The sequence below is a fragment of the Methanoregula sp. genome, assembly GCF_041663825.1.
Classification (GTDB): domain Archaea; phylum Halobacteriota; class Methanomicrobia; order Methanomicrobiales; family Methanospirillaceae; genus Methanoregula.
The window spans coordinates 1-93,274 of the sequence record NZ_JBAYLY010000010.1; the positions used below are offsets into that span (position 1 = coordinate 1).

At 55.2% G+C, this 93,274-nt stretch carries 95 protein-coding genes and 1 pseudogene; 49 read left to right on the top strand and 47 right to left on the bottom strand.

The annotated features are described in order from the left end of the window. The coding region (locus tag WCX19_RS06260; protein WP_373006252.1) for a sodium-translocating pyrophosphatase at positions 1–1,817 on the bottom strand (1,817 nt) is incomplete at its 3' end. Positions 1,818–2,263: 446 nt separating this feature from the next. Here WCX19_RS06260 and WCX19_RS06265 point away from each other — a divergent pair. The 21 genes from WCX19_RS06265 (at position 2,264) to WCX19_RS06365 (ending at position 19,166) form a co-directional block, all read left to right on the top strand. Continuing rightward, on the top strand, positions 2,264–4,177 hold the full coding sequence (locus WCX19_RS06265; protein ID WP_373006254.1) for an NADH-quinone oxidoreductase subunit L: 1,914 nt from the start codon (positions 2,264–2,266) through the stop codon (positions 4,175–4,177). Then, a complete protein-coding gene (locus tag WCX19_RS06270; protein WP_373006255.1) occupies positions 4,174–5,055 on the top strand; it encodes a respiratory chain complex I subunit 1 family protein in 882 nt (293 codons plus the stop codon). The genes WCX19_RS06265 and WCX19_RS06270 overlap by 4 nt, the downstream gene beginning before the upstream one ends. After that, positions 5,052–5,519 (top strand): NADH-quinone oxidoreductase subunit B family protein, encoded by a 468-nt coding sequence (locus WCX19_RS06275; RefSeq protein WP_373006257.1) that lies wholly within the window; start codon positions 5,052–5,054, stop codon positions 5,517–5,519. The genes WCX19_RS06270 and WCX19_RS06275 overlap by 4 nt, the downstream gene beginning before the upstream one ends. Beyond that, on the top strand, positions 5,516–5,893 hold the full coding sequence (locus WCX19_RS06280; protein WP_373006259.1) for an NADH-quinone oxidoreductase subunit C: 378 nt from the start codon (positions 5,516–5,518) through the stop codon (positions 5,891–5,893). The genes WCX19_RS06275 and WCX19_RS06280 overlap by 4 nt, the downstream gene beginning before the upstream one ends. Further along, on the top strand, positions 5,890–6,969 hold the full coding sequence (locus WCX19_RS06285; RefSeq protein WP_373006261.1) for a nickel-dependent hydrogenase large subunit: 1,080 nt from the start codon (positions 5,890–5,892) through the stop codon (positions 6,967–6,969). The genes WCX19_RS06280 and WCX19_RS06285 overlap by 4 nt, the downstream gene beginning before the upstream one ends. A 5-nt stretch (positions 6,970–6,974) precedes the next feature. Beyond that, positions 6,975–7,358 (top strand): 4Fe-4S dicluster domain-containing protein, encoded by a 384-nt coding sequence (locus WCX19_RS06290; protein ID WP_373006263.1) that lies wholly within the window; start codon positions 6,975–6,977, stop codon positions 7,356–7,358. Between the two features lie 482 nt (positions 7,359–7,840). Next, on the top strand, positions 7,841–8,104 hold the full coding sequence (locus tag WCX19_RS06295; protein WP_373006265.1) for a hypothetical protein: 264 nt from the start codon (positions 7,841–7,843) through the stop codon (positions 8,102–8,104). Continuing rightward, entirely contained in the window at positions 8,101–8,343 is a 243-nt protein-coding gene (locus WCX19_RS06300; RefSeq protein ID WP_373006267.1) for a hypothetical protein, read from the top strand. Before WCX19_RS06295 ends, WCX19_RS06300 begins: the two co-directional genes overlap by 4 nt. Further along, entirely contained in the window at positions 8,340–8,663 is a 324-nt protein-coding gene (locus WCX19_RS06305; protein ID WP_373006269.1) for an NADH-quinone oxidoreductase subunit NuoK, read from the top strand. Before WCX19_RS06300 ends, WCX19_RS06305 begins: the two co-directional genes overlap by 4 nt. Continuing rightward, positions 8,663–11,947, top strand: coding sequence for a Na(+)/H(+) antiporter subunit D (locus tag WCX19_RS06310; RefSeq protein WP_373006271.1), 3,285 nt, complete (start codon positions 8,663–8,665; stop codon positions 11,945–11,947). The genes WCX19_RS06305 and WCX19_RS06310 overlap by 1 nt, the downstream gene beginning before the upstream one ends. Next, positions 11,944–13,404, top strand: a complete 1,461-nt coding sequence (locus WCX19_RS06315; RefSeq protein ID WP_373006273.1) for an NADH-quinone oxidoreductase subunit N — start codon at positions 11,944–11,946, stop codon at positions 13,402–13,404. Before WCX19_RS06310 ends, WCX19_RS06315 begins: the two co-directional genes overlap by 4 nt. Next, positions 13,405–13,734: a hypothetical protein gene (locus WCX19_RS06320; protein WP_373006275.1), complete on the top strand. Its 330-nt coding sequence runs from the start codon at positions 13,405–13,407 to the stop codon at positions 13,732–13,734. Between the two features lie 79 nt (positions 13,735–13,813). Continuing rightward, positions 13,814–14,341: an NADH-quinone oxidoreductase subunit B family protein gene (locus WCX19_RS06325; RefSeq protein ID WP_373006277.1), complete on the top strand. Its 528-nt coding sequence runs from the start codon at positions 13,814–13,816 to the stop codon at positions 14,339–14,341. Next, a complete protein-coding gene (locus tag WCX19_RS06330) occupies positions 14,338–14,826 on the top strand; it encodes an NADH-quinone oxidoreductase subunit C (protein WP_373006279.1) in 489 nt (162 codons plus the stop codon). The genes WCX19_RS06325 and WCX19_RS06330 overlap by 4 nt, the downstream gene beginning before the upstream one ends. Beyond that, the gene (locus WCX19_RS06335; RefSeq protein WP_373006281.1) at positions 14,827–16,008 is read left to right on the top strand and encodes a nickel-dependent hydrogenase large subunit; all 1,182 of its coding nucleotides are present in this window, start codon (positions 14,827–14,829) and stop codon (positions 16,006–16,008) included. Next, positions 16,005–16,979 carry an NADH-quinone oxidoreductase subunit H gene (locus tag WCX19_RS06340; protein WP_373006283.1) on the top strand — a complete coding sequence of 325 codons (975 nt, stop codon included), beginning with the start codon at positions 16,005–16,007 and terminating at the stop codon, positions 16,977–16,979. Before WCX19_RS06335 ends, WCX19_RS06340 begins: the two co-directional genes overlap by 4 nt. Next, on the top strand, positions 16,976–17,335 hold the full coding sequence (locus WCX19_RS06345) for a 4Fe-4S dicluster domain-containing protein (protein WP_373006285.1): 360 nt from the start codon (positions 16,976–16,978) through the stop codon (positions 17,333–17,335). Before WCX19_RS06340 ends, WCX19_RS06345 begins: the two co-directional genes overlap by 4 nt. Before the next feature lie 17 nt (positions 17,336–17,352). Further along, on the top strand, positions 17,353–17,829 hold the full coding sequence (locus WCX19_RS06350) for a hydrogenase 3 maturation endopeptidase HyCI (RefSeq protein WP_373006287.1): 477 nt from the start codon (positions 17,353–17,355) through the stop codon (positions 17,827–17,829). Between the two features lie 145 nt (positions 17,830–17,974). After that, positions 17,975–18,301, top strand: a complete 327-nt coding sequence (locus WCX19_RS06355; protein WP_373006289.1) for a transcriptional regulator — start codon at positions 17,975–17,977, stop codon at positions 18,299–18,301. Next, on the top strand, positions 18,250–18,843 hold the full coding sequence (locus WCX19_RS06360; RefSeq protein ID WP_373006291.1) for a hypothetical protein: 594 nt from the start codon (positions 18,250–18,252) through the stop codon (positions 18,841–18,843). The genes WCX19_RS06355 and WCX19_RS06360 overlap by 52 nt, the downstream gene beginning before the upstream one ends. Next, complete coding sequence (locus tag WCX19_RS06365; RefSeq protein WP_373006293.1) at positions 18,840–19,166, top strand: type II toxin-antitoxin system PemK/MazF family toxin; 327 nt, start codon at positions 18,840–18,842, stop codon at positions 19,164–19,166. The genes WCX19_RS06360 and WCX19_RS06365 overlap by 4 nt, the downstream gene beginning before the upstream one ends. A 205-nt stretch (positions 19,167–19,371) precedes the next feature. Here the strand turns inward: WCX19_RS06365 and WCX19_RS06370 are convergent, their stop codons facing one another. Next, a complete protein-coding gene (locus tag WCX19_RS06370; RefSeq protein ID WP_373006295.1) occupies positions 19,372–21,519 on the bottom strand; it encodes a P-loop NTPase fold protein in 2,148 nt (715 codons plus the stop codon). A 522-nt stretch (positions 21,520–22,041) separates the two neighbouring features. Between WCX19_RS06370 and WCX19_RS06375 the strand changes: the two genes are divergently transcribed. After that, the gene (locus WCX19_RS06375) at positions 22,042–22,608 is read left to right on the top strand and encodes a TATA-box-binding protein (RefSeq protein WP_373006297.1); all 567 of its coding nucleotides are present in this window, start codon (positions 22,042–22,044) and stop codon (positions 22,606–22,608) included. 274 nt (positions 22,609–22,882) lie between these two features. Here the strand turns inward: WCX19_RS06375 and WCX19_RS06380 are convergent, their stop codons facing one another. Beyond that, on the bottom strand, positions 22,883–23,449 hold the full coding sequence (locus WCX19_RS06380) for a TATA-box-binding protein (RefSeq protein ID WP_373006299.1): 567 nt from the start codon (positions 23,447–23,449) through the stop codon (positions 22,883–22,885). A 136-nt stretch (positions 23,450–23,585) separates the two neighbouring features. Further along, positions 23,586–24,839, bottom strand: coding sequence for an MFS transporter (locus WCX19_RS06385; RefSeq protein ID WP_373006301.1), 1,254 nt, complete (start codon positions 24,837–24,839; stop codon positions 23,586–23,588). A 63-nt stretch (positions 24,840–24,902) separates the two neighbouring features. On the opposite strand from WCX19_RS06385, the gene WCX19_RS06390 reads away from it, so the two are divergent. Then, complete coding sequence (locus WCX19_RS06390) at positions 24,903–25,673, top strand: TrmB family transcriptional regulator (RefSeq protein ID WP_373006303.1); 771 nt, start codon at positions 24,903–24,905, stop codon at positions 25,671–25,673. Between the two features lie 143 nt (positions 25,674–25,816). On the opposite strand, the gene WCX19_RS06395 is transcribed toward WCX19_RS06390, so the two are convergent. Together WCX19_RS06395 and WCX19_RS06400 are read right to left on the bottom strand one after the other, a co-directional pair. Continuing rightward, positions 25,817–26,965 (bottom strand): MFS transporter, encoded by a 1,149-nt coding sequence (locus tag WCX19_RS06395; RefSeq protein ID WP_373006305.1) that lies wholly within the window; start codon positions 26,963–26,965, stop codon positions 25,817–25,819. Between the two features lie 195 nt (positions 26,966–27,160). Next, on the bottom strand, positions 27,161–27,772 hold the full coding sequence (locus tag WCX19_RS06400; RefSeq protein ID WP_373006307.1) for a hypothetical protein: 612 nt from the start codon (positions 27,770–27,772) through the stop codon (positions 27,161–27,163). 179 nt (positions 27,773–27,951) lie between these two features. On the opposite strand from WCX19_RS06400, the gene WCX19_RS06405 reads away from it, so the two are divergent. The 3 genes from WCX19_RS06405 to WCX19_RS06415 all read left to right on the top strand — a co-directional run bounded on the left by WCX19_RS06405 (position 27,952) and on the right by WCX19_RS06415 (position 30,455). Further along, on the top strand, positions 27,952–28,122 hold the full coding sequence (locus WCX19_RS06405; protein WP_373006309.1) for a hypothetical protein: 171 nt from the start codon (positions 27,952–27,954) through the stop codon (positions 28,120–28,122). Positions 28,123–28,240: 118 nt separating this feature from the next. Next, complete coding sequence (locus WCX19_RS06410) at positions 28,241–29,572, top strand: sensor histidine kinase (RefSeq protein ID WP_373006311.1); 1,332 nt, start codon at positions 28,241–28,243, stop codon at positions 29,570–29,572. A 70-nt stretch (positions 29,573–29,642) separates the two neighbouring features. After that, the gene (locus WCX19_RS06415) at positions 29,643–30,455 is read left to right on the top strand and encodes a hypothetical protein (protein ID WP_373006313.1); all 813 of its coding nucleotides are present in this window, start codon (positions 29,643–29,645) and stop codon (positions 30,453–30,455) included. A 23-nt stretch (positions 30,456–30,478) separates the two neighbouring features. On the opposite strand, the gene WCX19_RS06420 is transcribed toward WCX19_RS06415, so the two are convergent. Continuing rightward, entirely contained in the window at positions 30,479–31,279 is an 801-nt protein-coding gene (locus WCX19_RS06420) for a hypothetical protein (RefSeq protein WP_373006314.1), read from the bottom strand. 225 nt (positions 31,280–31,504) lie between these two features. After that, positions 31,505–32,005, bottom strand: a complete 501-nt coding sequence (locus WCX19_RS06425) for a hypothetical protein (RefSeq protein ID WP_373006316.1) — start codon at positions 32,003–32,005, stop codon at positions 31,505–31,507. Positions 32,006–32,178: 173 nt separating this feature from the next. Between WCX19_RS06425 and WCX19_RS06430 the strand changes: the two genes are divergently transcribed. Beyond that, positions 32,179–33,231, top strand: coding sequence for a virulence RhuM family protein (locus WCX19_RS06430; protein WP_373006318.1), 1,053 nt, complete (start codon positions 32,179–32,181; stop codon positions 33,229–33,231). Between the two features lie 54 nt (positions 33,232–33,285). Here the strand turns inward: WCX19_RS06430 and WCX19_RS06435 are convergent, their stop codons facing one another. After that, complete coding sequence (locus tag WCX19_RS06435; protein ID WP_373006320.1) at positions 33,286–34,683, bottom strand: DNA-directed DNA polymerase II small subunit; 1,398 nt, start codon at positions 34,681–34,683, stop codon at positions 33,286–33,288. Positions 34,684–34,824: 141 nt separating this feature from the next. Here WCX19_RS06435 and WCX19_RS06440 point away from each other — a divergent pair, with 141 nt between their 5' ends. Genes WCX19_RS06440 through cofH (WCX19_RS06450) form a run of 3 tightly spaced genes read left to right on the top strand, consistent with a single transcriptional unit; the run spans position 34,825 to position 37,585 of the window. After that, complete coding sequence (locus tag WCX19_RS06440; RefSeq protein ID WP_373006322.1) at positions 34,825–35,457, top strand: LysE family translocator; 633 nt, start codon at positions 34,825–34,827, stop codon at positions 35,455–35,457. Positions 35,458–35,513: 56 nt separating this feature from the next. Then, entirely contained in the window at positions 35,514–36,476 is a 963-nt protein-coding gene (locus WCX19_RS06445; protein WP_373006324.1) for a S26 family signal peptidase, read from the top strand. Between the two features lie 20 nt (positions 36,477–36,496). Further along, a complete protein-coding gene (cofH, locus tag WCX19_RS06450; RefSeq protein WP_373006326.1) occupies positions 36,497–37,585 on the top strand; it encodes a 5-amino-6-(D-ribitylamino)uracil--L-tyrosine 4-hydroxyphenyl transferase CofH in 1,089 nt (362 codons plus the stop codon). 61 nt (positions 37,586–37,646) lie between these two features. Here cofH (WCX19_RS06450) and WCX19_RS06455 read toward each other — a convergent pair whose 3' ends face one another. Continuing rightward, on the bottom strand, positions 37,647–37,946 hold the full coding sequence (locus WCX19_RS06455) for a YunC family protein (protein ID WP_373006328.1): 300 nt from the start codon (positions 37,944–37,946) through the stop codon (positions 37,647–37,649). 120 nt (positions 37,947–38,066) lie between these two features. Between WCX19_RS06455 and cofH (WCX19_RS06460) the strand changes: the two genes are divergently transcribed. Further along, complete coding sequence (cofH, locus tag WCX19_RS06460; protein ID WP_373006330.1) at positions 38,067–39,155, top strand: 5-amino-6-(D-ribitylamino)uracil--L-tyrosine 4-hydroxyphenyl transferase CofH; 1,089 nt, start codon at positions 38,067–38,069, stop codon at positions 39,153–39,155. 41 nt (positions 39,156–39,196) lie between these two features. Here the strand turns inward: cofH (WCX19_RS06460) and WCX19_RS06465 are convergent, their stop codons facing one another. From WCX19_RS06465 to WCX19_RS06475, 3 genes are read right to left on the bottom strand one after another with little or no spacing between them, the layout of a single operon-like run. Beyond that, on the bottom strand, positions 39,197–39,745 hold the full coding sequence (locus WCX19_RS06465) for a flavodoxin family protein (protein ID WP_373006332.1): 549 nt from the start codon (positions 39,743–39,745) through the stop codon (positions 39,197–39,199). Between the two features lie 14 nt (positions 39,746–39,759). Next, positions 39,760–40,203 carry a DUF123 domain-containing protein gene (locus tag WCX19_RS06470; protein ID WP_373006334.1) on the bottom strand — a complete coding sequence of 148 codons (444 nt, stop codon included), beginning with the start codon at positions 40,201–40,203 and terminating at the stop codon, positions 39,760–39,762. Then, positions 40,196–40,798, bottom strand: coding sequence for an MBL fold metallo-hydrolase (locus WCX19_RS06475; RefSeq protein WP_373006336.1), 603 nt, complete (start codon positions 40,796–40,798; stop codon positions 40,196–40,198). The genes WCX19_RS06470 and WCX19_RS06475 overlap by 8 nt, the downstream gene beginning before the upstream one ends. A 25-nt stretch (positions 40,799–40,823) precedes the next feature. Here WCX19_RS06475 and thiC point away from each other — a divergent pair, with 25 nt between their 5' ends. The 3 genes from thiC (at position 40,824) to WCX19_RS06490 (ending at position 43,815) form a co-directional block, all read left to right on the top strand. Further along, positions 40,824–42,128, top strand: a complete 1,305-nt coding sequence (thiC, locus tag WCX19_RS06480; RefSeq protein ID WP_373006434.1) for a phosphomethylpyrimidine synthase ThiC — start codon at positions 40,824–40,826, stop codon at positions 42,126–42,128. 48 nt (positions 42,129–42,176) lie between these two features. Continuing rightward, the gene (locus WCX19_RS06485) at positions 42,177–43,082 is read left to right on the top strand and encodes a hypothetical protein (protein WP_373006338.1); all 906 of its coding nucleotides are present in this window, start codon (positions 42,177–42,179) and stop codon (positions 43,080–43,082) included. Positions 43,083–43,611: 529 nt separating this feature from the next. Beyond that, a complete protein-coding gene (locus tag WCX19_RS06490) occupies positions 43,612–43,815 on the top strand; it encodes a hypothetical protein (RefSeq protein ID WP_373006340.1) in 204 nt (67 codons plus the stop codon). Between the two features lie 162 nt (positions 43,816–43,977). On the opposite strand, the gene WCX19_RS06495 is transcribed toward WCX19_RS06490, so the two are convergent. The 7 genes from WCX19_RS06495 to WCX19_RS06525 all read right to left on the bottom strand — a co-directional run bounded on the left by WCX19_RS06495 (position 43,978) and on the right by WCX19_RS06525 (position 47,662). Beyond that, positions 43,978–45,237: an ATP-binding protein gene (locus WCX19_RS06495; protein ID WP_373006342.1), complete on the bottom strand. Its 1,260-nt coding sequence runs from the start codon at positions 45,235–45,237 to the stop codon at positions 43,978–43,980. A gap of 115 nt (positions 45,238–45,352) precedes the next feature. Next, complete coding sequence (locus WCX19_RS06500) at positions 45,353–46,045, bottom strand: nucleotidyltransferase domain-containing protein (RefSeq protein WP_373006344.1); 693 nt, start codon at positions 46,043–46,045, stop codon at positions 45,353–45,355. Further along, entirely contained in the window at positions 46,042–46,434 is a 393-nt protein-coding gene (locus WCX19_RS06505) for a HEPN domain-containing protein (protein WP_373006346.1), read from the bottom strand. The genes WCX19_RS06500 and WCX19_RS06505 overlap by 4 nt, the downstream gene beginning before the upstream one ends. Next, entirely contained in the window at positions 46,406–46,756 is a 351-nt protein-coding gene (locus WCX19_RS06510) for a nucleotidyltransferase domain-containing protein (protein ID WP_373006348.1), read from the bottom strand. Before WCX19_RS06510 ends, WCX19_RS06505 begins: the two co-directional genes overlap by 29 nt. Before the next feature lie 56 nt (positions 46,757–46,812). Next, positions 46,813–47,256, bottom strand: coding sequence for an LEA type 2 family protein (locus WCX19_RS06515; RefSeq protein WP_373006350.1), 444 nt, complete (start codon positions 47,254–47,256; stop codon positions 46,813–46,815). Between the two features lie 58 nt (positions 47,257–47,314). After that, the gene (locus WCX19_RS06520; RefSeq protein ID WP_373006352.1) at positions 47,315–47,419 is read right to left on the bottom strand and encodes a TIGR04076 family protein; all 105 of its coding nucleotides are present in this window, start codon (positions 47,417–47,419) and stop codon (positions 47,315–47,317) included. Positions 47,420–47,476: 57 nt separating this feature from the next. Next, positions 47,477–47,662, bottom strand: a complete 186-nt coding sequence (locus WCX19_RS06525; RefSeq protein ID WP_373006354.1) for a hypothetical protein — start codon at positions 47,660–47,662, stop codon at positions 47,477–47,479. A gap of 315 nt (positions 47,663–47,977) precedes the next feature. Between WCX19_RS06525 and WCX19_RS06530 the strand changes: the two genes are divergently transcribed. Beyond that, complete coding sequence (locus WCX19_RS06530; RefSeq protein WP_373006356.1) at positions 47,978–50,500, top strand: 6-bladed beta-propeller; 2,523 nt, start codon at positions 47,978–47,980, stop codon at positions 50,498–50,500. A gap of 221 nt (positions 50,501–50,721) precedes the next feature. Here WCX19_RS06530 and purE read toward each other — a convergent pair whose 3' ends face one another. Then, the gene (gene purE, locus WCX19_RS06535; protein ID WP_373006436.1) at positions 50,722–51,117 is read right to left on the bottom strand and encodes a 5-(carboxyamino)imidazole ribonucleotide mutase; all 396 of its coding nucleotides are present in this window, start codon (positions 51,115–51,117) and stop codon (positions 50,722–50,724) included. Positions 51,118–51,172: 55 nt separating this feature from the next. Between purE and WCX19_RS06540 the strand changes: the two genes are divergently transcribed. The 4 genes from WCX19_RS06540 to WCX19_RS06555 are packed head-to-tail and all read left to right on the top strand — an operon-like array spanning position 51,173 to position 54,361. After that, positions 51,173–52,303, top strand: coding sequence for an alanine--glyoxylate aminotransferase family protein (locus tag WCX19_RS06540; RefSeq protein WP_373006358.1), 1,131 nt, complete (start codon positions 51,173–51,175; stop codon positions 52,301–52,303). Continuing rightward, entirely contained in the window at positions 52,300–52,761 is a 462-nt protein-coding gene (gene ribC, locus WCX19_RS06545) for a riboflavin synthase (RefSeq protein WP_373006360.1), read from the top strand. Before WCX19_RS06540 ends, ribC begins: the two co-directional genes overlap by 4 nt. A gap of 44 nt (positions 52,762–52,805) precedes the next feature. Continuing rightward, the gene (gene ribH / locus WCX19_RS06550; RefSeq protein WP_373006362.1) at positions 52,806–53,225 is read left to right on the top strand and encodes a 6,7-dimethyl-8-ribityllumazine synthase; all 420 of its coding nucleotides are present in this window, start codon (positions 52,806–52,808) and stop codon (positions 53,223–53,225) included. After that, on the top strand, positions 53,222–54,361 hold the full coding sequence (locus WCX19_RS06555) for a pyridoxal phosphate-dependent aminotransferase (RefSeq protein WP_373006364.1): 1,140 nt from the start codon (positions 53,222–53,224) through the stop codon (positions 54,359–54,361). The genes ribH and WCX19_RS06555 overlap by 4 nt, the downstream gene beginning before the upstream one ends. Before the next feature lie 141 nt (positions 54,362–54,502). Here the strand turns inward: WCX19_RS06555 and glmS are convergent, their stop codons facing one another. The 10 genes from glmS to WCX19_RS06605 form a co-directional block, all read right to left on the bottom strand. Next, entirely contained in the window at positions 54,503–56,245 is a 1,743-nt protein-coding gene (gene glmS / locus WCX19_RS06560) for a glutamine--fructose-6-phosphate transaminase (isomerizing) (protein ID WP_373006366.1), read from the bottom strand. 1 nt (position 56,246) lies between these two features. Continuing rightward, positions 56,247–57,401: a bifunctional sugar-1-phosphate nucleotidylyltransferase/acetyltransferase gene (glmU, locus tag WCX19_RS06565; RefSeq protein WP_373006368.1), complete on the bottom strand. Its 1,155-nt coding sequence runs from the start codon at positions 57,399–57,401 to the stop codon at positions 56,247–56,249. 12 nt (positions 57,402–57,413) lie between these two features. Further along, the gene (glmU, locus tag WCX19_RS06570) at positions 57,414–58,613 is read right to left on the bottom strand and encodes a bifunctional sugar-1-phosphate nucleotidylyltransferase/acetyltransferase (RefSeq protein WP_373006370.1); all 1,200 of its coding nucleotides are present in this window, start codon (positions 58,611–58,613) and stop codon (positions 57,414–57,416) included. A gap of 23 nt (positions 58,614–58,636) precedes the next feature. Beyond that, positions 58,637–59,887 carry a phosphopentomutase/phosphoglucosamine mutase gene (locus WCX19_RS06575; RefSeq protein WP_373006372.1) on the bottom strand — a complete coding sequence of 417 codons (1,251 nt, stop codon included), beginning with the start codon at positions 59,885–59,887 and terminating at the stop codon, positions 58,637–58,639. Positions 59,888–59,930: 43 nt separating this feature from the next. After that, complete coding sequence (locus tag WCX19_RS06580; protein WP_373006374.1) at positions 59,931–60,569, bottom strand: hypothetical protein; 639 nt, start codon at positions 60,567–60,569, stop codon at positions 59,931–59,933. Next, the gene (locus tag WCX19_RS06585) at positions 60,569–61,183 is read right to left on the bottom strand and encodes a cyclase family protein (RefSeq protein WP_373006376.1); all 615 of its coding nucleotides are present in this window, start codon (positions 61,181–61,183) and stop codon (positions 60,569–60,571) included. Before WCX19_RS06585 ends, WCX19_RS06580 begins: the two co-directional genes overlap by 1 nt. Before the next feature lie 3 nt (positions 61,184–61,186). Then, entirely contained in the window at positions 61,187–61,843 is a 657-nt protein-coding gene (locus WCX19_RS06590) for a protein-L-isoaspartate(D-aspartate) O-methyltransferase (protein WP_373006378.1), read from the bottom strand. Between the two features lie 16 nt (positions 61,844–61,859). After that, complete coding sequence (locus tag WCX19_RS06595; protein ID WP_373006380.1) at positions 61,860–62,975, bottom strand: SufD family Fe-S cluster assembly protein; 1,116 nt, start codon at positions 62,973–62,975, stop codon at positions 61,860–61,862. Beyond that, positions 62,960–63,691, bottom strand: a complete 732-nt coding sequence (locus tag WCX19_RS06600) for an ABC transporter ATP-binding protein (protein ID WP_373006382.1) — start codon at positions 63,689–63,691, stop codon at positions 62,960–62,962. Before WCX19_RS06600 ends, WCX19_RS06595 begins: the two co-directional genes overlap by 16 nt. Positions 63,692–63,898: 207 nt before the next feature. Next, on the bottom strand, positions 63,899–65,272 hold the full coding sequence (locus WCX19_RS06605; protein ID WP_373006384.1) for a Fic family protein: 1,374 nt from the start codon (positions 65,270–65,272) through the stop codon (positions 63,899–63,901). Between the two features lie 856 nt (positions 65,273–66,128). On the opposite strand from WCX19_RS06605, the gene WCX19_RS06610 reads away from it, so the two are divergent. Then, entirely contained in the window at positions 66,129–67,016 is an 888-nt protein-coding gene (locus WCX19_RS06610) for a site-specific DNA-methyltransferase (RefSeq protein WP_373006386.1), read from the top strand. Between the two features lie 12 nt (positions 67,017–67,028). On the opposite strand, the gene WCX19_RS06615 is transcribed toward WCX19_RS06610, so the two are convergent. From WCX19_RS06615 to WCX19_RS06625, 3 genes are all read right to left on the bottom strand, one after another. Further along, complete coding sequence (locus WCX19_RS06615; RefSeq protein WP_373006388.1) at positions 67,029–67,319, bottom strand: hypothetical protein; 291 nt, start codon at positions 67,317–67,319, stop codon at positions 67,029–67,031. Between the two features lie 84 nt (positions 67,320–67,403). Next, positions 67,404–68,180 carry a TIGR01458 family HAD-type hydrolase gene (locus WCX19_RS06620; protein ID WP_373006390.1) on the bottom strand — a complete coding sequence of 259 codons (777 nt, stop codon included), beginning with the start codon at positions 68,178–68,180 and terminating at the stop codon, positions 67,404–67,406. A gap of 11 nt (positions 68,181–68,191) precedes the next feature. Then, entirely contained in the window at positions 68,192–68,848 is a 657-nt protein-coding gene (locus WCX19_RS06625; protein WP_373006392.1) for a type 1 glutamine amidotransferase, read from the bottom strand. Between the two features lie 99 nt (positions 68,849–68,947). On the opposite strand from WCX19_RS06625, the gene WCX19_RS06630 reads away from it, so the two are divergent. Both WCX19_RS06630 and WCX19_RS06635 read left to right on the top strand, forming a co-directional pair. Further along, positions 68,948–70,033 (top strand): ribonuclease H-like domain-containing protein, encoded by a 1,086-nt coding sequence (locus WCX19_RS06630; protein WP_373006394.1) that lies wholly within the window; start codon positions 68,948–68,950, stop codon positions 70,031–70,033. Beyond that, entirely contained in the window at positions 70,020–72,329 is a 2,310-nt protein-coding gene (locus WCX19_RS06635) for a DEAD/DEAH box helicase (protein WP_373006396.1), read from the top strand. Before WCX19_RS06630 ends, WCX19_RS06635 begins: the two co-directional genes overlap by 14 nt. Before the next feature lie 21 nt (positions 72,330–72,350). Here WCX19_RS06635 and WCX19_RS06640 read toward each other — a convergent pair whose 3' ends face one another. The 3 genes from WCX19_RS06640 to WCX19_RS06650 are packed head-to-tail and all read right to left on the bottom strand — an operon-like array spanning position 72,351 to position 73,402. Further along, a complete protein-coding gene (locus tag WCX19_RS06640) occupies positions 72,351–72,584 on the bottom strand; it encodes a helix-turn-helix transcriptional regulator (RefSeq protein WP_373006438.1) in 234 nt (77 codons plus the stop codon). A gap of 18 nt (positions 72,585–72,602) precedes the next feature. Continuing rightward, entirely contained in the window at positions 72,603–73,016 is a 414-nt protein-coding gene (locus WCX19_RS06645; RefSeq protein ID WP_373006398.1) for a hypothetical protein, read from the bottom strand. Then, positions 73,016–73,402 carry a hypothetical protein gene (locus WCX19_RS06650; protein ID WP_373006400.1) on the bottom strand — a complete coding sequence of 129 codons (387 nt, stop codon included), beginning with the start codon at positions 73,400–73,402 and terminating at the stop codon, positions 73,016–73,018. Before WCX19_RS06650 ends, WCX19_RS06645 begins: the two co-directional genes overlap by 1 nt. 140 nt (positions 73,403–73,542) lie before the next feature. Here WCX19_RS06650 and WCX19_RS06655 point away from each other — a divergent pair, with 140 nt between their 5' ends. Then, positions 73,543–74,511 carry a phosphoribulokinase gene (locus WCX19_RS06655; protein ID WP_373006402.1) on the top strand — a complete coding sequence of 323 codons (969 nt, stop codon included), beginning with the start codon at positions 73,543–73,545 and terminating at the stop codon, positions 74,509–74,511. Positions 74,512–74,618: 107 nt separating this feature from the next. Here the strand turns inward: WCX19_RS06655 and sepS are convergent, their stop codons facing one another. The 9 genes from sepS to WCX19_RS06700 are packed head-to-tail and all read right to left on the bottom strand — an operon-like array spanning position 74,619 to position 83,152. Beyond that, on the bottom strand, positions 74,619–76,202 hold the full coding sequence (gene sepS, locus WCX19_RS06660) for an O-phosphoserine--tRNA ligase (protein ID WP_373006404.1): 1,584 nt from the start codon (positions 76,200–76,202) through the stop codon (positions 74,619–74,621). After that, a complete protein-coding gene (gene twy1 / locus WCX19_RS06665; protein WP_373006406.1) occupies positions 76,199–77,110 on the bottom strand; it encodes a 4-demethylwyosine synthase TYW1 in 912 nt (303 codons plus the stop codon). Before twy1 ends, sepS begins: the two co-directional genes overlap by 4 nt. Beyond that, a complete protein-coding gene (gene argS / locus WCX19_RS06670) occupies positions 77,091–78,764 on the bottom strand; it encodes an arginine--tRNA ligase (RefSeq protein ID WP_373006408.1) in 1,674 nt (557 codons plus the stop codon). The genes twy1 and argS overlap by 20 nt, the downstream gene beginning before the upstream one ends. Further along, positions 78,765–80,039 (bottom strand): peptide chain release factor aRF-1, encoded by a 1,275-nt coding sequence (prf1, locus tag WCX19_RS06675; RefSeq protein ID WP_373006410.1) that lies wholly within the window; start codon positions 80,037–80,039, stop codon positions 78,765–78,767. It abuts the gene before it with no gap. A 38-nt stretch (positions 80,040–80,077) separates the two neighbouring features. Next, positions 80,078–80,977: an alpha/beta hydrolase gene (locus WCX19_RS06680; protein ID WP_373006412.1), complete on the bottom strand. Its 900-nt coding sequence runs from the start codon at positions 80,975–80,977 to the stop codon at positions 80,078–80,080. Beyond that, positions 80,974–81,477 carry an NUDIX hydrolase gene (locus tag WCX19_RS06685; protein WP_373006414.1) on the bottom strand — a complete coding sequence of 168 codons (504 nt, stop codon included), beginning with the start codon at positions 81,475–81,477 and terminating at the stop codon, positions 80,974–80,976. Before WCX19_RS06685 ends, WCX19_RS06680 begins: the two co-directional genes overlap by 4 nt. Further along, positions 81,474–82,142: a 7-cyano-7-deazaguanine synthase QueC gene (queC, locus tag WCX19_RS06690; protein WP_373006416.1), complete on the bottom strand. Its 669-nt coding sequence runs from the start codon at positions 82,140–82,142 to the stop codon at positions 81,474–81,476. The genes WCX19_RS06685 and queC overlap by 4 nt, the downstream gene beginning before the upstream one ends. Beyond that, entirely contained in the window at positions 82,143–82,751 is a 609-nt protein-coding gene (locus WCX19_RS06695) for a 7-carboxy-7-deazaguanine synthase QueE (protein ID WP_373006418.1), read from the bottom strand. It abuts the gene before it with no gap. Beyond that, entirely contained in the window at positions 82,748–83,152 is a 405-nt protein-coding gene (locus WCX19_RS06700) for a 6-carboxytetrahydropterin synthase (RefSeq protein WP_373006420.1), read from the bottom strand. The genes WCX19_RS06695 and WCX19_RS06700 overlap by 4 nt, the downstream gene beginning before the upstream one ends. Positions 83,153–83,319: 167 nt before the next feature. On the opposite strand from WCX19_RS06700, the gene WCX19_RS06705 reads away from it, so the two are divergent. The 6 genes from WCX19_RS06705 to WCX19_RS06730 all read left to right on the top strand — a co-directional run bounded on the left by WCX19_RS06705 (position 83,320) and on the right by WCX19_RS06730 (position 91,619). Further along, complete coding sequence (locus WCX19_RS06705) at positions 83,320–83,748, top strand: 30S ribosomal protein S12 (RefSeq protein ID WP_373006422.1); 429 nt, start codon at positions 83,320–83,322, stop codon at positions 83,746–83,748. 5 nt (positions 83,749–83,753) lie between these two features. Beyond that, entirely contained in the window at positions 83,754–84,434 is a 681-nt protein-coding gene (locus WCX19_RS06710) for a 30S ribosomal protein S7 (RefSeq protein ID WP_373006424.1), read from the top strand. A gap of 23 nt (positions 84,435–84,457) precedes the next feature. After that, positions 84,458–86,656, top strand: coding sequence for an elongation factor EF-2 (locus tag WCX19_RS06715; RefSeq protein WP_373006426.1), 2,199 nt, complete (start codon positions 84,458–84,460; stop codon positions 86,654–86,656). A 300-nt stretch (positions 86,657–86,956) separates the two neighbouring features. Continuing rightward, positions 86,957–88,912 carry a transporter substrate-binding domain-containing protein gene (locus tag WCX19_RS06720; protein WP_373006428.1) on the top strand — a complete coding sequence of 652 codons (1,956 nt, stop codon included), beginning with the start codon at positions 86,957–86,959 and terminating at the stop codon, positions 88,910–88,912. 392 nt (positions 88,913–89,304) lie between these two features. Then, complete coding sequence (locus WCX19_RS06725; RefSeq protein WP_373006430.1) at positions 89,305–89,889, top strand: hypothetical protein; 585 nt, start codon at positions 89,305–89,307, stop codon at positions 89,887–89,889. Between the two features lie 752 nt (positions 89,890–90,641). Next, on the top strand, positions 90,642–91,619 hold the full coding sequence (locus WCX19_RS06730) for an ROK family protein (RefSeq protein ID WP_373006432.1): 978 nt from the start codon (positions 90,642–90,644) through the stop codon (positions 91,617–91,619). A 665-nt stretch (positions 91,620–92,284) separates the two neighbouring features. On the opposite strand, the pseudogene WCX19_RS06735 reads toward WCX19_RS06730, so the two are convergent. Beyond that, a pseudogene (locus WCX19_RS06735) lies at positions 92,285–93,274 on the bottom strand (hypothetical protein); the annotation flags it as partial.

Sequence of the window (93,274 nt, forward strand, 5' to 3'; positions counted from 1 at the left end):
ATGAGGAAGCCGGCGAGGGCCTCGTGTCTCATGGTGACACCGATGAAGATCGGGAACCCGATCACCAGGATACCGGGGAGGACCATGTTCCTGAGCGCACCCTGGGTTGTGATATCGATGACTGCTGCATAGTCGGGCTTCTGGGTGCCTGCCATGATGGCCGGGTTCTTGAACTGGATGCGGACTGCTTCGATGACCGACTGTGCGGTCTTGGAACCTGCACGGATAGCGAGGCTCGCAAAGAGGAAGACGAGCATTGCGCCGAGAAGTGCCCCGACAAAGACCGGGACGCTTGCAAGGTTGACGACATCGAATGCCTTGCCGGTGAGCTTGGCAATGTCGGCCATATACGCGTTGAAGAGCAGGAATACCGCGAGGGAGGCACTGCCGATGGCATATCCCTTGGTGAGTGCCTTTGTGGTGTTACCGGCTGCATCGAGGCTGTCCATGCGCTTTCTGACTTCTTCGGGTGCGCCGCTCATTTCGACAATACCGCCGGCATTGTCGGCGATGGGCCCGAAGGTGTCCATGGCAAGGACGTACGCACAGACCATGAGCATACCCACGGTTGCAACGGCAGTGCCGTAGAGGCCGCCGTTCGGGATACCGGTCATGGTACCGAACCAGTAGGAGAGTATGAGGGAGATACCGATGAGGATGGCAGGAACTGCGGTGGTTTCGAGACCGACCGAGAACCCGGTAATGATGTTGGTCGCGGCTCCGGTCTCGGATGCGTCAGCGATCTCTTTTACCGGGCGGTAGTGGTGGTCGGTGTAGTAGAGGGTCACCCGGAGGAAACAGACCGAGAGAACGATACCGACGAGACCTGCGTAGAAGAAGTACATCCAGCCGGTTGCTGCTCCGAGGAGCCACTGGACCCCGAAGAACAGGAAGACCGCGGAGATGATCGCCGTGATGTAATACCCCCGGTTCATGGCGTCCATGGGGTCGGCACCGTCTTTGCCCTTGACCGTAAGGATACCGATCATGCTCGCGAGGAGACCAAGCGCACACATGACGATGGGGAAGAGGATACCGTTGACACCGAAGACCGGGAAGAGTGCGACACCGAGGATCATCGCACCGATGTTCTCGGCAGCGGTGGACTCGAAGAGGTCGGCACCACGGCCGGCACAGTCGCCGACATTGTCGCCGACGAGGTCAGCGATGGTGGCCGGGTTCCGGACGTCGTCTTCGGGAATACCCTTTTCGACCTTTCCGACAAGGTCTGCGCCGACATCAGCGGCTTTCGTGTAGATACCGCCGCCGAGCTGGGCGAAGAGTGCGACAAACGAGGCACCAAAGCCGAACCCGATAATGACGAAGGGGGTGGTCTGCGGGTCTGCCCCAAGCACGATATATGTCAGGGAGACACCGAGGAGTGACATCGAAGTGATGATCAGGCCCGAGATTGCTCCGCCACGGAACGAGAAGTCAAGTGCCTTCCCGTCGCTGTGCTGGGCTGCGGCTGCCGTGCGGATGTTCGTCCTGACTGCAATGGACATTGCGACAACACCGGCCACTGCACTGCATGCGGCACCGACGATATACGCAAATGCCGTGTACATGGCAAGCGACTGCTGTCCGGTGAAGTAATAGACGGCAAATATCACCACGGCCAGGATAATGGCAATGATGGCGATAGTCGAGTACTGACGCTTGATGAATGCTTCCGCACCCACCCTGATCGCATCGGAGACCTCGCGCATCTTTGGCGTACCCTCGTCCTGTGAGAGGAGATTACGCGCTAAGATAGCAGCGAGGGCCAGTGCGATAATACATATCACAATGACAACGAGTAATGCAGTTTCGATCATTCCATGACCTCCCTTGTGGTGCTATGGCTCCCCCGCGTACGGGGCCGTCTCTGTATCATGACGTAAAACGCACTTTGACAGAACAGCCGGTAGTACTGTGATCCATACCACATCAGGTTTGACAACTAAATACGGGCAATAACCTGCCCTGATGATCCACCCCAAAGGACGGCGGCATGATGCCGGGACGATCCCCCATGCCGGCCACCTGTCCTCAGGACAGTATTAGTGCATTTTTGTAACATTAAACTTTTATCATGTCCTGCCGGGGTGCCCCGGGGAACCTGTCGGGTACCGGTTTTTTTTGCAGAATCGGGTAAATGTCTGGATGGGCCGATCAAAAAGTGGAAAAATGCAGGAATAATCCTACGGCGGGCCGGGTTTTGCGTTCAATTCAATATGATTAATAATGAAAAATACCCATATTCAATGAGGGAGGGTATCTGGTGCAGATTCTTCAGTTGTTGCTCTATCTCATTCTGTTCCCCCTGATCGCGGCGCTTTTCATTCTCATCGTGCGCAGGGATTCCGGGCGAAATATGATCGTACAGATTTCTGCGATCGTAATTGGTATTGTTTCTGTGGTGCTGCTGGTTCTTGGGTGGGACAAAGGGACGCTAATCTATTCCTTTGTCTCTGAACCGGTCAGCCAGATCATGTTCTTTATCGAGATAATTCTGGCCGCATTTATCCTCTATCTCGGTATAAAACACAGGAAGTCGCTGACAGTAGTCCTGATCCTGCTGCAGGCTGTGCTGCTCATATGGTTTGAGACCAGTATGGCCGGTCACCTGCATGTAGCGGAGACCCTTTTTGTCGATCAGTTCTCGATCATCATGGCCATGATCATCGGAATCATTGGCAGCCTGATCTGTGTCTATTCCGTGGGGTACATGGAGACCTACCACCTCCAGCACAAGAACATCCGGGACCGGCGGGGTATCTTCTTCGGCCTCCTGTTTATCTTCCTTGCCGCCATGTTCGGGCTGGTCTTCTCCAACAATCTCGTCTGGGTCTTATTCTTCTGGGAGATCACTACCCTCTGTTCGTTCTTCCTCATCGGGTACTCGGAGACAGAGGAGGCGACCAACAACTCGTTCCTCGCCCTGTCCATGAACCTGCTGGGTGGCGTGGCCTTTATCGCGGCTATTATCTACCTGGCCGTTTCCGATCCGTCCGGCAAACTGCTTGGCCTGAACTACCTGATTACCAGCAGTAAAGCAATTGCACTGGTGCCGGCAGTCCTGATCTGTTTTGCCGGCATCACCAAGGCTGCCCTGATGCCGTTTTCGTCGTGGCTTGTCGGGGCCATGGTCGCACCGACCCCGGTCTCTGCCCTGCTCCATTCGAGCACGATGGTCAAGGCCGGTGTCTATATCATCGTAAGATTCGCCCCGGTGCTCTCCGGGACAACGGAAGGCCTGATCATCGCACTTGTCGGAGGGATGACGTTTGCCCTGGCCTCGTGCATGGCGATATCGCAGCATAATGCCAAGAAGGTTCTTGCCTATTCGACCATCGCCAACCTTGGGCTGATCGTTGCCTGTGCCGGAGTCGGGACGTATAACCTGATGTGGGTGGCGATCCTGCTGATCATCTTCCATGCCATTGCAAAGTCGCTCCTGTTCCTCTGCGTCGGAACAATCGAGCAGCGGATCGGCAGCAGGGATATCGAGGACATGGGCGGACTTATTGTCCGGATGCCCAAGATCGCCATCATGATGTTCATCGGGATGGCAGGCATGTTCCTTGCGCCGTTTGGTATGGTCATCTCCAAATGGGCAGCGATCGAGGCGTTCATAACCGCCCCGTTCGGCCTGATCTTTATTGCGATCCTTGCCTTCGGCGGTTCCGTGACCGTATTCTTCTGGAGCAAGTGGATGGGCAAGATCATCTCGGTGATGCGTAACCAGACGGTGATCGAGGGGACCGGTCAAAAAGAGAAATATGGCGTGCTCTATATCCTGACCGGCCTCGTTGTCGTCGTCTGTCTCATCTTCCCGCTCATCTCGTCGTACCTTATCGAGCCGTTCGTCCTGAATATCTACGGCCAGACCGCCCGGCTTGCGCAGGCCAATCTCACGATCATGGTGATGATGCTCTGCCTGTTGATGATCATGCCATTCTCCCTGCTCTTCTATCGGAAGCCAGTAACTCCTGCACCGCCGTACATGGGTGGCCGGGCGATGGACGATTCCATGCATTTTGCCGGCTCCCTGGGGATCTCCCGTGAGCTGGTGCTCTCCAACTATTACCTCGAAAAGACCTTTGGCGAGGAACGGCTGTTCATGATTGGCGCGTCGCTGTGCTGGGGGCTGCTCCTCATTGCCGGCATCCTGCTCCTGGGGGTGATCCTATGATCCCTGAACCGTACGTATCCATTCTCTATGCACTGGTGTATATCCTCGTTGCCCCGGTCCTTGGGGGGCTGATTGCCGGGATCGACCGGAAGGTAACAGCCCGGATGCAGGGCCGGGTCGGGCCGCCAATCCTCCAGCCGTTCTATGATGTGGGAAAACTCTTCGAGAAGGAGAACCCGGTGGTCACGGTGACCCAGAACTTCTACGTCCTGAGTTACCTTGTCTTCATGGTCGTAGCAGGTGCCCTCTTCTTCTCGGGCGGGGACATGCTGCTCGTCATATTTGCATTCACCCTCTCCCATATCTTCATCGTGCTCGGGGCGTATGCTTCGTACTCCCCGTACAGCCACGTGGGAGCGGAACGTGAGCTCCTCCAGATCATCGCCTACGAACCGATGATTATCCTCACCGCCGTAGGGATGTATATGGTCACGAAGAGCTTCTTTGTGAGTACTATCGTGGCCTCCCCCGTTCCCATGATCCTCCTGCTGCCCGGGGTCTTCATCGGCTACCTGATCGTGCTGACCATCAAGCTCCGCAAGTCACCGTTTGATCTTTCCACATCGCACCATGCCCACCAGGAAATCGTCAAGGGTGTGACCACGGACTTTGCCGGCCCCAACTTCGCCAAGATCGAGATCGCCCACTGGTACGAGTGTGTCTTCCTGCTCGGAGTCATCTGGCTCTTCTTTGCCTGGAACCCGCTCATCGCGATCGCGGCGATCATTATCGTCTATTTCCTTGAGATACTCATCGACAATACCATCTCCCGGTTCAAGTGGCAGCTCATGCTCCGGAGTGCATGGATCGTTGCAGGGACCCTCGGGTTGGTAAACCTCGGGGTTTTATATTACCTCAAAATGGTGGTGATGCCATGACCTATTTACAAAAATCCCCCTGGATTGTACACTATAATGCATCATCGTGTAACGGGTGCGATATCGAGATCCTCGCTGCCCTTACCCCTCTCTTCGATGTGGAGCGGTTCGGCATCGTCAATACCGGGAATCCCAAGCACGCCGATATCCTGTTGTGCACCGGGAGCGTCAACGAGCAGAACAAGGTGCCCTTAAAGAATGTATACGACCAGATACCGGAGCCGAAAGTTGTGGTGGCAATCGGTATCTGTGCCGCTACGGGGGGCATTTTCCGGGAGTGCTACAATGTCTCCGGCGGGATTGACAAGATCATCCCCGTCGATGTCTGGGTGCCCGGATGTGCAGCACGGCCGGAATCGATTATCGATGGCGTGGTTAAAGCATTGGGGATTCTCGAACAGAAGCGGGCAAAGATGCTTGAAAAAAGCGGCTCGGAAAATATAAAGGCGGGTGAGGCCGTATGACCCTGGAAAACCAGACAATAACCTGTATCGATTTCGGGAAACTGATCGGCAGCGTGGAGCGGTTCCGGAACGAAGGTTACCGGCTCGTCCAGATCGGCTGTACCAAGGTTGGCGAGCAGTATGAGGTCAACTACTCGTTCGATAAGGACTACCATTTCGAAAATATCCGGATCACCATTACGGCCGACACCGAGGTCCCGAGCATCTCCGGTATGTACTGGAACTCGTTCATCTATGAAAACGAGATGCATGACCTCTTTGGCATCCAGGTCCGGGGCATGAATATTGATTTCAAGGGGACTTTCATCCGGACCGCTGTGAAGTTCCCGTTCAGCATGCCACCTGTGACTGTTGTTAAGGGGGATAAACCATGAGTAAGCAGATCATCGTCCCGTTCGGGCCACAGCACCCGGTCCTGCCGGAACCGATCCACCTCGACCTCGTTCTTGAGGATGAGAAGGTCGTTGACGTAGTCCCGTCAATAGGGTATATCCACCGGGGTTTCGAGAAGCTCGTGGAGAAACGGGAATATACCGAGTATGTCTATATCGCAGAGCGGACCTGCGGGATCTGCAGTTTCGTCCACGGCGCGACGTACTGCCAGGGCATCGAGCAGATCATGAAGATCGATGTGCCCGAGCGGGCCCAGTACCTGCGGGTGATCTGGTCCGAGTACTCCCGTCTTCACTCCCACCTCCTCTGGCTGGGGCTTTTTGCCGATTCTTTCGGCTTTGAAAACCTGTTCATGAGCGCGTGGAAGATCCGGGAGGGTATCCTCTATGTCATGGAGGAGACCACCGGCGGCAGGGTTATCCAGGGCTCCTGCAAGGTGGGCGGTGTCCGGCGGGACATCAGCAGTGAGAAACTAGACGAGATGGTAAAAGACCTTGACCGGATTGACCGCGACATGAAAGAGCTGACCACGGTATTCCTGAAGGACAGCTCGATCCAGCACCGGCTCAGGAATGTCGGTGTCATATCACGGGAAGACGCGTACCATCTTGGTGCGGTCGGACCCACGGCTCGCGGGAGCGGTGTTGCCATCGATACGAGGAAGCTGGGGTATGGTGCCTATGATCGGCTTAACGTCCATGTGGTCACGGAAAGCTGCGGGGACTGTTACTCGCGCTGCGCCGTCAGGGCAAACGAGCTCTTTACGTCTACGGATCTTATCCGGCAGGCCGCAAAGAAGATCCCCGAAGGGCCCATCGATGTGAAGGTGACCGGGTCGCCGGACGGGGAGTATTTCATGCGGGCCGAGCAGCCCCGGGGAGAACTGGTCCATTATCTCAAGGGTAACGGCACAAAGTTCCTCGTGAGGTCCCGGATCCGGACTCCCACGCTGACCAATATCCCGGCTCTCTTAAAAATGCTGCAGGGATGCGAGCTTGCCGATGTCCCGGTGATTGTCATGTCTATCGACCCCTGTATCAGCTGCACGGAGCGGTGAGGATCATGGCCTTTTTCGAGATGGTAAAAACCGCGCTTAAAACCGTGGTTCGCCGGCCGGTAACGATTCTCTACCCTGCAGAGGCTGCAAAAAAGACCCCGCTTACCCGGGGGCACGTGACGATTGACGAAAGCAGGTGCATCTCCTGCGGGACCTGCCAGAGGAAGTGTCCTGCACAGGCGATTGTCATCAGCAAGGAAGCAAAAACCTGGCAGATTGACAGGCTCCGGTGCGTTGTCTGTAACTCGTGCGTGGACACCTGCCCCGTGAAATGTCTTGTCATGGATACCCAGTACTCTTCTCCGGTAACTGCCCGGAGCGTTGAGATCGTTACGATCACGTACGTGAAACCGCCCAAGCCGGAAAAAAAGGATGAACCCAAACAATAATTTTTACCTTTTTGTTTTCCTGAAACCGAAGCCGGGGTAGCCCGGTTTGACAGACAGCCACCATTTTTTTTAATGAAACCTTCAGACGGCCCTTTACCTGTTTTTCGGCTTTGATTTTTTTGTCGGAAATTTGACAGTCAGAACGTTTACGAAGAGAGACGTTCCGGCATGCTGTGCTGCCAATACCAAAGGTTTATACGCTGTGTTGTATTAAGATGGAATCATTTAAATGAACAAATACCTCGGGCGATGCATCAGGATAACCGGAAGACGATAACAAGCCGGCATTCTGGAGCAGAAATGCCAAAAAATTGCAGGTAACCCGGAAGATTACCATGACCGATTCCTCCCGTTTTGTTAATCAATTGTCGAAGGGAGTATGGATCTTATCTCACGCAACATTTTTTTCATCGCGCCGGGGAATGTCTGCTGGTCCACCAGCGTATCGGCACCAGGATCCTGGAAGGGGTGCGTGATACCCGATGCCAGGACCTGACGTTATTATCGTGCTTGCAATCGGTGTCGTAACCGTTGCCATGGCCCTGATCGCGGTGTTGCAGAAAAACCTCATCCGGGCAGTGATTGCATTTGCGATCTCCAGTGCAGGTCTTGCTGCCCTTTTTTTTCTTCTGGCTTCTCCCTACGCCGGTGCTCTTGAGCTTACGGTCGGCGCGGGTCTTGTTGCAGTACTCTTACTCGTGGCCCTCGTCCTTGCGGGTGGCGAAGAGGAAAAGGTGCGCACATGAATGCAAAAAATGCCTGTGCCATGATCCTGGGAGTGGTTTTTTGTCTCCTTTTTATTATCGTCGTTATCCCGCATTTTGCGTCCTGGCCGGTAACACCCCCACAGGCAGTTAGTGCAGGTGAAGCGCTGTGGAACGGGCGTACGTACGAGGTGGTCCTCCAGGGGTTCATCATGCTTGCCGGTGTCATGTCGATCCTCCTTCTCCTCGGCCTGAAGCATTTCCGGAGGAGTCCGCCATGATCCCCGCTCTTGCGCCGGTGATCCTGCTTGTTGCCTGTGCCCTCTTTACCATCGGGCTTGCAAGCCTGATTGCCCGCTGCAACCTGATCAAAATGGTCATGGGGCTCGAATTTCTCGGAAAGGGCGTCAGCCTGCTCTTTGTTCTCGGCGGATACCTTGCCGGTGACGTGGGGGTGTCCCAGGCTGTAGTCATCACGCTGATCGCCATCGAGGCGGTCGTTGCGGGAGTTGCGCTGGCGCTGGTCATCCTGCTGAGAAAAGCGTACAAGACATTCGATAATGCCGCCATCTCCCGGCTTTTGCGGAGTGATGACCTGTGATGGCAGTCCAGCCGTGGATGCTCATCCTCATCGTTGCGATACCGTTTATCGGGACCGGTTTTGTGATACTTCTGCACAACCGCCCGGATGCCCGTGAAGCCGCATCGATTGTCTCTGCAGTCCTGACATTCCTCTTCTGCATCCTCTCTCTCCCGTCGGCATTTGCAGCAGAAGCAGTCTCCACGCAGGCACTTTTTATCCTCCCCGGCCTCTCCCTCCAGTTCACTGCCGATGCGTTCGGCCTCCTGTTTGCGTGCCTTGCCTCACTGCTCTGGATCATCACGACCGTATACAGTATCGGCTACATGCGTGGCCTCAGGGAACACGCCCAGACACGTTACTACGCCTGCTTTGCTCTCTGTATCGGGTCGGTCATGGGGATTGCACTCTCCACCAACCTCTTCTCGCTGTTCGTGTTCTACGATATCCTTGCCATTGCCGCGTATCCCCTTGTTGTCCATACCGAGACGCCGGAAGCACTTGCGGCAGGGAGAAAATACCTGATTTACACCCAGTCCGGGGGAGTTGCAATCCTCGCGGGGATCATGGCCCTGCTCGCTATGGGAAACACCATTGACTTTGTTGCCGGCGGCAATCCCGGTATTGCAGCCATGGCTCCTGACTTTGCCCGGCTTGCCTTTTTCCTCCTCATGGCAGGTTTTGCCGTCAAGGCCGCGCTTGTCCCGTTTCACGGGTGGCTGCCGAGCGCCATGGTTGCCCCGACACCCGTCAGTGGGCTCCTGCATGCCGTTGCCGTTGTGAATGCCGGTGTTTTCGGGCTCCTCCGTGTTATGCTGTACCTGTACGGGCCCGGCCAGATGGCCAGTCTCGGCCTTCAGAATATTGTCATTGCAGCCGCCGTCATCACGATCATTGTCGGCTCTCTTTTTGCGTTGCTGCAGGATGACTTCAAGCTCAGGCTCGCGTACTCCACCGTCAGCCAGCTCAGTTACATGATCCTGGGCGCTGCCGTGCTGGTGCCGCCCGGGATATCCGGGGTTTCCGACGCGGGAAGGGCTGCTGCTGTAATCGGGGCAACCTATGCATTCTGTGCCCATGCATTTGGCAAGCTGACCATGTTTTTTGTTGCCGGTGCAGTGGCCGTGGAAACCGGGAAGAAAAAGATCTCGGAGCTTGACGGCATCGGCCGGAAAATGCCGTGGGAGTTTGGGGCTTTTGCCCTTGCCACCCTGAGCATGGTGGGTCTGCCTCCGATGGCCGGGTTTATCGCGAAATACTATCTCTCGCTCGGAATTGGCGGGGGAACTATCAGTATATGGTGGATTCTTCTTATCATCATTTCAGCGAGCGTCCTGAACCTTGCGTATTTCCTGCCCATCATCACGCGGGCATTTTTCCGTCCGTCCGAAGGTGAAATACCGGCGGTCCGCATGACACTTCGTGTCCCGATACTCGTGACTGCGGCAGGAGCCCTGGTCCTTGGCCTCTGGACTGCCTATCCTTTTAGCCCGTTCGCACTCTGTGCCCAGGTTGCCGCGAGCGTAACTCATACTGCGGTGCTTGCCTCGGGAACACTGGCACCCGGTACCGCGATCCCGCCCTTCCTGATCCTCCTTATCGGTGCACCGCTCGTGCTGGCATTAAACGGGCGTGCACGGCAGGCGGGGCTCATTCTCCTCGGCGGGCTCGCCCTTGCTGATGTTCTTCTTCTCCCCGGGGGGGCCTTTGCCGGCACGGCTGCTTCTGGCGTGATGCAGTGGAATCTCCCCTTTGCCGGGTATACCCTGATCCTCCTGAAAGTTGACAGCCTCTCGTACCTGACGGGAGTCATCTTTGCGATCATCACGTTCCTTATAATCCTCTATGCCGCAGCCGTTGCGGCACCCCGCCTTCATCTTTTTGCCCTGCTCTATGCCGCCGCCTCGCTTGGCGTGGTCTTTGCAGGGGACTGGATCACCCTTTTGATCTTCTGGGAGCTCATGGCGATCACCTCGACATTCCTCATCTGGCAGGAAGGCGGGGAAGCGATCCGGGCGGGATACCGGTACCTCCTCTTCCATGGTCTCGGGGGGGCCCTCCTTACTGCCGGGATCGCCCTGCTCTTTTTAGGGGCGGGTTCCCCCATTATCGGGCCTCTTTCTGGCATTCCCCATGCGACCTGCCAGCTGTGGGCGACCGTCCTCATCGTCCTTGGTATCGGGGTAAATCTTGCGTTCATCCCTCTGCACACCTGGCTTCCGGATGCCTATCCCCGGGCCAACTTCGTCGCAAGTGTTTTCCTGTGCGTCTACACCACGAAAGCAGCGGTGTATCTCCTTGCACGGGCCCAGCCGGGGACAGAATATATTGCCTTTATGGGGGCGCTCATGGCCGTGTATGGCGTAACGTTTGCGATCTTCCAGAACGATATGCGCCGTCTCCTCTCGTACCATATCATATCCCAGGTCGGCTATATGGTCGCCGGGATAGGGATCCTGGGATGGCTGGGAGCAGCGAACGGGTTCGGGCAGCTCGGCCTGGACGGCGGCATGGCCCACCTCGTCAACAATATCCTCTACAAGACGCTCCTGTTCATGGTAGTCGGCGTGATCATATGGAAGACCGGTGAGAACCTGCTCAGCCGTATCGGCGGGCTCCAGAAGAAAATGCCGGTCACGGCGTTTGCGTTCTGGATCGCGGTATTTTCCATATCCGGAATACCGCTCTTCAACGGATATGTGTCCAAGGGGATGGTGCTCATGGCCGCACAAAACTCCAGTTTCTGGCTCTGGCTCCTCCTTATGATCGCGTCCTTTGGGACATGCGTATCCTTCCTCAAGCTGGGATATTTTGCATTTTTACGCCCGGGCAGTAACGAGGCTTCGGATCCGCCGCTTCTTATGCAGGCTGGCATGCTTGGAGCTGCTGCATTATGCATTATCCTCGGGATATTCCCGCAGATCCTCTACGGTTTCCTGCCCTACCCGACCACGTACCTGGCATATGCCCCGGAGCATCTGGCCAGTGCGCTCCTCGTCCCTGGTGCTGCCGTGCTCTTCTTCTTTGCAGTCGGGAAAAAGATCCTTCTGCCTCATGAAACGCACGTCAGGGATATTGACGCAGCATATGTTGGACTGGCTCATGGCATTACTGCCTTTGCCGGCGGTCTCCAGGAGGTTTTCGTACGTGTCTACCGCTGTGCAGTCGCTGCCGCCCTCACGCTCTTTACTGCCGGGAAGGTCGCCATGGGCATGGAAAACCGCGATGCAAACTGGAACATCGCCATGTTCGGGAGTGTCCTTGTCGCGCTTGTCACCGCCGTCATCCTGGGGGTGGGCTTGTGATACCTGCTGATATTGCCGCTGCCACCCCTCTTGTTGTCGCACTGTGTGGCATTGCGATCTATTTCATCACGAAGCTCCTTCCGCCAAACCTCCGCCACTGGAGCGGGACGCTGACGGCCCTGATACTCCTTGGCACCTTCTTTATTTTGCTTTCCGTGATTGCCCGGCACGCTACACTTACCGGTCTCTCTTTTACCGGTATTACCGGGGGCCTTCTTGTTACGGGGATTGGTGCGGTATCCGCATGGGCTTCCGAAGGGAGCATTGACCCCAAAGGGCCGGTCCACCTGTATTACCCGCTCTTCCTGTTCGCACTGGCCGGTGCGATGGCGATAGGGTTTGCAAATGACCTCTTCACCATTTTTGTCATGGTCGAGCTGTCGGCCATCCCGGTCTATGCCCTGTGCGCCTACCGGCACAAGGAAGACCCGTCAGCGCTCTCGTCGGCAATGAAGTATATGATACAGGGAGTTGTGGGGACGCTGACTGCCCTCTTCGGGGTGGCAATCCTGTATCTCGCCGGGCATACCCTGGACCTGTCAGAACTCCCCAAAGCCCTTGCTGGAGCAGACCCGTCGCTTGTTATCTTTGCAGCCGTCCTGATCCTGCTCGGGTACGGGGTGAAACTGGGAATCGTCCCGCTGCATACCTGGCTTCCGGATGCCTACGCCCGGGCACCTGTTGGTGTTACCGCGATCATGGTCGGCCCGACAAAGATAGGTGTCCTGATTGCACTGTTTCTTACCCTCTCGGCCCTGCCTGCCGGCGGTATTCCCCGGACCGTTGGCATCATCGTCATTTTTTTTGCAATCCTCACGATGACCGTGGGAAATCTCCTTGCGCTCAACCAGCGGGATCTCCGGTATGTCCTTTCATACTCAAGCGTAGCCCAGATGGGGTATATCCTTCTCGGGTTCGGGATCGGCATGGTCTATAACCTGCCCCTGGGGTTTGCCGCCGGCCTCTATTATGCCATCGCGTATGCGATGATGAAAGCGGGGGCGTTCATCGCCGCAGATGTGTTTGCAGCCGATGCAGGATCGTTTGAGACGGATAAGATGAAGGGCATTGGTGCCCGGCACCCGTTCCTCGGCATCTCCTTTGCCATATTCATATTCGGGCTTATCGGTGTGCCTTTCACCAATGGGTTCCTGGGAAAGATGCTCCTTGAACAGGCGGGTATGGTCACATCCATGATGAGCGGTGTCGTCCTCGCGCTCATCCTCGCGCTAAACAGTGCCCTCTCTCTCGGGTACTATGTTCCGGTGATCTCGAAACTGATGTTCTCAAGCGCGGAGAAAGGCCAATGCCCTGTCCGTTTAAAACCCGTTCCTCCGGGTGCTCTTTTTGCCGTGATATTTCTCGCGATTGTCACGGTCTATTTCGGGCTTTTCCCGGAGTCGTTTACCTGGATTTCGCATGCAGCCGGGCAGATTTTCACGTGGGGGGTGGCATGAATGCCGCTGTTGGATCTTATCACGTCACCGATCGCCATTATGGCGGCTGCTCTCGTGATCGGGTGCCTGGTTTACTGGTGGTCACGCACCATTGCACCGGTATCTGCACCGTCCGTCAGCAAGACCATGCCCTACGTTGGGGGAGAAGTTGCAGTAGCACAGACCTTCCAGCCGGGCTACCATTTCTTTTACGTGGCCTTGTTTTTCACGGTTGTTGACGTGGCCGCACTGGTGCTTGCGACTGCCCCGCCCGATGCTCCCCCCTGGGGGTCACTGGGGTACTTAGCTATCATTGCGATTGCTGTCACCGTCCTGAGGTGGGAACAATGAGGGGAGATGTGACCGGCTCTGCCGGTGAGGATGTATTGATATGTGGCTTACTATCCGTGCCTGGAGGTGATACCTGATTATGACTGTCCCGTCAGCCGGTTTGAGCCGGCGCCTGGTGAACTGGGCGCGGATCAAATCCCCGTGGATAACGATTTACAACAGCGGTGCCTGCAATGCCTGCGATATCGAGATTATCGCGTGCCTGATGCCCCGGTTTGATATCGAGCGTTTCGGTATTCTCGTCGAAGGCTCCCCCCGGCATGCGGACATCATGATTGTCACCGGCAACGTCACGCTGAAACAGGCCTCCCGCCTGCGCCGGGTGTGGGAGCAGATGCCGGAACCGAAATACGTGATCGCCGTGGGTGCCTGCGGTGCGTCGGGTGGAGTATTCAAGGGCCTGTATCATGTCATGGGCGGTGTTGACTGTGTCATCCCCGTGGATGCCTATGTGGCCGGGTGCCCCCCGCGCCCGGATGAGATCATCAACGCGGTTGTCACCTGCCTGAACCTGCTCAAAGAAGATGCAGCCCATGGCGGAAAGGAATGGCGGCAGAAAAAGCCCCTGCCGGGTATGGATGCGAAAGGCTCCCCGGTGATACTATGACTGGTCCGGTAACAATCGACATCATAAAGGAACGAATGAAAGAATTCGGACCCACAGAGCAGGTCCATGCGAACCGTGTTCTTGTAAAAACGGTGCCCGGCAAGGTCCACGATGCCATAGGAACCCTGCAGGCAACACTCGGATGCAACCGCCTCATCACGATCAGTACCCTCGACAATGGCGAAACGTTTGAGATCTTGTACCATTTGATCGGGCCTCACCGCATTATCATCACCCTTGCCATCGATCTCCCCCGTTCGCAGCCGAATGCGCCGACAGTCTCGGACATTCTCCCGCCGGCAGGCATCTACGAACGGCAGATCCACGACCTGTTCGGTATCACGTTCGAAGGGAATCCCAACCTGAAAAAAATTATCTTAAACGAGGACTGGCCCGAACATGAATATCCGTTGCGCAAGGACTGGAAACCCGGGCCGGATACGTTCTATGGCGGGATAAAAGTGGAAAGATCGGAGGGGAGTTAGATGCCCGAAGTCGTTATACCTATCGGACCCCAGCACCCGGCACTCAAGGAACCCGTGAATTTCCGGATTATTGCCGACGGGGAAAAGATCGTTCGCCTCGAACTTGAACTGTCCTATACCCACCGGGGGATCGAGAAGGCGGCCGAACAGCGGAACTTCATCCGGGTCCTCCCGCTGCTGGAGCGGGTCTGCGGTATATGCTCGCATTCCCATGCGACGGTCTTTGCCAAAGGGATCGAGGAGATCATGCAGCTGGAAGTCCCCCCGCGAGCGCAATATATCCGCACCATCATTGCCGAACTGGAGCGGATGCACAGCCATCTCCTCTGGCTGGGTGTTGCAGCGCACGAGATCGGGTTCAATACCCTGTTCATGTGGACGTGGCGCGACCGCGAGGCGGTGCAGGACACGCTTGAGGAAATGAGCGGGAACCGGGTGCATTATAACATGAACGAGATCGGCGGTGTCCGGTGTGACCTGAACCCGGCACAGGTAAATGCTGCCCTGTCCCGCCTGCCCTCCCTTGAGGAACGGATAAAAAAATACGTGGACATGGTAAACGACGAAGAGACCCTGTTGCTCCGGTTCCGGGGTGTCGGCAGGATGAGCAAAGAGGAGGCACTGAAATATGGGGCGGTCGGGCCGACGGCACGTGCAAGCGGTGTAGATTATGATGTACGCAGGGACGACCCGTATCTCGCCTACGCAGAGGTGCCCTGGAATGTCGTGACGGATACCGAGGGGGACGTGTATGGCAGAACACGTGTCCGTATCGGGGAACTGCGGGAGAGCGTGCAGATTGTCAGGTACTGCCTGGAAAATATCCCGGCAGGACCGATCCGGGTTGATGCGCCAAAGAATGCGCCAAAAGGCGAGATCCTCTCGCGGTATGAAGCACCACGGGGGGAGCTGGCCCACTACATCCGGACGAACGGGACGGATAAGGTGGAGCGGGTTGATATCCGCACGCCGACTCTCGCGAACTGGACCTCGGTGGCAATGTGCCTTGTCAACCAGAACATCGCGGATATACCGGTAATTGTTGCCGCGATCGACCCCTGCCTCTCGTGCACATCACGGCTGACGGTCACTAACCGGCAGAACCGGCCGGGTGTTGCGGTGGTCCGGGCTGCACCGAACGGGAGGAGTCTTCCCGGTAGTGAGGGTGAAGAGAAACTATGACCGATCCCGTGTTTATCCTTCTCTATATCGTCCTGTTCCCAGGATTCATCTTCCTGTTTGTTTACTCCCTGTTCCTGTCGTTTTTAGACCGGAAGATCGTGGCCCGGATGCAGAACCGGGTCGGGCCGCCGTTCTACCAGCCGTTTGCAGACCTGGTAAAGATGCTGGCTAAAGAGGTGATCGACCCTGACGGGGTGGACCGGGCGCTGTTCGACGCGATACCCCTTGTCGCTCTCGCGGCGGTCATGACCGCGTTCCTCTACGTCCCGGTAACGGGATACAGCCCGCTTGCATTCCCGGGGGATCTTGTCGTCGTCCTCTACCTCATGCTTATCCCGACCTTCGCGCTCTTCCTTCTCGGCTGGCTCTCCCGCAATATCTTTTCCACCATTGGTGGGATCCGGGCAGCGACGCAGATGTTTATTTACGAGGTGCCGTTCTTCCTTGCCCTCCTTGCGCCCGCCATCATGGCCGGCACCTGGTCGATATCAGGGATCGTGGCCTGGCAGCAGCACAACACCTGGCTCGTGTTCTTCCAGCCGATCGGCTTTGTTGTTGCCCTGATCTGTCTCCAGGCAAAACTGGAGAGGACCCCGTTCGATATTCCCGAAGCGGAAACGGAGATCGTTGCCGGGCCCCTGACAGAGTTGACCGGGCGCAGGCTCGCCTTCATTCATCTGACGACCGAACTATCGCTGGTGGTCGGCAGTGCCCTGATTGCCGCCCTGTTCCTTGGCGGCCCGATGATCCCGTGGACCCTTTCCCCATCGTGGCTGAACGAAGTTGCCGGTTTCTGCGTGTTCCTCGTAAAGACCCTCGCCGTGCTCCTGATACTCTCGTCGATCAAGGTAGCAACCGGGCGTATCCGTATCGACCAGCTCAACGATATCGGCTGGAAATACATCGCCAGTGCAGCGTTAGTCCAGGTGGGGATGGTGCTTGTCATCAACTATCTCTGGGTGACCCTATGAGTGTCCTTTCGGAGATGATCAAAAACCTCCTCTCCCGGCCGGTGACGATCCTCTATCCCCTGGAGCAGGTGCCGATACCGGTAACGTTTCGCGGGAGAGTGGCGATCACCGATGAGAAATGCATCGGGTGCTCGAAGTGCTCTCTTGTCTGCCCGGCACAGGTTATCACCATGATCGACGGCCCGAGGGAGGTTGAGTTCAAGGGAAAGAACCTTGCACGGAAGAAACGGCCGCAGGTAAAACTGTACCAGTGCATCCGCTGCGGTCTCTGCGAGCGGCATTGTCCAACAGGCGCGATTCATCTTGAGCAGGTGCACGGGGGTACGGGTACCGACCGGGAAGTTGTGGTAACATAATGCAGAATAGAGAGCCTTTGACCGATACCCTTCAGCGCAGGGTAAAGGGTGCCTGCAGGCTGGCCGTTGTCGGTATCGGGGATGAACTCATCCCCCACGACCGGCTGGGAATGTTTGTGGCACGGGAGATCGAGCACCTGCATCTCCCGGGCGTGAAGGTTTTTTTTGCCGGTACGGTCCCGGAGAGTATCACCGGCCCCCTCCGCAGGTACCGGCCGGAGCATGTGCTTTTTCTCGACGCCGCCGACATGGGGGAACGGCCCGGAACGATCGCGGTTATCGGGCCGGGAGAGATCCGGGCCAGCCTGGTCTCGACGCACGTCCTCCCGCTTTCGGTTGTCATGGACTATGTTGAAGGGGAGATCGGGACAGATGTCACGCTGCTCGGGATCCAGCCGGATTTCACCCATCCGGAGAAGGACCTGTCAGAGGAAGACCGGGAATTCCTGAACCATAACCTGCGGGTAGTGTCTGATATTCTCCGGGAACGCTGATGTACCCGGTGGTGCTCCCGGCCCCACCGCGATGCACCCTTGCTGCCCCAATCCCTGCTTTCATTTACTTTAACTTTTAAGTAAATAACAAAGTAAATAACCCGGGCCGCTGATCATCATGAAACAAACAAGGGAGGACCCCTCTATGCAGAATGATATCCTCTCGATCCTGAATGAATCCGAAGGGCTCAACGCGAAAGTCTTCTCGCTTGTCCGCTTTAAACTGCTTGCGAGCCTTGCCGCTCTCGGGCAGGACGGGGCAACCTACCGCGAGCTCAAAGCGGCGCTCGACATCAATGACGGCGTGCTGTTTGCGAATCTCAACGTCTTAAAAGACATGGGCTATCTTACTTCAGGGAAGATCACGTCCGAGGGAAAAGAACTCGAACTCTATACGATCACGCCCGAAGGACAGGATGAATGGAAGAGAACACGGACCTGGCTGTGCCGGTTCCTCCGCTGCGGAGTATAACGATGGAAAAATACCAGAAAGTAATAGCCTTCTTTAAGGAACTGGGTTTTCAGTTCGACATTTCCCGGTTCGACGACCGGCTGATCGCACAGAAACTGGTCTGCCTGCTGGAACTCAAAGGTATAGACCTCGGGTATTCGTGCAGCCTGTATGTCCGCGGCCCGTACTCTCCGGACCTGACCCAGGACCTGTACGCATTCCCCGCCGAGTTTGCGGCCCTGGTCTCCGGCTCACGGCTGACCCCACAGGAGAAGGAGACGGCAGGCGAACTCGGCCGGATCTTCGGCCTCAAGCCTGTCTCTCTTGAAGTCGGGGCGACGTACGGCTATTATACCCTGCGGCAGGGAAGCGACCCGCTCGAAGCGGTCCGGCAGGTAAAACGGCTCAAGCCGTTCTATTCCGAGGCGCAGGTAGCACTAGGGGTATCGAAGGCAAAGCAGTTCCTCTTTACCCCGACAGAAAAGGATCTCGAAGCCTTAAAAGAGGAGACCGGGATCTGGCAGCGGGCATCGCTCACGTCACGGGAGTACCGGGGCGAATGAAGAACGGGGATATCTGGCTCGTGGATCTTTCCGATGCAAAAGGGCACGAGCAGCGGGGCGAACGACCGGCAATCGTGGTCGGGGGAGCAAACGGTCTTGTCCTTGTCGTCCCGCTCACGAGCAACACCGGCAGTGCCCGGTTCTCCCACACCCTCCCGATCTCCCCGGATACGCATAACGGTCTCGATGTGGAGAGTGTCGCCCTTGTTTTCCAGATTGTCTCGCTCGACCGGGAGCGGTTCCAGCACCGGATCGGTACGGTGGGGGAACAGCACCGGCTCGCGATTGTGGCGCTGATCAGGAATTTGATGGGGATAGAGTAAATTTGCCCGGATAAACCGGTTTTCCCAATCAAGTGCCTCGTGATGTAGTATCCGTATCCCGAGGTAAGATGATGAATGGGCGGAATCTACACGGAGATGGTCGCTGATCTGAAGAAGAAAGAACCGGCGCCGGCGGCTGCGGAAGGGACTGCACAACTAGAACAAAAAAGGAATAATCTTTCACGTTTGTTAAAAAGTTTGACATTTATTGCGTTTGTTTAGTTTTCTTTTGTTTTTCAAGGTATGCCACCAAAAATTTATCGATAACCTCCTGTTGGTATTTGGATAAGTTTGAAAAAGCCATTTTATTCTCGTATATTTCTTTAATTCTGCAATTAATAAGGGAACAATCAACAAATTTTTCAAGGTCAGTTATATTGAAGGAGACGTTAATATTGTGATCATTAGCAGTTACATGGTATTCTACAATCGCGAATTCTACGAGAATTTTTATTAACTCATTATCATTATTGGATAATTTTCGAACCCATTTACCACATACTTCTTTATCCGTATCCCAGTTATACCAAGAAAAAAGTATGATCTTTAAATTGGGACTTTTCAATAATTCATTTGAGTCTGCAAATTTATGTAATTTCAAGATCAGTAATTGTTTAAGATCTTCAATATGCTCATTTGTGAGCGTATTTTTTTCTTTATTATTGTCGTTTTCGGTTGCAGCTCTTCGAATATCATGGACTATTGAATAGAATGTAGATGTAGAATTTATGACAGTTTTCATTATTTCGTACCGTTCTTGTTCATTTAATCTTGAAAGCAACTGTTTTCGCAAAAATTGACATTCATCAAAAACGGTTATTGAATTTGCATCTTGAGAATATTTATCGTGAAGAATCAGCAACGCATCTTGCAGGTCAAACAGTTCGGGTAATATTATTTTGACATTTTTTAAAGGAATATCATTTTCGGCATAATCGTTCAAGCGGGACAAAATATAATTTACTTTTCGACCCCCCATTTTATCTTTTGATGCCATTTCTAGCAGTTTTGATTTAAATTTTGTCTTATCCCCCGTCAAATCTAGGAGTTGCGCAATCTCATTATGGGGAATTCGATAATCGGGAATTGTCATCCAGAAATATGTTGGAAATATCTCTGTTATGCAAATACGCAAATCTCGTCTCAATAGTCTCCAATCAGTACTAACATGTCTATTCAAATTCTCGCAGTACGCTGGAAAGAGTAGGGAGGATATCTGATCAACAGCATGTTTTTTTGTTTTGGAATGGCTCAAAAAAATTTCATAAAAATTAGAATTATATCTAGGCTCTCTATCAGTTATCTTTCCAAATCCCGCAAATGCTAAAGGGTTTTCCCGAATTATTGCATATGTATCTGGTTGAAATATCCTTAATGATTCTATGGCAATGAAATCTATGGGGTTCACTTCACTATGGACTGAGGGGTATGTAACAGAAATTGAATTAACAAATCTAATAATGTCTCTTGGAGTGTCGATTAGTTCTGAGATCCCCTCATCAAAAATTTTAATCCAATACGGGTCTTTGAAGAAATCATCATTGTATGATAAAAACAATTCTTCTAATCTTCTAGATAATAACTTTTTAATTTGAGATCTTTCTGGATATGGAACATCGAATGATGCTTGAATAATTTTTTCAAGATATTCCTCTCCAGATATATTCTCGCTTTCTTGAAGAATTTGTGTAACAATTTTTTTATCGAATGCTAAAAGAAAAACAACATTGGGAAAATCTGCGACAGTTTTAATTACTTGAAATAACTGTCGCATTTCTTCGGGATTTAAGCGATCAATATCATCGATTATTACCAAAATTTTCTTGTCCTGCGATAATTCCTTTGTAATCTCCTCTTTTAATTCTTCAACGCTTTTTTGGCCTGGATCAAATTGCTTTTTTATGTGCTCTACGCTATCTGTATATCCCTTATTTATGGACTCATGAATCGCTTTAGGTATAATAATTGAGGAGAATGCAAGAAGATATTCTCCAAATAATTCTGTAATTTTTTCAGCGTTTTTTAGATTTTGGCTAATCCCCTTCCCAAAATGCATGAATAACTGTCGAATTAAATCATCTCTTCCTGAAAACCACCAAGGATTGAATTCAATGATTATAGGTTTTAAATCTTCAGGCTGTTGGTTGAGATAATATTTTACATAATTTAAAATTGTGGACTTTCCTGAACCCCATTCCCCATTAATTGAAATAACAAATCCATGTGGATTAAACATATTCTGGATACCATTCGCCAAATGTCGAGCGAAGGGTCCATAATATAATTGATCATCTTTTGTAGGATCGTTTTTTGGGATATCACAAAGTATCGAAAAATGAGGATCTGAGGGCATCGTAATAAAATGCACTTTAGTATCTTAATTGAAATATGTTTTTGATCAGGTGTTATGATCCCAAAGATCACAATTGTTTTTTGAATTCCTGCCCCCGATAGAAAAGAGGGGTGGGTACCCCCCACCCGCCCCGGCACATGGGTGGGGGGGTGGCCCCCACTTACGCGGACAAAGGGGGAGGGGGGTAGGGGATCACCCCCCTCCACCGGATTTGGGACGCCCGCCATTTTTGCACGGGAAATGCAGGGTCGTTCGCGTGGAGGCTCCGACGGAGGATTTTTGCCTGCGGTCGTTTTTTGGTGCGTGGTCGCGGGCCGGACCGGGCCAAAGGGGGGAGGGGGTACCCCCCTGCTGCTCCGGAACAAGGGTGGGGGGGTGATCCCCTGCTTGAGCGACAGAAGGGGAGGGGGGTGATCCCCTTACCCCCCACTTTTTTTAAAGAATGGAACAAAAACGGGCAGCCCCCCATCACAACCAGCGTAAAGTTATTGATAAATAGGTACTTTCACCCAATTTTGTTGTATGAAAGAGAATGGGGGGAACATACTAAAGATCGAAAATATCGTCGCCTCCGGGTCGATTGCAGAGTCCGTCGACCTGGAATTACTTTCCGACAAAATACCGGGCTGCGTGCTCAATACAAAGAGGTTCCCCGGTGCGGTCTACCATATGCAGAACCCGAAATCTGCTGCCCTCATTTTTGCATCCGGCAAGATCGTCATTACCGGACTCCACCGGCCGGAAGAATCAAAATCAGTTCTCCAAAATCTGATAAATACCCTCAAAGAAGCAGGAATTACCGTTCTGGATAACCCCCGGGTCAAAGTCACCAATATGGTCTGTTCCCATGATCTCGGGTACCCCTGCAACCTGAACAGGATCATGGTCGGATTAATGGACAGCGAGAATATCGAATATGAGCCGGAAGTCTTTCCGGGACTTGTCTGCCGGATTTCTGACCCCAAGGTAGTATTTCTTCTTTTCACCACGGGAAAACTCATTATAACCGGCGGAACGAATATGGCAGATATTGAAAAAGGACTTGTGATTCTTAAGGAAAAACTCAGTATTGTCGACCACAAAATCTGAAAAATCAAAAAATTTTACGTGGTAGAGAGCCTGAAAGCGGGAAAGCCTCCGGAAACGTCGCGTAAAAAGCCCATAAACCCCCCGCACGGTATGAAACGAGCGGACAGGCGGACGAGTGCGCCAATCCCTCCCGCATCAACTGCAAAAAAAGCAGAATTTCAAAGAGGATTTCAATTAACTGGCAAAAATGCAGGATTTGCGGCAATACCTACGACGTAAAAATTAATCGCAGATCGTAAGAAAAAGGATTTTTTGAAATCATCTGAAATATTTTTTAATCGTTATTGTCAGCAATACAGAGTTTTCTCTTAAAAACCCCGACTCCCCGTTTAACATCGTCCATATTCGTCCCCCCTGTAATAATGGTCTTTCCCGAGGAGAAGAGCAGGAATACGAGTTTTGGGTCAGAAATCCGGCAGACAAGTCCCGGAAAGACTTCCGGTTCATATTCGATATTCTCGCTGTCCATTAATGTGATCATAATCCTGTTCAGGTTGCACGGGCTCCCGAGATTATAGGAGCAGACAATATTTTTGATGGCGACCTGCGGGTTATCCTCACAGGGTATTTCTGCACGTCTGAAGTCCTGTAAAAGATTTTGTAACGCTACCGGGATATCTTCAGGAGTAATGAGGCCGGTAATCACGATCCTGCCCGATGCAAAAATGAGGGCAGCGGATTTCGGGTTTTGCATGTGATAGACCGCACCCGGGAACCTCTTTTTGTTGAGTACACAGCCCGGTATTTTGTCGGAAGTGAGTTCCAGGTCGATAGCATCTGCAATCGATCCGGAAACGACGACATTTTCGATTTTTAATGAGTGGAGTTCACTCTCTTTCATAATCTAAAAATGGGACAGAAGACCCTATTAATAAATAACTCATCCGGGGTGAAAACCGGGAAATAACTCCAAGGGGAGGAGTTTTTTATTTCCGGGCAACCCCCGGTTCCACCAAAATACCCGATCCATCTCCCACTTATTTCTGGGCAACCTGTGCCAGGGTATCGTGAGCTGCCACGGACGGGTTGTGCTTCTCCCTGATGAGCGCAACAAGATACGGCACCGCGAGCAGGAGCGCGATGCATCCAAATGCAAGGAACATATTACTGTATGTTGCCACGAGTGCAATGACGGGCAATACCGCAAGTGCGGAAGCAAACTGGCCGATGTTCAAGGACACCGAGAACCCGCCCATCGCCCGCCCGAGAAATTGTCGTGGCGTGATTGCAGCAATCCAGGTTAAGATCGTCGGCATCAGGAGCCCTTCGCCAATACCGACCAGGACCACGGCGACCCCTACGAGGACAAGCGACGTGGCAAACCCGAGAATGCACAGGCCCAGGCCAAAGGAGAGAAGAGTCACGGTGAGGATCGTGTACCGGTGGAATCTCCAGGCAATTCTCCCGTAAAAGATCCCGAGGATTGCCGAGGCACAGCCCCCGATCCCGAGGAATATCCCTGCGGTAAGCGCGGTGTTTTCTCCCATGATCCGTGCGGCATCCATATGGGCAATCAGGAAGGGGAACTTCGTCGGCATCAAAAAGAACAGCAGGTTCCCCATAAAGAGGGTGATATATGCCAGGAGAAGGGGAGTGGCCGGGAATTTTTCATCGGACTCCGCCTTTCTCTCACCGGGTGCTGCCCTGATTTCCTCGCATTTGCGGGCGGGCTCTCTCATCGTTAAGAGAACGCCGGCGAGAATGACAATCCCCAGGAGGTAGATGAGGAACGCTGCACGCCAGGAAATACCGGCGAGTAATCCACCGCTCACTTCAAGGATCAGTACCCCGACACCCATGGCCGCTGCCTGGTAACCGAGAATCCTCGCCCGGGTCAGCCCGTCATAATAACAGACAATCAGGGCAGATGTCGTGCAGATGATACCGGCAATACCGACCCCGAGGAAGAACCTGCCCACGAGTATTGCGGGAATTGAGTTGAGATAATATCCCGAACTTCCTGCAATGGTAAAGACCGCAACGGAGATGGCAAGGACCCTGATTTTGCCGATCTTATCCGAAAGGATCCCGAGGAATAAGCCCGTGATGGCAATGGCAAGCGCGGGGAGCGTAACAATTAAGGAGATGCTTGCATCTGATGCGTCGGGAAATGCTGCGCTGATTAACGGCAGAGCCGGCGCGACTGCTGCTCCTCCCATGAGGATCATCATGGCAGCAAGCATGAGGAAAAGAAATGTCCATTTTGATGGTTTGAACTGTGCCGAAGTCATGTCCTATTAAATCGTTAAGGACAGAATATTAAGAAAGTGCTCCTGAAAAGAGTAGCTGATGTTATGATTGATGATTCGTTACTTTCGCAGCTCAAAGGCATCGGGATGAGTGAATACGAGGCGAAGGTATACGTGATTCTCTCAGCTCTGCGGGTGGCAAGTGCCCGGGAAATCCACGAACAGACAAAGATCCCCCGGGGCAGGATCTATGAAACGCTTAACTCGCTCCTGGAGAGAGGGTTTATTGTCTCTTCGGGGAAGGCGCCGGTCCGGTACTCGCCGGTCGATGTCACCGCGACGTTTGAGCGGCTGAAACGCGAATCCGTGGCGTCTCTTGATGGATTGTATGAGCGTGTGAAAACCCTCGAAACCGAGACACCGGCCCCGCTCATGCAGGGATATAAACTGTATACCGAATGGACCCGGGATAACCAGATCCGGATGATGCTCAGGAGGGCGAAATCAGAGGTTATCCTGCTCTGCAATGATGAAGCATTCCTCACCCGGTATGGCAGCGATATTTCACGTGCGGCAAAACGGGTCGTCGTGTACCTTATTGTCGGGAGAAAAGAACTTGCGGAGTTTGCGCCGGTAAAATGCTATGTTGGAGGGAACGATATGGAGTCCTCCCTCATTCATCCCGAGGTGGGAGAACACATCGGGCTCTCGATGAAATTGTTATTGCTGGCCGACCGCCGGGAGTCCCTTTCGGTCATGGAAGAGAACGGTAAACTGACGGCGATCTTCATATCCCCTGATATTTTCGCCGGCTACCTGTCGCGAAAATTTGTGCAGGAGATAGAGCCGGTTGAGCGGTCGCGGAAGAGAACCTGAAAGGGACAGCTACCGGATACCCGGAAAACTATACTGTTTTGAATTTTTTATCGTAGTCGGGTCCCGAAGATCGCAGGTTTTTCTCGCGCGGCCGGCTCCGGCAGATGGCCGTACCACGTACCCTCTTCAGGTTCCCGCAGACCTCAGGCCTGCTGCCCGGCCGGGCCGGCAAACCGCGTTTTCATCAGGTACGCCATCAGGGCAACGAGTATCCCGAGGATGCCGGCCACCACAAAGACCGCGTCGAGGCCGAAGAAGACCAGGACTATCCCGAGAACAATGGGGGCAGCGCTCTGGCCCACGTATTTCATGCAGCTGTGGATCGCGATCACCCCGCCCCGGGTCGTCGGGGGCGAGAGCTGGATGAGCTGCACGTCAATCGCGGTCTGGGCAAGGATCAGCCCCACGCCAAAGACCAGCAGCAGCAGGACGACCGCCGCAACCGATTGCGCACAGGCTAAAAACAGAAGCGAGAGTCCGACGGCGATAAATCCCGCAGCAATCACCACCGGCAGGGAATGTTTCCCGGTCAGCGGCTTAACCTGCGGTGCAAAGAGGATGCACGTGATCCCCGGGACCGCGAGCATCAGGCCCGATGCCCCCGACGCGTACCCGAACGTTCCCTTGAGCATGAAGGGCACGTAGATCATCATCGCAAACAACAGGAAAAAGATCGAAAAGCCCATGAAGACCGTTGCGAGGATCGGCAGGTCTTTGAGGCATTTGAGCGCCCCGCCCATCCCCTCGTGGTGCACAACCGTGGCCTGGTCCCGGGTCTCTGGGAGAAACAGGATCACAAGCACCGCAAACGGCAGGGAGAGTGCAAAGAAGAGGAAGGCATAGTTCCATCCGAACAGGGCGAGCCCTCCCCCGATCACCGGGGCAAATACCGACCCAAGGGCAAACGTGATGCTGATCTTGCTCATCGCCGCCACCCGGTCAAGGCCGGTGTAGACGTCCCCGATCACGAGCATGGCAAGCGTTGTCATCCCCGCAACGCCGATCCCCTGCATGAACCGTAAGACAAGAAGAGACGCGAAATCAGCGACAAAAAAACTCACGAGCCCGGTGAGGCCGTAGATTAAAAGGCAGGGAATCAGGATCCGTTTCCGGTTCACGCGGTCGGTGAAATGCCCGATCACCAGGGTGAAAAACGCTGTTGAGATCGTAAACACGGACATCAAGAGCGCGACATTCTGCGCTGTTGTGTGCAGGGGACCTACCATCTCCGGCAGTACCGGTGCAAGGAGCGCCCCCCCGGCCATGGAAAAAAATGCCACGATGCAGAGCATCAGGAGATCGGTTTTATTAAATTCCGTGATTCGCCTCTTTACCTTTCCCGTATATGGAGTACCGTTTTGATCCTGTCCTCAAATAGACATCGCGCTCCTCTGATCTGGGTGTGCGGCCCCGGGAAAAAGGACAACGAACCGGGACCCGAGACCCTCCCGTCAGGACCGGTTGGCGGTACTCCCGGTAAAAAAGAATTAACTGTCCGCCCGCTCGGGATAATACATCTCATTCGTCAGCTTTTCACGCGCCTTTGGCAGGGAATCGATCTCATACTGGCTCACGATATGCTCGTTTATGGTCTCCCCGGTCTCCTTGTCGATGGACGCGGGCACCCGCGTATATTCCCGGAAGATCTGGGAGCCGCCAGAAGAGGCCGGGATGGAAACCCGGTATTTGTTGTCCCCAATCTTTTGCCAGGTACCGGACATCTTGAGCTGAGAAACAATCCTGAAGCTCGATCCGGAATTTATCGGTACGCCAAAGGTATAGGTCACGCTCCCGTCCGATAAGAATACGAAATCGTAGGCCGCCCATGGCATTTCTGAGGTAAACGTGGGGTATTCCCGAACCCATCGGCGGAGAATCGGATCGGATTCCAGCGTTGCGGTGGTCGTTGGCGTCTGTGTTGGGCTTGTCGTTATTGCTGTCGCAGGGGTGATCAGGATCTGTGTGGTCACCGGTGCAGATGTGACAGGCACGGTGGTTGTGGGCACGGCTGCGGAACTACCGGACGAACTCGTACATCCCGCAGCCAGAAGAACTGCGATGGTAATGATCGTGAGAGAAAAAAGAGTGATTTTTCTCATAGATCACCAGTTATATCGTGATCCTATAATCCTTCTCTTTTGCCTCCTTAAGGGAGCCCCCGCTCTCCCCTCACTTTTTTACAGCGTTTTTGGACAGGGTCGACACATGCAAGGAACCAAATAAAAGCCCCTGCCCCAACCATTAAACTGTCAAACGGTGCAGGGATGAGTAGACATCCATGTCACCTGTCATCCGGGCCGACTGCCCCTGCCCGAAAACAACCTGCAGCCGCCACACGCTCTGCGACGAATGCGAGGCGTTCCGCGTAGCACGGGGGAAAGTGCCGTTCTGCCGGCAGCAGAAGGTCTCGTTCCTTGGCAGGATCCGGAAGATGCTGGGCCTGAGGTGAACGTTTCCACGATCCGGTTGGCCCGGGGATCCGGCTTTTTTACGAATGTTCATCATGTCATCGATCATAAAAAAAATGCTAAAGTCCGGTTGGGTAACACCGGGCGGAGTGTGATACCGTGTGGGCCCTCGATATAATAACCCTCTTTCTGATCCTCTTCCTCGTCAATGTCGTCCTCACGCTGATGCTCTTTACCTTCTGGAGAACCCAGAAGACCTATGACGGCTTCCGGATATGGATGCTTTCCCTGCTGGTCACGTCCTGCGGGTATTTCCTGTACCTGCTCTATGGATCCGTGCCCGTCTGGATCTCCTCAACCGGGGCAAATCTTTTGATCGTGCTCTCGGTCATGATGCGGCTTGACAGTACCGGGAAATATTTCCGGTCATGGGCGCTCCCTAAGATCGTGTACGGCATCCTGGTACCGGCCGGGCTCCTCTTGTTCTGGTTTATGATCGTGACCGATTCGGTGGTCGCCCGTGGCGTCATCGTAGGGTTACTCATTGTCCCCTGCTTTGTTGCGACATCCGTCATTGCGATACGGTCAAAGGAACCGGAGACCCGGTCGCTCAGGTACAGTTTCAGTACGGCACTTCTGGTCCTGGCGCTCCTCTGGACCGCGATAGTCATCAACGGGGTTACAACCCCCGGGAATCACTCGCTGGAAGGTCCGGATCTCATCAATTCTGTCTTCTTTATCGTTACGATCCTCATGGACATCGTCCTCACGGCATCCTTCCTGATGCTTAATATGGCCCGGTCCCAGATCGAACTCCGAAAAAGCGAGGATGCACTCTCCCGGGCAAACAAAAAACTCACGATTCTCTCTTCAATAACCAGGCACGATATCAAGAACCAGCTCACGGCCCTCGCGTTATATCTCGAGCTTTCGAAAGACGAACTTAGTACCCATCCCGGCGCATCAGAGTATCTCAAAAAAGAGATGGCGATCGCTGAAATAATCGGGCTCCAGATCGACTTTTCAAAGGCCTACGAGGATATGGGAACAACGGCACCGGTCTGGCAGAATATCAATGAAAGTATCCGGCGGGCTGTTGCGGCCCTGCCGATGCAGGCGGTAAGGGTGGAGGTTGACCGGTCTGACCTCGCACTGTATGCAGATCCCTTGTTCGAGAAGGTCTTCTATAACCTGATTGATAATGCCCTCAGGCATGGCGGGAATACCCTTACGAAGATCCGCATCTCCTGCCATGAGACTGAAAAGGGGCTCGTCCTTATCTGTGAGGATGACGGTGCCGGGATTACCAGAGAGGACAAAGATCACCTGTTTATGCAGGGCTGCGGGAAACATACCGGCCTCGGGCTCTTCCTCTCCCGCGAGATCCTCTCGATCACCGGCATTACCATCGCGGAAACCAGCGAACCGGGGAAAGGGGCCCGGTTCGAGATGAACGTGCCGAAAGGGGCGTACCGGTTCGGACAGTCATGATACCGGCAGAAAACAAAAAAAACCCCGGATTTCCCGCAAAGCAGGTATCGATCTCCCGGTGACGTGTACCATGGACCCAAAAGAACACATCCACATCATCAGTGCAGGAGAAAAGATCCACGAGGCCTATCCTGCGGCACTCAGGGACCTGCCGACGATCACCCATACCATCATTTTTGCCGAAAAAGAGGTCTATACCAACTCGGCCCGGGACGATACCAAGAAACGGATGTGGAAGTGCGCCATCCGCGACGCGATTGAGGCGGTGAACGCCCTCTCCATCTCCAAAAATATACCCTGTTCCCTGGTCCGTATCGATGCGGCAACGTTTGATGCGATCCGTGACCCGGTGCTCGGGATCTACAGCGATCACCCGGATGCACGGTATTCGTTTGATATATCCGCCGGGTCAAAACGCCTCTCGCTTGGACTCTTCTCAATGTCGCTCTGGGTGGAGGGCGATTCCTATTACGCGTTTGGGGATTCCCCGATCCGGCGGGTTCCAGTACCGGTATTTCCCGTAAAGAACCTTGCAGCAAACCCGTATTATCTTGTGATCCTCACCATCCTCTTCCGGGGCCAGGAGACCGGGAAGCAGACAAGGACGCTCGTCCCAAAAGAGACCCTTTTTAACGAGACAAAAACCTGGCAGATCCCGGCGAGCGCTTTTAGTTCGGGCACCGACCGGCCCGAACTGTCACCGGCCGTGTTCTCCCGGTTAGTATCGACGCTGGTGGGCTGGAACCTTATTTGTGAGGAGTCCGATCCGGGGAATGACCGGGAGAAACTCTATTGCCTCACCCCGGATGGCGAACTCGCGATATACGTGTACCTGGCGCGCCTGAAAAAGCGGAATCCCGGGAGTGCACCGGGTCTCACGTGATTTGCCGCGAGAAAAACGAATCCTTACTCCTCTTTTAAGGTGCGTTCGTCTTCTTCGATCCATTTCTCGAAATTCTGGATACCCGCTTTGATCTCGTTTATCCGCCGTTCCACATCTGCCAGTTGGGCGGTGGCCCGTGCACGTTTCTCCGGATCGTCGGAGCTGGCAAGAAATTTTCGGATATGCGCTGCAGTGAGCTGGAAATTCTCAAGGGCTGTCGCCGCTTTCTGGTACCGTTCCGTATTGACCTCGAGATTCTTTTGGACCCGGGATCTATTTTCCGATTTCGGGTGCGGTTTTCCTGCGTTAAGTGTATTCCAGAGGCCGTCGTGAAGGGTGCGGGTTGCCTGGATGCGATCAAAACAGGTTTTTTTGTGCTTGGCGAGCATCTCGTGCTTGTACTTCCCCAGCAGATCACCGGCGGTTTTAAGTTCCTGGCCGCGTTCTACAAGTGCATGGATATTCCGGGGCGGGGCACCGGCAGGGAACTGTGCGAGTTCCACGTGTTTTATAATCTCGTCGAAATGACTCCGGGAAACCGATTCCAGTGTCCCGTACTCCGATTTCTGGTTCTCCTTTACTTCCCGGCACAGGGTATTAAACTGGTTCCAGAGCAGATCCCGGTCATCATGGGCAAGCGGTTTTAATTCTTTGAACAACCCGGTGATCTGTTTTGCCTTGTTCCAGAAATCCTGGTATTTGGTGATGATGGGGAGATTTTGCCGGATCGGGTCGGTTAATGACGCCAGTTTCTCGATCTCCCCTGCCAGATGTTCTGCATTTTTATGGGCATTGATAAGCCACGGATCATCTTCAGGTTTCATGGAGCATCTCTTCTGTTCACTGGTTATGGATCGTCTTATTTGTTTCTGCCGGGTGTTATTACCCATCTCTCCAGTACCGGAACGTAACTGTGAGAAGGGCACGAAATTTTGTCGTCGGTAAAAAAGGGAGGGCTGACACCATGTCAAAAAAAGATGGGATGAGGTATCCCCCGATCCCCTCAAGGCCCCTTACGTGCTTGTGCAGGGCTCTAAACTATGCCGTTTTTAGCAGCGCGAATTCTTGGCGTGACAAGATCCCGCGCCTGCGTCAATGGTGGAGTTGCCCCCGCGCCGGATCTCCAGTTTCATGGTACCGTCGGACTGCATGATACGGACCATCTTGGGCTCTGCCGGGGCGACCGGGACATCCGGCTGGCGTGCGGCGCTTCGTGGCAGGATTACCGTGCTGCACTCTTTTTGGGCTGCAACAAGCGGGGCTGCGGACGGCTCTTCAGGCATCGGAGATGCTGTGTCCGGCACTACCGGCTCCTGCGTAAACTCCACAAGGCCGGGTTTCCCGTTCTGCCTGGACATCGTCCTTGTGATCGCCTTGAAGTCGAGCATCTCATCGATCAGTCCCCGGACCGGGGTTTCCATTGCCGATACCTTTCTCTCAAGTGCTGTGATCCGGTCATCTGATGCACCGGTTTCAGAAAATTCCATACTCGTAATCAGGTTCTCCTGGTGATCAGGTTCATCACGGGGTTTGATCTTTGCATCTGACATCGCATATAAATCACTACAGATGTTTCCTGACATGTTAAAGGGATAAGTCGGCCTCAGGCACGGGATTTGTCTGGTATCTATACTTTCAGCATGATCATTTTCACACCTCAAGGACACTCATTTATAAGGCCTGCCATCCGGTGTGAACTAAGAGAACAAACGAGCATACGCAAATGAGCAGCAGTCCCGTCACGGAACCCGTCACACGGTCGCAAATCCTCTTTTTCCAGTCCGAAGACGGGAGGAGCCGCATCGAAGTCCGGCTTGACGGGAACACGGTCTGGTTATCACAAAACCTGATTGCGGAGTTGTACCAGATCACAAAACAAACGACCGGTCACCATATCCAGAATATTTTTGACGAAAATGAACTCTCCCCGGAGGCAACTGTAAGACAATATCTTACAGTTCAAACCGAGGGATCACGAACCGTTCAGCGCTCCATCGAGTATTACAATCTTGATATGATCCTCGCCATTGGCTACCGGGTCCGGTCCTCCCGGGGCACCCAGTTCCGTAGGTGGGCGACGGAACGGCTGCGTGAATACCTTATTAAGGGATTCGTGATCGATGATGAACGCTTAAAGGACGGTCGCAGCATCGGGGCCGATTATTTCGACGAATTGCTTGAACGCATCCGCGATATCAGGGCATCGGAGAAACGGTTCTACCAGAAAATCCGGGAGATCTACAAACTTGCCGTCGATTACGATCCCCGTGCTGAAATCACCCTTGAATTTTTCAGAACCGTGCAGAACAAACTTCACTGGGCGATCACCGGCCATACCGCTGCGGAGATCATTGCAGAAAGGGCGGATGCAGCACGTCCCAACATGGGCCTCACTTCGTGGAAAGGGGCGAAGGTGCGGAAATGCGACGTCACGGTTGCAAAAAATTATCTCAATGAGACCGAAGTGAAAAATCTCAACCGCATCATTACCATGTATCTCGATTACGCAGAGATGCAGGCCGAACAGAAACGGCCGGTGTACATGAACGAGTGGAAGGAGAAACTCGATGCCTTCCTCCGGTTCAACGAGCAGGAAATCTTAAGTGACAAAGGGAAGGTATCGATGGAGGTTGCACAGCATCTTGCACTCGGGGAATACGATAAGTTTTCTGCCCGGAGGCTTGTGGAGGAGGCTGCCCTGCCCGATACGGAATTCGATGCGATAGCACACCGGATCGAGCATAAAAAACGCGATCGGAAAAATCTGGCTCGTTAACATTCGGTCCTTTGGTATCTTTTTTCGGTCGAAAACATGTTTGCCGGATTTCTCTCACAAAAACGTAAACGTCTCCGGCACGAGCGTCTGGAGATCGACCATCACGGCCCGGGCCGGGGTCGGGTTCACGTTCATCTGCTTCTGGAACGCGGTCTGGGACTGCCAGGTACCGGCATTGACCCCGAGCACTCCCCGGTATTGGGTGAGTCCCGATATATGTACGTGTCCCGTGTGCAGGATCTCGGGAAGCGGGTCGATAATGAGGCGGTCGGCCTTTCCTGCCGCAATCGGGGTCCGCCTGCCATACGCGGGTGCGAGGTGCCGGCGCTGGAGCATCTCCTCCATCATTCTCCCGCTCTGCTCGTAGGAGGCACCCGGGATGAGTCCGATCATGTCATCGATCGACCGACCATGGTACATCAGCACCCGCACCCCCTGCAGGTTCACCATCGCCGGGTTCTCGACCAGCATGCAGTTCTCGGGGAACTTCTTTGTGAATTGTTCCGGGATCACCGGCTGGGGCTCGGCGCCCCGCACAACGTCGTGGTTACCCGGCGCGACAATAATTTTGATCCGGTGCGGGATCGCACTGATCAGATCGCCGAACGCGTCGTACTGCTCGTAGATGTTCTTGATCGTCAGTTCCTGCTCCTGGCCCGGGAAGACCCCGATCCCGTCCACGAGGTCGCCGGCGATGAGAAGGTAAGAAGCGTCGGATTCCGCGATCCAGTCGACAAACCGGTTCCAGGCGTCAGGAAGGAACGTGTTACTCCCCACGTGGACATCGGAGATCAGGACTGCTTTTCCCGGGGTTTCGCTTACGTAGGGCTTGTTGTCGATCCTGATATCGGGCCGGTACATCTGTTCGGCAAAGAAGAGTTTCCCGTCGTTTGAGAGCTTGCCCTTGACGCCTATTACCTCGTCCATGATCAGGCGCTCGGCATCGGCAAAGACCGGCCGGTCTTTCCGGAAAAGCACCGTGAGGTTAGCGGTCGTATCCTCGATCTCCGCGATCCGGTGGCCGTTAGTTGTGGTCTTGACCTCGGAGACCATCCCGATCACGGTGCACTCTTCCTGCCGGTACCGGTTCGAGCGGGTCAGCGCCTCAAGGGGTATCGCCCCGCACCGGCTCCGGATCATATTCCCGAGTTTGCTGAACCGGTCCCGGAAATAGTGGAGATAGTCCTCGGTGCCGTTGATGCTCCCCGAGGTCCCCGGGCACCCGGAGACGATTTCGACGGTCGGGTCGGTCAGGAAACGCATCCCGTCCCGGGTCAGGTTCATGCCCGGGATGTGCTTTGCCGAGACCACCACGGTATCCTCGGGCACTCCTGCGATGATGCGATCGATCAGCTCCAGGTTGTCCTGCTCCTGGATGTACCGCACGACGTCGGGGTGCACCTGGAGCCGGGTATCGAGGAACCGGAGCGTGATCTCCTGCGCATCAATCATAGTGATAGTATATTGCAGCATCGGGAAAATAATCATATCACCTTTGCATGTGCTCCCCCGGCACCGGTGTCGGGGAATCCTTGATATCATCGTCCGCTCAAACCCTGTTCACTTGACGGGTGCAAACTCCCTCCCGATACCATGCTCGATACCCTCCAGATATTTATCCTGGCATTTGCCCTCGGCCTGACCGGCGCCCTCGCACCGGGCCCCACGCTCGTCGCCACCATCAACGCATCGATCGCCGGAGGCTGGACGATGGGGCCGAAGGTGACACTCGGCCACATGCTCTCCGAACTGGTCGTTGTCCTCTTAATCGTGGCTGGCCTTGCCACCGTTGCCCTGCGGTACACAACGGCGGTCGCGGTCATTGGGGGCGTGGCGCTCATCATCTTTGGGGTTCTCACGATTGCAGGGAGCCGGGGGGCCTCGCTTGCGGGGAGCGGCACCGGGCCCTCCGCCGTTGCGGCAAACCCGTACTTTGCCGGTTTTTTCACGAGTGTTGCAAACCCCTACTTCTGGATCTGGTGGCTCACGGTCGGGAGCGCGATGGTGATCGCCGGCCTTGCCGGAGGTATCTTCCTTGCCTGCGTCTTCATGGCCGGGCACTGGTGTGCAGACCTCGGGTGGTACACCGTGGTATCGACCGGCATCTCCAAGGGAAAGACCCTCCTCTCCGACACCACGTACCGGCGGATCATGATCGCGTGCGGGATCTTCCTCGTCCTCTTCGGGGCCTGGTACCTCGTGCGGGTCGTTATCTCGTCGGCCTGACAGCTGGGGAACAGGGAGCGGTATATTAACAAAAAACGCCAATAGAGCGATGAGCAATGGCAGAGAAAGAACCGTCGCGGGATATCCGCACGATGATCCATGAGTTTCGGACAAGCGAGCACTGGGCGGTCTCCCTTGCCCGGGATCTTCTCTGGGTAGTGGCGGTCGTGGGCGGTATCGCGCTCGCGCTCTACCTTATCTGCGGGACGTGGCCGGCGGTCGTTACCGTGGAATCGGGGAGCATGGAGCCCCACATGAATATCGGTGATCTCGTCGTTGTCGTGCAGCAGGACCGGTTCGGGCCCGTCCAGACCTGGGACGAGGCGAAAGTGACCGGCTTTACGAAGTTCGGCGATTACGGGGACGTGATCATCTACCGCCCGAACGGCGAGACGGACTTCTGGGCACAGGTCGGCCTTCTCCCGCTTTCAAAGCAGCACCCGATCATCCACCGGGCCATGACCTGGGTCGATGCCGGGGAACCGGAGCCGTCGTACCTCAACCCGTACCGCGGGTCGGTCACGCCCTCAGGGTACATCCCGCTTGAATCTAGTAATACCACCGTGTACGGGTACCATATCCTCTACCCGGAGAATGCCACGCCCCCGGAAAATATCTCGACCGATGCGAAGGGCATGGGATTTTCCACGGCCACCCAGAAGTACTTCCTTCCCGAGCAGTACGTGACAAACGGGTCCGGGTATATCCGGTACATCAATGTGACGACGCATGGCGGCTACATCACCAAGGGAGACAATAACCCGGTGAGCGACGAAGGGTATCTCACTGTCGGCGACATCACCGAGATCGAACCGGTGGAAAAGGAATGGGTTGTGGGTAAAGCCCTCTTTACCGTTCCCTATGTCGGCCTTCTCCCGCTCCATATCTGGGAAGTGATCATCGTCGTTATCGTTGCGATGGTTGCCTGGGACTGGTATGCGAAAAGAAAGGAAGCAGAGTCCGGTAAAAAGGCCGGGAAATCCCGGAACCCGTCCAAAGGTTCCCGGCAGAAAAAATAACAGGATACGGTCTAACGACAATGACATCCGCACTTTCCACGCTCCTGCGCGACGTACAGGCCGGCCACCGGCTCAGCCCTGACGAAGGCGAATACCTTATGAAGACCACCGGCCGCGATATCTTCCGCGTCACTGCGGCAGCCGACGAGGTGCGGGAGGAAAAGGTCGGCGATATCGTCACGTACGTCAGAAACCAGAACCTGCACGTGACAAACATCTGCAAGAACCTCTGCGGGTTCTGCGGGTTCGGGAAGAAAGCGACCGACCCCGGGGCCTACTGCCAGGACCTTGACGCGACCCGGGCCGGTGTGCGGCTGGCGCAGGAACGCCATGTCACTGAGATCTGTTTTCTCTCGGGAGTCAACCCCGCGTTTAACCTCGACACCTACACCGCTCTCCTCGCCGCGGTGCACGAGATCGCCCCCGATATCCACATCCACGCGTTCAGCCCGGACGAAGTGGCCCACGCGGCAAAGAGAAGCCAGTGCACCACGGCGGAGGTGCTTGCCGCTTTCAAAGCCGCCGGCCTCGGATCGCTCCAGGGAACCGCAGCCGAGATCCTGATCGAGTCTGTGCGCAAGGTCATCTGCCCCCGGAAAGTCTCCGGTGCCGAATGGGAGCGGATCATCAGGGAAGCGCACGCGATGGGCATCCGCACGTCCGCGACGATCATGTACGGCTCGTACGAGTCAGCCCGCGACCAGGTGGATCACCTGGAGATCGTCCGGGAGATCCAGGACGATACCCACGGCTTCTCCGAGTTCATCCCGATGTCGTATATTCACACCAACACCCCGCTCTATACACAGGGGATCGGCCGGGCCGGGGCGACGGGCAGGGAGGACCTCCTGATGATCGCGGTCTCCCGTTTATTCCTTGACAATTTCACCAACGTCCAGGTTTCGTGGGGCAAGCTCGGGCTCAAGATGACACAGCTTGCGCTCCTGTGCGGGGGAAACGACCTTGCGGGAACGATGTTTACCGACGAGGTCTCGGTGGATGCCGGCGCAGGAGATGCGAGCTACCTTCCACCTGAAGTCATGGATCGGATGGTGACGGATCTGGGCCGGACGCTCCGGCAGCGGACGACGCTATACGATCTCTTATAATCCTCTGAAACGAAGGGAATTAAAAAAGGGTTTTTGGATATTTTTTCGGGGCCGAATCTGATCAGAGCAGTTCCAGCGCCTGTTTGCCGGTCATGCCGTTGGTGATCCCGCGGCTCATCGCGCCCCGGTTTGTCTCTTTTACGATACCGGTGAGAATGTCATCGGTGGTGACAATGGACGGTCCTTTTGCGGGCCGGACCTTTGCCGCAGGATAGCTGAACGAGTCAAGCGCAGCGACATCGAAGGCACCGCACCCGACGAGGCCCACATCGGTGATAATTGCGACCAGGTTTGCCGGCCCCAGCGGGATAACATACCCTTCTGCGACCTTCTTTGACAGATGAACAGAGACCTTTTGCATAATCCTCTTATGATGCACATTGGCGCCACGGTGTAATAATTATGACGGGGCCCGCAGGGGCCGACAGGTTTATCGTAAGTATGACACAGTGTGACACACAGAACAATGGATGGTGCCGGTATGGATACGAACCTTCAAACGATGCTCTCCGATGCGGTAAGCGGAAACCGGATCAGCGAAGCGGATGCACTGCGCCTTTTTGGGACACGCGACCGCGATATCTGGAAGATTGCAGCGGCGGCCGATGAAAAGCGGGAAAATGTCGTGGGTAATGCCGTCACCTATGTCCGCAACCAGAATATCAACGTGACCAACCTCTGTGTCAATACCTGCGGCTTCTGCGGTTTTAGTAAAAAGCCGGGCGACGAGGGGATCTATTTCCACGACCGGCAGGTGATCGAAGAGAAGGCACGGCTCGCGAAGTGCCGGGGCGTGTCCGAGATCTGCACGGTGAGCGGTCTGCACCCTGAATTTACCGCGCAGTCTTATATCGACGTCTACCGCTGGATCTGCGAAGCGGCGCCGGGGGTGCACCTGCACGCGAGTAACCCGATGGAGGTCGCGTATGCGGCGCGGCAGAGCGACATGAGCACAAAGGAGGTGCTCTCGCAGATGAAGGCGGCGGGGCTCAATTCGATGTGCGGGACGGCGGCGGAGATCCTTGTCGACAGCGTCCGGGGGAAGATATGTCCCAACAAGATCCCGACAGCCGAGTGGATCCGGATCATCAGAGAGGCACACGGCCTTGGCATCCCGACGACTGCGACGATCATGTACGGCCACTGCGAGAGCGATGCGGACCGGGTCCGGCACCTCGCGATCCTCCGGGAGATCCAGGATGAGACCCACGGCTTTACGGAATTTGTCCCGCTCTCGTTTGTCCACATGAATACGCCGATCTACCGGGCCGGGCTCGCCCGGGCAGGGGCCACCGGCCGCGAGGACGGGCTGATGGTCGCGGTCGCCCGGCTCTTCCTCGACAATTTCAGGAATATCCAGGTCTCATGGGTAAAAGAAGGTATCAAGATGGCGCAGCTGGGCCTTCTTGCGGGGGCAAATGACCTCGGCGGTACGATGTATGAGGAGAGTATCTCAAAAGGGGCCGGGGCGCAGAACACGGATTATCTCGATCCGGCCGAGATGCAGCGGGTGGCAGAGGATATCGGACGGCCGCTGTGCCGGCGCACGACGCTCTATAAAAAAGCATAACCGGGAAACACCGGGGTACTGGTCCCGCACCGGTACTCCCATCACCTGGGCTTGAGCAGCCTGACGATCTTGTCCCCGGTCTTTTTTGCATGCGCCACGGCTTTTGCATCTTTCATGATATCCCCTTCATCCGTTCCCGTGCCGGTGACCGCACCGAGCGATGCAAACTCGTGTGCGCCAAGGAACCCCTCGATCGTTGCTGCCGCCCTTTCTGCTCCCATTGAGGCGTTGACCGCGACGGCAATGCCCTTTTTCCCGGAGAGCCTGCGGTCATGGTAGAGCGAGTACGACCGGTCGATAAAATTCTTGAGCTGACCCGTGATATCGTAGTAATACGTCGGCGACCCGATCACGAGCACCTCGCACTCCAGCACCTTCTGCGCGATCTCCCCCCAGTCGTCATTCTCGATCACGCACCATTTCTTCTCCATGCATTTCAGGCAGCCCAGGCACGGGTGGATCTTCTTCCCGGCGAGGGTGACAAACTCCGTTTTGAGTCCTGCATTCTTGCACTGCCCGAGGATCACCTGGATGAGCTGTGCGGTGTTCCCCTCCTTTCGCATGCTGCCCGACAACCCGAGGACTTTCATACGTTACCCTGTCCTTATGGGATAATGATAGTTTTGATCCCGGGGGAAAGACCGAGACCGGAGAACGCCGCGACGATCTCTTTTTGCGGGTTGCGGGACCGGTACATGAGGTGGGACGGGCAGTCGCAGTCACTGCACCCGAATTGTGGCACACTTGTTCCGCCCCGGGCAAGGGCGGCAGCGAGCCGGCATTCAAGGCGCTCTTCTGTCGGGGCGCTCACGGCATACGCGACACAAAACCGGGGATCGGTGAGCAGGTAATCGATATGCCACTTCGGCTGCCTGTCCCTGTGCTCCGCGAGGCCGATATGGCGTTCGAGCCGCACGAGGCCGCCGGGCCCGAGGGCAGACCCGATGTAGCAGTGCCAGCCGACCGCAAACGGGAGCGGGCCAAGCGCCCCGACCCGTACCGTGCAGGCGGGATTTTTTAAAACGAGGCAGTAGATTCCCTTATCCATACCCGCCCTTCATGAGCTGGTTTGCCGCCGCGATGTGGCGTTTCCCACCGCAGTCCACCGGTTCCCCGTGTCCTGGGTAGAGCCCTTCCACGTCGAGCGGCACGAGCCGTTCAAGGGATTTGGCCAGTGTCTGCCTGCTCCCCCCAGGGAAATCGAAACGGCCAAACGCCCCGTCGGTAAAGACCGTATCGCCACTGATGAGCACCTTGTCCGGCTCTGAAAAGAGGCAGATGCACCCCGGGGTGTGGCCCGGTGTGTGAATGACCGTGAGGCCACCGATCGTGTCGCCGTCCGAGAGCACGATGTCCGGCACAATGCCGGGCGAGCGGGCGCCAAACTGCATCGAGAGACTTTTCCCGTCATCGATAAGCCCCCCGGCATCGTCCCGGTGGATCGCGATCTTCGCCTTGCACATGTGGGCGATCTCTTTGACGTGTGCGGTATGGTCGAAGTGGCAGTGGGTGAGGACAATCGTATCGATCTCATCTTTGTACGGCTGGATCGCCATCGGGAAAACACCGGCGTCCACGAGGACCGTGCCGAAAATATACGAGTTCGCGAGCGCCCCCTGTCCGGGAATCCACCTGACCTTCATGCACAATAATAAAGCATACCAACAGATGTTTGTTATGGATATGCTCATCCGCAGGTGCTCCTCTTCTGTTCCCGAAAACGTCGCTGTTGCGGCACGGGCTGAGGACATGGACGCGGAACAGATGGCCCGGCTCGTGGCTGCCGGGCGGATCGTGATCCCGGCAAACCCGCACCGGCCGCACCGGCTCTGTGCAATCGGCGAAGGGTGTACGGTCAAGGTGAACGTGAACGTCGGGACATCGGGCACCCGGTGCGATTACGCTCTTGAGGAGAAGAAGGCACAGGCAGCGCTTGACAACGGGGCCGACGCGATCATGGACCTCTCGACCGGCGGGGATCTTGTCGCAATACGGAAGAAGATGCTCGCCCTCGACACCACGGTCGGGACGGTGCCGATATACGAGGCGGTGCGCCGAGCGGGAAATGCAGCGGACGTGGACGCCGACCTGCTCTTCAAGGTCATCCGGGAGCACTGCGAGCAGGGCGTGGATTTCTTAACGCTCCACTGCGGGGTGAACCGGCAGGTGCTCGATGCCTTAAAACTTGACCCGCGCCTGATGGGTGTCGTGAGCCGGGGCGGGACGTTCCACTGCGCGATGATGATGCTCCGGGAGGAGGAGAACCCGCTCTTTTCAGAGTTTGATTACCTCCTCGATATCCTCGCGGAATACGACGTCACGATCAGCCTCGGGGACGGGATGCGGCCCGGCTGCCAGCAGGACGCAGGCAAACTTGCAAAGTCGGTGGAGTACGTGACGCTCGGGACGCTCGCGAAGCGCTCCCTTGCCCGGGGCGTCCAGCGGATGATCGAGGGCCCGGGGCACATGCCGCTTGACCAGGTGGGCTACAATGTGCGGATGATAAAGGAGATCACCGACAACGCCCCGCTCTACCTGCTCGGGCCGATCGTGACCGATATTGCGCCGGGCTACGACCACGTGGTCGCGGCTATCGGGGGAGCGGAGGCCTGCCGGAACGGGGCCGACTTCCTCTGCATGGTCTCGCCAAGTGAGCACCTTGCCCTGCCGGACGTTGAGGATATTATTGCCGGGACCCGGGTCGCAAAGATCGCGGCACACGTGGGGGACACGGTGCGCCGGCCCGAGGGATACAAGATGGAGCGCGAGGTAAAGATGGCCGAGGCCCGGCACCTGCTTGACTGGGATGCCCAGTTTAAGCTGGCGCTCTACGGCGACCATGCAAAAGCGATCCACTGCCGGGACGGGGACACTGATACCTGCTCGATGTGCGGGGATTTGTGTGCGGTGAAGATGGTGAATGAGCTGTTCGGGACCGGGAAGAAGAAAGGGAAGAGCGCGAAAGGGAAATAATCCCACACAATAACTTTAAGATCAAAAAGGAATCCTTGTTGATGAATTATGCCAATTGACCCTGCAACCGCAGCAACATTTGGAACATTCTCCAATCTTTCTTTTCAATTTGGGAAAAAAAATATGTCAGAAGTTCTGACATCAATGAAAGATTCCTGGTTGTTATGGAATCTTAGAAGACATATTAAAAATCGAAAACCGGACAATATAATTTATGACGACATATACGCCATAAGAAAATGTTTAATTGATGGAATTAGAAATCCTGATAGTTCTCGTATGAGATTTCTCACATTTAACTTATTGAATAAATCCGGGAACTTAAGTGAAATATCTCGCTTGGGAATCTCTCTAATGATTGAAGATATTATTGAAAACTATTCAAATCAGCCTTTTGTTATTGAGGATAGTTTATTCATAATAGAAACTTCTTTTTGCACTTTCTTAACAGAATGGGAGCAAAAATATCATCCACAAATCAATGGGAACGACTTTTTCATTCCAAATCCCTCTAAAAAAAACGAAGCTGAATTTTTTTTAGATCACACATTTCAGGGTACTTCGAACAGTGCACATATTCTCTATGATATTTGTTTAAAATTGGGATGCAAATCTAATGAAAATTTAATTCGAGTGGCGAATCATTTACATTTTAGAGCAGCTGCTGACAATTCTTTTCTGTATTCGAATCCGTTTTACAGTCGTATGTTCCTAATCGTAACAATTCAGATCGCCGCAAAGGCTCGTAATTTAAATCTGCATCCTACTATGGAAAAAATGATTGAAGTAATAAATTTTGCAAATCAAGAAGTTATCAAAGATGCTTTCCAATGGGCCCAAAATAAAAAAGATAATAACTTCGCTCAAATGGGTAATATGACCCTCTTTCTTGCAACAAAAGATGAGATTCATTCTTTTGAGGAATATTACTTTAATCTCTATCAGTTGAACTAATCCTTTTTTGGCTCTGTAGATGTCATCAAAAACTTCTCGTAACTTTGCTATGGATAAGTTACCGTGGGTCTTATCCATGGGTCCCAGGTGCTCAACGATCTAAATGAGGGAGGGGGTACCCCCACCTACCCGGACACAAGGGTGGGGGGGTGACCCCCTTCTAAAAAAAGAGAGTGTGGGGGGTAGGGGGATCACCCCCCTCCCCCTATGGCCGCGAACCGGCTCCTTTTCTGCATGGCCAAATCCTGTGTTTCGCGTGGAATCACCGGCGTGAAGTGTGGTTTCTGGTGGTTTTCCGGAATTGTGGTGGAAGGGCCCGGCCGGGACCAGGGGGAGGGGGGTACACCCCTGTTGGGCCGGCACATGGGTGGGGGGGTGATCCCCTCCTAGAAAAAAGAAGGAGGGGGGTAGGGGGATCACCCCCCTCCCCCCCACGGCGAATTGCCGGGCCGGGTGGAATGTTCACTGACACTACTGCGGATATTCCCATAACGCTGATATATCCCGGGAGTAAACAAAACCTGTATCCATGGAAAGAAAAGAAAAATCCGTGCTCGCAGCCAAAGCGATATTCCTTGTCGGCGGGATCGTTTTTGTTTCCGGTGCAGCACTCTCAATTTTTGCAAACAGTCCCTTTGGCATCCCGCTCTGCGGTATCGGCGCAGTCCTGATGGCGGCCGGGTTTATCCTGATCAGGCGACCGGAATATATCTTCCTGCTTCTTGGGCTGTAAAGATCCCGGCGAACATTTTCGCCCGCGGATAAATTATCTGTTTTTCTTCTGTCCGGTCACATATGGGCGATCTCTCCTGCCGCGACCGGCATGGTCAGGGAGAAGGGGACCTATTTAGGGCTCATCCGGAATGTTATTTTGGCAGTCCTGTCTATGGTCTGGTTATTGTTCAAGCCCGTCCCGCTCCAGCCATTTCCAGAGCGGCTCGTAGATAATCGTGCCTTTATTGCCAAACCACTCCTCCACAGTTTCCCGTTCTTCGTTTTCGGTCAGGATGCGGAGCTTGGTACAATGAAGCTCGTGTCCGGCCTTGAGAAGTGCCCGGATTTCCCGCTCTCTTGTGGCAGGAGTGGAGAGATGCGCACAGACCTGGATCAGCTCCGTGATCCGGTTCTTTTTCCGGATCACAAAATCCACTTCTTCCTGCTGCACATTTTTCCACGTGGAACAGGTCAGGATGCCGTTCATCTCGTGCCGTTTCAAGGTGATCGCGACGAGGTTTTCATAGAGCCGCCCTTTGTTCTCGGAAAATTGTGCGGCTTTTGCCTGTACAAACCCGTTGTCAATACAGTAGATCTTCCGGTTCGCGGTGATCTGCTCTTTTACCTTAAACGAGAACCTCGGGATGGAGAAGAAGAGGAATGTCTGTTCCAGGTAATCCAGATATTTTTTGACCGTATGAACGCTCCGGCTGCCGGTAACCTTTGCAAGCGTCGAGTAGGAATATTCACAGGCAATATTCGAGATAAGATACATTGCCAGATCTTCGATAGCGGGTATCGAACGGATGCGGTACCGTTTCACGATATCTTTGTACACGATGGCATCAAAAAGGGTGGACAGGTATTCATTTCCGTCTATCTCTTTCAGGATTACCTCCGGGAATCCGCCGTTTTTTGCGTACCGGGCAAGTATTGCCTGCTTTTCCGCGGAAGTTACTGGTTTTTCCCGGGTGCGCAGAACCTCCCGGTAGGAGAAAGGAAAGATGGTTGTCTGGAGGTATCTTCCGGTAAGGTGCGTGGCAAGTTCGGAGCTGAGAAGCTGGGAGTTGCTGCCGGTGAGAAGCAGGCGATAGCCTTCCCGCTGGAGCCGGTTGACAAAAAGTTCCCAGTTTGGCAGGTTCTGGATCTCATCGAGGAAAAGGATTTTCGGGGAGTCAAACACTTCGTTTACTGCCGCGATGACCTCGTCGCCTTCCCTTGTTACGAGCCGCTCATCGTCAAAGTTTACATAACCGAATTTTCCCTCAGGGGGCATCTGGTGCATGGCAAAAAATGATTTTCCCGCTCTTCTTGGTCCTGAGATCACCCGTATCAGGTTGCCCGTTTTTCCACCGGCCGCTGCATCCCGTTCTATATACCTCTCCTTGAGCCTGTTCTCGATCTCGCGCCGCTGCGTGATCAGTGCGTCGCTTACCTCCATACGCTCACCATTGATCCATCATAGTGCACGAAAATAGATAAAATCGTGCATTATGATGTAACCAATACATGAAAAAACAAGGACCGTACTGATGGGACCCGGCGCTTGTCACGGATCAGATCTCATCTTCCGGTGGAATAACCGCGTACAGGATCGGTATAATCATGGGGACAACATCCCATGCTATTTCCCTGATTAGTTCCCTGTCGGGCCTGCAAAAGTCTGCTTCAAATGTATCGTATGTTTCCATGAGGCGATCCCAAGGGATATCCGGGTATTTTTGGCGGGTCGGGGCATCGACTCTGTGAGCGGAGACGGCCAGCCACCGGCAGTTATAGGATATTGCGTGGAAGAGCATCTCATCCCTGTCGGGAATTTCGGCAGACGGGTTCCCGGTGATCTTTTGGATGTTTCGTGCAGAGATGAGCATATCGAGAAGGTAGGACATCTGGCGGAGGACGGGGGGTTTCCCGGAGAGCATTCCCTTCCTTCGGATATAGTTCTCGCTCTGCTCCACCGATTTGCGATCCGCGAGATCGATTTTACGGGAGAAGAGTGCTTCGAGTTCTTCCTGCATGGCGCTCATGTCCGGCAATGAGGTCTTGTCATCCGGAAAAAATTCGATCATCACATCGATATCACTGTCGGGCCGGAAATCGTCCCGCATGATGGAGCCGTAAAAACAAAAACTGCGGATATTCCACTTTTTACAGAATGCCCGAATGGTTTCTTCGGGTATGGCCATATGCCGGTTTGCGATACGGAGTTCGGGCTCGTTTGTGTCGCATTCAGATTTTTCACTCATCATCTGATCTGTTCTGCTGCCCAGCGGGTGACGGCCTGTGCATGCACAACAGCCGTGTCGTACTCTTTCTCTGTTACCGGCAGTTCGAAGCCCGGGTACCGCGTATCTGATGCATATGAGGTCAGGGTAACCGCGCCCCACAGATCTTCGGGAATGGTAAGGCCGTGCTGTCCGAGCGCGGAGAGGAGGGCGTTGATATCGTGAGTGTACGGATATGGGATCTTCCGGGCGACAAACACGGCTTTGAGCGCTTTTTCAGCGGCCTGTTGTGCCTGGTAGCAGAGGTCTTCATAGAGCACCCCCGGGGTTTTTGCACCGGCAAGCATAAGGGAACTCTCTGCCCGGCGGAGCCATTCGTCCGGGTTATCGGGCGAGCGCTTTTTTCCTTTCATACACCACCCTGCCATCTTTGAGTGCCGGGTGTACCACGCTGAAGGGGGAGTTCCGGTATTTCTCAACCTGTTGAGGTGTGACCACGACCAGATCGATTGCCCGTGCGATGCCCCGCATCCGCAGGTAGATCTCTCCTGCAACGGTTCTCGGGTTATACCTGCCTGCCTTTACCACGAGGAAATCGAGATCGCTTTCCGGGCCTGCCGTGCCGCGTGCAGCGGAGCCGAAGAGGAGAACCTGTTCGGGGCTGGCGGCCTCTACTATACGGCAGATGATCTCGTCGAGCTCGGTGTTCTGCCGGGGCGGTACTGGGGGGGTCATCTCTTCCTTAGTGTGGATGGGCGGGAGGAATAATCAACGTTTGGCCGGGACCCGTTTTACGGGTAGTCCTGCTTTTTCTGCCCGGTCACCATATGGGCGATCTCTCCCACGGTTACCGGCACGGTCCGGGTGAAGGGGACCTGTTTTGGGATCATCAAAAATTTTAGTTTGGCGGTCCCCTCGATTGTCAGCTCCAGTTTCCCTCCCGCCACAAATGCGGCGAGTGCCCCCAGGAGCGCGGCGTTGTGGGATGTGACCGGTACCGGAAGCACGGTCGCTGCATTCGCGGGGATCTTTGCGCTGCCGGTATCGCCGGTCGCAATCACCAGTGGCGTCCCGGCATTCCTGTACGAAACGGTAAACGGGCACGATTCCAGTGTCGCCCCCACGGGGTTCGGGTTTTCCACCCGGATCGAAACATCGAGATCGAGCGTGGAAAATGAGAGGTTCTTCAGTGCGACCCCCTCAAGGGTCACGACGGGATCTGAGAGGACAGACATCGTACGAGCATTGGCGAGGCGGGAAGATAATCCTTGACCGTAATTCCGTGTGAAGTATTCAGGGATCGATCCGCTCGATCCTGAACACCACCGGTCGGATCCCGTCCGAGCAGCAGGCAATCATCGTCCGTTCGTCCTTCATCCAGCCCTCATCAGGGGGCATGGGCTCCGGAGGACCGGGCAGCAGCTCCGATTCATCGTAGTACACGTTCAGCGGAACCTATACGCTCAATGGCGGGGGAACGCTCACGCCGGCGTAAAAACCCTTAAAAATTTTTCTTTTTTTTAGGAGTCCATAAGGATTTCGGATTTTTTTGGGCAGAAGATCATTTTGCATATTCAGATGCTTTGTCAAATCTGCAGCAATTCCGGCTTTTGCTCCATCAGGATTTTGTGGTATCCCCATAGCGATGGTACCGAATTACCCGTAATAAAAAAACCATATCCGCCATCAGATTATCAACATCACAATACGCTACGCTTAAAACCAGTCAGGATAATAAAAAATCTAGGAGAAAATATACGGATCCTGCAATATCCGGTTTCATTTCAGAAGATTTTTAAAAAGAGTGTATCTATGCGATCGACAATTCATGCACCCGTTTCCTGTATTTTTTTAACGACCCATTCCTCCGAGGGAAGACCCATTAAAACCAGTAAGGGTATACGAGCCGGATGGCGGCTGACCTGCTCTTTTCTGGCTGTGGCGATCGTGCTTTGCATGGTACCGCTCCTGGCAGTCCCGGTGGCTGCCGATACTGGTGAATCCTATGTATTCCAGTGGGCAATTCCAGCCCAGGTCAGTATAAAATATCCGTATGGTATCGCACAGGACGTAGCAGGAAACGTATATGTTACCGATACGGAAAACATGTCAGTCTGGAAATTTTCCCCCGATGGTACGAACCTTGCAAAATGGGGGAAGGAAGGTACCGGGAACGGGGAGTTTCGCGATCCCAGAGGAATCGCAACCGATCCTGACGGCTATGTCTATGTTGCTGACAGGGGAAATCACCGAATCCAGAAATTTTCGTCAGATGGGACCTACCTGATGCAATGGGGAACGAATGGGACCGGTGACGGTCAATTTATCGATCCTGTGGGTATCGGAACAGATCCGGGCGGCAATATCTATGTCACCGATACCGGGAGCGACAGGATCCAGAAGTTCTTCCCGAACGGCACGTACCGTACAAAATGGGGATCCGAAGGAACCGGCAACGGACAGTTCAAGGAACCTGCCGGTATTACAGCAGATGCGGCCGGGAACCTCTACGTCACGGATGGAGGAAATTACCGGGTCCAGAAGTTTGCACCGGACGGGACGTTCCTGGCCACGTGGGGGTCCAAAGGAAGCGGGCCCGGGCAGTTCAATGATCCAGTCGGGATCACGGCAGATATCACGGGCAATATCTCTGTCATCGACAGGGGTAACCAGAATATAACAAAGTTTGCATCTGACGGTACGTACCTGGCAGGATTCGGGGAGTACGGGACCGGCGACGGGACGTTTTTCAATCCGACCGGTATTACCGCTGACGCGGCCGGGCATTTCTATGTCGCCGACTTCTGGAACGACCGGATCCAGAAATTCTCCACCGATGGAAAATTCCTGGCCCAATGGGGAACCCCGGGACATGGAAACGGGCAGTTCTTTTATGCAGAAGGGGTTGCGGAAGATTCCTCCGGAAATATCTTTATCGCAGACACCCACAACCACCGGGTCCAGGTGTTCAGCCACGACGGCACCTACCTGTACCAGTGGGGATCCAAGGGAAGCGGGAACGGCCAGTTTCTCTACCCGACCTCCATCAAAATCGATGCCAATGGATATGTCTACGTTCTGGAGCCCATGAACAGCCGGATGCAGAAGTTCCTGCCAGACGGCACGTTCGTTGACAAGTGGGGATCTGATGGAGACGGGCCCGGGCAGTTGCATAAACCCTGCGCATTTGCCCTTGGTCCCAGGGATGAAATTTACATTGCTGATACCTACAACAACCGGGTCGTGAAGTACCTGACGAATGGTACGTTTGTTACGCAGTGGGGATCACTGGGAAGCGGAAACGGGCAATTCTACGCGCCCCATGGCGCTGCTGTCGATCCGGACGGGTCTGTCTATATCCTCGATACTGCGAATAACCGGATCCAGAAGTTCACGCCGGATGGCACGTACCTGATGCAGTGGGGATCGTTTGGGGCCGAACCGGGACAGTTCAAGCAGCCGTGCGGGATGGAGCGCGATGCCAGCGGGAATCTCTATGTCTCTGACACCTACAATTACCGGGTCCAGAAATTTACGTCCGCCGGTACATTCCTGATGCAGTGGGGATCCCATGGAAGCCTCCCGGGGCAGTTCGATAACCCCGAAGGCATCCTGATAGATTTTCGGGGGGATGTGTATGTCGCGGATCCCGGCAACCACCGGATCCAGAAATTCATCCGCCAGGTGAGCCCCCCTCCCGTTACCCTCGATGTGGGCGGCGACAGCTCCGGTGTTGGAGGGGCAGCGGTTGCCACCGGTACCGCAATTGCGGGACAGCCGGTAACCTTCGCCTATCACCAGAATCCCGATCCCCAGAGCCCGGTAGCCCTGGACCGGGTGGAGATCACCTTTTCCCAAAGCCTGGGAAACGTGGAAGTTGTTGGCACGCCCGTCATGAATGCCGGGAACCCCCCGGGAAATATCGTTGTCGGTTTCCTCCAGATAGTACCGGTGGGAATTAACGAGGATACAATAAGCCAGGGTATCATCACCTTCTCCGTGAACAGCCCATGGCTTACCGGCCACAACGTGGAACCGGGACAGGTTGTCCTGATGCGGAGCCATGACAACGCATGGACCCCGCTTGCGACCACGCTCGTCCGCACGGATGGGGATACCTTGTATTTCCAGGCAAAATCTCCGGGTTTCTCGTACTTTGCCGTTGTGGCGGGAACTTCCGGGATGACCGCAAATACAAGTGAAGTCCTGCCGGAATCCCGCAATGAAACAGCCGTTATTCATAACGAGCCACCGGAGACTCTTCCGGCAACGCAGCCTGTTATCCCGCAGGTCACGACCACAAAACCGGTGACAACCGAGACGACTGCGGTCCCGGCAGGGCCGTCCCCGGCCACCGGCATTCCGGTCATGGCTGTGGCGGGTATTGTCCTTGCTCTCGCGCTCCTGGGGGGATTTGTCCTTCTTCGCAGGATGTGGATCCACAGACAGAACCCGGCGCTTTTCCGGAAGTACCCATGATCCTGGTTCAGTCCACGGTACAAGTGAAGGTTTTTTGCTCTGTTGAAATCCTAAATCAAAAATAGGTGTACCGGCGATCCAAACGATCTAAGGATACATGAGTCTCCTTCGTTTAATCTGTGGATAAAAATGCCGGGTCCATCATATCAGCCATGCAGGGCTATTGCTTTTGGCAAGGTCATAAAAACCGAAGATCTTTTGTGGTATGCTAGGGATAGGGGTTATGACTCCCAGGAAAGTTTCAGGATCCGGATCGCAAGGTGCGCCGCGTTGTCCCCGTTATCAACACCCACGCACGCGACCGGCACACCTTTTGGCATCTGAACGATCGAAAGCAGGGCGTCAAGGCCGTTTAAGGTCCCGCTGACCGGGACACCGATCACCGGCTTGTCGGTCTTTGACGCGATCACGCCCGGCAGCGCGGCCGAGAGCCCGGCAATCGCGATGAAAACCTTACAGGTACTGCTTTTGACATACGCATCCAGCTTGTCCGGGTCCCGGTGGGCAGAGATCACCTGGTAATCCCAGGAAACCTTGTGCTCGTCAAGGACCTTCTTTGCCTTGTCGGCAATCGCGGCATCGGATGCTGATCCGCAGATGATAGCGACGTCTGCCATATAAGCCATCCAAACTTATATCCTGCCCATATAAATATAGTATTGGCAGATCCACATGGAAAAAGAATCACTCCTTATGCTCCCGGGCCCGGTACCGATGCCGGAACGGGTCAGGTTCGCAATGTCGCGTCAGGCGATCAACCACAGGAGCGCCGAGTTCGGCGCCGTATACGCAGACTGTGTGAGGGTCTTAAAGACCGCATTTGGAACAACAAACGACGTCGTTGTGATCAGCGGGTCCGGCACGGCCGGCATGGAAGCCGCGGTCTCAAACTTCGGCAGGGATAAGGAGATTGCCTGCTTCGTGAACGGCAAGTTCGGCGAGCGGCTCTTCAAGATCAGCCAGCGCTACGGGAAGGCGCACGAGATCCCGTCAGAGTGGGGAACCCCCCTGAATCTCGAGGCGCTCGAAGAGCAGCTCGAAGCGGGTGCACAGGTCGTCACGCTCGTGCACAACGAGACCTCTGCCGGGATCAAGAACCCGGCGGCCGAAGTCGGGAGACTGGCCCACAAGCACGATGCGCTCTTTATCATGGATGGCGTCACCTCGGTCGGCGGCGACACGTTCGAGATGGACAAGTGGGGCGTCGATGTCGCGATTGTCGGTTCGCAGAAGTGCCTTGCCGCCCCCGCCGGGCTTGCCGCCGTTGCCGTGAGCAGCCGGGCGTGGGAGCGGCTCACCAAGAACCCGCCGTACTACCTCGACCTTGCCGCGTACAGGAAGAGCGCAGCAGGTAAACCGATGGAGACCCCGTATACCCCGGCCGTCCCCTTATTCCTCGCGCTCCGCGAGGCCTGCCTCATCATCGAAGAGGAAGGCATGGCAAACCGGATTGCCCGCCACCAGAGGATGGCTAAAGCCGTCCGCGCCGCCGCACAGACCTGGGGCCTTTCCCTCTTCCCGAAACTCGATGCAAAGCACGAGTACGCAACGACCGTCACCGCGGTCTCGTACCCCGAGGGTATTAAGGATGACGATGTCCGGGCAACAATCAAGAAGATGGGTATCATCATCGCCGGCGGCCAGGACCACCTCAAGGGCAAGATCTTCCGGATCGGAACCATGGGCGCCGTGAGCGCTCCCGAGATCCTCGCGACGCTTGCCGCGACCCAGCACGGTCTGAAAAAGGCCGGCTACAAGGTCAAGGGCGAGGGTGTCGAGGCGGCAGCCGAGGTGCTGGGATGAGGGTTGGTGTTGCAGACACCACTTTCTCACGCGTCAATATGGGAGCGATCGCCATCGACGAGCTTAAAAAGCACGCGAGCGTGGCGATCGAACGGGTGACCGTGCCGGGTGTCAAAGACCTGCCGGTCGCCTGCAAGAAACTGATCGAAGAGCGCCGGTGCGAGATCGTGATGGCTCTCGGGATGCCGGGCGGCAAGGACAAGGACAAGCTCTGCGCCCACGAGGCATCGCAGGGCCTCATCATGTGCCAGCTCATGACGAACCACCACATCATCGAGGTCTTCGTGCACGAGGACGAGGCAAAGGACGATGCCGAGCTCGCGTGGCTCGCGGAGCAGCGCACCCGCGAGCATGCCGAAAACGCAGTCAAACTGGTCCTCCACCCAGAGGCCCTCACAAAAAAGGCTGGCACCGGCCAGCGCCAGGGATTTCCGGATGCTGGCCCGGCCCGCAGGTAAGAACCATCTACAGATTTATGAAGATAAAAATGAGATGATCAGCTATGTGCGATACAAAACCGACAAAACTGGGATTTGTCGTTGCGGAATTCAACCGTGACATCACCTACATGATGGAGATCGAAGCAAGGGAACACGCTGCATTCCTCGGAGCAGAAGTGACCGAGTGCCTGTATGTGCCGGGCGCCTTTGACATGCCGCTTGCAATCAAGAAGATGCTTGCCGCCGGCAAGGTGGACGCGGTCGTCACTATCGGCTGCGTGATCGAGGGCGCAACCCAGCACGACGAGATTGTCGTGCAGCACGCGGCCCGGAAGATTATCGACCTCTCGCTGGAGTTCGGGAAGCCCGTAACGCTTGGCATCTCCGGGCCCGGCATGAGCCGTCTCGAAGCGAACGAGCGGATCGATTACGCGAAGCGCGCCGTTGAATCAGCCGTAAAACTTGTCAAACGATTACAATGAGATCGCTTTCGGAGAAAGTTGCGGGGATCGCCCCCTCTGCGACCATCGAGATCTCCAACCGGGCAAAGAAGATGCAGCGGGAGGGCATCGATGTCATCAGCCTCTCGATCGGCGAGCCTGACTTCGATACCCCGAAGCACATCAGGGACGCCTGCATCGATGCGCTGAACCGGGGCGAGACGCATTACGCGCCCAGCAACGGCATTCCCGAACTGCTCTCTGCGGTCAGCGAGAAGATTACAAACGAGAACAGGTTCCCCTGCAAGCCCGAACAGGTGATCGTCACCTGCGGGGCCAAGGATGCAATTTATGAGGGTATGGAGGCCGTCTTAAATCCCGGCGACGAAGTCCTCCTTCTCACCCCGGCCTGGGTCTCGTACGAGCCCTGCGTCCAGATGGCGGGCGGGAAGATCGTCAAGCACGCGGTCAACCAGAAGACCTTCCAGCTCGACGACTCGATTCTCGAACGGGTCAACGCCCGCACGAAGATGATCGTGGTGAACTCTCCCTCGAACCCGTCCGGCGCGGTGTTCGATAAAAAGTCCATGAACCTTGTCGCAGATCTCTGCCAGGACTTCGATCTCTACGCGATGTCGGACGAGATCTACGAGAAGATGGTGTACGGGAAAGAGCATCTCTCGCTTGCCGCCATCGGCGACATGGCCGGGCGGACGATCACCATCAATGGGTTCTCGAAGGCGTACGCGATGACCGGCTGGCGGCTCGGGTACGCGGTGGCTCCCACAGAGATCATCAAACAGATGTCCAAGGTGCAGCAGCACTCGGTTTCCCAGGCAACCACGTTTGCGATGTGGGGTGCGGTTGCGGCACTCAGGGGCGACCAGCGCTGTGTCGAGGAGATGCGGGCCGAGTTTGACCGGCGGCGCAAGTTCGTCATATCAGAACTCAACCTGATGGGCTACACGACTGCCCCGGCCGATGGCGCATTCTATGCGTTCGTGAAAGTGTCCGGAGACGATATGGAGATCGCGACAAAGTGGCTTGAACAGGGCCACGTGGCGGCAACCCCGGGCAGTGCATTCTATGCACCCGGGTGGATCCGGCTCTCGTACGCGACATCGATGGAGAAACTCAGGGAAGCGCTCCAGCGGATCCGGAAAACCGGCGGGAACTGATCCTTACCTGTTGGTCTGCTGTATATTTTTTTCAATGATAGTACCCTCAAATCCGGGTTTTCCGATAATATCCCCGGGATGGAAACCCCGGCGTCACCGGTTCAAATACCAGCAGCCCCTCTCCCGTTTACCCGTATCAGATCATTCTACCGTCACACTTTTTGCAAGATTTCTTGGTTTGTCAATGTCCCTCTCCAGTGCCACTGCGGTCCGGTATGCTAGAATCTGGAGCACCACGAGACTCGTGAGTACCTGGACAAAGGGATGTGTCTTAGGCAAGGGGATAAACCGGTCGACAATATCGGGCAGTTCCGAGTCCCCTTCGCTCCCGAGCGCGATCACCGGCGCTCCCCGGGCCTTGATCTCCTTGATATTGGAGATCATCACCCCATACGTTTCCCCTGGCATGCAGATGGCAATAACCGGTGTTTCCGGTGAAAGGAGGGCAAAGGGCCCGTGTTTTAACTCCCCTGCCGCGTATCCTTCTGCATGGATATAGGAGATCTCCTTCATCTTGAGGGCACCTTCCAGTGCAACGGGATAAAATGGCCCCCTCCCGATGTAAAAAATGCTCTGTGCACCTTTGCACTGCTCAACCGCTTCCGAGAGATCCATCAGGAGGACCTCTTCGATTGCCTGGTGCGCGTGCAGGAGAACCTCTTCGTACCTGCCCTCCGATTGGGCATCAATGATCTGCATGAGAACTGCCAGTTGGGCGACAAACGATTTGGTGGCGGCGACGCTGATCTCGGGTCCTGCACGCATAAAGAGTGTGGCATCGGCAACCCTGCTCGCAGAACTGCCGAGCACATTTGTTATGGCCAGGGTCCGGCAGTTATGTACCCGGGCCTGCCTGAGGGCGGTCAGCGTATCGGCAGTCTCTCCCGACTGGGTGATCCCGATCACGAGGCCGTTCATGGGCGGAGGAAAATACCTGAACTCCGAGGCAAAATCCACGCGTGCAGGTACCCCACAGGACTCTTCGAGCAGGTATTTGAAGATCAGTCCGGCATGGTACGATGAACCGCAGGCAACAAGAGTTACTGACGGGAACTGACAGACAAATTTCGGGAGGGACCCTTTGTTGACTGCCCGTATAGTGTTGAAGAATGCCTGTGGTTGTTCGTAGATCTCCTTGAGCATGTAGTGGGGAAACCCGCCTTTCCTCGCGTCTTCCGGTGACCAGTCGATCAGTTCAACCTGGTGGTTCACCGGTTCTGTACCTTGGTAAATATCCACACCGTTTCTGGTCAGGCAGGCAATATCCCCGTCTTCGAGAAATATGGCACGCTCCGTGTACTCCAATACGGGTGTCATATCCGATGCGGCAAAATACTCCTTGTCGCCGATCCCGAGTACCAGCGGACTTCCGTTCCGTGCTGCGATCAGGTAGTCTGCCCCGTCCGCAATAACCAGGATGGCATACGAACCTGTAAGACGTGGGAGTGTACTTTTGACGGCAGACAGCAGATCCGCGGTTTTTCCAAATTCTTCCTCGATAAGGTGAACCACGACCTCCGTGTCGGTCTCTGACCGGAACACATGACCTTTTGCGGTCAGTTCTTTTTTTAGTTCCGCATAATTTTCGATGATCCCGTTGTGGACTATCGCGATCCGATTGTTGCAGTCCATATGTGGATGGGCATTTACATCGTTTGGAATACCATGCGTTGCCCAGCGGGTGTGACCGATACCAATGGTGCCATGCAACCTGATCCCCCCCGTGTATTCGGAGATCCGGCCTTTGTGCTTGTCAATTTCAATGTGGCTTTGAAGCGTTGCAATCCCAAACGAGTCGTACCCCCGGTATTCGAGTTTTTTTAAGCCGTCGAGGATCAGGGGTGCCGCCTGCCGCCTGCCAATGTAACCGACAATTCCGCACACGTCATATCACCAGGGAACTGTCGGGGATGATCCGGGAACACACATCCCGGTTTCCTTCCAGCGTGACATTGTTCCCGACGATGCAGTTTTTGAACCGGGCAAATGAACCGCTTTTTACATGATCCCCTATAATAGCCCCGAACTCCGAGCGGGTTGGGATCCCCTCGATCTCCAGGATGCCCCCAACCGTCTCTGTTGAGGTATGATCGGCGAGCGTGCAACGCTCACCAATAACAGAGTCCACGATGCGGGAATGCGAGGAGATGGTCGTGTCATCCATAACGATCGCGTTCCCAATCAGGCTCAGTGGTTCGATCGTGACCCGGGAACCGATACTGGTGTCGGGCTGGATACAGCAGTTCGGCCCGATCGTGCAGTCATTTCCGATGATGACCGGGCCTGAGATAACCGTATTCGGCCCGATTGTCGTACCCTTCCCGATATAGACCGGCCCGTGGATCGTGGCATGACTGCTGGATGTACCTTCCCGCATCGCAGGGAGATGTTTGAGGAGGCGCAGGTTCAGTTTGAGCAGATCCCATGGGTAGATTGCATCCTGCCAGTCATCAGCGGTGACGGCGTTGATGTCAGTACCGGCTTCTATCATGCAGGAAATGGCGTCTGTGATATCATTGCCCCGGACATACCGGAAAAAATCTTTGTTTAATGAATAGATCCCGGTACTTACCAGGAAACTGGGTGCATGGTCAGGCTTTTCCACGATACTGTCAACCCGCCCGTCCCGGAGTGTGACCACGCCAAAATTAGAGGGACTGGGATGCTCTTTGATGAGAACTGCATTTTTGATGTCCTTGATCTTTGCAATAGACAGTGCGTCAATGTAATTGTCTCCGGGCAGGAGCAGGAAATCACCCTTGATACGGGACTCCGCCTGCTGGAGTGCATGTGCTGTCCCGAGTTGCTTTTCCTGAACGACTACTTCAATGGGCAGATCGAGCTGGTTTAAGAACCTTGTCACCTGTTCCTTACGGTATCCTACAACGACTATAATGTCGCGGATGCCATTTTTTACGAGTGCATCGATCGTATACGCGATGATGGGACGGTTTGCCACCGATATCATCGCTTTTGGCCGGCTCCACGTGAGCGGGCGGACCCGTTTTCCCTCTCCTGCTGCCAGAATGACTGCCTGCATAATTTTTCTCTCCTACTGGATCGTTGAGTTCTCTCCAAAATTCCCTTTGATGTATGAACCGGGCGCGAAAGCCGCATTACTACCGATCACCGAACCGACGTTGACCGAACAGTTGATTCCAAACCTCACGTTGTCCCCGATAACGGCGCCAAACTTGGTGTGTCGGGTATCCTTTTCGCCTACCCTGACCGGGGCATGATCGTGCCTGAGGTTTGCAATCTTTGTACCGGCACCGAAGTTGCACCCGCTCCCGATGACTGAATCCCCGATATAGTTGAAATGGGGGATCTTTGTCCCTGCCATTACGATGGAATTTTTAAGTTCCGTACAGTGCCCGATGTGGCAGTCGTCCCCAATGCTGGTGGCTCCCCGGATGTACGCGTGGGGGCCGATACGGCAGTTGTTCCCGATAATACAGGGGCCCTCGATGTATGTTCCCGATTTTACCACGGTGCCTTTTCCAATGACCACCGGACCGGAAAGGTGCACCCCTTCTTCCACGGTTCCGTAATTTTCTGAAGCGAGTGCAGTAAGAAGTGTAGCGTTTGCATCAAGCAGATCCCAGGGATAGCCGACATCCATCCATGTCGAAAGAGGAACGGCCCGGAGCCGGCGTTCTCCAATTAAGAGATTAAGGGCGTCGGTTAGTTCGAGTTCACCGCGTGAGGAGAGTCCGACCCGTGTCAGCAGGTCAAAAATCTCCGGGGTAAAAAGGTATGCACCGGCGTTTATGATGTTGGATCTGGGCTGCTTTGACTTCTCTTCAAGAGCCGTGACCAGATCGTTCTCTACGAGAACAACCCCGAAATCACCGGGATGATCGGTTGTGCTCGTGCCCATACAGGGTGCCGGTGTCCGGATCATGCATGCGATATCGGCACTCGTGAGGATCATATCCCCGTTCATGGCAAGGAATGGCCCGGTAATGAGATCCTGTGCGGAACGGAGCGCGTCGGCAGTCCCCATCTGCTGGCGCTGCGGGGCATACGAGATATGAATCCCGAAGCATGACCCATCCCCAAAGTGACCCCGGACTTCACGCTCCCCGTACCCGACCACAAATACAAATTCCGTTATACCGGCATCACGGGCTGCGAGAACGAGATGCTCCATCATCGGGTGGTTTGCCACCGGGAGCATCACTTTCGGGCGCCTGGCGGTGAGAGGACGCATGCGTTTTCCTTCACCGGCCGCCAGAACAACGCATTCCATAGGTACAACTCCTCCTGCAATATTTAAGCAGTTTTCCCCTGCCGGATGAGGATTTTTGCCTCTTCCAGCATCTCCTTTGCCCACGGGAGCGTGGTGCCTTCAGCGGTAATCCGGATCTTGGGCTCGGTGCCACTCGCCCGTACAAGATACCACCCGTTTTCCCGTGCAACACGGATGCCATCTGTCGGGTTTGCTGCGCCAAGACCGGTGACTATCTCGCGTGCCCTCTCGTTCTGGATCGATTCCCTGAGGATCGGGTATGCCGGCATGGCATCCAGACGCTCCGCGACATCGCAGCCTGACGCGATTTCGCAGAAGAGGGCTGCTGCAAAGGGACCATCCGGACAGTACGAGTGGTGCGGGAATATCCAGGCACCGCTTGGCTCACCCCCGAAATCTCCCCACGAAAGCAGTTCTTCTGAGACAAATGCATCCCCAACAGGGGTGCGGTGAACCTCTGCAACATCCTCGATGATCATAGAGGCGTCGCTCGTTGTCACTACTTTTTTTGCTCCGAGGTGCTCGGCAAAGAGCATGAGCAGGTGATCACCGTCGATATACCGGCCCCTGTTGTCAAATGCCATCATACGGTCGGCATCGCCATCGTGGACTACCGCACAGCCTGCCCCCGTCTTTTTTACCATTTCTCCCACGTAATCCAGATATTCTTTGAGTGGTTCCGAGGGTCGGGAGAAATGCCCGGCCGGGTTACATGAGAGACAGACCGGTTTTACCCCGGCATCGGTTAAAAGACCGGGTGTCAGCACGGAACCGGCACCATTCCCGCAATCGATGACAACCGAAAGACCGGGATCGATGGAGACTGCATCCAGGATCGCTTTTTTATGGGGGGTGAGCGCATCGAAAGCACATTCTTCGCCCTGGTGGCGCCAGTCTGCCCAGTGCGGTTCTTTCAAGGATTCCTCGACCTCTTTCTGCTGGGCCTGCGTGAACGAGGAGCCCTCCGGGTTAAACAGTTTGATCCCGTTGTACTCCTCGGGATTGTGGGAAGCGGTGATCATACACCCGGCTTTAGCAGTGCGGGCACTGTATGCGACAGACGGTGTGGGAGCAATCCCGGTGAACCGTGCGTGTCCCCCTGCTCCCAGTATGCCGGCAAGTATGGTCCGGGCAAGCACCGGGCTTGTGGTTCGCGTGTCTGTCCCCACAATGCAATCGGGGAATCGTTCCCCCATGACTGCACCGACCGCAAGTGCGGTCTCCACCAGCGACCGGTCAAAACGCTGACGGATGCCCGATGATCCAAAAAGCATGCATCATGGTGGGTGTTTTGTATAAAAAGAGTTTTAGCAGTTTTCACTGTGATGGAGCCGGGCAGATGTCCGGCGTTTGCTTCCCGTACGGGCACCAGTGTTCCCCCTGCTGGAGCCGGCAGACCCCCGCAGTGGATGGCCCAAGGAATATGATCTGTTTTTTCTCACGCAATTTGGCCACCAGATCCCCGGTCCCCGGTGCGATAATCCCTTCGTTGTTAATAAGGATGATATCCGCTTCATCAATATTCGTGGTCACGGTCAGGCCACGTGCCCGCTCCAGTGCCGGTATCTTTCCGACACAGAATACATGGTGCCCTTTGAGTTTTTCTGTCAGTTCACCCAGACAGGCTGCGTGCGATGCCACCGGGCAGGCATGCATTACCCGGGAGAGGCAGAAGAATCCTGTCGCAACGTTGATGATGGCGCATGCGGCACTGCGGACATTCGGGGTTTCCAGGGGTATCCCGAACATGAAGGAGATCTTTGTCATTGCCCGGATCGGATCGTCCGTAACAAACTCCGCATTTCTCCCTCCGAACGAAGCGACCATGCAGGCACCCCGTTCGTACTGGCAGGTTTTTGCATCGGGATCGACGTCGATATGGACTCCCGTGTCCTCGCAGCCGCAGTGTTCGAGATGTTCCTGAAGCCGGTTAACTGAATCCGTGACAATATCCATTATTGCACTCCGTCTTTTTGCATGAGCACGACCCGGGCAGGTGCACCGTCGAGTCCGGAAAGCCGGAGGGGAAGTGCTGCCAACTCGTACTCTCCCTCATCTGCCGGGGAAAGGTCGAGGAGTTCAATAACCAGGCAGCCCCCGCCAAGCAGCGTGCGATGGACCGACCCGTCGCAGACTGACGCCTCGATCGAGAACGAGTCGATTCCGACAGAGAGCATGCCGTTTTTGATCAGCAGGTCCGCTGCATCTTTGGTAAGATGGGGGTAGTCCTCCCGGAATTGTGTCTCATGGGAAAAGGCTGTCTTTAAGAGGATCCTTTTCGCTCCCCCGAGCCTGCCTTCGAGTGCCGCTGCCGTGATAGCGTTCCCGGCGTCGGTCACATCAATTACCCGGCAGGGCCCGATAATGTGATCGAGCGGGACGGTGTCTATCGTATCTCCGGTTTTTAAGTAATGGACCGGGGCATCGATGTGGGTGCCCGAATGGCTGCTCATGCGTATCTCGCTTATCAGGTACAGCCCTGCGTCCCGCTGGGAAAACTGCGAAGGGGCATCCCCGGGGTAGGCTGCGGTCGTATTGGAAAGCGGGCGCGTAATGTCGATAATTTTCATGATTTAGTTCTCCTCCCAGCCGTGTTCCCCGATGAGCGGAACAAACCGGACGCCACCGTGTCGTTCCTCTGTGAACCGGTCCCCGTGCCGTTCGAGCACGACCAGTTCCTGAAGGATGCGGTCCCCGACCGGGGCGACCAACCGTCCTCCCTCTGCGATCTGGGTTTTGAGCGGGCCGGGTATTTCAGGTGTTGCGGCTGTTATGATAATCCCGTTGTACGGGGCTGCGGGAGGATACCCGAGTGTTCCGTCCCCGAGAACAATTGTCACGTTGTCGGCATGAACTGCCTCAAGGTTGGCTTTCGCACGTGCTGCAACCTCTTTGATACGTTCGATCGTAATCACCTTTCGTACGAGTGCCGAGAGGATCGCTGCCTGGTACCCGCTCCCCGCCCCGATCTCAAGGACCGTGTCCGTGGCTTTGGGGTGGAGCAGTCCGGTCATGAGCGCAACGATATACGGTTGCGATATGGTCTGGTTGTTCCCAATCGGGAGCGGTGTATCCGCGTACGCGTCCTGGTCGCAGGGTGACGGGATAAAAAGGTGACGGGGCACGTCCCGCATTGCGGCAAGGACACGGGGGTCGGTGATCCCCCGGGCCTCGATCTGCTGTTCTACCATCCTCCGGCGCTCGTCCGATCGCGGGTACTGGGGAGTCATAACAGATTCTTTTAATCTAAAACCCGGCCTTTTCTGCCACATCGATGGTGGCATCGATCTGTTTCTGGAGCGCTTCAGGAAGACCGGTGATCTTAATGTCAAGGAACCCCCGGATGATCGTCGCCGTCGCCTCGTCCTCCGAGAGTCCCCGGGCCATCAGGTACTCGATCTCGTCCTGCGCGAGTTTCCCGACCGCTGCTTCGTGCGAGAGTTCGGTCCCGACAACTCTCCCGTCGATCTCCGGGATTGCATAGATTGTCCCGTCCCTGAGGATCAGGCCCTTGCATTCGAGATGGCCCCGGGTGCCGGCAGTCTTCCCGATGATCTGGCCCCGGGAGATGATGGTCCCTCCCTTGGTGATCGCCCGGGTCAGGAGCTCTGCGCTTGCGCCCTTCCCTTCAAGGATCGCCCGCGACCCCACATCGATATACGATGTAGGGGAAGCAATGGTGATCGTGGAGAACCGGGCAACGGAATTCTCGCCTTTTAAGGTGGCGGTCGGGTACATCTGGACCTTTTTCACCGGCTGCATGCAGACATAGTTCGAGAGAAAAACCCCGTTCTCTTCGACAATGGATGCACTCCGGGGGAAGACCTCGACGTTCTCGTTCCAGGTGTGGATCATGGTAAAACTGATCTTCGCATCCTTTTTAATGTAAAACTCGGAGACCCCGTAGTGCTTTGCCCCTTCCCCGACATGCCCGCTGCTTGCACAGCCCGAGATCATGTGGAGCTCTGCACCCTCTTCGGCGATGATAATGTTATGCACGTGCTGGATGGTCTCGCGGCCGAGGTACAGGCAGGCCTGGATCGGGAGGATGTTCTTTGACCCTTTGTGGGCGATGATCACGTAGCCCTTCGGGTCGGGCTGTTCCGCAACGTATTTTGTGATCTCGTCCTTGTCCTGTGCAACCGCCTTCCAGAGGTAATCCCTGAGCCAGGCGTGCTTTTCCATTGCTTTTTTAAACGAGAGGACCTCGATACCCTCCTCGCGGCACTCGGACTCTACCACATTCTGGTCCACCTGAAGGTAGCTGCCGCACCGGTTCTCAAGGTTGAAATCGATACCTGACTGGACGATCCGTTCCTGGTCGTCCTTTGCAATTCCCGGTGTGTTCAGTTGCGACGACATTCCCGACACTCCGTGTATCCTCTCTGTTTGATGTCCTTTAAGATCTCCCTTGGGTTCCCGTGGCAGGAGATCATGCCGTCGCACATCACATGCCCCTTGTCTGCGTCAATATAATCGAGAATAAATCCCGTGTGGGTGATCACAAGGCCGCTTTTTTCCCGTTTTGCCATGCGCTTGTCTTTTTCGAGCAGGTCGCCGATGGCCTTTCCTATGAGCGATATATTTTCGAGGTCGACCCCGCTCTCGGGTTCATCAAGCATGACAAAACCCGGGTTCTGGATCATCAGCTGGAGCACCTCGCTCCTCTTGATCTCCCCACCGGAAAACCCCTTGTTGATGTCCCGTTCAAGGAACCCGCCCATGTGCACCGATGCAGCAAGCCCCGGGATGTCCACGATCTTGTCGTGCGAGATGGCCGTGAGGAGCTTTCCCAGTTTGAGCCCCGATATCGTGGGCGGACGCTGGAAGAGCATCCCGATCCCGCGCTTTGACCGTTCGTCGGCGTGCATCGCGGTCACGTCCTCTCCGTTGAAGGTGATCGTTCCTTTCGTTATTTTATAGCCGGAAAATCCCATCAGCGTCATTAAAAGCGTGGTCTTCCCGGAGCCGTTCGGGCCCATGAGCACATGGGTCTCCCCGGCATCGATGTGGAGGTTGATGCCATGCAGCACCTCTTTGTCACCGACATTCACATGCAGATCCTTGATGTCCAGCATACGTGTAACCGGATGAGTGTATGTCGATGTCTGCATTAAACGCTTTTAATGTGCTAAGGAGAGGGGCGTGCCAGCCGGAAATGAGGCAGGCCCGACCGATCCCTGAGATCGATCGGTCAGATCCCGCAGGAGGGGATAGCCGGGTTCCCGGATCTCTGCAAGGGTGTATTCTCCGGGATAGGATTCGGTGATACGGGCTTGCGGGGCTTATGGGGCCACAGTACGTGACTGATGTTTACCGTTAGCATCGTTTTTTACATTTTGTTTCCAATGTTCACTGTTTTCGTTGAAGATGAAGATGAATTCCCGGCCCCGTTTTTCCCTGATGAGGTACCCGAGATCGGCAAGGTGGAGGAGATCCGTCCGGGCGGTCTCATAGACGGTGTTATACTGCTGCATGATCTCGCGGATGGTGAAATATTCATCGCTCTGCTCTATCATCGTGCGGAGGATGTCCCCTTCCCGCTGGTTGATATCCGGTATCTTTTTTATGAGGGCTTTTGTGGCGTTCTGCTCAGTCTGTTTTTCTTCCAGATAGTTCATCAGATCTCTTTTTGCCGCATTGATACAGTCAAGATTGTAGAGGAAGAAATACGTGAGATCCATCTCATCGTATTCGGTATGGAGGTATGCGAGAGAGTATTTCTTCTTTGACCGGAGGATGATCCGGGAGATCGGCATGTATTCGAAGAGCCAGTATCCCCGTGAGATAACATACCAGTAGAAAAGGCTGCGTGCGGTCCGCCCGTTTCCGTCATTGAACGGGTGGATGTACCCGATGAGGAAGTGCAGGATGATCCCCTTTATTACCGGGTGGATATAATCCCCGTCTCCGCTGTCGGTATCTTCTTTTTCGAGGTTTGCAAAGGTACACAAGTCCGTGATGTACCGGGGGATCTCAGGGTATTCAGGAGGCGTATGATATACGACGCCGGTTGCCGGGTTTGCGACAACGATATCGTTGTTTGTCCTGAACTGCCCGACAGCTTCCTCATCGATCGTTCCCTTTGTTACCAGCCTGTGGATCTCAAGGAGGAGGGCAGGGGTGAGTGGGTCGTCCCTGTGTTCGAGGATGAAATTCATCGCCTCGTAATTGTTGAGCACCATCTGCTCGGAGCTGTTTTTGGGTTTCCTGCCTTTTTTGAGCATCTCTTTTGCGACGTTCCGGGTCGTTGCTGCGCCTTCGAGGATGCTTGAGGCGATTGCCTCCTCCATGAACGAATTGATGATGTAAGACCGTTCGAGCCGGATGGTTTTGTTGTGGATGCGTATTGTGCCGGTGAGGTAACTGTCGATTGCATGGAGGCTTTTCACGATTTCCGGAATAATCGAATATGTGAGCCTGAAATGCGGATAGGGAATCTGTTCCTGCCGCATCGACCGGTACAACTTCATGACCGCCCAGGCCTTCCTCTGCTGATCAGGGTTTGGCACCCGGTATTTCAGCTCGTCCCAGGAGAGGTAGCGCCGGTTGTATTCCGTTACCTCTTTTTTGAACTGATCGTCAGCAAAATAATTTACCTGCCCGTCGGTGATATCCTGCGTCCAGTCAGAGGGTGGTTTGTCAGGTAATTGAGTCATGGCACCGGCTCGCTAACTACTAAATTAGAACAAATTAGTATTTATTGGTAATTGGGATTCAGATACGGTATTTTAAGAAACCAGCCTTCGAAGCAACTACTAATTTAGCAGGAATTAGTATATTTTAGTAATAAGAAATACGATGGGAAAAGACAAAATCCCGGCTGTTCCCACAGTCCGGGAAATTGGCATCTGATCCTAGGTCCTGCCGTCCGGCACTCTGCCAGCGTGTTTCCTGAAATACTCCGCCTCACATCCGCGTTGTTGTGGAGCTTGTCAGCGGTCGCCCTGACCGATCCCTGATATCGATCGGTCCGACCGGTTTTTCTGCTGAGTGAGTGGTAGGGGGGAGGGGGGTGATCTCAAATCCGCGTGGATCAATGGTCGCCCTGACCAATGATCATGATCGGTCGGTCCGACCTCTTGTCAAGTACGGTCGGGGCGATCCCCCGTTCTCGTCTGAACCTTCAGTGGAAACACAGGTCATGGCACTGGAAAAGGAGAGGTCGCCCCGACAGATTTTAAAATTGATCGGTCCGACCATTTTTTCTGCTGAGTGGGAGGTAGGGGGGAGGGGGGTGACCGATTTTTTTGGAGGGAGGGGTGGGTGATCGTGATAAAGGGTAAGGGTGTTACTATTCGGTAATTGAGGACACTAAAAAAAGAGCACGCAGCATTACCTAAAGAAAAATGCTGATGATGATCCCCCGCCCCGGCTGTCTTTTGTGCAAATCCGTTTTACCAGTTACTGCCGCACCCCTGAGTATCCTTCTTTCCGGCCCCGGCAGGTGCTTATGGCCCGGGCAAGTGGATGCGTTCTTAATCTTTCCCGGGATACCAGTACGTTACAAGCAGCGTGGTCTTTTTGCGGCAGGAAAAAGTAAAGGACAAAGCAGGAAAGGCCCGGGTCCGGAAGGGTTCAAAGGATGCCAAAGAGATCCACCTCCCCCGTGAAAACCCGGCAATCGAACCGTTCCTCAACCGGATCATCTGCGGCGACGCGGCAGAGGTCCTTGCCACAATCCCGTCCGAAAGCGTCGATCTTGTTATCACCTCGCCGCCCTATAACTTCGGCCACGCATACGCCCATGACCCCCACGATGACACCCACGAGTGGAACGAGTACTTCGCGACCCTCAACCGGGTCTGGATCGAGTGTTTTCGGGTGCTCAAACCCGGGGGCAGGATGGCAATAAACGTCCAGCCGCTCTTCTCCGACTACGTCCCGACACACCACATCATCTCCCGGCAGCTCGCCGGGCTCGGTCTGCTCTGGAAAGCGGAGTTTTTGTGGGAGAAGAACAACTACAATGCGAAGTACACCGCTTGGGGGAGCTGGAAATCGCCGTCCATGCCCTACATCAAGTACACATGGGAGTTTGTCGAGGTCTTTGACAAGGAGACTCACAAGAAGACCGGCCGGCGCGAGGACATCGATATCACCGCTGACGAGTTCAAGGAGTGGGTGATCGGCCGGTGGACGATCCCTCCCGAACACCACATGAAAGAGTACGATCACCCGGCAATGTTTCCCGAGGAACTCCCCCGTCGGATCATGAAACTCTTTTCATACAAAAACGATATCGTGCTCGATCCCTTTAACGGTGCGGGAACGACCACGCTTGTCGCCGCAAAACAGGGACGCCGGTTTATCGGGATCGATGTGTCGGAGCAGTACTGCGACACCGCCCGGCAGCGGCTGGAGACGGTACCGGGCGTTGGTGAAGTGGCTGCCCGGTCATAACTTTTTTCCTTTTCACTCCGGCATATTTGCTTTTACCCACTCATATGTACCTTTCCGGTCATATGCGTGGGTCACGATGTAATTGTGGACCTGCGCATAGGTATCGTACGAGGAGACGAGACTCCTGTACGTGGCAAGTTCGGCGTTATAGGCCGCGACGAGCGCGTTGTGATTCGAGACCTGTGCGTTGTAGGCCCCGACGTTTCCTGAACGTTTCAGGGCCTGCATCTGCGATTCGAGTCTCGCGATCGGGTCCTGCTTTGCTGTAAGGTCAGCAGCAAGCGGTTTGATCTGCGTTTCCATGCCCGGCACCTTCTGTTCAGAACTGGAGGAAATATTGTGAATGTAGGTAGTCTCGATGCCGCTGCTGTACCTGCTCTTCTCCGGTTACAGGATCGTTCTTATATCTCCGAGAGAGTTTATGACAGCAGCGGGTTTTACCCGGGCGTTTTCGAGCGTGTCCTCCCGGAACTTGCCGGTCCGGACAAGAACGCCCCGCATCCCGGCTCCCTGTGCCCCACCGATATCGGTAAGGATATCATCGCCGATCATCACCACCCCGCGTGCGTCAAGCCCCCTATCGCGCAACGCGAGATCGAAGAATGCCTTTGCAGGTTTCCCCACGACAGTTGCCGTTTTACCGGTCGCAGATTCCAGTGCCGCCACAAACGGCCCGGCCGAGAGCGAGAGCCCGTCTTTGTCCATCCAGTACCGGTCTTTTTCAAGCGCAATGAGATCTGCTCCCTCCATCAGGCAGCGGAAGGCGTGGTTCATGCTGGCATACGTTACCCTGTCCCCTGCGTCTCCGACAATTACGTAATCAACGGCTATGGAACCGTCATCGGTGCAGGTTCCGGCAAAGTCCCGGTCCACATCCCCGGTTGTGAGGAGGTATGCCCGGTGTTTCCCGGTCTCCTGCATGAACCGGACTGCCGCAAGCGGCGGGGTGAAGATCGCGGATTCAGGAATGTCAAAACCCATTGTTTCGAGTTTTGCTGCAATGGTCGCCCGGCATTTGCGGGTCGAGTTGGAGACGCACCGGAACGGGTATCCCTGATCCATAAGATATGCGATCGCCTCACGGGCACCGGGGACCGGGGTGTCACCAGTGTAGAGCACGCCGTCAATATCGATAAGAAACCCGGTTATCTTCTGGCCATCCATCCCCGCACCTGTCACATCTTCCAGCCGTTGAGGAACGCATTCACGATCGCATCGCACAGTACCCGGTTGCCATCCGTTTTTGTTGCGGTATCTTTCATTATCGCGAGCCGTTCGTGGTCGCCGAGATCCTTTGCCCAGAACGCGATCACCGGTTCCGTCACTTCCGGGTGGAACTGGACGCCGAGCGTGTGGCCGAGCAGGAATGCCTGGTTTTTCACTGCGGTTCCTGTTGCAAGGAGGCGTGCCCCCTCCGGGAGATCGAAAGTCTCCTTATGCCAGTGGAAGACCTCAACCTCCCCCGGGAAGAAACGGTGCCCGGAAGTATTGCAACCCTGGATCTTCCGCCAGCCCAGTTCCTTCTCGCCCGCACAGACTTTCTTCCCGCACGCGGCCGCGATCATCTGGGCGCCGAGGCAGATCCCAAGTACGGTCGCGTCGCGGGCGATCGCTTTTCTCACCAGCGCTTTTTCGGGCGCAAGGAACGGGTACTTGCTCTCATCGTTGACGCTCATCTGGCCGCCAAGAACAATAAGCCGGCCGGGCGGATCGTCCGGGAGCGCATCGCCTTCGTAGAGCCGGAGGATCCGGAAGGGTTCGTTTCGGGCCGCCAGGCATTCCTCTACGGTACCTGCCGGTTCGTGTTCCCCGTGCTGGAGGATCGTGATCATTAAAAACCGGTGTGCGTGGGATCATGATGAGGGTTCGCATCACTTTCACCCCCCACGGCCGGCCTTTAATCATCCGGTCCCCGGATTTCCTTATTACAGATGGCTGTCATGCAGGCAGAAAGCAGGATCGGGGCGCTCTGGCAGCAGCGGATGGATTCCCTGAGAGAGTATGATGTTGTCCGTGACGGGAACGTCTTTGGTGCGGGCCTTGCCGGCAGCTGCCTCTTCTCTTCTGAATATGACAAGGCCCGTGCCCTTCTCGGAGATCTCATCGCCCGGTACGAAGGCATTGCATTCGAGACCCTTTTCCCCGGGAAGGAGATCTCAAATGATGGCGGCACCTGCATCGCGCTTGAGAGCCGTCATATCCTGCCCAGAACCGCAATCGACACGGAACGCCTCTCCCGGGAGATGCTCTCCGATCTCACGCTCGTGCATGGGGTAGGCGATCTGTCGGAGCGGCGCCTGAAGGCCCGGGGCTACCGGACGATCGCTGACCTTGCAGAGCACCCGAAGTTCCGGTCTGCGGCCCGGCAGGTGCTCGGACGGCTGACCCGGGCTGACCCGGGTGATGTCATGGACCTTGTCGGCAGCCGGCATGCAAAGTCCCATCCGTTTGCGCTTGGGACGGCCGGTTCGTTTGAACCGGAGGATTACGTTTTTCTTGATATCGAGACGCTCGGGCTCTTCTCCCGGCCGATCATCCTCTTTGGTGTCGGCACGATCCAAGAGGACCATCTTGTCGTCCACCAGTACCTGCTGCGCGATATCAGCGAGGAAGCTGCCGCGCTTGCCGCGACCGTGGAACAGGTATCTGGAGATCGCCCGGCACTCGTGACCTTCAACGGGAAGGCGTTCGATCTACCCTACGTGCAGGACCGGCTGGCCTACTACGGCCTTCGTGCGATCTCACGGATCCCGCATTTCGATGTACTGCACTTCTCCCGGCGCCGGTGGAAAGGGCAGTTTGCCTCATGCCGGCTCTCCGCGCTTGAATCCGAGGTCCTTGGCGTTACCCGGACTGACGACGTCCCCGGCCAGATGGTGCCGGAGTTTTATGCGACCTACTTAAAGACAAAGAACTGTGGCCCCCTTGTCCCGGTAGTCGACCACAACCGGCAGGATGTGGTCTCGCTCGCGCTTCTCTTCTTTTACCTGCTGGGGGAGACCTGTGGCTGTCGCTGACGTGGTCCGGCTCCTCCTGACGAACCCTGTGTACCGCAGCCGGGTCACCTGCCACCAGGTCTTTGACCCTGAGCCGGCCCGGTACGGCACGCTGGATGCACCGCTCCCCGCGGCTATCGAAGCGTATCTTACTCACAGCGGCATCCGGCTGTACTCCCACCAGTGCGAGGCGATCAACGTGCTCCGGTCCGGGAAAAATGTGATCATCATCACGCCCACGGCAAGCGGGAAGACCCTCGCGTTCAACATACCCGTGTTTGCCGGCCTCACGGCAGACCCCAACGCCCGGGCGCTCTACCTCTACCCCACAAAAGCCCTCTCGAACGACCAGTTTGCCACCCTCAAAGCGATGGAAAAATTCACCGGAATCCCGGCAAAACCGGCGATCTACGATGGCGACACGCCGCAGTCAAAAAGGGCAGCCATCCGGGAGAATGCCCGGATCGTCATCTCCAACCCCCACGAGATCCACCAGGTCCTCTCGTGGCACGCGAAATGGAGCCCGTTTTTCTCGAACCTGAAGTTTATCGTGCTTGACGAAGCCCACCGGTACCGGGGGGTTTTCGGTTCCCAGATTGCACTGTTGATCCGGCGTCTCCTGCGGGTCGCACGATTCTACGGCTCCGACCCGCAGTTTGTCCTCTCGACTGCAACCCTTGCAAACCCGGAGGAATTTGCCGGTCGGCTCGTGGGCCGTCCCTTTACTCTCGTCGACATTGACGGTTCACCGCACGGGACCCGGCACTTTGTCCTCTACAATCCCTTCTATGACGGGATCGGCGAACGCTCCTCCCACCAGGAGACAAAAGACATCCTGCTCTCCTGCGTGAAAGGGGACCTCCAGACGCTGTGCTTTACCGGCTCTCGGAAGATGGCCGAGCTCGTCACCATCTGGACCCGGGAGGATGCCCGGCGTACTTCCGCACGGCTTGCAGAGAGTATCTCCGCGTACCGGGCCGGCTACCTGCCCGAAGAGCGGCGCACGATCGAGCGGCAGCTCAAAAGCGGGGAGATCCGGGGTGTCGTCTCCACGAACGCGCTCGAACTCGGTATCGATATCGGCTCGCTCGATGCGGTGATCATCGACGGGTACCCGGGCACGATGATGTCGACCCGACAGCAGGCCGGGCGTGCCGGCCGGAAAGGCGGGGAGTCGCTTGCTGTGCTCGTGGCGCAGGCAAACCCGCTCGACCAGTACTTCATGCACCACCCGGATGCGTTCTTCTCCCGCTCCCACGAGCACGCGATCATCGATACCGAAAATCCCTACATCGTCTCGGGGCACCTGCTCTGCGCGGCGGCGGAACTGCCCCTCCGCGAAGAGACCGATGCCGGGTTTTTCGGTGAATCGTTTGTGCCCCTGCTTGCGGAGCTGGCAGAAAGCGGCCTCGTTACAAAGACGCCGCGCGGGTGGGTGTATGCGGGTCGGGGCCGGGCTGCCGACGCGGTGAGACTCGATGGCATGGCGGCCGAGAGTTTCCGGATCATGTGCCAGGGCCGGCTGCTTGAGACGATGGACCGGGCGCAGGCCTACCGCGAGGCGCACAAGGGAGCGATCATGCTCCACCAGGGCGAGACCTACGTGGTAAACGAGATGGACCTCGAAACCCACACGGTACGGGTGACCGAGACGGATGTCGATTACTACACGCAGCCGTTAAAAGAGGTGGACCTCCGCGTCATCGAAACGCTGGAGACCCGGGACGTACAGGGCACACAATGTGCGTTTGGCGATGTCGAAGTGACCGAGCAGTACACCGGTTACAAGATCAAGAAGGGCGACACGATCATCGGTGTCGAACCCCTCTCGCTCCCTCCGCTCACCTTCCGGACAAAAGCCTTCTGGCTTGTCCTTTCGGACCCGGTCGCCACCGCCGTCTCCGCTGCCGGCCTCGATCTCGCCGGCGGGCTGCACGGCGCCGAACACGCCATCATCGCTCTCATGCCCCTCCATGTCATGTGCGACCGGTGGGATATCGGAGGCCTCTCCACGCCCGCGTTTGGCGAAAACGGCGAGCCGACCATTTTCGTCTATGACGGGTATGAAGGAGGCATCGGCCTTGCGGAGAAAGCGTTCGGTCTCCTGCCCGCGCTCTTTTTGAGCGCATACGAACTGGTGCGCGACTGCCCGTGCAAAAAAGGCTGCCCGTCCTGCATCTACTCCCCCAAGTGCGGCAACGACAACGTCCCGCTCGACAAGGAAGCGACCGTAAAAATTCTCTGCGAACTCTCACGGGTGCCGGAAAAATATGATGGTACCGGGATCACGGCCGGGCCGGAACCTGCCGCCCCGTAAATACCGTGTGAATTTTCTGGTTTAATCTACGAGCACGACACGGCTCTCGGGCTCCGGCTCATCGCCCTCAAAGATGAACAGGTCGTCGATACTCGCGTGCAGGGCCTTTGCAACATCATGCGCCAGCTTGAGCGACGGGTTGTACTTTCCCTGTTCAAGAAAGACGATCGTCTCGCGGCGCACCCCGACTTTTTTTGCGAGGTCGTCCTGGGTAAGGGAGTGCCGGGCCCGGTATTCTTTGATTCGGGTGATCATCATCCCACTCCTTGAGTTTTATTCTCCATTGATGTCGCCCTTCCTGTTATAATACCGTGACAAGAGAGTGGAACTCAGTCCCATGGTAAAGAAAATTATCATAATTACTGAACGGGCATCCAGATCCAGCAATCCCGAAAAGTCAAGCATAGCGAGAATGCAGACCACTGTGAAGGAAAAAGAAAACGCTTTCATGAATGTATGAGCCCGGATTTTCAGGATCCGTTCATCTAAAACACTGGATTTTTCATTAAAACCCTGTTGTTGAAATATTGAAATTACGATAAACAGAAGGCCTGCTGAAATAAGAACACTGGAGAGGAATATGATCGTTTGGGGCTGGGGCATCCCGTTCCGAATTAGGACAAGGAGTAATCCCACAGCTGTTGTACAACCGCCGATTACCAGGTTCCGGCGAATTGTTGTCATCATTACTCGACATCTCCTTTCCGGAAAAGGTACATCTGGTAAACGATCGCTGAAAATGCCAGCAGGAGCACAGAGACTGCGAATGCATTTTGTGCGCTCATTTTTACGATCCCGAAATAATCTGCCCAGAACAACAGCGTGATCCCGATAATCCCGGTCAGCCATGCATATGAAAGTCCGTAAGCCCCAATCTTTCTGGACCGCTCGTCCGATTCCGGGTCGTCCCCGTACCGCTTGTTCCGGATAATCCCGGTGACGAGGAATGCACACCCGGCCGCGAGGAGGGCAGCCGGCAGGATGGCGTCGTCGGGGGTTGTGACAATCGATGCGCCCCCGGTCAGGATGAAGAGTATCCCGATGACAATACGGTAGACATTTCTCGGTTTCATTTTTTCTCACCTTTATGTTATCTATTTCTAACACAATAAACATCTTAAAGTTATCTATTTCTAACATTCACCGGTGACAAAATCCGGCTATTCCGTGACGCGATCTTAATGACCGATGGCATCGCAGGTACCGTTACACTATGCCCCGCATCCCCCCCTTCAAGGAGATTATCGCCCGGTCGCCGCTCGTCTTTGTCATCGGTGTCGCCGGCGACAGCGGGTCGGGGAAGACGACGTTCACAAACGCCATCCGCCAGATCTTCGGGCCCGACCTTGTTGCCACGATCACGCTTGACGATTACCACAAGTACGACCGGGAGGAGCGGAAAAAACTCGACATCACCCCGCTCCACCCGGACGCGAACAACCTCGCGCAGCTCGAAGCGGATGTGGCCCGGTTAAAGGAAGGGTACGCGATCACAAAGCCGGTTTACAACCACGCGACCGGGACCTTCGATCCCCCGGTCCCATTTGCATCCAAAAAGATCATTATCCTCGAAGGCCTCCACACGCTCTTTACCCCGACACTCCGGGAACTGCTGGACTTCTCGGTCTTTGTCGACCCGGACCGTGAGGTAAAATACGCGTGGAAACAAAAGCGCGACACGAAAAACCGGGGGTATTCCCCGGCTGAAGTCACTGAAGCGATCGCCCGGCGCGAGAAGGACTACGAAGAGTTCATCGCCCCTCAGCGCTGCCTTGCCGATGCCGTGATCCGGATCAGTGCGTCCCGGTACGGGAAGGAGAAGGGAGCGTCGGAGAATATCTACCGGATCTCGCTGTTGCAGCACCGGATGAACGGGACAATTGCCGGCGCCGCCGACCTTACGATTGACCTCAACTCGCTCCTCCTCTTTCATGACCGGGACTTCTCCATCGAATTCTCGACCGAGAACGTGGCCTGCGCACGGATGCGGGCGCTCACCTTCGATGGCGAGATGAACTACGAGACGGTACGGAAACTCGAAAAGAGCATCGAGCAGCAGACCGGCGTCCACCCGATCACGCTCTTTGAGAACCGCACCACCGTCACCGCGACCGATCTTGTCCAGCTTGTCCTCTCGTGGCGGATCATCCACCGGCGGATCTTTTTGCAGGAACGGGGCTGAAAAAAAAAGAAAAAATTACTTTGCAGAAAACCCTTTTTTAAAATATGCGGCCCCCTAGAGCGTTATTTGACCTCTTTTGGGTGTTCTACAGAGCGCAGAAAAAAAGATTATCCGGAGATCTCGGATTTTACCGCCAGGAAGACCGGTCCCCTGACATCGATCTTCTTCTTGTTGTCGGTGATCGCCCGCATCGCGTACTCTTCGATCCTGAGATTGATGTCGCTCGGGTGCTTTGCCATCTTGACCTGCACGAGTGTCCCCTTGCCGCACCGGGCTGCCTGCTCGATCTCCGCTGCCGCAAACGCGGACGCGGCGGCAAGGTAGGAGATCCCGGTCGGGACGCCGGTTGTCCTCACGTCCTTCCACTTCTCGGCGTCGGGCACACCGAGGATGTTTCCTTCGTGGACGAAGATCTCGTTTGCGCACGCCGGCCCGCAGAGCTTTGCGTTCGCCTCGGTCTCCTCGACCGTCACCTTCACGTGCGTGCCAAGCAGGGTGCCGTTCCATGCCTCAAATGAGCAGGGTCCCTGTGCCGTGGCATTCGCTGCTGCGACCTGTGCAATCGCGAGCGCGAGCGCCTTTCCTTCCACGGTCGCCGGCTCTGCTTTAAGGTGCACCGCCCGTGCGGTCTCCCGGTCGGTGAGCGGCCGGGGGAAGAACTGGGGGTACGAGAGCTGCCGGATATCGTTTGCACTGTACGCGATCATCGCGAGCCGTTCGACCCCAAGGCCGAGATTCATGACCGGGATCCCGACACCGTACTCCCCAAGGGCCGAGGGCGAGTACATACCAAAAGTTGCGACCTCGACCCAGCCGTGGACCGGGTGCTTCGCGTAGACCTCGGTCTGCGAGTCCGGCATGTAATACTTGGAGCGCTTGTCGTCGGGCTGGAACCGGAAGTCCTCGTACCCGAACGCTGAGAGGAGCGCCTCGCTGATCGCTTTCCCGTCCTCAAGCGTGACATCGTCACCGGCAACAACGCAGGACGCGGAATGGTAGGCCATGAGCCGGGTCGGCCCTTCGGCCTGCTCGCGCCGGAAGCAGCGGTCGACCGAGAAGAGCTTAATGGGGAGAGGAGTCTTCTCCCAGATCGAGCCAAGCGTCATGAACCAGCCGCTCGTCATGTGGCTTCTCAAGGTACTCCGCGAGGACTCGGGCACGAGCGACTTGAACTCGGGGAAGACCGAGTCGAGGATGTGCACCACGTTTCCGTCGTCCGTGTCGAGCACTTTTGCCAGTTCGTGCGTGAGTTCGTCCCCGTCGATCTCCGACTTCTTGTACGCGTGGAGGGTCTCCCTCAGTTTTTCCTCGGTCGCGGTTGGCATCTGTTTCTTTAAAATCTCGTTTATCGCGTCGAGCTCTGCCCGTGCGATCCCGACGTTCGGGCGCGGGAGCCCGCCGATGTAGAAGACTCTGTCGAGGACCGCCATCGCTTCGGGGCCGAACTGCCGGTAGATGTCGCTCTCCTCCACGATCACCGGGTTCTCGATCTCGTCAAATCCCATCGAGAGATAAATTTCCCGTAACCGGTTGATGGTCTCGAAGATCGGGTGCGGCTGTGCCCGTTTGTACTGAAGGCGGGGGTATTTTCTATCCTCGCATGGCGGGGTGATGACCGATGGCCCCTCGTGCCACGCCCCCTCGAAGTTCGCATGCGATTTTTCTTTCCATTCCTGCGGGTTGAATCTCAAGTTTCCTCACGCTCCAGGCAGATGACCCTGCTTAAAGGATTTTCATCCCGGATCTTATAATCGCACGATGCAGTAATCCGCTCTGCGAACTCCCGCACCTGTGCATGCTCCGGCATGTTGTTCCGTTGCAAACGATTTCTACTGTATCCCAGATACATGTATCCTTTTACCTCGACAAAGGTTGCTCCTGCGTCCTGCAGGAGCCGTGCGTAGCCCTCCGGCTTCGTGTCATTGTGCCCGGCAACGAGCGTGATCCGCACGGCCGAGCGTTTTGTCGAGAGCCGGGCAAGGCTCTCCTGTATCCGGCTCCAGTATCCGTCCGCGTCGCCCATGGGCCGGCAGGTCTTTTCGTATGTTTCCAGATCGGGTGCATCGAGCGAGACATACTGCTGGAACGGCCGGCATTGTGCGAGCACATCCGGGTTCGTGCCGTTACTGACGACAAACGTGGTGTAGCCGTTCGCGTTAAAGAGGTCCACGAGTTCCGGGAGCCGGCTGTACAGCGTGGGCTCGCCCGAGAGCGATATCGCCACATGCTTTGGCGCGAGCGCCTCCTTCCACTTCTCTTCGGTCACGGTGTTGCCGAGCACGGAATTATACCCGGCGAGGGCTTGTTTCTGGAGCTTGTGGACGCCGGCAAGAATCGTCTCGGGCGGGCACTCCTCGACTTCCGCCATCTCGTGCTCGAACGACCGCCAGCAGAAGAGGCAGCGCTGGTTGCACCGGAGCGTCGGGGTCATCTGGACGCAGCGGTGGCTGTCGATCCCGTAGAACTGGTGCTTGTAGCACATATCTCCGCCGGCGAGCGCCCGCTTGCACCAGAGGCAGGGCTTGAGCGCGGCAGTGGATGTAGGCGAAAAAAAGAGGTATCCCTGTTTATTCAGGGCCTTACATGGTTCGGATGGCATCGATCCCGAGCGTCTCAAGCGATTCTATTAAGGTGTTCTGCACGGCCTTCACAAGCGTAAGCCGGCGGTCCCGGACTTTTCCCTCGCTCTTTAAGACCGGTTCAAAGTGGTAGAACGAGTTGAAGGTGTCGGCGAGCTCGTGGGTGTAGGTGGCAAGAATGTGCGGGCGGAGTTCAGCAACCACTTTCTCTATGACACCGGGGAACTTTGCGATCTTCTTTGCGAGCGCGATCTCCTGTTCGGTTTCGAGCTCGTAGCATTCGGTAAAGTCGCCGGCCTTTTCTAAGATGCTGCACGCACGGGCGTGGGCGTACTGGATGTAGGGCCCGCTCTGGCGCTCGAAGTCAAGCGCCTCCTTCCAGTCAAAGACCGTGCTCTTCTCGGGCGAGATCTTCACGATATCGTACCGGATGCCGGCAAGGGCGACGGAAGTTGCGATACTCTTGCGGGTCGCTTCATCGAGTTCGGGCCTGCGGGTCGTGACCTCATCAAAGGCACGCTTCGTGACCTCGGTGATCAGATCGTCTGCCGAGACAAACTTTCCCGCCCGGGTTCTCATCGAGCCTTCTGGCAGCGAGACAAACTCGAAGTTCACGATCTCCGGGGCTTTCTCACCGAGGAGTTTTAACGTGCACTGGAGCTGCGCCCCGATCAGCTTGTGGTCGGCGCCCAGCACATCGATCGCCCGGTCGAAGTTCACGCTCTTCCAGGTGTGGAACGCAAGGTCACGGGCCGCGTAGACCGAGGTGCCGTCGCTCCGCCGGATCACGTACTTGTTGGTAAAGCCAAACTCGGCGAGGTCAAGCGCGATAAGGGTGTCCTCGTGCCTTGCCTGCGGGAGTTTCTCTATTTTCCCTATCACCCTTTTCGTGTCGCCGTTCCTGACAAAGTCGCTCTCCCAGACAAACCGGTCGTGCTTCACGTTGAGGTTCTTTAACGTGACCGCAAACCCGTCAAGGCAGCGGGAGACTTCGTTCCGGAATTTCTTTACCGTTTCCGCATCGCCGCTCTCAACAAGCTGCATCAGTTTGTCGACCTGCTGGGTGATACCGGGGTCTTTTTCAATCTCCCGGTTCGCCTCGATATAGATCCGGGCGATGTGGGCATCCTCCTTCTCGCCCTCGTGCTGTGCGTGTTCGAGGTGGTCAAATCCCCAGGTCACAATCGCGATCTGCCTGCCCATGTCGTTTACATAGTACTGGACTTCGAGCCGGTAGCCGGCCTTCCGGAACGCCCGGGCAAGCGTATCGCCGATGATCGAGTTCCGGATGTGTCCCACGTGAAGCGGGCCATTGGGATTAGCGCTCGTGTGTTCGAGTACGATACGGGTGTCCTTTGCCGGGAGCGAGCCGTAGCCGGGCTGTGTCGCTGCTTTGACGGCCGCACTGACGTAGGCACTGCCGAAGACAAAGTTGATGTACGGCCCTTTTGCCTCGACCGTGATCCCCTGCGCTGCGAGCTCTTTGTTGTTTTTGAGGGCGGCAACAATCTCCTGCGCTATTTTTACCGGTGCCTGTTTTTTTGTTTTTGCAAGGGAGAACGCGATGGTCGAGGCAAGATCCGCATGCTCCCCGCCATCGATGAGCTGGATATCATCTAGTCCCGTGCATTCCGTCAGTGCTTTTTTTATTACTGTCGTGGTGTCAAAAACCATTTAGAATCCCGTCCTGTACCGGAGGATCGCAGCAATCCCGCCGAATGCCGAGTAGAGGATCGACCCCTCCTCGAAATCGTCCGAGATCAGCTCCACTTTCGCGCTCGAAGCATCGGCGAGTTTCGCCAGTTCTTCGATGATATCGATCTCCTCTTCAAGCACGAGCGGCGCGGTGCACTTCGGACACGAGCCAAACTCGATATCGCGGACAGTTTTTCCCACCGGCATACTCACGGTCCGCTCCTCGGTGTGGTCGCAGCTCTGGCATTTTATCCTGAGCCGTGACTTCCTCAGGTTTGCCGAGAGGATGAGCGTATCGATTGCGCCGATTTCGAGGTTTTTCCTGATGCTCTCTTCCCCGTACGCGGCAAGGCCGTTGTTGTCCTTCACCAGTTCTTTTAAGAACTTCTCCATGAGGGACTTCTCTTTGACGACTGTCATGCCCGAGAGCGCGTCTTTTGCGGCATCCACGAGCTCGGGGAGACCGTCTTCGTTCGTGTACGCGACGTCAAAGAGACCGATAATCTTTTTCTGGATCTCGTGGTGGAGGAAGTTACCCGCTTCGAACTCCTCTTTTGTCGGGCTCGGGCCGCCGATCAGAAGACCCTTGAAGCGCTTGAAAAAGTCTTTTTCCCCAAGGAAGATCGCGCTTGACCGCTCGCCGACTTTCGTGTAGAACTCGTTGATGGCGATCTCACGGAGCCGGCCGAACCGGGCCGCCGACTGGCCGCCTTTTCTCATTTTACCGGGAACGGTGGAGGTCGAACCTCCGATCGGCTCGATACGGTTGCCGCGCAAAAAGCCCCAGTACGCCTCCCGCCGGTCGAGTACGAGGAGACCGTAGACAAACTTCTCCTCGAGCATCTGTTTTAAGGGCTCGAGCTCGAAGTTCGAGCTGCACCGGTACATGTAGAGGTTGAGGGGCTCGGGCGGCTCGATTACTGTGCACTGGAGATCGGTGCGGTCGCCATAGAGTTTGACGGTACCGCAGAAGACTGCCATGCCCTTCTCGGGCGGGCGCTTGTAGTATTTGAGCCGTGAGAGGATGGAGGAGATGGCGCTCTGGACGTTTGTTCTGGTCTGCTTGCTCTTGATGTTCGCGCACTGGCCGTACTCATCCTTGAGCTGGTTCGTGACATCGTAGATCTGCTTGTCGGGCGGGATGTAGAGCGTGATGAGCTCTGTACCGTCTCCCTCCTGCGCCTGCAGTTTTTCGAGCGTCTTTTTGAACTCATAGCGCTTGCGCGCGTCGTCCATCTCTACGGGTTCTGTCATGTACGAAATTCAGCCTCTTTTCTAAAGCTAGTACCTATTCATGTTTGTGTACCATAAATTTGCGCCCATTGAGCTATGAGCCGGGTATCGACATCGGCATTGATCCCGTGGTCGCCGTTAAATTCGGTGAAGTTTTTCGGCGCATTTGCGGTTGCATAGAGCTCTTGTCCATAGGCATACGGAATGATGGGGTCGGTCGCGTTGTGGAACATCCAGACCGGGCGCGGCGAGATCAAGGGCAGGTAGGTGCTCGGCTCTAACGAGGTTGCAAACCTCAGGATATCTCCGGATCCGCCCTGTGCGGAAACAGAGTCTTTGAGCCCCCAGTCCGCAGTGGAGATCCCGACATACCCGGCAAAGTTCCTGTCGACCCCTGCCGCGACCGCCGCGTACCGGCCACCATTACTTCCCCCGACCGCGTAGACCGGGACGCCGAACTTTGTGGCAAGCACGGCCCGGGCTGATGAGATATCGCAGATGGTGAGGTAATATTCGGGCCAGGTCTTCTCTTTGAACTTCGCGTAGTCCGCCTGCGGGGAAAATGCGGAGCCTGCTGTCTCCCCGCCCCGGCCACGGTAATCAACGAACATAAAGGCGTACCCGGCCGCTGCATAGGTTACCATCCGGCTCTCGTGCCCGGTGATCTTCTCGCCCGCTCCCGGTATGTACACGATCACGGCTTTCGGGGTTTTCGGGTAACTCAGGTACGTGACTACATCGCCGGTTGTCGTGTGCAGGACAAGTTTTGATAAGGTGTACGTATCGTTTGCAAAAATCACGGTCTCGGTTGTCGTGAGCGGTGCGCAGGTGAGCGAGAGGACGCCATTACTGTCCACGGAGTAGGAGGGAGTAGTTGTGCTGCTGCTTGTACAGCCGGCAAACGCGGCCAGCACGACAAGGAGGGTGAGGCCGGCGCAGGCTACTATCCCGCGTGTCATGCATCATCCCGGCACTGGTGGATCAGGCAGATCGTTTTTGCATCGCAGACGGTCCCGTCACGGATCATCGTATCCATGTTGTCCTTTGTGACATCCATTACTTCGATGACTTCGTCCGGGTCTTTGTGGAATTCATCCGAAGGCACGAGGTCCCTGGCCTCGAAGAGGAAGATTTTTTCATCGGTAAACCCGGGCGTAGTGTAAATAAATCCCCGGGGGATCATCGTCTTTGCCGCAACGCCGGCTTCTTCAATGAGCTCGCGGTAGGCTGTCTCTGCCGGTTTTTCCCCGTCTTCCATTGTCCCGGCCGGCGCTTCGTAAATATACTGGCCGACCGCGTACCGGTACTGGCGCAGGAGCTTGTAGCCGGTCGGTGTCACCGGCAGGATCGCGACCGCGTTTTTCGGGTGGACGATCACCTTGTCCTGCACGACACCATTGGGGAATTTCACCGGAGAGTTCTCGATCCAGAATTTCCTACCCCGAAAAATCTCCATCATTTCACCTCATAGGGGACAGGGTCTGTCATCCCGAGTGCAGCAAATGCCTCGCGCCGGAAATGACACGAGCCGCACGTCCCGCAGGCCCGGGTTTCGTTCTGGTAGCATGACCACGTGTGCTCGTACGGGACACAAAGATCGTTTCCCAGCCGCAGAATATCGGTCTTTGTCATGCTGATAAACGGTGTGAAAAGTTCGATATGCGTGGCCTCTTTTGTCCCAAGCTCCATCACGCGCCGGAAGGCGTCGATGAATGCGGGCCGGCAGTCGGGATACCCGGAATAGTCAAGTGCCTGCACGCCGATAAAGATCGCATCGGCCCCTTTTGCCTCGGCATAACTTGTCGCAATCGCGAGCAGGTTCGCGTTCCGGAACGGGACATAGGTGTTGGGGATATGCGTCCGGGCCGGGTTGAAACTGTCGACTGCGATTGTTTTGTCTGTCAGGCTGCTTGCCCCAAACTGCGAAAAGTACCGGAGATCGATTTCTGTGAAGTCCTGAGCCGAAAGGAGGGCGGCGATCTTTTTCGCGCAGGCCCGTTCCTTGTTCTCCGTACGCTGGCCGTAGTTCGCGTGCAGTGAGAGGATATCGTAGCCTTTGCTCTTTGCAAGGTACGCAAGGGTTGACGAATCCATGCCCCCGGACATCAGACAGACCGCTTTCAATTATTTCACCCCGAGGATCTTGTGCAGTTGGACCTGGAACCGGACCGGAAGGTTATGGTCCAGGATAAACCGGACGACCGGCTGGTAATCCGTACCGTAGACCGGGGAGAAGAAGACCTCGCCCGCGATCGCGTGGTGTTCGATGACCTCCTGCGCGTACCGGCAGTCCTCATCGTTCCCGACAACAAACTTCACGCTGTCTTCCGGCCGGATCTTCGCAAGCAGCGAAAGGTCGCTTTTCTCCCCGGATGACGGACACTTCACATCCATGCAGATATCAGCGTACGGCTGCACATCAGTAAAATCGATCGTACCATTTGTCTCAATGTCGACTGCCGTCCCGCGTTTGTGGAGGGACACAAGCAGGCCAAGGAGCGCATCCTTCTGGAGCAGCGGTTCGCCTCCCGTGATGCAGACCAAGCGTGGGTTCTCCCGCCAGACCCGTTCGAGAATTGCATCGCAGCCGGTCTCGACCCCGCCTTCTTTTGCGTACGCGGTGTCGCACCAGCGGCAGGCAAGGTTGCAGCCCGTAAGCCGGATAAAGAGGCAGGGGTTCCCCTGCCGGGTGCCTTCGCCTTGGAGACTCGTAAAAATTTCAGAAATCCTCATTCGATGATCTCGGCATAACAGTTCGGCGATTCCCAGACCCGAAGCCTCGTTACGTGCGCCGCGATGTGCTGCGCCTTACAGTACTCTTCAAGATCGTCCCGAAATATTCGTGCGAGCAGTTCGCTTGTCGGGTCGCCCGGGGTTGTGAGCACGTGCTGGAACTTTTCGATGGCAGGAACCATCGGGTCATCCTTATTGAGAATGATCTGGTGGTCGTACTTCGCGATGGTCTGTTTGATTACGTTATAATCGATCAGGATACCGGTCGTCGCATCGGGCTCGCCTTCGACCCAGACCTCGATCTTCCAGCGGTGGCCATGGAGGTTCGCGCACTTCCCCTGGTAATGGAGCAGCCGGTGACTTGCATCGATCTGGACTTCCTTATAGATCGCGACGGTCATTGCTTCTAACATTGGCTGGATGAAGATATAATATTACTACGATTGAGAGATAATAGTACAAGACAGGCAGGTGGGATGCCACAATTTATAAATCGGTTCCCCGCTTTAGTATATATCTCAGTGTGGGTTATCGATAACCACGAAAACAACTGAAATGAGGCTCTTTAATGGGACAGGGTAAATTTGCAGCCAGAAAACTGGTTCGGGACTCAAAAAAATTCCGGTGGAGCGACAAGAATTACGCACGCCGTGAACTTAACCTCGATGTGAAGTCGGATCCGCTCGAAGGCGCTCCACAGGCGAGAGGTATCGTACTCGAGAAAGTCGGTGTTGAGGCCAAGCAGCCCAACTCGGCGATCCGGAAATGCGTGCGTGTGCAGCTGATCAAGAACGGCCGGCAGGTCACCGCGTTTGCGGTCGGCGACGGTGCCATTAACTTTATTGATGAGCACGACGACGTCGAAATCGAAGGTATCGGCGGCCGTCTTGGCCGGTCCATGGGAGATATCCCCGGAGTCCGGTATGTCGTCACCCGCGTGAACAACGTCTGCCTGCATGAAATGGTCATCGGCAGGAAGGAGAAACCGCGCAGGTGATCGTGATGGCAGAATCAGAAGCAAAAGTAAAAGCAAAAGCAAAAACCGAAGTTGCAACCGAAGCGAAAATCGAAGTAAAAACTGAAGTAAAAACCGAAGCTGCAACTGAGACAAAGACTGTTGGAAAGAAACTGCTCTTCAACAAGTTGGATGTATCTGAAGTCAAGGTTACCGATCCGAGCCTTATCAGGTACGTAAATCTCACCCCCCAGATCATCCCCCACTCCTGCGGCAAGTTCTCGCGCCAGGAGTTCAATAAGGCCAATATGATGATCGTAGAAAGGCTGATCAACGGCCTGATGCAGACCGAGAATAACACCGGCAAAAAGGAGCTGGCAATAAGGATTGTGCGGGATGCATTCGAGCTCATCAACAAGAAGACGAAGAGAAACCCGATCGAAGTGCTTGTCGAGGCAATCGGGAACGCCGGTCCCCGGGAAGAGACCGTCCGCCTGAAATATGGTGGCATCAATGTCCCGAAATCCGTCGACACATCCCCGATGCGACGTGTCGATTCCGCCATCGGTTTCCTTGCAGAGGCTGTCTTAAAGTCCTCGCGCAAGAGCAAGAAGCCCGCGAGTGCGATCCTTGCTGATGAACTGATCGCCGCCTCAAAGGGTGACGCAAAGTGTTACTCGGTCGGGAAAAAGGAAGAAAAAGAGCGGATTGCAAAATCCGCCCGGTAAACATCTTTTTTTGAGGTTATTTTATGGCACGAGGCAAAAAATCGGTTGAGCGCGTAGTCGAGCTCATGAAGGACCCCAAGCACATCCGTAACATTGGTATCGTGGCACATATCGACCACGGCAAAACTACCCTGTCTGATAACCTGCTTGCGGGTGCCGGTATTATCTCTGAGGAGCTTGCGGGTAAGCAGCTTTTCATGGATTCGGATGAAGAAGAGCAGGCCCGTGGAATCACCATCGATGCGTCAAACGTCTCGATGGTCCACGAGTTTGAGGGCCAGGATTATCTGATCAACATGATCGATACGCCGGGCCACGTGGACTTTGGTGGCGACGTCACCCGTGCGATGCGTGCAGTGGATGGCGCTGTCGTGCTCGTCGATGCGGTCGAGGGTACGATGCCCCAGACCGAGACCGTGCTCCGGCAGGCATTAAAAGAACAGGTCCGCCCGGTCCTCTTCATCAATAAGGTCGACCGGCTGGTCAATGAGATCAAAGTTGACGAGACCGAGATGCAGATCCGGCTCGGGAAAGTCATCGACAAGGTCAACAAGCTCATCAAGGGCATAAATGAGGAGTCCTACAACAACGGCTGGAAACTCGATGCCTCGCAGGGCACGGTTGCCTTCGGGTCCGCGCTCTACAACTGGGCCGTCTCGGTGCCGTACATGAAAAAGGGTGGTGTCTCGTTCAAGGAAGTGTTCGAGAAGTGCCGGGCCGGCGACATGAAGTACCTCGCGAAGAAAAGCCCGCTCTACGAAGTCGTGCTCGACATGGTCGTGCACCACCTGCCAGACCCGCTTGTAGCACAGAAACGCCGTATCCCGGTAATCTGGCACGGCGACAAGGAATCCAAGGAAGGAAAGGCGATGGCCGGCTGCGATGCAACCGGCCCGGTCGGGCTGATGGTCACCGATATCTCGTTTGACCCTCACGCGGGCGAAGTCGCCACCGGCCGTCTCTTCTCCGGGAGCCTCAAAAGGGGCGACACCCTCTACGTCATGGGTTCTGCAAAGAAAGAGAACCGGCTCCAGCAGGTCAGTATCTTCATGGGCCCGAAGCGTGTAGAGGTCGAGGAGATTGTCGCAGGTAACATCGCGGCAGTCACCGGTATGAGAGATGCGATGGTAGGCTCCACGGTCACTAACCTCCAGGAGATGTTCCCGTTCGAGTCGCTCAAGCACTACTCTGAACCGGTTATGACCGTTGCGGTCGAAGCTAAGAACATGAAGGACCTGCCAAAACTCGTTGAAGTGCTCCGGCAGGTCGCTAAAGAGGACCCGACGCTTGGTGTCGCCATCAACGAAGAGACAGGAGAGCACCCGATCTCCGGTATGGGCGAGCTGCACCTTGAGATTGTCACGGGCCGTATCAAGCGTGACAAAGGTGTCGAGATCGTTACCTCCGAACCGATCGTGGTGTACCGTGAGACGGTTACAGGCAAGGTCGAGAATGTCGAAGGCAAGTCCCCGAACCGGCACAACCGGTTCTATTTCACCCTCGAAACCCTTCCCGACGAGATCGTCAACCTGATTAAAGCCGGCGATGTCTCAATGAACCAGCCGGCCTTAGAGCGCCGTGACGTGCTCCTGAATGCCGGCATGAATAAGGATGAGGCAAAGAACGTCAAGCATATCAAGGGCACGAACATGCTCGTCGATATGACGAAAGGTATCCAGTACCTCAACGAAACGATGGAACTCATTATCGAGGGTATCAACGAGGCACTTGCCGGCGGTCCGCTCGCGGACGAACCGGTCCAGAACCTCAAGATGACGCTTACCGATGTGAAGCTGCACGAAGATGCCATCCACCGTGGCCCGGCACAGGTCATCCCTGCGGTCCGTGGCGCGATCAAGGGCGGTATGCTCATTGCGGGCGACTCTCTGTTAGAGCCGGTCCAGAAGATCCAGATCACGGTCCCGCTCGACCAGATGGGCGCCGCGACCTCCCAGATCCAGGGACGGCGCGGACAGGTCTTTGACATGCAGAGCGAGGGCGACACGATCACGGTGGTCGGCAAGGCCCCGGTTGCCGAGCTCTTCGGGTTTGCCGGTGACATCCGGTCAGCAACCGAAGGCCGTGCGATGTGGAACACCGAGTTCTCGGGATTCGAGCTGGTCCCCAACAACATGGTAAAAGACGTCGTCGTTGCCATCCGCAAGCGCAAGGGCTTAAAAGAACAGATGCCCACTCCGGCGGACTACCTGTCCGTTGTATAAATTTTTAATTTTTTTACCCGGTCCCTTTTTTTAATAGTTTCTGAAATTCTTAAAATTGATTTGCTGGTCCCTGCCGGATTTTTTACGGATGAACCCGGTCCAGATCGGATTTCATAATCGCATGGCTTCCTGTATCACGGTCTGGAGGAAATTTAGATGGATCCCGTTTACTGATAGATTATCAACATCCCGCCCGGGCAGCCCTGATGAGTTCCCGCCGGAATGCGTCGGGGATGAGAAGTGACGTATCTTTGAGGGAAAATCACTATTTTTTTATACCCCGACACCAGAGACCCAATAATGTCTCTATCCGAACGCCAGGTGTACATTTTTCTAATTCCTCTTCTCGTTGGAATTCTGGTTCTGGTATCCGGATGCCTTTTTGAACAATCCTCTCCTGGGGTACCCCCGCAATCGCCCCCAGAAAACCTGACCTACTATACCGAACAACTACCCCCCTACAACTACCAGGAAAACGGTACTCTGAAAGGTTTTTCCGTTGATCTTCTCGAAGCGATCACCGCAAAAATGGGAACGAAGGTGACCCGGGAGAATGTGCACCTCGTCTCATGGACCGAAGGATATCAGACCGTGCTTACCCGGAATAATACCGTGCTCTTTACCACCGTGAGACTTCCCGAACGGGAGCAGTCCTTCAAATGGGCAGGGCCTATCTATACTTATACAAATGTCCTCTTTGCCCGGCCGGATCGGGGGATCGTTATCACAGGCCCGGAAAGCCTGAAAGGATACCGGATCGGGGTAATTGCCGATGATGTCGCGATCCAGCAGCTGTACGATGCCGGTGTGAATAAGAGCCAGCTCGTGCCCGAGACAAACGTATCTGTGATTATCGCAAAACTCAATAGCGGCGAGATCGACCTGTGGGCATACCCACAATCCCCGGGCCGTTACTTCACCGGGCAGGTCACCGGGAACTATTACTCTTTTAAAATCGTCTATACGTTACCGGGTCTGGAGGGATACTATGCTTTCAACAAAAATGTTCCGGATTCGACGGTGCAGTCCTTCCAGCACGCATTAGATACCCTCAAAAATGAGAAATATGCAGGCAGGACTACAACATACGAAAAAATCCTCGGCCAGTACCTGCCATCAATCGGCCTTGCACATCTCCAGTACCTGACCGAAGAATGGGCTCCCTTCAACTACCAGGAGGGCGGGGTCCCTTCCGGTATCTCTGTCGAGATCCTCGATGCGATCTTCCACAACCTCGGGGTGAACCGCACCCGGGCGGATGTCCATATCGTCCCCCTGTCGGAAGGTTTCCGCCAGGCACAGGGTAACACCGGCACTGTCCTCTTCTCCATCGTTCGCACGCCGGAACGCGAGCCGCTCTACAAGTGGGCAGGACCGCTCACCAGGGCCGGCTTTGTGGTCTTTGCGCCTGTGAGCAGGAACATCACGATAACGTCACCGGAGGATCTGAACCGGTACCGGATCGGCGTGGTTAAAGACTCTGTCGAAAATACACTCCTCACCGGCCATGGCGTGAATTCATCGAACATAGTCCCCGGACAAACCCCCGGCGATCTCATCAGGATGCTGGAAGGGGGTGAGATCGATCTCTGGGCTACCGGCGATGTAACCGGGCGATATGAGATGAAGGCGTCCGGGGCGGATCCCGCCACCTTCGAGATTGTGTATACCTTAGGCGAGAACGACTTTTATTATATCTTCAGTAAAGATGTCCCCGACACGCTGGTCAACGCTTTTTCACAATCTCTTGTGACGGTGAGGAACCAGAAGGATGCACAAGGGGTCAGCGAATACGAGCGGATTATCTACCGGAATATCGGAGTCGGCTGCACCCGGCAGACGTATACTGATGAATCTGTGGTCGCACTCGTTAACACGACTGCTCAGGCAATCGAGAAGAATGCACCCGATACATTCCGGCGCATCAACGCAGGGGAAACCCCGTACCGTGACTCACAGAACCCGGCCCTCTATGCATTTGTGTATGATATGAACCTGACCATGGTCGCTCATGCGGACAATATACTCCTTGTCGGGGTCAATTTCAAGGGTAAGACTGATGTTACCGGCAAACCGTTCCGTGACGAAATTTTGGCTGGAGCACAAAAGAACGGGACCGGCTGGGTGGAGTATGTCTATGTCAACCCGGTCCAGACGAACCTGTACTACAAGACCACATACTACCGGTTAACAAAAGGAAGCGACGGGAACTCCTATGTTGTAGCCAGCGGCAATTTCAAGGGCTGTAAAACATGACCGGGGCTTGATGAAGCCCCCGGTCTTTGCGGATTATAACTTCGACGGGATAGTCGACAAAACGGTAAAATTCGGCACGAATGGCGACACACCCGTAGTACCGGCAACAGGAAACTGGGCGTAAAGGTACCGGTTAAAACAGTTCTTTTTATCCCAAAAAACCAGGGAGACGTATCCGTGGATTTTTAAACCCGGGGTCCCCTGGATTTTAACGCTTTTCCATTTCATGGGAACGCAAATCCTCGTTTAAAACTCCGGCCTTTTTGCCGTTCTGGCCTTTATAATTGTACTAACCCGGCGGTTCGATCATTTAACCCGAAGTATCTGGGGAATATACACGCCAATGCGAGTAACATAACGACTGGTAAAAATGTAATGCATGGAGTACATATATGTCCCAACTCGTTATAGAAACAGAAACGATCAAAAAAGCAGGTCTCTATTTATTTGCTATTCTGGGCATTGTGATCATTGGATGCCTGATCGGGATGAGCCTCGTGGACCATTATATCCTGCAGAAGGCACAACAGTCAAGTGTTCCTGCCGTTACAGCAGTCACGGCTCCCGCACCAACGGTTGTACCAACAGTGGTACCAACACAGTCATATCCCTCCGTAATAACATACACCGTCCTTAGCATGACAACGAGTACAGGGCATTACCAGATCCTTACTACCGCCGGGAATATCCTCTACTGCACCAATTATTATGATTGGTACTCACAGCAAACACAGGACACCTACACAGCAACCGTAACCGGTACAGATGGATCAGCATACCTGATTGCAAATCCGATATTGATTGCCCAGCACTACAATCACATTGTGTATTTTCCAGAAGAACCACGCTATTACGAATATAATGGGCGCTACTGGCAGTGTGACAGAACCTCGTGCGATCCGATTCAGTACAAACAAGTTAGTGGGGAACGTGTGATACATGGGCAACCGCCCTTTCCCTACCTGTATTGGGACTAATCTGAAAATAGCGCATACAGTAATGGGAATCCTTGGGCAAGGTGGATGATTAGATAAAAACAATCCCCCGTATTTTATCGTCATATCCGGTAACATCATCCTACATTCCGGGCAGTACTGCGGTGGATCGTGAGGGTCATGTCCGCATGTCCTGCAGGCCGGCACCTGACCACGGCAAACGTCCCGTCAAGCACGGCGGCCTTACCACTTATCACCCCAAAAACTCCAAAATAATCCCGTTCAGCCTGCTGTTTTCATTCGGGATCCTCAGGTGACCCGAACCAAATCCGGGCTCAATTTGAGCCCCGATCACCTCCCGCCCGCCTTGAAAGAAACCCGTATCGGGCTCCGTTTAAAAATACCCTCAAATTGGGCTTATTTTGAGAAACGGACAAATTAAAATGGACCCGACAATGGGGTTATTTTGGCAGATCTCATGTCAGACTACCATTTACACGTCCGGAAAAAAGAGGGCGCCAGAACGCGAATACGGGGCTGTGAAGGGCAGTATATGGGGCTCAATCTGGGCTTTGTTTTGGGAATAAAGTGAATATATGGCGTATTTTCCACGGGAACCAAAAAGGAGGGATATTACGGGGTTTTATGATGGGAACCCGAACATTGGAATGGGAAAAAGACCCATGACCATTTCATCAATCAGTTAAAAAATTCATCCATCGTATCTTTCCCGGATAAGAAACCATCCGGATTACCAAACACGGAAGATCCCAAAAAAAGAGTGGAGGCTTCACATGACACCCGATGACAGGAACGGAGATCCCGATACCGCCATTGCAGTCGATCTTGGGGCGACCAACCTCCGGGTCGGGCTCGTCACGAGGACCGGGCGCATCGAACGGATGAATGTAGCCGCGATTCCAAAAGACCTGCCGGATGCAGAAATTATAAGCGATCTCATCATCCGGACCATTCATTCATTGGTACCAGACCCGGAGATCGAGACTTTGGCTGGCATCGGTATCGGAGCAGCGGGGCCGGTTGACCGCACACACACGGCGATCGTGCATCCCCCGAATATTCCCCTTGACCAAATCCCGCTTTCAGGCCCGCTCAGCGCGGAATTTGACCTTCCGGTGAGACTGGTCAACGACTGCTGTGCCGGTCTGTTAGGAGAGGCATATTTTGGCGAAGGAAAGACCTGTAAGAATTTTGTTTATGTAACCATCTCAACCGGTATCGGGGCGGGGATACTTGCAAATGGGACTATCGTTTCAGGCCGGGCCGGAAACGCCGGGGAAGTGGGTCACCTGTTCGTGGACAGCGATTATAACCTGACCTGCGGGTGTGGCGGAAAAGGGCACTGGGAAGGATATGCATCCGGCCGGTTCCTGCCCCGGTTCTACCATGAGTGGCAGCAGAAAGCAGGCATCGTATCCGGAAACCAGCCGATACTCACGGCCCGGGATGTGTTTAACGCCATTCGGGAACAACCGGGTTCTGGCGAGAGCGATTTTATTTTGGAGCTCGGGAGAATTAATGCCCGGGGGATCTCAGATCTCATTGTTGCCTACGACCCGGATATTATCGTCCTTGATGGTTCGGTTATCTTAAACAACCAGGACCTGATCATACCTCCAATTGAACAGTACGCCGATCGGTACCTGCCGATGCCTCGGTTGACGGTGAGCAGTCTTTCAGGTTTTGCACCGCTTCTTGGTGCGTCGGTGATAGCCCACGGGTATGATACACCGTTTGGATCAGTAGGATAAGGAGATTTTTGTCGGCCGGTGCCGGGGGAGCAGGACTCTGGTTCATGCACCGTAAAGAGAGTATCTCCGGAAAAGAGGGCGACGGGTGTTTCCCCCGGGACGTATCGGTTGCCAGGTAACAGATATATTCGGGTATATGCCCGCCCACCACCCGGCCGCGAAAGGAGATGTGGCTTTCGGGGGTACCCCATGGCACGTGAGGTACCCCCTCATGGGGTATGGCGTGGAAGAGAGTACACCCCCGGGCAGGGTACCTCCTCTTTTTTTCGGAACATCAATCTGTAAATCACGACGAAATTCCCGGAGAAACCGGGCCAAGCGTTTTTAAAAACGGGGAGGTACCCCCCGTGGGGGTACCTGGCTGTACAGGGGATACCCCCAAGTGGGGTGGGTGGCACTGAGGGATGGATGGGACCGGGTAACCTTCGCAATGTAACTCATGCCCCCTCCTGTCATTACCTGCGAATGTATCCCTGCCATCAATGCCCGAGATGAATCAACTCCACCCTGTGAGAATGATTCGTTTTCTGTTTCGGCTGCAATCGAATTGTTGGTAAAATCTGGCTATTTAGGTTATTGATGGAGATGATCACACCGATAAAAAAGTTTTTGGGGCTTGAAGATCCCGTTCCGATTTTCATAGGAAAGATAAGAGGTCTTCCGGCTCATACCCAGTGTCCCATGACCGGCGTGTCCCCTTTAGTGCCGAAGTCAACCTGTTTGTCGACCGTTCCATTGAAGGTGTAAGACAAATACCAGAAGCCGGTTGATGACCGGAATACACCGATTTCGGTGTGCCCGGCATTATTCCAGTCCCCAACGACCGGAATGTCGCCACTCTTGCCGAAGTCAACCTGTTTGTCGACCTTTCCGTCTAAATTATAATCCAGGTACCATGTCCCTGTCGATGGACGGAATACGCCGATCTCAGTATGCCCGGCATTATTCCAGTCCCCAACGACCGGAATGTCGCCACTCTTGCCGAAGTCAACCTGTTTGTCGACCTTTCCGTCTAAATTATAATCCAGGTACCATGTCCCCGTCGATGGACGGAATACGCCGATCTCAGTATGCCCGGCATTATTCCAGTCCCCAACGACCGGAATGTCGCCACTCTTGCCGAAGTGCGCCTGTTTGTCGGAGGTTTCATCGAAGTTATAATCCAGGTACCATGTCCCCGTCGAGTTCCGGAACACGCCGATCTCAGTATGCCCGGCATTATTCCAGTCACCAACGACAGGTGTGTCGCCACTCTTGCCGAAGTGCGCCTGTTTGTCGACCGTTCCATTGAAGGTGTAAGCAAGATACCAGGAGCCGGTTGATGGCCGGAACACGCCGATCTCAGTGTGTCCGGCATTATTCCAGTCCCCGACTACTGCCATATCGCTGTTCGTACCGAACTTTACCGTTTTGTCAGCTGTTTTATCGAAGTTGTAATCCAGGTACCAGGTGCCCGTCGAGTTCCGGAACACACCGATGTTCGCCCCCGACCCGCTTCCGCTCACCGCGATATATCCCCTCTTTTGCATACAGTCGTACCCACCAGCATTGAATGCCTGCAATGCGACTGAATAGGTTCCCGCAGTTGTATAGATGTGCGACGGGTTCTTGAGGGATGATCCTGCGGGCTGGAGCCGCCACGTGTCGTTCAATGA

Bases quoted from the DNA above. Each gene is read 5' to 3' on its own strand.
- WCX19_RS06270 (WP_373006255.1), top strand. From the start codon at position 4,174: ATGATCCCTGAACCGTACGTATCCATTCTCTATGCACTGGTGTATATC.
- WCX19_RS06275 (WP_373006257.1), top strand. From the start codon at position 5,052: ATGACCTATTTACAAAAATCCCCCTGGATTGTACACTATAATGCATCA.
- WCX19_RS06280 (WP_373006259.1), top strand. From the start codon at position 5,516: ATGACCCTGGAAAACCAGACAATAACCTGTATCGATTTCGGGAAACTG.
- WCX19_RS06285 (WP_373006261.1), top strand. From the start codon at position 5,890: ATGAGTAAGCAGATCATCGTCCCGTTCGGGCCACAGCACCCGGTCCTG.
- WCX19_RS06290 (WP_373006263.1), top strand. From the start codon at position 6,975: ATGGCCTTTTTCGAGATGGTAAAAACCGCGCTTAAAACCGTGGTTCGC.
- WCX19_RS06295 (WP_373006265.1), top strand. From the start codon at position 7,841: ATGCCAGGACCTGACGTTATTATCGTGCTTGCAATCGGTGTCGTAACC.
- WCX19_RS06300 (WP_373006267.1), top strand. From the start codon at position 8,101: ATGAATGCAAAAAATGCCTGTGCCATGATCCTGGGAGTGGTTTTTTGT.
- WCX19_RS06305 (WP_373006269.1), top strand. From the start codon at position 8,340: ATGATCCCCGCTCTTGCGCCGGTGATCCTGCTTGTTGCCTGTGCCCTC.
- WCX19_RS06310 (WP_373006271.1), top strand. From the start codon at position 8,663: ATGGCAGTCCAGCCGTGGATGCTCATCCTCATCGTTGCGATACCGTTT.
- WCX19_RS06320 (WP_373006275.1), top strand. From the start codon at position 13,405: ATGCCGCTGTTGGATCTTATCACGTCACCGATCGCCATTATGGCGGCT.
- WCX19_RS06325 (WP_373006277.1), top strand. From the start codon at position 13,814: ATGACTGTCCCGTCAGCCGGTTTGAGCCGGCGCCTGGTGAACTGGGCG.
- WCX19_RS06330 (WP_373006279.1), top strand. From the start codon at position 14,338: ATGACTGGTCCGGTAACAATCGACATCATAAAGGAACGAATGAAAGAA.
- WCX19_RS06335 (WP_373006281.1), top strand. From the start codon at position 14,827: ATGCCCGAAGTCGTTATACCTATCGGACCCCAGCACCCGGCACTCAAG.
- WCX19_RS06340 (WP_373006283.1), top strand. From the start codon at position 16,005: ATGACCGATCCCGTGTTTATCCTTCTCTATATCGTCCTGTTCCCAGGA.
- WCX19_RS06345 (WP_373006285.1), top strand. From the start codon at position 16,976: ATGAGTGTCCTTTCGGAGATGATCAAAAACCTCCTCTCCCGGCCGGTG.
- WCX19_RS06355 (WP_373006289.1), top strand. From the start codon at position 17,975: ATGCAGAATGATATCCTCTCGATCCTGAATGAATCCGAAGGGCTCAAC.
- WCX19_RS06360 (WP_373006291.1), top strand. From the start codon at position 18,250: ATGGAAGAGAACACGGACCTGGCTGTGCCGGTTCCTCCGCTGCGGAGT.
- WCX19_RS06365 (WP_373006293.1), top strand. From the start codon at position 18,840: ATGAAGAACGGGGATATCTGGCTCGTGGATCTTTCCGATGCAAAAGGG.
- WCX19_RS06370 (WP_373006295.1), bottom strand. From the start codon at position 21,519: ATGCCCTCAGATCCTCATTTTTCGATACTTTGTGATATCCCAAAAAAC.
- WCX19_RS06375 (WP_373006297.1), top strand. From the start codon at position 22,042: ATGAAAGAGAATGGGGGGAACATACTAAAGATCGAAAATATCGTCGCC.
- WCX19_RS06380 (WP_373006299.1), bottom strand. From the start codon at position 23,449: ATGAAAGAGAGTGAACTCCACTCATTAAAAATCGAAAATGTCGTCGTT.
- WCX19_RS06385 (WP_373006301.1), bottom strand. From the start codon at position 24,839: ATGACTTCGGCACAGTTCAAACCATCAAAATGGACATTTCTTTTCCTC.
- WCX19_RS06390 (WP_373006303.1), top strand. From the start codon at position 24,903: ATGATTGATGATTCGTTACTTTCGCAGCTCAAAGGCATCGGGATGAGT.
- WCX19_RS06395 (WP_373006305.1), bottom strand. From the start codon at position 26,965: ATGCTCTGCATCGTGGCATTTTTTTCCATGGCCGGGGGGGCGCTCCTT.
- WCX19_RS06400 (WP_373006307.1), bottom strand. From the start codon at position 27,772: ATGAGAAAAATCACTCTTTTTTCTCTCACGATCATTACCATCGCAGTT.
- WCX19_RS06405 (WP_373006309.1), top strand. From the start codon at position 27,952: ATGTCACCTGTCATCCGGGCCGACTGCCCCTGCCCGAAAACAACCTGC.
- WCX19_RS06415 (WP_373006313.1), top strand. From the start codon at position 29,643: ATGGACCCAAAAGAACACATCCACATCATCAGTGCAGGAGAAAAGATC.
- WCX19_RS06420 (WP_373006314.1), bottom strand. From the start codon at position 31,279: ATGAAACCTGAAGATGATCCGTGGCTTATCAATGCCCATAAAAATGCA.
- WCX19_RS06425 (WP_373006316.1), bottom strand. From the start codon at position 32,005: ATGTCAGATGCAAAGATCAAACCCCGTGATGAACCTGATCACCAGGAG.
- WCX19_RS06430 (WP_373006318.1), top strand. From the start codon at position 32,179: ATGAGCAGCAGTCCCGTCACGGAACCCGTCACACGGTCGCAAATCCTC.
- WCX19_RS06435 (WP_373006320.1), bottom strand. From the start codon at position 34,683: ATGATTGATGCGCAGGAGATCACGCTCCGGTTCCTCGATACCCGGCTC.
- WCX19_RS06440 (WP_373006322.1), top strand. From the start codon at position 34,825: ATGCTCGATACCCTCCAGATATTTATCCTGGCATTTGCCCTCGGCCTG.
- WCX19_RS06445 (WP_373006324.1), top strand. From the start codon at position 35,514: ATGGCAGAGAAAGAACCGTCGCGGGATATCCGCACGATGATCCATGAG.
- cofH (WP_373006326.1), top strand. From the start codon at position 36,497: ATGACATCCGCACTTTCCACGCTCCTGCGCGACGTACAGGCCGGCCAC.
- WCX19_RS06455 (WP_373006328.1), bottom strand. From the start codon at position 37,946: ATGCAAAAGGTCTCTGTTCATCTGTCAAAGAAGGTCGCAGAAGGGTAT.
- cofH (WP_373006330.1), top strand. From the start codon at position 38,067: ATGGATACGAACCTTCAAACGATGCTCTCCGATGCGGTAAGCGGAAAC.
- WCX19_RS06465 (WP_373006332.1), bottom strand. From the start codon at position 39,745: ATGAAAGTCCTCGGGTTGTCGGGCAGCATGCGAAAGGAGGGGAACACC.
- WCX19_RS06470 (WP_373006334.1), bottom strand. From the start codon at position 40,203: ATGGATAAGGGAATCTACTGCCTCGTTTTAAAAAATCCCGCCTGCACG.
- WCX19_RS06475 (WP_373006336.1), bottom strand. From the start codon at position 40,798: ATGAAGGTCAGGTGGATTCCCGGACAGGGGGCGCTCGCGAACTCGTAT.
- thiC (WP_373006434.1), top strand. From the start codon at position 40,824: ATGTTTGTTATGGATATGCTCATCCGCAGGTGCTCCTCTTCTGTTCCC.
- WCX19_RS06485 (WP_373006338.1), top strand. From the start codon at position 42,177: ATGCCAATTGACCCTGCAACCGCAGCAACATTTGGAACATTCTCCAAT.
- WCX19_RS06490 (WP_373006340.1), top strand. From the start codon at position 43,612: ATGGAAAGAAAAGAAAAATCCGTGCTCGCAGCCAAAGCGATATTCCTT.
- WCX19_RS06495 (WP_373006342.1), bottom strand. From the start codon at position 45,237: ATGGAGGTAAGCGACGCACTGATCACGCAGCGGCGCGAGATCGAGAAC.
- WCX19_RS06500 (WP_373006344.1), bottom strand. From the start codon at position 46,045: ATGATGAGTGAAAAATCTGAATGCGACACAAACGAGCCCGAACTCCGT.
- WCX19_RS06505 (WP_373006346.1), bottom strand. From the start codon at position 46,434: ATGAAAGGAAAAAAGCGCTCGCCCGATAACCCGGACGAATGGCTCCGC.
- WCX19_RS06510 (WP_373006348.1), bottom strand. From the start codon at position 46,756: ATGACCCCCCCAGTACCGCCCCGGCAGAACACCGAGCTCGACGAGATC.
- WCX19_RS06515 (WP_373006350.1), bottom strand. From the start codon at position 47,256: ATGTCTGTCCTCTCAGATCCCGTCGTGACCCTTGAGGGGGTCGCACTG.
- WCX19_RS06520 (WP_373006352.1), bottom strand. From the start codon at position 47,419: ATGCCCCCTGATGAGGGCTGGATGAAGGACGAACGGACGATGATTGCC.
- WCX19_RS06525 (WP_373006354.1), bottom strand. From the start codon at position 47,662: ATGGGGATACCACAAAATCCTGATGGAGCAAAAGCCGGAATTGCTGCA.
- WCX19_RS06530 (WP_373006356.1), top strand. From the start codon at position 47,978: ATGGTACCGCTCCTGGCAGTCCCGGTGGCTGCCGATACTGGTGAATCC.
- purE (WP_373006436.1), bottom strand. From the start codon at position 51,117: ATGGCAGACGTCGCTATCATCTGCGGATCAGCATCCGATGCCGCGATT.
- WCX19_RS06540 (WP_373006358.1), top strand. From the start codon at position 51,173: ATGGAAAAAGAATCACTCCTTATGCTCCCGGGCCCGGTACCGATGCCG.
- ribC (WP_373006360.1), top strand. From the start codon at position 52,300: ATGAGGGTTGGTGTTGCAGACACCACTTTCTCACGCGTCAATATGGGA.
- ribH (WP_373006362.1), top strand. From the start codon at position 52,806: ATGTGCGATACAAAACCGACAAAACTGGGATTTGTCGTTGCGGAATTC.
- WCX19_RS06555 (WP_373006364.1), top strand. From the start codon at position 53,222: ATGAGATCGCTTTCGGAGAAAGTTGCGGGGATCGCCCCCTCTGCGACC.
- glmU (WP_373006368.1), bottom strand. From the start codon at position 57,401: ATGCAGGCAGTCATTCTGGCAGCAGGAGAGGGAAAACGGGTCCGCCCG.
- glmU (WP_373006370.1), bottom strand. From the start codon at position 58,613: ATGGAATGCGTTGTTCTGGCGGCCGGTGAAGGAAAACGCATGCGTCCT.
- WCX19_RS06575 (WP_373006372.1), bottom strand. From the start codon at position 59,887: ATGCTTTTTGGATCATCGGGCATCCGTCAGCGTTTTGACCGGTCGCTG.
- WCX19_RS06580 (WP_373006374.1), bottom strand. From the start codon at position 60,569: ATGGATATTGTCACGGATTCAGTTAACCGGCTTCAGGAACATCTCGAA.
- WCX19_RS06585 (WP_373006376.1), bottom strand. From the start codon at position 61,183: ATGAAAATTATCGACATTACGCGCCCGCTTTCCAATACGACCGCAGCC.
- WCX19_RS06590 (WP_373006378.1), bottom strand. From the start codon at position 61,843: ATGACTCCCCAGTACCCGCGATCGGACGAGCGCCGGAGGATGGTAGAA.
- WCX19_RS06595 (WP_373006380.1), bottom strand. From the start codon at position 62,975: ATGTCGTCGCAACTGAACACACCGGGAATTGCAAAGGACGACCAGGAA.
- WCX19_RS06600 (WP_373006382.1), bottom strand. From the start codon at position 63,691: ATGCTGGACATCAAGGATCTGCATGTGAATGTCGGTGACAAAGAGGTG.
- WCX19_RS06605 (WP_373006384.1), bottom strand. From the start codon at position 65,272: ATGACTCAATTACCTGACAAACCACCCTCTGACTGGACGCAGGATATC.
- WCX19_RS06615 (WP_373006388.1), bottom strand. From the start codon at position 67,319: ATGGAAACGCAGATCAAACCGCTTGCTGCTGACCTTACAGCAAAGCAG.
- WCX19_RS06620 (WP_373006390.1), bottom strand. From the start codon at position 68,180: ATGGATGGCCAGAAGATAACCGGGTTTCTTATCGATATTGACGGCGTG.
- WCX19_RS06625 (WP_373006392.1), bottom strand. From the start codon at position 68,848: ATGATCACGATCCTCCAGCACGGGGAACACGAACCGGCAGGTACCGTA.
- WCX19_RS06630 (WP_373006394.1), top strand. From the start codon at position 68,948: ATGGCTGTCATGCAGGCAGAAAGCAGGATCGGGGCGCTCTGGCAGCAG.
- WCX19_RS06640 (WP_373006438.1), bottom strand. From the start codon at position 72,584: ATGATCACCCGAATCAAAGAATACCGGGCCCGGCACTCCCTTACCCAG.
- WCX19_RS06645 (WP_373006398.1), bottom strand. From the start codon at position 73,016: ATGATGACAACAATTCGCCGGAACCTGGTAATCGGCGGTTGTACAACA.
- WCX19_RS06650 (WP_373006400.1), bottom strand. From the start codon at position 73,402: ATGAAACCGAGAAATGTCTACCGTATTGTCATCGGGATACTCTTCATC.
- WCX19_RS06655 (WP_373006402.1), top strand. From the start codon at position 73,543: ATGCCCCGCATCCCCCCCTTCAAGGAGATTATCGCCCGGTCGCCGCTC.
- twy1 (WP_373006406.1), bottom strand. From the start codon at position 77,110: ATGCCATCCGAACCATGTAAGGCCCTGAATAAACAGGGATACCTCTTT.
- argS (WP_373006408.1), bottom strand. From the start codon at position 78,764: ATGGTTTTTGACACCACGACAGTAATAAAAAAAGCACTGACGGAATGC.
- prf1 (WP_373006410.1), bottom strand. From the start codon at position 80,039: ATGACAGAACCCGTAGAGATGGACGACGCGCGCAAGCGCTATGAGTTC.
- WCX19_RS06680 (WP_373006412.1), bottom strand. From the start codon at position 80,977: ATGACACGCGGGATAGTAGCCTGCGCCGGCCTCACCCTCCTTGTCGTG.
- WCX19_RS06685 (WP_373006414.1), bottom strand. From the start codon at position 81,477: ATGATGGAGATTTTTCGGGGTAGGAAATTCTGGATCGAGAACTCTCCG.
- WCX19_RS06695 (WP_373006418.1), bottom strand. From the start codon at position 82,751: ATGAGGATTTCTGAAATTTTTACGAGTCTCCAAGGCGAAGGCACCCGG.
- WCX19_RS06700 (WP_373006420.1), bottom strand. From the start codon at position 83,152: ATGACCGTCGCGATCTATAAGGAAGTCCAGATCGATGCAAGTCACCGG.
- WCX19_RS06705 (WP_373006422.1), top strand. From the start codon at position 83,320: ATGGGACAGGGTAAATTTGCAGCCAGAAAACTGGTTCGGGACTCAAAA.
- WCX19_RS06710 (WP_373006424.1), top strand. From the start codon at position 83,754: ATGGCAGAATCAGAAGCAAAAGTAAAAGCAAAAGCAAAAACCGAAGTT.
- WCX19_RS06715 (WP_373006426.1), top strand. From the start codon at position 84,458: ATGGCACGAGGCAAAAAATCGGTTGAGCGCGTAGTCGAGCTCATGAAG.
- WCX19_RS06720 (WP_373006428.1), top strand. From the start codon at position 86,957: ATGTCTCTATCCGAACGCCAGGTGTACATTTTTCTAATTCCTCTTCTC.
- WCX19_RS06725 (WP_373006430.1), top strand. From the start codon at position 89,305: ATGTCCCAACTCGTTATAGAAACAGAAACGATCAAAAAAGCAGGTCTC.
- WCX19_RS06730 (WP_373006432.1), top strand. From the start codon at position 90,642: ATGACACCCGATGACAGGAACGGAGATCCCGATACCGCCATTGCAGTC.